Here is a 110,285-nt window from a genome sequence, read left to right on the forward strand (position 1 = left end):
TGTTGGCATGTTAGTTGGCATGGTTGAGGTCGTCGGGAGAAGCCGTGCGCGTGGACGAGTTGGCCGACATCGTGGAGAACCTCCGTGCCTTGGGCGCCGATATCGCCGATGTCGAGGTGAAGAAGGCCCAAGGCGGGCTGCCGAAGTCGTTGCGGGAGACGTTGGCGGCGTTCGCGAACACCGGCGGCGGTGTGATCATTCTGGGGTTGGACGAGGCTGCGGGGTTCGCGGCCTCAGGGCTGGGCGATCCGGCCAAGATGGCCGCTGACCTGGCGTCGATGTGCTCGGAGGAGATGGAGCCGCCGCTGCGCCCGTTGATCGGCCTGCACGAGTTCGAGGGTGTGCGGGTGCTCGTCGCGGAGGTCCCGGAACTGGAACCCGCCCGCAAGCCGTGTTTCTACAAGGGCGCGGGCATGAGCAAAGGCAGTTTCGTCCGGGTCGGCGACGGGGACAGGCGGCTCAGCCCGTATGAGATCCAGTTGATGCTCTCCTCCCGCGGGCAACCGGTCGAGGACGAGCAGCCTGTGCCCGGCTCCGGCCTGGACGACCTCGATCCGCGGATGATGGAGGCGCTCGTCGCCCGCCTGAGGGTCAGTCGGCCGTACGCGTTCCAGGACCTGGGTGTCGAGGACGTTCTGCGCCGCGCGCGCGTCCTGGTACCGGACGAGGACGGCGGGCTCGTGCCGTCCCTGGGCGGGCTGTTGGCGCTCGGAGTGTTCCCTCAAGAACGCTTTCCTCAACTGATGGTCAGCTTCGTCCATTACCCGACCCCGACGGGCGAGCCGCTGCGGTCCGGCGAGCGGTTCCTGGACAACGTCTCCCTCGAAGGCCCTATCCCCGTCATGGTCCGCGACGCGCTCGCCGTGGTCCGACGGAACATGTCCCGCCGGGCGGTCATCTCCGGCGCCGGCCGTCAGGACGTGTGGGACTACCCCGAAGCCGCCCTGCGCGAGGCGATCGTCAACGCCCTCGTCCACCGCGACCTGTCCCCCGGCTCACGCGGCACCCAGGTCCAGATCGAGATGTACCCCGACAGGCTCACCATCCGCAACCCCGGCGGCCTGTTCGGCACGGTCACCCTCGACCGGCTCGGCGAAGAGGGCATCTCCTCGGCCCGCAACGCCTCCCTCATCAGGCTTCTGGAGGACGTCCCCCTCCCGGGAGAGACACGCGCCGTCTGCGAGAACCGCGGCTCGGGCATCCACACCATGACCAGCGCGCTGAGAGCGGCCGGGATGAGCCCGCCGGGCTTCGAGGACAAGGTCTCGACCTTCTCCGTCACCTTCCCCAACCACACCCTCCTCGGCCCCGAAACCCTCTCCTGGCTCGCCGATCTGCACCACGAAGACCTCACAGCCGGCCAACGACTGTTCCTCGGCACCCTCCACGAACAACGCCGGCCTCTGGACAACCGCGCCTACCGGACCACCACCGGAGTCGACTCACGCGTCGCCACCACCGAACTCCAGGACCTCGTCGCACGCGGCCTCGTCCAACGCGTCGGCACCCACCGCTGGTCCCGATACCTCCTCCCCACACCGACGGCCACCGGACAACCGGCCGCCCCCGTCCGGGCCGACCGCCGCGACCAAATCCTGGCCGCCCTCGGAACCCAATCCCTCTCCCGTGCCGACCTCGCAGCCAGGACCGGCCTCAGCGACACCACCGTCCGTCGTTGGCTGTCCATCATGCGCACCGAAGGCACCATCGAACTCATCGGCAACAGCCCCCGAAGCCCCCACGCCCTCTACCGCCGATCCCACCAACAACCCCTCTTCCCCGAAACCGAAGCCTGACCACAGCAGGCGAGGAGACCGTTCCCCATACGTCCCCAAGGAGCTCTTACAGGCGACTCGATCATGCCCCTGACCTGCGGAAACAAGGTTCATGGAGGTGTTGCTGGTGGGTGTGGGGAAGCGGCAGCGGGCTGTCCGGTTGTATCGGGGGCAGATTCCGTCGCCGGGGCGGCCGACGGTCGCGTGGCGGCAGGATCGTGTCCGGTTCTGGCGGGCGATCGCGCGGGGGGTCACGTCCAGCGCCTACGTTCAGGAACGGTTGTCCGGTGCCGTCCGCACCCCTGGCGGGGTGATCGCCGCGGGACCGTGGGTGCCGGAGTGGAAGGGCCGCAACAAGCCTCGGCGGCAGGACCGGTGCTGGGTGGCGGGCTGGAGTCCGGAGCGGATCGCCAACTGGTTGAAGGTCGATTTCCCCGAGGATGAGTCCATGCGGATCTCACACGAGGCGATCTACCAGGCCCTGTTCATCCAGGGGCGGGGCGCTCTGAAGCGTGAACTGGTCGCCTGTCTGCGCACCGGCCGCGCGCTTCCGACCGTGAACATCCGAGATGGCCTGTCAGGCGCCGACGTGGATGCCGGGGCGGCGCTGCGGGTCGGGTTCGTGTTTGCGGATGATCTCGCGGGTGACGGGGGCGGTGTCGCCGCGGCCGAGGAGGACGTAGCGGACCATGTGGACCAGGGGGCTGCCTTCGGTCCAGGCGAAGTAGCAGTGCGGACGCACCCCGGTGTTGTCGCGCAGTGCGAGCAGGATGGCGGCGATGGCGTTGGGGGCGGCGGAGGCCTGGGCGCGCAGGACGCGGTGGCCGTCGACCTGGACGCCGCGGACGGTGAGGGCGCCACTGAAGTCGGAGGGGTCGATGACGTCGATCTCGAGGAAGAGGACGTCGGCGGTGCCGGGGACAGGGTTGTCGCCGCGTTGCTCGAACTCCTTCTCGGCGTATTCGGCGGCATCCCCGGCCTGGCGGCGGTTGGCGATGAGGTTGATCTGGTTGTCGTGGGCCATGGTGTCGGTGATGAACCGGCGGGCGGCGGGATCGAACTCGATGTGATCGGCGCGTAGTTCGGTGGTGCGTGCCACGCGGGAGATGAGGGAGATGACGATGATGCCGGCGATGAACATCCCGGAGATGGTGATGCCGTCGGGCTTGTCGATCACGTTGTGCACCAGCGCGTACAGCAGCACGGCGGTCAGGACCGCGAACCCGGCGCCGGACGCGCGTCGGCGGCGGCGCAGTGCCGAGACGGTGACGGCGAACGCGCCGGAGACCATCATGGCCAGGATCCCGGTGGCGTAGGCGCCGGCTTGGGCGTCCACGTCGGCGTCGAACGCGATGGTGATGATGACGCTGATGACGGTGTAGACGATCACGACCGGCCGCACCGCGCGGCCCCATTCGGGGGCCATGCCGTAGCCGGGCAGGTAGCGGGGCACGATGTTGACCAGACCCGCCATGGCCGAGGCGCCGGCGAACCACAGGATCAGCACGGTGCTGATGTCGTAGACGGAGCCGAAGACCTCGCCCAGGTGCTCATGGGCCAGCCACGCCAGCGCACGACCGTTGGCCTGGCCTCCCTCGTCGAACTGGTCGGCGGGGATCAGCACCGTGGTCACAAAGCTGGAGGCCAGCAGGTAGACGCTCATGATGAGGGCGGCGCCGGTGAGCAGTTTGCGGCTGTTGGCGATCCGCGAACGCAACCGCTGCTCCTCATCATCGCCTTGGGCGGCGACGAGCGGCATCATGCTCACCCCCGTCTCGAACCCCGAAAGGCCCAGCACCAGCAGCGGGAAGGCCAAGACGGCGGGCACGAGGAAGTCGGTGAAGCCGCCGCCCTCCCTGCCCAGCGCGTCGGTCCAGCCCGACCACGCCCCGGGTGTGGTGAAGACCTCCACCATGCCGACGGCGATGATCACCGCGTTCAGGGCGAGGAACACCGCGACCAGCGGGATCGCGACGCCGACCGCCTCGCTGAAGCCCAGCAGGAACACCCCGCCCAGCACCAGCAGCAGCACCACCGTGAGCGCCACCGCATGACCGTGCAGAGCATGGGGGGCGTGCGGGTTCTCCAGGACGTGCAGGCTGGCGTCGGCCGCCGACAGGGTGATCGTGATGATCCACGAGGTGGCGACGAACCCCAGCAGGACGAGCACGAAGATCTTGCCGCGCCAGAACGGCAGCAGCTCCTCGAGCATGGCCACCGAACCGGCGCCGTGCGGGCTCTCCTGGGCCACCCGCCGGTACATCGGCAGCATGCCCAGCAGCGTCAACGCCACGATCAGCAAGGTCGCCAACGGCGACAGCGCCCCGGCCGCCGCCGCGGCGATCGCCGGCACATAGGCCAGGCTGGAGAAGTAGTCGACCCCCGTCAGGCACATCACCTTCCACCAGGCGTGCTGCTCGGCATGCGCCTCGCCCGCGGCCGGCCCCACCGGCTGCACCCGGTGCTTGAGCAGCCACCGCGCCAGCCCGCTCTCCGGCTCTCCCTGCAGGCCCGGAGCCTTCACCACCGCCGGTATCGCATACTCCTCGGACACGACGCGATCCCCTCTCGCACCTGTCGGTCTTCTTCCCATAAGTCGGGGATGAAGACCATGACCGCGCTCACGCTACGACTGCGCCCCCCACCGGCATACTCCGGGGTGGCGGCTGGGGACGCGGTTGTAGCGGCGGTGGTCGAGTTTCCTGAGCGGGCGGTGATGACCCTCTCCATGTCGAGAAGACCGAGTGGAGATCCCCGGGCGGGCTCGTCGCCGACGACTACGGTGGTGGTCGTTTGCGGACAGCGGCTGCAGAGCCGGCCTGGACGACTCTCATGGGCTGTCTTGTTTTCGAGATGTCCATCGAGTACCGAAGAGCTGTCAGGGGGAAGGCGCGGCAGCGCCGGGGTCGAGCAGGATGATCACGGTGAGTGCGATGATCCAGACGATGATCAGTGCGAGGACGATCCGGGTCCAGGAGATCTTCGGTGGGGGGAGGTTCACAGCCATCCGCTTCGTCGCAGGAGCCTGTGGACGATGACGACGGCGATGGCCATGGCGGCCAGGGCCAGGGGATAGCCGATGAGCCAGTGCAGTTCGGGCATGTAGTCGAAGTTCATCCCGTAAATCCCGGCGATCATGGTGGGGACGGCGATGAGGGCGGCCCAGGAGGAGATCTTGCGCATGTCGCTGTTCTGCTGCATCGCGACCTGGTTCTGCTGGAGGCCGACCAGGGCCAGGTGGGCGGTCAGGGCGCTGGACAGCAGTTCGTTGTGATCGTCGACCCGCTCGTCGACGCGCAGCAGGTGGTCCAGGACGTCGCGGAAGTCCTCCTTGGTGTCGGCGCACAACGCCACCCGGCCCTTGACGATCTCCTCCAGCACCGGGATGAGCGGGTCCTGGGCGCTGCGGAACTCCAGCACCTCGCGCTTGAGGGAGTAGATGTTCTCGGTGACGTCCCTGTGCTCGGGGCTGAACACGTCGCGCTCGAGGGCGATGAGGTCCGCTTCGACCTCGTAGGAGACCCGGGAGTAGGTGTCGACGATCTGGTCGCACACCGCGTACAGCACGCCGGCGGGGCCCGCGTCCAGGAGGCGGCGGTCGGCTTCGATGCGCTTTCGGACCTCGGTCAGCGGAGTGGCGCGGCCGTGCCGGACGGTGATCACGAAATCCTTGCCGAGGAACAGCATGATCTCGCCGACCTCGATGTCGGAGGTCTCCTCGACGTAGTGCAGGGTCTTGAGCACCACGAACAGGGTCTCGTCATAGCGCTCGATCTTGGGTCGCTGGTGGGCGTGGATGGCGTCCTCGACGGCCAGCGGATGAAGGTCCAGCTCCTCGGTGACGAGGTCGAACTCCTCCTGGGTCGGCTCGTGCATGCCGATCCACACGAAGCAGCGCCCCTTGGCCCGCGCGGCGTCGAAGGCGTCGCTGATATCTCCGGAGATGGTCTCGCGGCCACCGTCGCAATAGATCGCCTTGTCCACAATCACACCGCACAGTCTGACTCACCTGCCTGCCTCGTGGGCAGACCCGGACACCTCGATCGCCGCAGCGCCTGCTTCTTCAGCGGAGCGCGGTATGGCCGACGGCCTTGCCGGTCTCGCCCTTAGGTGGGAATCCGTTGAACGGGGCGGCGATGTTGCGTCGGTTCCAGTACTCCCACGCTTGCAGTGCCTTGGCCTGTTCGAACGCCAGGTACAGGTACGGGTAGCGCTTCAGGGCGAGAGTTCGCGTTCCCAAGCGGTGAAGCGTTCGCGCATCGCTTCCACCGAGTCCTCCGAGGCGCCGTACGGTAGAAAGTCCCGCAGGGGGATCTCACACAGATAGGACAAGGATTCCGCGAACAGCGCGGAGTCGAAGCCGGGATTGTGCCGAACCGCGATCACCAACAGATCGTCGCGCGTGTACCGGCCGCTCGACAAAATCGCGTCGACGTCGAGGAAGTCGCGAGGCGCCCAGCGGTTGAACAGGGCGTCCATCTTCCCCGCCACAGCGTCATCGGGATGCAGGACCGGGCCGATCTCCAGACGGACGGGAGAGCATGCCCGCCAGAAGACCCCCGAATCGACTTTGGAGCTGCGACCGACGCCGTCCGCGACCACCATCTGGACCAGATCCGGCGTCCTGCGCCTCACCTCGACCGTGAACCCCTGCCACACGTACTCCGCGACCAGATCCTCGGCCACCTCTCCAGGGCCACCTCTTCGCGCACTGAACAGGTCGACGTCCTCCGACCCCTGTGCGTCCTCCGAGTCCGCGACGCGGAGGTTCATCTATTGGTGCGGTGTTTACAGTTGCGGGCAAACGTCCAGGGCGCTGTGGGCCATGTCGGTGGATTCGTGCCGGAATTGACAAGATTCGAATATCTTCGCGGCCTATCGTCGCGGCATGACGATCTCACGAGTGGCTTCAATGGCTGCGGGCTTCACGCTGGCCGGGGTGCTCACGCTGAGTGCCGTCCCGGCTGAGGCGGCAGCCGAGCCGGAACCAGTCTGCACCGTCACGGTGCACCAGACGTGCAAGACGCTCTCGTCGGCGCAGCGTGAGCAGATCACCGCCCAGCTCCGCGCGAAGGGGGCCCCGGAGGACGTGATCTCCTCACTCGCCGCGTCGGGCCCGACCTTCGGCTGGGACACCTACGGCCTGTACATCGACGGGTGGGCTCCGTACTGCAGGATCCACTACTTCCTGCCCTGGGAATGGATCCTCTTCTTTCCGGCGAACATCCTCAAAGGCCCCTACGCGGCGTGCTGGACCTGGTGAAGCCGCTCTTGGGCGGCCGCGGCAGCCGACGAGCATGTCTCGTCGAGCCGCAGCGCCCCTCCGTTCGGCACCCGCCGAGGACGTTCTCCCATGACCTGACAGCGGTCCGCCTGGCGGGACCTCAGCGGGCCCTATCACTTACCCATGGGAGCAGCGCATGTCCTCTGCGCCCATGCGCGAGACCCTCCTGGCGGATCGGTCCGCCCGGGGCGCGGAGTACGAGCGTCGGCGTCTGCCGCCCCTGGCCCGGAGGGGTCAGCAAGTCATGGACACGGACTTGGCTCGGGCGGTCTTGGGGATGATCGAGCCCTTGACGTTCTTCACGACGTAGAGGCGGGGAGCCGAGGAGCAGTTGCCCGTGGCGGCCACCAGGTCGGGGCGGGAGTCGCCGGTGAAGTCGGTGAGGAACACCTCGGTGGGGAAGTTCCGAGCCGGCTTCTTCCAGTGGGCCTGCTTGTAGGGCTCGGCGATCCGCTGGACGGTGCGGACGGCCAGGCCCTTCTTCGTGCCCTTGAAGATCCAGACGGTGTTGTTAAAGGCATTGGCGACGGCCAGCTCGTCCCGGCCGTCGCCGTTGAGGTCGGCGGCGGCGAGTGCGTTGCCGAAGCCGCCGACCTCGCCCTGCGGGTTGTGGGGGATCTTGACGTCCGCCTTGGTGATCCGGTGGAGCCCGCCGAGACCGTTCTTGGTGCCATACCGGATCTCGACGCCGGTGTCCAGGGAGCCGACGTCGAAGGCGGCCATAGAGGAGGCCAGGTCGGCGCGGCCGTCGCCGTTGAAGTCGCCCGTGCGGATCGCCTGCTGGCCGGCACCGTAGCCGAGGTCCTTCAAGGCGCCCGGCCCCTTCTCGCCTCCCTTGGCGAACAGGAGCCGCGTGTCGTACTCCTCACGGGCGGAATCGTAGGAGTCCGCCTGCATGACCAGGTCGGGGCGGGAGTCGCCGGTGAAGTCGGCGACGACCGGGATCAGCTGCGAAGGCATGTAAGACAGGGAGACCTCCACGTGGACGGGCGAGGCGGTCACGCCGCCCGTCCCGACCCCGTAGAAGATCCGGTAGTCGTGGTCGACGGTCGCCACCAGGTCGGCCTTGCCGTCCCGGTCGAAGTCGCCGACCGCGAGGCGCCCGGACGGCCCGCCGAACGTCGAGGCCGCGGTGGTGAGCTCCGCCTTACGCGATCCGAGCCCTTTCTTCGACCCGTAGACGACCGTGACCCCGCCCTCGTGGTCGAGCGCCAGGTCGGCGTAGCCGTCCCGGTCGAAGTCGGCCGACACCCCGGAGAACGCGGCGATGCCGAGCTTCTGCCGCCGCAGGCTCTTGCCGTACACGACGACCGGCCGCTCGGCCAGGAGGGACAGGACGACGTCGCGTTTGCCGTCCCCGTTGAAGTCGTAGGCCTTGGCGGGCTTCTTCGGAGCAGCCGCCAGCGCGGGAACGCTCGCCAGACCGGCCGTCAGTACCGCCGCCACGCCTACCGCGGTCATACTCTTCACAACGAAAGTCCCTTCAGCCGGAATGCGTCTTTAGATGCTCAGCGTCCCGAAGAAGTTGAGTCAACCTGAACCACGCCTACAGCTCCCGGGTCGGCCGCGCCTACCTGCGTCGCTGCATCAAACGCCACCGCGCCGTGGCCACCCGCTACGGCAAGCTCGCCGACCGCTACGAAGCCGTCCTGCGCATCGCCGTCATCGACGCAGAAGCCTCCGACCCTTACATCTACTTCTGAGGGTCCTGCAGCCGGACCGAAGAGGCCACCGCCGACGCCCTGTCCATGGCAGTGCGGAACCGTTGGCCAGGTGATGTCCGGATCTCAGGCGCGCGGCAACACCCAGGAAAGGCCTGTCATCGCCCGTTGCGCAGCTTGAGAATGTAGGTCGCTGTAAGCGCAACGGCACGGTCTTCGTCGTGCGACAGATCCGCGAGGGCACGTGACGCTGTGGCTCCGGGGATATCCGCGAGCGCCTGTGTCAGCCGTCGACGTGCGGACGGTTCAACGGGGCCGTGGGCGAGGCGGTCGACGAGCCCGGTGGCGATCTGGTCCCCCAACGCGGGATCACCCGCCAGCGCGCTCAGCGCGTCGGCCGCGTCGGCGTCGTTCGTCTCCTCGACGATCATGTCGATGAGCGTCGGGACCGCGTCGGCTACTCCACGTGCCCCGAGCGCCAGAGCCGCACACCTGCGGACCACGATGTCGGGGTCGGCGAGGGCGTCCCGCAGCAGTGCGGTCGCCTCGCCGCCCGGAACCTCGGCGATGGACTGGACTGCACGTTTCCGCACCTCGGCCACCGGTGAGCCGAGGCCCTCCGCCAGCAGCGCCGACGCGCCGTCGCCCGATCGCGCCAAAGCCCATCGAAGGGCTCCGGCGACGTTCGGGTCCGTCTCGCTCAACACCGCCTCGACCAGTGCCTCCACCGGCACCGGAACCTCTCCGACTGAGGACAAGGCCGCGCGCTGGCGCTTCCCGGCGCTCTCCGACCCCAAGGCATGCAGGAGCACGACGACCTGGAGGACGTCCTCCCAGCCGGCGGGTTCGGCGGCGCCGATCCGACGGAGCCGGGTGAGCAGCTCCGTCTCAGCCGCGATGCGTTCCCGCGTCCGGCGGATGAGGTCTTCGACGAGCTCCGAGGGCTTGAAGCCGGGATCATCGAGCGCGCGCTTGACTTCACGCAGCGGCAGTCCCAAGGACCGAAGGCTCTCGATATGGAAGATCCGCCGGATGTCCTCGCTGGAGTACTCCCGATAGCCGGCACCGGTACGACCCGTCGGCCGCACCAGGCCGAGCGAGTCGTAATGCCTGAGCATGCGGGCGCTGACCCCGGACCGCCGTGCCACCTCACCGATCAACACTGCCCATCACCCTCCTGGCCGGTCGTGCCCAGGGCCATGATGCGCTTCGCCTCCTCGATCGCGAACTCGAATCCGGCATCCGGATCGTGCGACAGCCGTTCCGTGGCGACCGCGTGCTGACGCACGCGAGGATCGGGATCCGTCATCGCGGCGCGCAGGGCCGGCGTGATCACCTCACCGAGCGCGATCAGCGCCCGGCTGAGGCTCAGCCGCGTCTCACGCTCGCCGCGCCCGAGCTGCGTCGCCAGCACTGCGGCCAACCCGGGTTCCTCACCTTCGGGCACGAGCACGACCGCTGCTCGCCAGGCGCTCCGCGCCACCTCGTCGTCGGCGTCGGTCAGAAGCTCCCGTGTGATCGCCGGCCACGCTCGGCGATCCCCAATCTTGGACAGCGTGTGCAACGCCTGGCTTCGTGCCTGCGCACGCTCCGAACGGACTTCCTCGAGAAGCTTCGGGACCGTCATCGACGACGCATGGCGGGTGAGCGCCCACGTGAGCATGTCGCGCACAGAGAACTCGGGTTCGATCGCACATCGTTCGATGAGCTTGTCGACGAACCGCGGGTCAGGGGACGTGCCGACCGCCAGCGCCGCCCGCAGCCGCGTTGACGGGCTGTTCTTCTCCAGCCCCTGGAGAACTCGAACCGTATCCGTGTCCTGTTCCGGCATGGCCGGGATCACCTCCTCGGCCACAGTGAAGACCTTGTCACTGTGTCAAGGTCAAGCGGAATGAGAGCTCCCGCCGTCAGCCCTGCGGTTTTGAAGCCCGCTCGCTCCACTCCCGATCCGTGGCCACCGTCGACTCGCCCGGCAGATGCGGCAGGAGCCGCTGCAGCGGGTGCGGCATCCACCAAGCCCTCTTTCCGAGGACCGCCATGGTGGACGGCACCAGGACGAGCCTGACCAGCGTGGCGTCGATCGCGATGGCGACGGCCAGGCCGAAGCCGAAGAGGTTGACGGTCCGCTGGTCGTTCAGCTGGAAGCTGCCGAAGACCACGACCATCACCGACGCGGCGGCGGTGATGATGCGGGCGGTGGCGGCGATGCCGTCGCGCACGGAGGCGGCGGTCTCCCCGGTCCGCAGATACTCCTCCCGCACCCGGCTGAGCAGGAACACCTCGTAGTCCATGGACAGGCCGAACAGGACGGCGAACAGCATGACCGGCGCGAACGACTCCACCGGTCCTGACTGGGCACCCAGCAACCCGGCACCCCAGCCCCACTGGAAGACCGCGACCACGACGCCGTAAGCGGCCCCCACGGAGAGCAGGTTCATCACCGCGGCTTTGAGCGGCACCACGAGCGAGCGGAACTCGACCATGAACAGCAGGAAGCTCAGCCCCACGACGAAGGTGATGAACCAGGCCAGCCGGCTGCCGAGCCGGTCGGCGAGGTCGATGGCGGTGGCGGTGGAACCGCCGACGTGAGTCTCGGCGCCGGACGCGGCCTCGGGGAGTACGTCATCCCGCAGACGGTGGACCAGCCGCTCGGTGGACCTGTCATCCGGAGAGCCCTCGGGCACCACGGTGTAGACGACGGTGCTCCCGTTCTCATCCAGCTGCGGCGGCCGTACTTCTCGCACTCCTTCGACGTTCTCGAGTTCCGTGCCCAGCTCGGCGGCCTCCGCCTTCGACTGTTCGTCCTCGAATCGCGCGGTCACCACCAAAGGGCCGGTCCAGCCCGGCCCGAAGTCCTTCGCGACCAGCTCGTAGGCTCGGCGCTCCGTGCTGCCCTCGGGTGCCGACCCGCCGTCGGCCGTACCCAGGCGCAGCGAGAACAGCGGGAGCGCCATGGCGATCAGGACGGCGGCGGAGGCGAGGAGATAAGGCCAAGGATGCCGCTGAACGTGGCCGGTCCAGCGGTGCCAGCCGCTGACCCGGCCCGCGCCCTGGTCGAACCTCAGCCGCCGCACACGGAAGCGGTCCAGCTTGGTGCCGAAGACGGCCAGCACGGCCGGCAGCAGAGTGACCGCCGCCAGCAGGGTGGCGGTCACCGTGATGGCGCTCGCCAGGCCGAGGGCGGAGACGAAGGGGATGCCGATGAGGTGAAGACTCAGGATCGCCGCGATCACCGTGGCGCCCGCCACGAGCACCGACCGGCCCGCGGTCGACAGCGCGAGGGGAATCGACTCCTCCGGGGAGCGTCCCGCATGCATTCCCTCCCGGTGCCGGGTGACCACCAGCAGCGCATAGTCGATCCCCACGCCGAGGCCGATCATGGCCGCCACCACCGGACCGGAGGTGCCGATCGTGGTAACCCCGGCGACCACGTTGAGGACCGACATGCCCAGAGCGAGCGCGAACAGGGCGGTCAGCAGCGGCACCACCATCGCGAAGACCGACCCGAAGGCCGCCAACAGGACCAGAACCGCGGCGGCCAAGCCGATCGCCTCGCTCCCCGACGGTCCGTGCTCGCCCTGAAGCACCGCGCCGCCGTACTCGACCTGTGCGCCCGCCTTCCGCACCGGGTCGAACGCCTCCTGCACGGCCTCCACCGACTCCTCGGACACGTCCTTGGCCCGCTCGGTGAACCGGACGGTCACGATGGCGGTGCGCCCGTCGGCGGACACCATGGCGGGCCCGGGCCCGTACGGCGGCTGGACCACCGCCACGTCCTTCGCATCGCGCACTACGGCCACGGCGTCTGTGACGACCGCCCGCATTTTCACCGAGGTCACGCCCGAAGCGCTGTGGACGACCACCTGCATTCCGTCCCCGGACAGCTCCGGGTACCGCTCGCGCAAGGTGTCGTAGGCGGCCTGGGAGTCGGTGTTCCTCAGCGTGAGGTCGTTGCTGAACGAACCGTCGGACGTTCGCGCGGCGAGGGCCGACCCGATCACGGCCAGCAGCCAGACAGCGATCACCCACCATCGGTGCCGCACCGAGAAACGAGCCAGGGCAGAGAGCACGCCGACCTCCGACGTCAGGACGAGCGGGCCTGTCCACGGCCCGCTCGGGGAGCGAGTACCGGGTACAGGCTCACGTGACCGTCCGTAGGATCTCAACCATGATGAATTCTCGGGAGCGGGGCAGAAGGGCGGGAAAGCCCGACACGCGCGACCAGATCCTCGACGTCGCCCGCCGCCGCTTCCTCCACGGCGGATACCAGGCCGTCACCCTGCGTGCCGTCGCCGCCGAGGCGGGCGTGGACGTCGCCCTGATCAGCTACTACTTCGGCTCCAAGAAGGGCCTGTTCGGCGCGGCCCTCGCCCTGGCCGTCAACCCCGCCGAGACCCTCGCCCGCACCGCCGAAGGCGACCCGGCCACCTTCCCCCAGCGCGCCCTGCGCGACCTGCTCGCCCTGTGGGAAGACCCGGAGTCAGGCGCGCCACTGCGCGCACTGATAGTCGGTGCCGTCCACGACCAGGCCATCGCCGCCCTGGTCAAGGAGATGCTGGAACAGGAAATGATCGACAAGATCGCCGCCCGGATCGGCGGCAGGGACTCCCGCAAACGCGCCGGTGCGTTCTGCGCGCACATCACCGGACTCGTCGTCACCCGCTACATCCTCCGTCTGGAACCGTTCGCCTCCATGACGGCTGATGAAATAGTCCAGATCTACAGCCCCCCGCTCCGCCTCGCGCTGGGCCGCCCCCTCACGCCGCCTCACCGGTGAAGACCGGGCTCCAGTAGCAACGGCCGTCCTCGTCCGGCCCGACGGGTGCATTACCCGACCCGTCCACGCGGATCACGTGCTGCGGCACGTCCTCATCGCGCTGCGATCAGGATCCTGTCTCTCCGAACACGACAACCCCGGTGAGGCGACCGCGCTGGTGCTGCAAGGTCACGTGGAACTGCGCTCCGGTACCGACAGCTGGACTGCCGGCACAGGAGACCTGCTCGTGATACCGCCGGCCCGCCACAGCCTGCACGCGATCGAAGATTCCGCCGTCCTGCTCACCATCGCCAAGACCGGCTGATTCGCCTGAGCGACCGCCGTAAGACCGTCCACACCCGTATCGACGAACGCGTCGATCTCGACGCGAGGTGTCGGCCTTGGTGGCCTCTCCGGGCACGAGGATGGTCTCGTCGGGGGCCGCCGTCAGGGCCGCGAGCGAGGGCGCCCGCTCGTCCGGTGGAGTCGGTGTGAGCCGCGTCTTCGACGCCCTGGTGCCGCCGCGCTGGGCTTTGATCTCCACCCGCGTCGCGGCCGTGACCTTCGACGTGCGGATCGCGAACGACGCGGACCTGGTTCCGGCGGGCACCTTCGCACTGCGTGTCACCCTGGCGGCCGCTGATCCGCTCGTCAGCCTCACCGTGGTTCCCCGCGGTTCACCGGGACCGTAGTCGGTCGGCATCGAATGGAGCACGCCCTTCGGGGGCTATTCCGGCCGCATGTACCAACCGGCCGAGAAGTCTGCTCGCAGAACCAGTTCCTCCTGAACAAGGTGGTCGCTGCCATCTAGAACGACTGCGCCGAGTACGTACTCTCGGTCGTCTTCCGGTTCGTTCAGTTCATTCGATCTAGGGGCGGGTGGCACATCGATGCGCAAGGGCATGTCGTCCGGCAGCCCTTCAAGCACGGTACGTAGCCTGCCGACCGTCCACTCCTCGGTTTCATGGCGATACCGCACTAGATTTGTGATATCGGTCACGCTCGCAGGGTAGAGGACTTCGCTCCCATGCGGCGGCGGGATTCGGAAGGAAGGAACGGAATGGCGGGATGACTTTTCTGTAGGCTCGATCACCTGTCCGCCGGGGAGATCATCTTGCACAAGACCACCTGCAGACTCCTGACTCTGGTGCTGTCGTTCACCGTGGTCGGGATCGTCGCCGAAGGCGAGACGGCGGCCGCGGTGAAACCCGCGTCACCGTATGACTTCAACGGGGACGGACGCCGTGATCTCGTGACGGTGGTCGACGACAAGGCATCGGTGATCTTCCGGCGGAAGAAGGGGCTCGACCTGAAGAAGCCGCAGAAGTACTCGCTGCACGCCGGGATGACCGGACCGGAAACCATGGCCTCGGCGGACTTCGACCGCGACGGGTACGCCGACCTCGCGGTGGGTGATGACGGTGCCGTAGGCACGTTCAACCAGATCACCGTGGTGGTCGTCTTCGGTGGGAAGAACGGGCTGTCGAAGCGCCGGTTCCGGTACCGTCCGCCCGTCAAGGGGCTGGCCATCGACCTTTCGGTCGCGGACTTCGAGCGTGACGGCTACCCCGACCTGCTCGTGGGCTCCTCCTACCACGCCTACGTGATGCGGGGCGGGCCGAAGATCGCCACGAAGAGGCCCGCCCTCGTCTCGGTGCCGAACGTCAACACAGTCCCTCAGGGTTCTTCGCCGGGCGGGGCGAACTACCTGATCTCCACCACGGCAGGCGACTTCACCGGAGACGGCCATCCCGACGTCGTCTCGATTGCTCAGGGCGCCCGGATCGGCCTCTCCCGCGGCAGCGTCGAAGGCCCGCGCTCGATGGTCTGGTGGGATGCGCCCGTGCCCATTGACCCCGGAGGAAAGATCAGTAGCGGTGATCTGGACGGAGACGGTTACACGGACCTCGTCATAGCCATGGACATCAACGAGAAGGCTCCCGACGGGGGCCACTTCACCGTTCTGTACGGCAGTCAGACCGGCCTGCGGGCACGTCCCGGCAAGACGCGCATCACCCAGAGCACCCCCGGTGTGCCGGGAACGGGGAGATCAGGGGAAGGGTTCGGTAGCGGTCCGCTCGCGGTGCAGGACGTGAACGGAGACGGGTACGCCGACGTCGCCGTGGGAGTCCGCTACAAGAAGCTCGGCGAGTACAGGCAGGCGGGCGCCGTCTGGATGCTCTACGGCTCCCGTAAGGGCCTGACCGGGAAGAACAGCCAGATGTTCACCGTGAACACCCCGGGGGTCCCCGGCAAGCTCGGCAACCGCCAGTTCGGCCGGGAACTGGCTCTCCTCGATGTGCGTGGCGACTCCCGTCCGGATCTGATCGTCGAGACCGGCCATGGCGAGGCGAGATTCAACGCCGTGACCATCCTCTCCGGTACGAAGAAGGGCGTCACCACCAAGAAGGCCCTCTTCGTCACATCGGAGAAGACGACCGCCAAGGTCGGCTCGTTCGCCCTGTTCGGCATCCTGCCGCGTTGAGACCCTCCGTCCCGCCGAAGGACCGGCCTGGCTGACGACAACGCTCGCGGTGGATCCGGGCGGGCAGAGCGCCAGGCCGGATCAGGCGATATCCGAACCGATGATCTCTTTCAGGTGGTGGGAGGTCGTCAACGGCTCGATCGTCCCCGGACCGAGCGGGAGCACGCTCACCTCCATCGACGCCCCGGTCGTCTCCGGCAAGGTCGCTGGCTGGTCGTCGACCGGGTCCCCGTCGGCGGCGGCCCGGCGGGAGGAAACAACGCCGCGATCTTCACACTTCCCTGAGGCTCCGTGAAGGGCATGCGTGGCAGGGTGAAAAGCCCTCGACGGCAGCCGCGCTCCTCGCCCTTCCCGCGGAGGCCGCCTCGGCGCCGGAGACGCTGAAGCCCGCCTGGACGAGCCTGCTTCGGGCGCGGACGAGTTCAACGTGTCCTGCTCGCCTGCCGACCGATCACGTAATACGTGTCCGAGCCGCGTCCAGCCTGTCTTGGACATCGCCATCGGATCGCCTGTCAGGTGGCCGCTGACCTGGCAGAAGGCGTGTCCGCCTGTCCAGAAGAGCCTGTCGGACAGGCTGACAACACCGATCTTCTTGTGGACACGTACGCGAAACCGAAACGGTGGTCTTCGCCTCGGGAGTCGCCCCCCAACACCTGAAACCAGGAGAAACGATGAAGCTGCCCTCATGCGCCGCCGCCCTCACGGCGGCCGCCCTGCTCGCTTCCCTGACCGGAGCGTCAGGGGCGCCGGCGGCACAGGCGGCCGACGTCAAGGCCCTTCCGAAAGTGAACATGGAGGCCACCCTCAAGGCTGCCCAGATCGATCCGCGGCGGCCTGACGACAAGCTGACCCCGGGCGCCAAGGCGAGCGTGCTCCTCGTCGAGCGGGCGCTGCGCGACCGGCGCCTTCTCGCCGCGAAGTGGGTGGACGGTTACTTCGGCACCGCGACGGTCGTCGCCTACAGGAAGTACCAGAAGTCGCTCGGCTTCACCGGTCTCGACACCAACGGCCTTCCGGGCAAGAGGTCGCTCACCAAGCTCGGAGCCGGCCGCTTCAAGGTCACCCGCACCATCGGCCCGGGGCCCCGGGTGTCCAGCGGCGGCGTCCTCATCAACACCCGTACACGGAGCATGCTGGCCGAGGCGAAGCGGCTGCTCGGCCGCAAGCTCGTGCTGGATCAGGGGTCGTACAACCCCGGCGGCGACCCCACGTCCGCGGGCACCCACGACGGCGGCGGCGCCATCGACATCTCGGTACGAGGGATGAGTTCCGCCACCCGCACCGCGGCCGTCCGCGCGTTGCGCCGTGTCGGCTTCGCGGCATGGGTGCGCAGCCCCGAGCAAGGCGACTGGCCGTGGCACATCCACGCCGTCGCCATCAACGACACCGACCTCTCCAGCCAGGCCCAGAACCAGGTCGGCGACTACTACCTCGGTCTCAACGGGCTCTCCGGCCGCGGCCGGGACGACGGCCCGAAGGTGACCATCCGCACCTGGGAGGAGTACCAGCGCCGCTGACCTCTCCCTGAAACACCCCCACCACCAATAACGCTGACAACACCGGCAATGCCGATACACAGACAGAAGGAAACGCATCATGGGAAAACTCACCAAGACCCTCACCGTGACGACCGCCATGATGGCGATCGGCGGAGCGGTGGTCGCCACCGCTCCGTCCGCCTCGGCGGCGGGCCGTGACGGCGTCTGCCAGACCGGCGAGTTCTGCTACTACTTCAACAGCAACAACAAGGGATCGGTCTCCGACTTCACCAAATCCGTCGCCGACTACGCCACCACGCAGCCCTCCTGCTACGACTTCAAGGGCGCCGGCGCCGGCAAGGGCAAGTGCATCAAGAACGAAGCCGCCTCCGTCTGGAACCGCAGCAAGAAAACCGTCCGCGTCTACTTCAACAGCAACTACAGCGGCGCCTACCAGGACTTCAAGCCTGGCGCCAAGGGCAACCTGAACGCCACCCTGAAGAACCAGAACGCCTCGCACCAGTTCGGCCCGTCGAACTCGAAGCGCGTCAACATGTCGTACGCGCTGTACAAGGCCGGCGGCGGCCGGATCACCTGCGGTTTCGACGGTTACACCAACACCGCCGGCCGGCACGAGGGCATCGACCTCGCCCGCGGCGTGGGTTCGAAGGTCTACTCCCTGACGAGCGGCAAGGTCACCTACGTCGGGCGCGGTTACAACGGCAGGGCGGGACTCTCCACGATCGCGATCTACAACGCCTCGCTGAAGAAGACGGTCATCTACCTGCACTCCGCTCCGAAGTCCTCCCTGCGTGCGGGGCAGAACGTCAAGCGCGGCCAGCTCATCGCCACCGAGGCGTGGCGCGGGGTCTCGTACAAGTCGAGCGCGCACACCCATGTCGAGATGCGCCCCGGACGCCAGACGGGAGCCTCCAAGAGCGTCGGCGACCCGGTCCTGAGCAACCCGAACCCGAACTCGTTCTGGATCTCCCAGGGCTACAACATCCGATAACGCGCCGCGGCCTCTGAGAGAAGAAGAAGCGACTGTGTCCACACGAACTGTACGGCTGATCTCGCGGCTCACTGCGGCGACCGCCGCGATGGCGATCGGCGGAGCGGTGGTCGCCACCGCGTCGCCCGCCTCGGCGGCGGGCCGTGACGGCGTCTGCCAGACCGGCGAGTTCTGCTACTACTTCAACAGCAACAACAAGGGATCGGTCTCCGACTTCACCAAATCCGTCGCCGACTACGCCACCACGCAGCCCTCCTGCTACGACTTCAAGGGCGCCGGCGCCGGCAAGGGCAAGTGCATCAAGAACGAAGCCGCCTCCGTCTGGAACCGCAGCAAGAAAACCGTCCGCGTCTACTTCAACAGCAACTACAAGGGCGCCTACCAGGACTTCAGGCCCGGCGCCAAGGGCAACCTCGAAACCGGCCTGAAGAACCAGAACGCCTCGCACAAGTTCCTGAGCTCCACGCCGTCGACCCCGACCGGCTGCAAGACCGACGGCACCCACACCAAGCTCCCCACGACGATCCTCGTCTACCGGGAGTCCCTCAACCGCGTGGACCGGGTCAAGTTCAAGGACTACGTCAAGAACGTCCTGCCCAACGAGTGGTACGCGAGCTGGCCGAAGGAGTCCCTCAAGGCCGGGGCCGTCGCCGTCAAGAACTACGGCTGGTACTGGGCGCTGAGCTCGACGCGCAAGACGGCGAGCGGCAAGTGCTTCGACGTCTACGACAGCACGGGCAGCCAGGTGTACAGGCCCGGCTCCGCGAAGGCCGCGACGAACGCCGCGGTGAACGCGATGTGGAAGACCCGGCTGACCAAGGGCGGGAAGATCTTCCAAGCCCAGTACTGCCAGAACACGACGGCGTGCTCCACGTGGTGGCGCAACGGCGAGTGGATGTCGCAGGAGGGCTCCCGCGACAGGGCCAGAGCGGGCTGGAGCCACTCCAGGATCCTCAAGTACTACTACAAGGGGATCACCATCAAGTCCTGAGCCCCTGAGACCGTCCGGCTCTAGCTTCCCGCCGTGTCATGCACGGCGGGAAGCTAGCGTCCGTCGACGATGATCTGGAAGTTGACCGGCCTGCTTCCGGGAAACGCGATCCTCTCCGAAGCGTCCACCATCTTGAACCGCACGTAGCACAGGCCCGACTTCCTCGGCGTGGTGATGTCGGTCTGGATTTCCACCATCTCGCCGGGTTTCGTGTCTTTGATCGGCACGTGAGTGATGGTCTGGCATTGATCGGCGTGCTGCGGGAAATCGAGGCGAAGCAGCGAGTACCCCTTCCACGGCACGGTCCCGACGTTCTTGAACCGCCATACCTTGGTCACGGTCTTGCCGGCACCGACACGTGTGCAGTCGGGAAGCGTGATGTCCGCGATGAACTCGGCCGCGTCGCCCTTGTGCGCCGGCGGTGCCGGAGACGGGTTGGCCGAGCGCACCGGGCAGTCGGCCGGGGACAACAGCGCGGCACTCGATGGAGGGCCGGACGGGTTCGGGCTCTCCCCGTCTGGTCCGGAGCCGCGGTCGAGGTCGGCCGCGATGAGGGCCACCGTCCCCATACCGACGGCCGCCGTCGCGAGCGCGGCCGCCGTCGAGCGGGTCAGCCGGAATCTCCGGCGCCTCGGCACAGGGCGGACGGGCAGGACGTCGCCCGAGATCTCGTCGGGCGGCGGCGTGGGCACGGATACCGAGGCCTCGCCGGCGGGCCGGGGCGCTTGCGGCCCGATGGCGACGATGTGCACGGTACGACGTTCCGCGGCGCCTGTGGCGGAGGCCGCGAGTTCACCGGGCGGACGATCCGTCGAGGTGTCCGCGCGGATCGAAGGATCTCCGGCGCTCGCCGATCTGACCGTTCGGTTCGCCTTCTCCCAGCGTTCGCGGTACGCGTCCGGGTCCGCACCGCACGCCTTGACGAACTCGACGGTGGTCTCCCAGCTCGGGAGCCGGTTGCCCTTTGTGGCTTCGTGCAACGTCGTGTGGGAGATCGCCCCCGACCGGCCGGACATCTCCCGGAAAGATGGGGTGCCGACTGAGTTGCGCAGTTCCTGCAGAGCCGCCGCGAAGCTTTCGATCGCTTCCGCACGCGCACGCCTGTCGTCCACCGGGCGAAGCTAACAGCACGCACGGTCTTCACTCAACTCGAACCGGTATCGGCATACAAAGTCGGATGAGTCGGTACTAACAGGCTAGATCCGGATCGTCTTTCGGCGAAGTCGTCCTCTGTAGCGGCGTCCGCGAGTGCCACATGGTCCGGCACGACACGGCGCTCGGTTCGAGGGCACCTCGTGAAGAGGCGGACTCGACCGGTCGAATCCGCCTCTTCCGCCGGACCGTCCGTGTCGGACGGTCCGGATGGGTCAGCCGCAGTTGGTCTTGCGCTCGCCGCCCTCGGTGCCGCTGATGCGTCCCATCCAGTCCACGCACCGGCCCGCGGCGGACAGGTAGATCGGGCCGGCGTAGGACGTGAAGTAGCCGCCCTGGAAGGCCGGCCAGTGGCTTCCGACCGGATAGACCCCCAGGCCCACCTCGACGAGCACGGCCGAGCCGACGGTGTTGCGCTTGGCGATCGCGCAGTTCTTGCCGGTGGACGAGTTGTAGGTGAGGAACACCGTCCCCTTGGTTCCGATCGCGTCGGAGTTGACGACCTTGTATCCGGACCCGCACTCGCCCCCGTAGGTGGCCGCGGACGCGGGCGCGGCGGCGACCAGCGTGCCGGCCAGCGCGGCGGCGGTACAGGCGACGGTGGCGGCGGTCTTGGTGAACTTCATATGGTCCCTTCGGTGCTCGTCGTCGGTCAGCCGCAGTTGGTGCGAAGGATCGTCCTGGAGGCCGTCCCGATGGTGCCGCCCCAGTCGACGCACGAACCCGCCGCCGACACGTAGACCGGCCCGGCGTAGGTGGTGTAGTTGCCGGGATCGTCGATCCAGGTGGTGGTGCCGGAGCGGCGGATGTAGGCGTCCATCGGCGCGGCCGCACCCGGCTTCTCCCGCACGGTGACGACGCAGTTCTTCCCCGTGGAAGAGTTGTACGTCAGATAGATCGTGCCGCGGGCATCGGAGAAATCAGCCAGGTTCACCACGTTGTAGCCCGAGCCGCACTGCCCCCCATAGAGCGCGGCTGAGGCCGGAGCGGCCACGACCACGGCTCCCGCCGTCGCGGCCGCCGCGGTGAGTCCCAGCGTGGTGATCTTCCTCGAAATACGCACGACGAGGTTTCCCTTTCCGTTGCGGTTCGTTGCCCACGACGCTGGCACGGGACGCCGGCCGCCGCCAAGCGATCTTCATCCGGTCGTCGTCCGATGAACTTCGGACAAATGAACCGCAGGTCAGGGGCTCAGCCGACGCGCACGTCCAAGAAGATCGCACGCTTGCCGGGGAAGAAGGTGCGGCCCTGCGCATCGACCATCTTCCAATAGATGCGGCAGGTGCCGGACTGCTCGGGCGCCCTCACCCGCACCCGGATGTCGACGCTCTGCCCCGGCGACGTCCGGGGGATCTCGGCCCTCTCCGGAGCGTGGCAGATGGTGTCGTTCGCGCGCATGAGAAAACGGTCCTTCCACTCCACCGTTCCGGTGTTCCGGAGCCGCCACACCTTCTCGAAGGTCTCGCCCTTCTCCACCAGAGTGCCGTCCGGGTAGGTGACGTCCTTCTCGAAGCGCGAATCGTCCACCTGCAGCGGAGGCTGCGCCCGCTGCTCCACGGGGTCCTTGGAGGATCCGCTCCTGAAGAACGCGGCGCCCCCGGCGACGACGGCCAGCACCGCGAACACGACGACGGCCGCCAGTCCGCCCCGCAGGCGGGAACGCCGCGGCGGTGAAGGCGGTCGAACGACCGGGACGGTCACCACTTCCGGCCGGGCATCGGACGGGACGACAGCCGTCTCCGCTTTCTCCACGGCGACGTCCGCGCCCGCGAGATCGGCGTCCTGGAGTTCCATGAGGACCTTCGTCCGGCGCCAGACCTCGTGCCACTCGCGTTCGGTCTCCTCCGGGTCCCGGCCCAGCCGCTCGACCGCCAGGACCCGGACGAACTCCCAGGTCGTCCCCCAGCTCGGCAGCGTCCGCCCCTGCGCCGCGGAGGCCAGCGACGACTTCGACGCCGCGGCGCCCAGCAGGGAGGACATCTCGGCGAACGAAGGATCGCCCGCCTCTATCTTGAGCCGCCACAACCGGTCCGCGAACGCGGCGACCGGCCCCTCGTCCGGGTCGGGACGGTTGGGTTTCCGCCCGCGCTGTCCGCGTCCGTCGACCTGTGCTGGTTCTCGCACCTGATCCCCGCCCAGTTTGAATCCCTGCACGACATGAGAAGGGGCAGACCGCCCAGCCATCGACAATACCGATCACAGCTGTCGCACCCGCCCCCGCCAGCCGGACCGGCCTTCACCGATGGGCGGGCGCAGTGTGGTCGCGGGTCGACGGTTCGCCGTGGAGGCATACGCAGGAGCGGAATACAAGGCTGCGTCCCGGCCTTTTCTCCGACCGACCTTCACTGCCTTGTGCTCGATCTTTCCACCGAGGTTACGACCACGACAGAGAATGGCGCAGCAACCAAGATCTATTCGATTATCCGCATGGTCGTCCACATCCACCGGATTCATTTCCCGGGGGCACGGAATCCTTGAGAAGCGCACGGGACAACGCCGCCGGTCCCTCGGCCGAGACCGGAGCCCTCCCCCTGGTGAACTGCCGAAACAGCAATATATTGTCACTAAATTCCGGAAACCAGAGAACTGTATTGATGCACCGCAAAGGCCAGCGTGAACCTACAATCCAGACATCATCCGCCTATCCCGACCTCAAGATAAAGGGAGGTTAATGAGGAGACCATACTCAGGTATTCGATTGCCACTTCCAGTGCGCCCGGCGTCGATGGCCGTGCTATTCCTAGCTGTGCCTCACATCCGTAGGCGAACAGCACTCCCGAAAAGGAGACAGGAGCTCAGATGATCAGACGACTGACCGCGGCGGGTATCGCCTCCGCCGCCCTGGGCGGGGTCCTGATGACGTCGCTGCCCGCGGCGGCGTCGCCCGGCCCCGACGAGAAGGACGACAACAAGGTCACCGTGGTCACGGTCAACAACGACCGCGACCACGACCGCGGTCGTTACGACGACTACGACGACTACGACGGCTACCGCGACGGCTACCGCTTCCGCTTCCACGACTACCGCTGGTTCAGGTACCAGGGCCGTTACGGCTGCTGGCCCAAGCGCTGGCACCGGGGCCACGGCCACCACGGCCGCTACGACCGGTTCGACCGGGGCCGCCACGGCCGCTTCGACCGCTTCGACCGGGGCCGCCACGGCTTCGACCGGAGCTGGCACCAGGGCCGCTACGGCTGCTGGCCGCGATACGGGAGGTAAAAACATGCCACGTGTCGACGTTTCAGGGCTCTTTCAAGCGTAACGATCGCCTCCTTCTTACGTTACGGCCCTTGACGTCGAATCGGAAGCCGCCGACCGAAGACTATCTGCGCTGTAACGATCGCCCGTGTAGATTGTTATGGAGTCCCGGTCGGCTCGAGGGGCAGGAGAAGTAGGGGATCTCCTGCCCCTCCCCAGTGCTCGATCCATGAACGGTCGCCGAGCCCCTCGGGACGAAGTAAGGACGAGGACAGGACACCGACGCCTCGAATGATCTTCCGGAAGCGTCCTGACGCGCGGATGGCGGGAGCCGGCGGGAGCCGGTACGGCGAAAAACGAGTGTGATCGACCTATGCGGCACGAAGAACATCCGGTGGACGGGCACTCCCACACCTGGACACGGCCGTCGACGCCCCCCTCACCCGCCCCCGCACAGCGGCGAGCCCGCCTCCTCGCGTCTCGGCGGTGCGCCGGACTCAGCCGTTCCCCTCGGCGAATGCACGAGTCGGATGATGACGTCCCACGTGGCCACCGGCCGAAGGCCTATCGCCTGACGGATCCAGGGACGAGGTCAGAGGCCGACTGAGTCGGTACAGACGCGCAAGGAGGCCAAGAAGCTCCTCCGATATCTGTGATCGACGAACGCGGAGGCCGTCCGCGTCGGTGACGTCCGAGGGAAACGGCCCGGCGCCGTGGCCGTCACTCCACTTCGGAGGTCACATCGGGCTCGTCGTCTGTGGGCTCACCGTGCCGGACCAGCACACGCCGGACCTGCTCGCGATACCACGTCGTACGGCCCTCCTTCGTCGTGTACCGCTCGGCGGTCAACGCGGCGGCGATCTCCCCGAGGGTGCTGCCCGTACGCCGCAGCTCCTTGATCCGGGTCACCACCGCCATCTCCCGGGCCGACTCCACGATCCGACCCGCGTCCAGCTCATACCCCAGCGGAGCACGGCCACCCGGCCACCATGTCGGATCGGTCTCCCTCCGCCGACGGCGCCCGTCCTGCAGACGATCGGAGATCTCCGCCCGCTCCCACTCGCGGCGGACCAGTTCGTAGGCGCGCGCGAACGCACGCGGCTCGACCGGCGCCGCAGCGGACGGCGGGTCGAGTTCGGCCAGATCGCCACCGGCGCGCGCGAGCTCCGCACGGAACGCCTCCTGCGCGGCCACGGTCGAACCGACCACCTCGACATCGCGCACTACCACCACGTCGGCCGCACGACGCCGCACGACGCTCAGCGCGCCCAGCAGACCCCGCCGTACCGGGGAGGAGCCGTCATCGCCGGTCTCGTCACCGAACTCGGCCACCACCGGTATCCCTTCGGCGGCGGCCCAGTTCCTCAGGCGTTCCGCCTCCGGCCCGTACAGCACAGCGCCGGGCCCGTTGTCCTCCATGTCCATGCCGGCCCCTCCCTGAGCCGTACCCACCGCACGTCGGGTTACCGAGAGCTACGGCCTGTCATGATCCGTGCTGAAACATGCCACGTTGAAGGGCTACGCCCGGGACCCACCCTGACTCACAGTTGGTGGCAATCCGCTCTCGGAGAGTATCCGATACACGGGCGCCCGGGCCGCGATTCACACCTCGCCAGTCTGCCACGCCATGCCTCCTCCCCGTCCGGCATCCAGGACTTCGGGACGGCGATCGTCCAGAGCCTCGGGAAATACCCTTCGGCGCCGCTTCCCGAAGACGCCGAAGAGGGGCAGGAGACCTTCCCCTGCCCCTCATACCGGCGAGGCTGTAACGCTAGAAAGAATTAAACGTTACAGCTCATGACCCCAGCCGGCGGTACGCGGCGCTCCCCCGAGAACCGTAACGACAAAAAGAATTGATCGTTACGGCTTTGCGCGGACCTCGAGAAAAGCGCATGCCGGTCCTACCGGTTCCACCGCGGCCAGCAGCCGTAGCGGCCCTGGTGCCAGCTCCGGTCAAAGCCGTGGCGGCCCCGGTCGAACCGGTCGAAGCGGCCGTGGCGGCCCCGGTCGAACCGGTCGTAGCGGCCGTGGCCCCGGTGCCAGCGCTTGGGCCAGCAGCCGTAACGGCCCTGGTACCTGAACCAGCGGTAGTCGTGGAAGCGGAAGCGGTAGCCGTCGCGGTAGCCGTCGTAGTCGTCGTAGTCGTCGTAACGACCGCGGTCGTGGTCGCGGTCGTTGTTGACCGTGACCACGGTGACCTTGTTGTCGTCCTTCTCGTCGGGGCCGGGCGACGCCGCCGCGGGCAGCGACGTCATCAGGACCCCGCCCAGGGCGGCGGAGGCGATACCCGCCGCGGTCAGTCGTCTGATCATCTGAGCTCCCAGCTTGTCGTCGAAGGTATTTCTCGCCCACGGGTGTGGGGCATAGCTAGGAATACACGTGCTCCAGCACGGCCCGGTCGGCAAGAGACAATCCGATGCCATCCATTGGTGATCTCATTAACCCCCCTTGACCATGGAGCCAGAGAAGAGGGGAGTATGTCCATTTTTTAGAAAAAGATCCAGATCCATCCCCCCACTTCCCCCTCTCGAGCACAAAGGAGACACAATTCCGACTAATCGCCCCATTTTCATCCCGCAGGCCACCTCGCGCCACAGAAAAATCATGATGTGACGACCCTCCCTTGCAAGATCGAATCACGACCTTGATCGGATATCCGCAAAGAAAGGACCTTGGTCCTTCTTCGAAAGGGACGAAAGTCATCGTTGAACTTCGACTTCGCATCACCGACGCCGAAAACGACTTCCGGGACGCCCTCAGCGCCGTTCGCCCGTCCATCGAGGCCCGAATCCGATGCCTTCTCGATCTTGAAATCCCCGAGGATCCCCATCCGCCAGGGCGCACCCGCCTCTGCGGCCGATCTGCTCGGAAAGGCCTTATCCCCAGGTCAAGACGCTTATTCAGAGGAAAGCCGATTCACCCGCAGCCCGTCGGCAGGCGGTTTCCCTGATCGTGGAGCCCTCTGCGACCGCCCCGGTGCTCCCGGCCGAGGAAACGAACGGGCCGGCGATTCCTCGCTCACACATCCGTAACGACTGCTTGCGTTAACCGTGACGCGAGGCCATTCTGGACGGACGCCGACTCTGGAGAAGCCATCAAGCTCCTCAAAACATGAAGAATATACGCGAAAACAGACCAATAACCCAGATCAAGTCGCTTAAATCGCCCATGTATCAAAAAAAGATTGTTTTACTACGGGTGGTGCGGGAACCCAGACGTACCAATATCTCGAATGAGAGATTGCATCGCGCATCAGAGAAGACGACGGCCGCGGCACGGCTCCTCTGATGAACCGTGGGGCCGAGAGGCGCCGACCGGGTCGGCCCTCGCCGAGCAGGGAGTGCATACGGCGGAACGGATAATTCGCCGTATACGAAGGGTGGGTGGCATGAAGAGCAGGGATCACCACGACTCTCACGATGAAGAGTCGGACGTCGAGGAGGCGGCGGACGCCGGGCCGGAGAAGGGGCACGGCCCTGTCTTCCGTCCGGAAGCCACCCTGGCCGTGGAGCCTCTTCCCGGCCGACCGGACGCCGGGTGCGCGGCGGACTGCCCCTGCCCGGGCGAGGATCGGGCGCAGCCTCCTCGGGGGGAGGCTGCGCCCGGAGACGGGGCGCCGCGCGTTCTGAACCATCACATCGACGTCGCCCAAGCGCTCATCGGAAGTGTCCTGGTGGCCGCCGGCCATCTGCTCAACGCCCGACTGGCCGACGGGGCCGAGGAGGGAATCCGGGCCTGGCTCGTGGATCAGGACGACCTGAGGAACATAGCGACCCCGCTCGCCAGGATCGCCACGCGCCAGGCGCCGCTTCCGCAGGGTGAGGGATCCGCGAGCGATGCCACGGATCTGCTCATGGCCGGTGCGGGTGCGCTGGCCTACCTGGTCAAGAATCTGAACCGCGCGGCCGTGCGCCGGGCTCCCGTGCCCCGGCCGCGTGCCGCCGGGGACGACGAGCCCCCTACCGGGGATCTTCACTAACTCCCGGCCGTCCCGGTCGCCTCTCGGTCGGTCTTCCCTGTGCTGATCCGTCCGGCCTGCCGGGTGAGCGCTGGTACCCGTCCTCGCCCACGGGGACACCGGCGAAAAGAGAGCAGGCACCGCAGCTCTGTCACGATCGACACGTAACAACAGCTCTCCGCAGAGCCGCCGAGGCTCGCGGAGCAGGTCCCACGGCCGCTCGGCTCTGGCGCGCTCGACGGCGCGTACGCGCATGGCCTTGGACGCAGAAGGATGCGAATGAGAAGAACTATCAGGAAGTGGTTCTGGAAAGCCGGTGAAGCACTGGTGTGCCGGATGCCCGCGGACCGCCCGTACGAAGTCGGCCGCCGCTTTCCCGGCCATCGCCTCGTGTGGGGGAAGAAATGGGTGTGAGCTGGGCTGACATCCCGCGGCACTGCTGTGCGCGTCTCAACCTCACCGCGCCCTTCGCCACCGATGTCCGCGGCCTCCTCCACGCGACCTTGGCCCTCCGCACCGTGTGCCACCTGCTGCCGGGTTTCTCCGACATCAGGTGTAACGATCGAAGGAACTAAGTGTTACACCCCCCTGACCGTTCCCGGACGGGCACGGCCTGTGTCCGGGCGGGCAGGCCGTGGACTTCCGCGGCCGGGTGCACATGCCTGCGTTGACGGGAACTCGATCTTCGCGCGAAGATCAACCGTTTTGTGGGGATCGGTGTGAGGGGGTCGATGCGTCTTCTCGAACGCTGCCTGGCGGTCGGCGCGGTCGCGGCGCTCGCGGTGGGCGGCACCGTGGCGGGAACGCGGCTCATGGACACCGACCAGCGGGTACTGGACGCCACGCCGGTCGCCGCGCAGATTCCGCAGCGGCTGTCGGCGCTCACCCTCGCATCCGGATCCGTCTACGGCGGCCACCGGATACGGGCGACCGTCTCCTTCACCCAGAAGGCTCCGAAGAGGGGGCTTAAGGTTCGGGTTCAGGCGTCCGGCCTCAAGGTCCCCCGCAACGTGACGGTCAAGCGCGGCAAGCGCAGCGTCTCGTTCTGGGTGAGGACGTCCGCCGTCACGGGCAAGCGGATCCGGACCGTCAAGGTCTCCTACGGGCAGGTCGTCCGGTCCCGCAGGCTGAGTGTGCTGCCCCTGCCCAAGCTCGGCGGGCTGAGCCTCGCCGCGAAGGAGATCTCGGCGGGAGGGTCCGTCGTCGGCACCGTCCGGCTGACCGGCCCCGCCCAGCCCGGCGGCAGCCGGATCACGCTGAAGAGCTCGGCGTCCGACGTCGCGGTCCCCTCCTCGGTCACCGTCCCGGAGGGCTCGCGCACCGCCTCGTTCCGGGCGTCCGCCCGTAAGGAGGCCCAGGCCCGGACCGTGAAGCTGACGGCCCGGCGCGGGAAGGCGAGCCGCACCGCCACGCTGATCCTGGTCGCGGCCCCTTCCGTGCCTTCGCACCCTTCGGACCCTTCTCACCCCTCGCAGCCCTCAGGCCCTTCGGAGCCCGCGCAGCCGAAGGCGACCGGCCTGCTCCTCGCCCCCACCTCGATCAAGACAGGCGAGACCGCGACCGGCACCGTCACCCTTGACCGCCAGGCCGGGCCGGGCGGTGTCCAGGTCGCCCTCACCGTCCCGTCCGGCGCGCCCTACGTGCGGATTCCGGATTCGGTCACCGTCCCGGAGGGCAGCGCCGAGGCGACCTTCACCGTGACGGGCTCCGCGCCGCAGGACGACCCGGTCCGCACCACGACGACGGTCGCCGCGGCCGCCGGCGGCGCGACCGTCCGCACCGAACTCGTCGTGGTCCCCTCGTTCGCGCTCCGGTCGGTGGTCCTGCCGGTCAAGAGCTACGAGCGGAACGGCCTCCTGCCCGTCAAGGTCCTGGCCAACGGCCCGGCTCCCGCGGACACCCACCTGGTCATCGAGTACCTGTTCGCCGACGGGGGCTCCGGTGGTTTCCCCGGCTCGCTTCCGGCGGGGGCGACGGAACTCGACTTCTACGTCGGGACGCCGGCGGTCACCGCTCCCGAGAAGTTCGTCGTCAAGGTCTCCAGGGGGGACCAGACCGTCTACGGCGAGACCACCGTCCACCCCGCCCTGGCGAAGGTCACCACCGACCCGGCACCCGGCACCATCGTCGAGTCCCGGACCATCAAGGTCTCGATCACCCTTCCCGAACCCGCCGAGACCGACTATCCGGTCGAGCTCAACGGCGACTCCCGCTGCTACTGCGTCGACCTCTCCGCCAAGCCGGTCCTGCGGGCCGGTGAGCGGCGGCTGGACTTCGAACTCCCCGCCACCCCGTTCTCCCGCAGCTTCGAGATCTTCGTCCGGGTCGCCACCACCGACCACCGGCTGGGCTGGGAAGCCATCTGGTACTGACGTCCGACGGCGTGGAGCCGACGCGCTAACGGATCCAGCGGGCCGGTCCCACGCCGGGAATGCCCCAGGTCCGGATCCGGCGGGGCCTGATCCGGATGACCTCACCGCTGAGGTACTCGGGGCGTCCGCCGTCGCGCGGCACATCGGCCACGGCCTCGGCGGGGCCCCGGATCTCCATGCCCCGAACGGTCCAGGGCTGGAACGAGACGATGTCGTCCACGACGAAGGCGACCTCGGGGTGGGCCCGGACGTTGGCGAACTTGCGGCTCTCGCCCATGTTCCAGCCGCCGATGTCGATGAAACCCGCCTCGGCGTTCACCTCGAACCCGACGGGATTGTTCTGGAGGGTCCCGTCGGGGGCGAGGGTGGCGAGGCGGCCGAGCGGCTGCCCGGCGAGGTACTCGAGTTCCGCTTCAGTGAAGATCACGCCATCATCCTGCGACTTGAAGTGTGCTTCAAGTCAAGCCCGCGGCGGATGGACGGGGGTTCGGGTCAGGGGGCGGGCCGACGGGGGACGCGGGGCCGCCAGACGGTGGTGGAGATGGTGCTCATGTCGATGGCCTCGTGGATGCCTATCTCGCCGGTCAGCATGCGGCGTCCGCATTCGGCCATGACCTCGTCGGGGTCCCGGTCGAGTTCGTAGAGCGCGAGGTAGCGGTGGGCGGGAGGCGGGGGCGCCGGGTGGTCCTCGTCGCCGGGGATCTCGAGCGGGGCGAGTTCGTAGCGCCGGCCGGAGACCACGCCGGGGACGGCGACGATCTCCGCGAGGTGGGTTCGGTCGTACCACTCGTTGTACGCCTCGTCCTGGCCGTCCACCGGATTGGAGAAGACCAGCATCAGGTCTCTTTCCGTCATGTCCCTGCCTTTCTCCAGCGGGAGTGAACGGAGCTTATGACAGTCGACTGTCACAATCAATGGTCGTCCGGAGTCGGCGCCGCCAGCTTCCGGAGGACGGCGAAGGAGCCGTCGAGGACTTCGCGGAAGGGCGTGCGAGCGGGGCCGTCCAACCACCGGGACAGAGCGTGGTCGAGCACCGTCAGGCCCAGGGCCGCCAGCAGCTCGCACTCGGCGTCTGGAGCGGCCGAGCCGCGGCGGGCGGCCATCGCGGCCGCCATCGTCCCGGCGTTCTCCGCGTGGGCGGCGCCCTCCCTGCCGCGCAGGATGAAGGAGGAGGCGACCGCCTTGCGGTACAGCTCGATCTCGCCCCTCAACCGGTGGAGGCCGGGCGCGAGAACGGCGAAAGACGCCCGCATCGCCTCCAGTTCGGTCATGGTGTCGGGCTGGGCGAGGTAGACGCCGGCGAACGACCGGATGAAGTCCGATTCGCCGCGCAGCAGGACCGACTCCTTGGTGGGGAAGTACCTGAAGAACGTCCTCGGTGAGACTCCGGCGGCCTCGGCGATCTCCTCGGTCGTCGTGGCGTCGTATCCCCGCTCCGCGAACAGCTCCAAGGCGGCGTCGATGAGCGCCTGCCGGGTGCGCGAGGCGCGTTCGGCTCGCGGCCTGAGTCCCTGCGGCATGTCTCCCACCCGGGTCTCCTTCCTGGATTCTGACAGTCTACTGCCATCGGCCGACGAACCCTTGTGGCGTGTGGCCCGCCCCCCGCCGCAGGACCGGCGGGGCGGATGCGGCCAGGAGTGGCCGGATAGGTGGGCGGTGGGAGGGAATGTCACCGTGAAACTCTCTCCGCCCACGGGAGGTCCGGTGGCGCGTCGTCTCGTTTCCAGGCTTGCTCTGCTGGCGGCTCCCCTGCTGGTGGGGACGTCGTTCACGGCTCCGGTGGCCGGAGCGGCCCCCGAAGCGCGGGACGCTCCGGACACGCGGCCGGTGGCGACGGGGTTCGGCGGGGCCGTCTCGACGGTCGACGCCGACGCCAGCAGAACGGCCCTGGACGTGCTCAAGAAGGGCGGCAACGCGGTCGACGCGGCCGTGGCGGCGGCCGCGACGCTCGGCGTGACGGAACCGTATGTCGCCGCGCTGGGAGGCGGAGGGTTCTTCGTCTACTACGACGCCCGGACGCGCAAAGTGCACACCATCGACGGACGCGAGACGGCGCCCGAGGCGATGCGTGCGGACTCGTTCGTCGATCCGGCGACGGGGAAGGCGATCCCGTTCGACGAAGCGGTCACCAGCGGGTTGTCGGTGGGGGTGCCGGGGACGCTCGCGCAATGGGACCAGGCGTTGCGCCGTCACGGTACGCGCGACCTGGACGCGCTGCTCAAACCCGCCATCCGGATCGCGGAGCACGGTTTCCGCGTCGACCAGGAGTTCCACGACCAGACCAAGCTCAACGCCGAACGGTTCGCGGACATCGCGTCCACTCGGGACCTGTTCCTGCCGGGAGGCGCTCCGCCCGCGGTGGGGACGATGTTCCGGAACCCCGATCTGGCCGACACCTACCGGGGGATAGCCGAGCGCGGAACCGGCTGGTTCTACGGAGGCGGGCTGGCGAAGGAGATCGTGCGGACGGTCGAGCAGCCTCCCGTGGTGCCGGGAGCGAAACGCAAGGTTCGGCCCGGCCTCATGGAAGTCTCCGACCTCACCGCGTACAAGGCGCCTTCCCGGCCTCCTACACGCATCGAATACCGGGGGTTGGAGGTGTACGGGATGGCGCCTCCGTCTTCCGGCGGGTCCACCGTCGGCGAGGCGTTGAACATCCTGGAGCGGTTCCCGCTCTCCAAGGGCGATCCGGTGCAGGCGCTGCACTACTACCTGGAGGCGTCCAAGCTCGCCTACGCCGACAGGGCCGCCTACATAGGCGACGTGCCCGGAGTGCCGCTGAAGGAACTGCTTTCCGACTCGTATGCCGCTGAACGGGCCTGCCTGGTGAGCGCCGGCACCGCGTTGAAGGCGCCTGTCGCGGCGGGTTCGCCGGACGGGTCGCACCAGGGCTGCCCGGCGGCGTCCGGGGCGGAGCGGCCCCTGGCGTACGAGGGACCGCAGACCACCAACCTCGTCGTCTCCGACAAATGGGGCAACGTCGTGGCCTACACGCTGACCATCGAGCAGTTCGGCGGCAGCGGGCTCACCGTCCCCGGACGGGGATTCATCCTCAACAACGAGCTGACGGACTTCAGCCTCACCCCGTCGGCGGGCGACCCGAACACCGCCGGGCCAGGGAAGCGTCCGCGCAGCAGCATGGCTCCCACGATCGTGTTGAAGGACGGCGAACCGTTCCTGGCGCTCGGCTCCCCCGGCGGCTCGACCATCATCACGACCGTCCTGCAGATCCTGCTGAACCGCCTGCACCTCGGCATGGGCCTCCCCGCTGCCGTCGCCTCGCCGCGCGCCACCCAGCGCAACACCGCCGCGACCCTCGCCGAGCGGGAGTTCATCGACAAGTACGGCACCGCGCTGACCGCCAAGGGGCAGATCCTGCAGCCGTTCACCGGCCCGCCGCCGTCCATCGGCGCCGCCACCGCTTTGGAGTTCCTGCGCCCCGGCCTCGTCCAGGCCGTCGCCGAACCCACCCGCCGTCACGGTGGCAGCGCCATGGTCGTCCGTCCCCGCTGACCCGCCGTGATCAGGACTGCTGGTCGGCCGGGACGGCCGGAACGGCCGGCGGCTCGGGCCGGCGCAGCACGACCAGGGTGACGGTGAGGGCGGCCACGAGCAGGGCGGCGGCAGTACCGAAGGCCAGGTGGTATCCGCCGGTCAGGGCGGTCGCCTCGTCGGTGCCGGCGGACAGGAGCCCGTCGGTGCGCGAGGCGGCCAGGGTGGACAGCACCGCGACACCGGTGGCCATGCCGATCTGCTGGGTGGTGTTGAACAGCCCGGAGGCCAGCCCCGCGTCGTCCTCCCGTGCCCCGGACATGCCGAGCGAGGTCAGCGCCGGGAGCACCAGGCCGCCGCCCGCGATGAGCAGCATCACCGGGAGCAGGTCGGTGACGTAGTCGGCGTCCACCGGGACGCGGGTGAGCCAGCCCATCGCGCCGAGCAGGAGCAGCAGGCCCGCCAGCAGGACGTTCCGCTCGCCGAAGCGGGTGTTGAGCCGGGCGGAGACGAACAGGGACACGCCGCCGATGGCCACCGCCGCGGGGAGCATCGCCAGGCCCGTGTCGAGCGCGCCGTAGCCGAGGACCTTCTGCATGTAGAGCGCGACGATGATCTGGAAGGCGAACATGGCCGACAGCGTCAGCATCTGGACCAGGTTGGCTCCGGCGACGTTGCGCGAACGGAGGATCCGCAGCGGCATGAGCGGGGTCCCGGCCATCGCCTGGCGGACGAAGAAGGCGGCCAGCAGAACGGCCGACGCCGCCCCGAGACCGAGGGTGTGCGCCGCGAGCCAGCCGTACCGCTCGATCTGGACCACGGTGTAGATGCCCAGCATCAAACCGCCGGTGACCAGCAGGGCTCCGATGACGTCGGCCCCGGCGGCGAGCCCCGCCCCGCGGTCGTCGGGCAGCGCGCGGACCGCCAGCGCGATCACGGCCAGCCCGATCGGCAGGTTGATGAAGAAGATCCAGTTCCAGCTGAACGCGTCGGTGAGGACCCCGCCCAGCACCTGGCCGATCGAGGCTCCGGCGGCGCCGGTGAAGCTGAAGACGCCGATCGCCTTCGCGCGTTCTCCGGCCTCGGCGAACAGCGTCACCAGGATGCCCAGCACGACCGCCGAGGACATGGCGCTGCCGACGCCCTGGCCGAACCGGGCCGCGATCAGCGTGCCGGGCCCGTCGGCGGTCCCGGCCAGCAGCGACGCGGCGGTGAAGACCGCGTTCCCCGCCAGGAACATGGTCTTGCGTCCGATGAGGTCGCCCAGCCGTCCGGCCAGGAGCAGCAGCCCGCCGAAGGCGATCAGGTAGGCGTTGACGGTCCAGCTGAGACCGGCGGGCGAGAAGCCCAGGTCCCGCTGGATGGCGGGCATCGCCACGGTCACGATGCTGCCGTCGAGGATCGTCATCAGCATCGCGACGGACAGCACGGCGAGCGCCGGGCCGCGCGATCGGGGCGCCCCGGTGCGGGACGGATGCGGGGAGGATGCGGTCGTGGACGTCGTGGACATGGTCTCTCCTGTCCTGAAGGGGAACAGGAGAAACCGTAACAGATAGTTTCGTTACAGACTATCTCTTATGGACTTGTCTCCGGGTTCATCGGAACGGGGTCGAGGAGGGCGAACTTCGCCCCCTGGGGATCCCTGACGACGGCCATGCGGCCGGCGACCATGTCGAAGGGCGCCTCGACGACCTCTCCCCCGAGACGGGCCAGCTTCTCGACGGTGGCGTCGGGATCGTCGGTCGCGAAGTAGACCAGCCAGTGCGACGGGGTGTCGGGGCGGTCCAAGTCCCCCATACCGCCGACCACCCGGCCTCCGGCGTTCAGTGAGCAGTAGCCCTCGGCCCCTTCCATCGGGGCCGCCTCCAGGGACAGGGCCGCGGCGTAGAAGGCGGCCGCGGCTGCGGTGTCGGTGGTGTCGAGCTCGTGCCAGACGACCGAGCCGGGCTCACCCGCGATCCCGGCGCCGTGGAACGCGCGGGCCTGCCAGAAGCCGAAGACCGCGCCGGTGGGGTCGGCGGCGACCGCCATCCGGCCGAGGTCCATGACGTCCATCGCGGGCATCAGGATGGAGCCGCCCGCGCCGGTGATCGCCTTCTCCGCGGCGTCGGCGTCGTCGGTCGCCAGGTAGACGGTCCAGGCGGGCGGTGGATCCGGGACGCCGGGACCGGACGGCGTCGCGGTCATGATGCCCGCGACGGGCCTGCCGTTCAGGGTGCAGACCGAGTACCCGCCGGTCTCGGGCGGACCGATCTCGCCCTGCCAGCCGAACAGCTCTCGGTAGAAGTCGAGGGCCGCCTGCTGGTCGGGGACCACCAGGTCGATCCAGCAGGGCGCACCCGGCGCGTAGGGCTCGGTGACTTCGGGCATCTGCGGCCTCCAGAGGAAGTCCGCGCCGGGCCCACCGCCCGGCGACGTCTCTCATTACGAGACTACAAACGCCCGAGGACATTATCCGGTGACCGTCCCGCGCCCAGCGCCAAGGAACATTCGCCCTCGTGGCAGCCGAGGGTCAGGTGAGGACGGTGGAGAGGCAGCGGCGCTCGTCGGCGGGCCGGGCCGCGGTTCGATAGGCGAGAGCGGCCTCGCGGAGGAAGGCGACGGCCTGTGCGGGCCGGCCTTCGGCGGCGCGGAGGTGGGCGCGGGCCTCCCAGAGGGCCGCCGACCAGGGGGCGCACTGCCAGAGGGCCGCGATGCGTTCCGCGTCGGCCAGGTGACGTCGGGCGCGGGGCAGATCGCCGGCGCGGGAGCAGGCGATCGAGGCCTGGACGCGGTAGGGCAGGGCGCAGGCCTCGCAGGTCGGGGGCGTGTCGGCCAGCAGACGCTCGGCGCGGCGGACGGCCGTGACCGCGGACGGCACGTCGGGGGCGGCCTCGACGGACACGCCGAGCAGGCGGACGAGCAGGTGGGAGCGCATCGGCGCGGTCCGGGCCCGGGGGAGCGCCTCGGACAGGCGGGAGGCGGCGCGGGCCCGGTCGCCCTCGGCGAGCGCGGTCTGGGCGAGGCGTTCCAGGCAAAGGCACGCCCCGGAGACCGTCCCGGCCTCGGTGTTGATCCGCAGGGCCCGTGCCAGCCGGAGCCCGGCCTCCGTCAGGTCGCCCGCCAGCAGGGACGCCTCGCCCAGCATGAGCTCGGCGATGCCCCGGCCGGGGAGCGAATCCGCCTGTTCGGCGAGCGCCAGCAGGCGGGCCGCGTAGGAGCCGGCGTCCGGGGTGAGATCGGCGCCGCCCAGGTGGTACTCGGCGAGGCACAGGTTGGCGTCGTAGACGGACACGAGATCGGCGGGCCGGTCCAGCAGGGCGGTGAACTCCTCCAGGAACAGCTCGTGCCAGCCGCCGGTACGGGAGCGGGCGAGGGCCATCAGCGTGCTCGCGTCGCCGAGTTCGTGGTTCAGACGGGCGGCGACCGCCAGGTCCCGCGCCCGGCGGGCCAGCTCCTCGGCCCGGACGTACTCGCCCCGGTTGAGATGCACCAGGCCGGTCGCGATCAGGGCGGCGGCGCGTTCGGCGGGCCGCGGCGGCGGGCCCTCCATCGCCAGGACCCGCTCGTACAGCGCGACGGTGGCCGGATCGGGCCCGACGCCCATCAGCTCGCGCAGCGCGTCCCGGAGCCGTTCGAACTGCCGGATCGCCTCGCGGCGGCGGCCCGCCTCCAGGTGGGCTCCCATCAGGGCCCGGTGGGACTCCTCGTCCGCGGGGTCGACCGCCAGCGCCCGCTCCCACCGGCCCGCCCCCTTGAGGACGGCCAGGTGCAGGTCGCGCAGCCGCGTCCGCGGCTCGGCCGCCCATTCCTCGTACCGGTCGGCCGGCAGCAGGTCTCCCGGGTAGAGGTCCGCGGCGGCGGCGCAGGCGGACGGGTCTCCTCCGGCCAGGGCCGCTCGCGCCGCCGCGGCGAACCGCGCGGCGTCCACTTCGACCGGTTCCCCGCCGCCCAGCACCAGCAGCGCGCCCTCGGAGCGGACGGCCTGGTCGGAGCCCAGCGCCCGCCGGGCCAGGTGCAGCGCCTTACGCAGGTTCGCCCCGGCGGCCGCGCCGGTCAGCGCGGGCCAGAGCAGCCCCATGACGTGCTGCCGGTGCAGGGTGCGCCCCGGTTCCAGGGCCAGCAGCTTCACCAGGTCGGCGGCGCGGCGGTTGCGCCACGCGCCGCCCGGCACCTCACGTCCGTCGACCAGCACCGTGAACTCGCCGAGCAGCCTGATCGAATAGCGCGGCATGCCGCGAATCTACTCGACGGCTCCGGGAACGTCCGGGGAACGCTCGTGTCCTTAGCGTCGGCTCCGTCCGACCGATCGCACCGACAAGGAGCCGTCATGACCTCTCTCCCCTGGAAGAACGCCGAGACGAGCCGGAGGGCGGGCCGGTGACCGCGCGCAAGGCCGTCGTCTCGTTGTCCACCGGGCTGGAGGACGCCGAGCGCGTCACCATCGCGATGCTGGTCGCCGTGGGCGCCGCCGAGCAGGGGCGGCAGACGCTGATCTTCCTCACCAAGGAGGCGGTCCGGCTGGCGCTGGAGGGCTTCGCCGTCGGCACCGCCTGCGAAGGCTGTCCCCCGCTCTCCGACCTGTTCGACCGCTACGCCAGGGCGGGCGGCGCCTTCCTGGTCTGCCCGATCTGCTTCGACGCCAAGAAACTCCCCTCGTCCGGCCTGCTCCCCAACGCCGAGCTCGGAGGCACCGTCCCGATGTGGCAGTGGATCGGCGACGCCGAAGCCACCACCTTCAGCTACTGACCGTTCTCCGCTGAGGCCGGAAGACCATCGCTCGCCGGATCCGGATGAAGTCTGGCCCAAAATAAACTTGCGGTGGTAGTTTCAGAGAAAACTGTCGGTGCCAGTTTTCTTTGGAGGGTCCATGGACCTCGAGCTGTCCGAGGAGCACTCGGCGATACGGACGATGGCGGCGGAGTTCGTCGACCGGGAGGTGGCGCCTCACGTCCGGGAATGGGACCGGGCCGAGTCCGTCGACCGGGGGATCGTCGGCCGGATGGGCGAACTCGGCCTGCTGGGGGTGACGATCCCGGAGGAGTACGGCGGCTCCGGCGGCGACCACCTGGCCTACTGCCTGGTCCTGGAAGAGCTCGGACGCGGGGACTCCGCCGTGCGCGGCATCGTCTCGGTGACCCTCGGGCTCGTCGCCAAGTCCGTCCTCGCGCACGGCGACGAGGAGCAGAAGAAGCGGTGGCTGCCCCGGCTCGCGTCGGGCGCGTCGCTCGGATGCTTCGCGCTCACCGAACCCGGCACCGGGTCCGACGCAGGGAACCTTGCCACACGCGCGGTCCGGGACGGCGGCGACTGGGTGATCACCGGCTCGAAGATGTTCATCACCAACGGCACCTGGGCCGACATCGCCCTGGTGTTCGCCAGGACCGGCGGCGAAGGCTCCAGGGGGATCAGCGCTTTCCTCGTCCCCACCGAGCTGATCGACCGCCGGGAGATCCACGGCAAGCTGGGACTGCGCGGCCAGGCCACCGCCGAACTCGTCTTCGACGGCGTGCGCGTGCCCGCCTCGGCGATGCTCGGACCCGAAGGCGGGGGTTTCGGCGTGGCGATGAGCACGCTCGCCAAGGGCCGCATGTCCGTCGCGGCGGGCTGCGTCGGCCTCGCCCAGGGCTGCCTGGACGCCGCCGTCGGCTACGCCAAGGAGCGGGAGCAGTTCGGCAGGCCCATCGCCGGTCACCAGCTCGTCCAGGAACTGCTGTCCGACATCGCCGTGGACGTCGCCGCCGCCCGCCTGCTGACCTGGAAGGTCGCCGACCTGATCGACCGCGGCCTGCCGTTCGCCACCGAGTCCTCGATGGCCAAGCTGTTCGCCTCCGAAGCGTGCGTCCGGGCCGCGAACAACGCCCTCCAGGTCTTCGGCGGCTACGGCTACATCGACGAGTACCCCGTCGGCAAGATGCTGCGCGACGCGCGCGTCATGACCCTCTACGAAGGCACCAGCCAGATTCAGAAACTCGTCATCGGACGTGCCCTGACCGGCGTCAACGCCTTCTGATCCGCCGTTTCACCCCCCCGGGAGAGAACCATGAGCAGACTCGACGGCAAGGTCGCCATCGTGACGGGCGGCGCGCAGGGCATCGGCGCCGCCACCGTCCGCCGGCTGGAGGAGGAGGGCGCGACCGTGGCGGTCGTCGACCTCGACGCACGGAAGCGGAGCGACGCCGCCCACGCCTACGACTGCGACGTCACCGACCTCGCGTCGGTCGAGGAGGTGTTCACCCGGATCGCCGCCGACCTGGGCGGCCTCGACATCCTGGTCAACAACGCCGGGATCACCCGCGACAACCTGGTGTTCAGGATGAGCAAGGAGGACTGGGACTCGGTCCTGGCCGTCAACCTCACCGGGGTCTTCCACTGCTGCAGGACCGCGCAGAAGTACATGACCGCCCAGCGCTCCGGCAAGATCGTCTCGTTGAGCAGCAGGTCCGCGCTGGGCAACCGAGGGCAGGCCAACTACGCCGCCGCCAAGGCCGGCATCCAGGCGTTCACCGCCACGCTCGCGATCGAGCTCGGCCCGTACGGGATCAACGTCAACGCCGTCGCGCCCGGCTACATCGCCACCGCGATGACCGCCGCGACCGCCGCCCGGGTCGGGGCCGACCCCGAGGAGCACCAGCGGATGGCCGCCGAACGCACCCCTCTGGGCCGGGTCGGGCGGCCCGAGGAGGTCGCCTCCGTCATCGCCTTCCTGGTGAGCGAGGACGCCTCCTACGTGTCGGGCCAGACCCTCTACATCAACGGAGGCGCACGGTGAGGACCCTCCATGAACCTGTGCATCACCGGCCTCGCCCTCGACCGCCTCGCCTCGGCCTCCCGGCCTTTCCGGCCGCCACCGGACTTGCGGGAAGAGGTCAATCCAGGGGCGGCGCGTCCAGCGCGCAGTGGTGGTGGGCCGCCATCCTCGGGCAGGCCGCGCCGCGCAGGGCGGCCGCGGACAGGAGGCCCCCGGCGACGCACAGCGCCGCGGCGATCAGAGAGGCGGCGTGGAAACCCGCGGAGAACCGCTCCGGACGGAGGTAGGCGTCGCCGGTGATGCCGACGAGGGCGGGAAAGACCGCGACGGCGATCAGTGAGGCGGCACGGGCCACGTCGTTGTTGACGGCCGAGGCGATTCCGGCATGCCGGGCGGGCACCGCCGCGAGGACCGTGGCGGTCAGCGGCGCGACGGTGATGGCCAGACCGAGGCCGAAGACGCAGACGGCGGGGAACACCTCGAGCAGGTAGTCCCCCTCCTCACCGACCCTGACGAGCAGGGCGAATCCGGCGCCGACGACGAGGGGGCCGACGCTCATCTGCAGCCGCGGCCCGATCTTCGCGGCCACCGCGCCGGACTTCGAGGACAACAGCAGCATGATGACCGTGACGGGCAGCAGCGCGATGCCCGCCTCCAACGGCGTGTACCCCGAGACCTGCTGGAGTTGGAGCGGCAGCAGGAACAGCGCCCCGCCGAGCGCGCCGTACACGATGAACGTGACGACGTTCGTCACGCTGAACCCGACCGAGCGGAACATGCCCAACGGCAGCAGCGGATGGTCCACCCGGCTCTCCCACCACACGAAGACGACCAGGAGCAGCGCGAGCGCGGCGGGCGCCGTCCAGCCCCGTTCCGGCCCCTCGATCAGCCCGTACGTCAGGCCGACGAGCCCGCCCGTCACCAGCACCCCGCCGACGGCGTCGACCCGGCCGGACGCCTCCGGGTCGCGGGACTCCGGGACGTGCCGCCACGTCAGCGCCACGACGAGCACCGCGAGCGGCAGGTTGATCACGAAGATCAGCCGCCATGACGCCGCCTCCACCAGCCAGCCGCCCAGGAACGGCCCGATCGCCGCCGCCACCCCGCTCAGCCCCGACCAGGCGCCGATCGCCTTCCCCCGGTCGTCCGGGTGGAAGGACGCCTGCAGGATGGCGAGGCTGCCCGGCGTCAGCAGCGCCGCCCCCACCCCCTGCAGCGCCCGTGCCCAGATCAGCACGCCCGGTCCGGACGCGACGGCGCACAGCGCGGACGCCGCCGCGAACCACACGATCCCGATCTGGAAGACGAGCCGCCGCCCGTACCTGTCCCCGAGCGCCCCCGCCACCAGCAGCAGCCCCGCGAGCGTCAGCGTGTAGGCCGTGACCACCCACTGCAGGCTCCCCAGCCCGACGCCGAACTCCTCTCCGATGGCGGGCAGCGCGATCCCCACCACCGTCGCGTCGATCGCGGCGAGCGCCGATCCGAGCACGGTCGCGAGCAGCACCCACTTCCCGGCCGCACTGTCGTAACGCACTCCTTCCACCTCCCCCGCCCTCTTCCCCCGAAGCACCCCAGAGCCGGTTCATCGGCGTCAAGGTGCGAAGGCATCGGACGTGCCGGTCCGGGTTCCCTCGGCCGTCAGGAGGCCGAGGCGGTGCCGCGGGCGTTGTAGACGACGGCGTCGTCGCGGGCGCCGTAGGCGCGGAAGACCTCGACGGCCTCCTCGCGGAGGGGGCTGAGGGCGACCTCGATGCCGCGGGCCTCGAACTGGGCGGCCCAGTCCTCGACCATCGGGCCCTCGTCGAAGCCGGTCAGCTTCTCCAGTTCGGGGCCCTCTCCCGCGATGAGCAGGCGGCGGACGCCCGACCACATCGTGGCGCCGTAGCACATGACGCACGGCCGCCAGTTGACGACGAGCTCCAGGTCGGGCAGGCCGGGGCCGCCCAGGTCCCAGACGCCGAGCCGGGTCTGGGCGAGCGACAGCGCGGTGACCTCGGCGTGGGTGGAGGACAGGTTCGAGGCCAGGACGACGTTGACCCCCGCCGACACGAGGCGTCCCGTCCCGGACTCGACGACCAGGGCGGCGAACGGCCCGCCGGTGTCCTCGCGGTGGTTGCGGTCGGCGAGCCGGTTGGCCAGGCGGATCCGGTCGTCGTCGGACGGCAGGAGCTCCGGGACGTCCGCCAGTTCGGCGGCGACCCAGCCGGGCAGGCGGGCGCCGAAGGAGGCGGCGAGCGCGGTGGTGTCCATGGGGATCCTCCTCGGTCAGGCGGTGAAGAAGTGGCTGAGGCCGAGGTCGCGCAGGCCCCGCCGGTAGGCGACGGAGCTGCGGTCGGCGGGGATGTTGACCTCGATCTTCGGGTCGAGGGGGAGGTTCTCCGGGCGCTGGACCTCGACGATCGCGCGGTCCTCCTCGAAGATCTGCCGGTTGAAGTCGTAGGTGGCCTCCACCGGCAGGTCGAGGTCGAAGTTCTTGGCGATCGGGCAGAACATCCGGGTCATTCTGGCGGAGACCGGGGCGGCCGCGTTCATGATGTTGAGCAGGCCGCCGTCCGGGAAGTGCACGACGAGCTGCGCGGTGAAGGGCAGGTGCACGTCGAAGCGGCGCAGCCATGGGAATCCGGGCGGCGCCTTCCTTCCCGCGGCGTGCGGGTAGTTGGCGACGGTGGACCAGTAGTCGACCGAGAATCCCTTGGCGTGCCGGACGGGCGAGTAGGCGGGCACTTCGACGTTCTCGGGGTCGGCGAAGGAGTCGGCGTGGACGAACCCGAAGTGCGCGACGTCCAGGAACCCCTCGACCTGGCGTCCGGCGAAGGCCGCGATGTCGATGCTCGGGCAGGTGATCCCCTGGAAGCCCTCGTCGTCCCAGTGCTTCATCTCCGGCACGTCGGGCGTCCCGCCCTCGGGCCGCAGGCACGTCCAGATCAGCCCGTACTTCTCGGCCACCGGGTAGGTCCGCAGGTGCAGCCGGTCCGGGATCTTCGCCGCCGGGTGCGCCGGGACCGCCGTGCACCGGCCCTTCGCCCCGAACCTCAGCCCGTGGTAGGCGCAGGCGACGCCCTCGCCGTCCCCCGTTCCCAGGCTCAGCGGGACGCCCCTGTGCGGGCAGATGTCCCCCGCCACCACGACCTCGCCGCCCGCCCGGTAGACGACCAGCTCCTCGTCCAGGAGCCTGACGCCGACCGGCGCGTCGCCCACTTCGCGGGACAGCGCGACGGGATACCAGAACCGGGCGAGAACCGCCCAGTCGTCGGGGTCGAAGGTGCAGTCGCGGGGCAGGCCAGGGCGTACGGTCGTCATCACGGGTCCTCGAGGAGCGGTCGGCGGGAGAACAGCGGACCGGCGAGGACGCCGCGGAGGTTCAGCCCGCCGCGCCCCCGCCCCGGGCTCTCCACCCGTGCGCGACACGCCCCCGGGTCCAGGCGGACTGGTGGACACGAAGCCGCAGATCGGTGTTCGGCCGCATCGTGTTCCCTCCCTCCGCGCTCACCTGGCAGGACGACCACGACCGACCTTGGAGCAGCGACGTTGCGGCTCCATTGCCCCTTCGTTCCGCCGCCGTTAAGCACGTGCGGGCGCGGCGGGCAAGCACTTCGCCAACGGTCCGTCACCGTCCGTATGGTTCCGCCGCACCGGGGGCAGAAGTCCGTCGACCGTCCGGAGCGAGGTGACCATGGGCGAACAGCGGCCCGCCAGGAAGATCGTGATCCAGAACGTGCGGATCTTCGACGGGATCGGCGACGGCCTCCGGCCCGGCCGGGTGGTGACCGAGGGCTCCAAGATCAAGGAAGTGGCCGCCGAGGGGCGGCTTCCGGCCCCGGACGTCGAGGACGGCCCGGCCGTGGTCATCGACGGGCGGGGGATGACGCTGATCCCCGGGCTCAGCGACGCGCACGTGCACCTCATGCTGATCGGCGCCGCCCAGGAGGAGCTCATGCTCGGCGGCACCGGCCTGAGCTACCTGCTGGGCGCGGTCGAGGCCGAGGCGATGCTGATGCGCGGGTTCACCACCGTGCGCGACATGGGCGGCGACACCGCGGACCTCAAACGATTGATCGACGCGGGCGTGCTGCCCGGGCCTCGGATCTACCCCAGCCAGGCGGGGCTGTCGCAGACCTCCGGGCACGGCGACTTCAGCATGGTCTACGACGTGCCGACCGCACTCGGCGGATTCCCTTCACGTGCCGAGCAACTGGGCGTCATGCGTGTCGCCGACGGCCGTACCCGGGTGCTGGCGGGCGTGCGCGAGCAGCTGAAGAAGGGCGCCTCCCAGATCAAGATGATGGCCGGCGGCGGCGTCACCTCCCTCTACGACCCCTTGGACGTGCTGCAGTACACCCCGGACGAGCTGCGCGCCGGAGTGGAGGCCGCCGCGGGCTGGGGCACCTACGTGTCGGTGCACGTCTACACCGGCGCCGGTATCCGGCGTGCGGTCGAGGCCGGAGTCCAAGTGATCGAGCACGCGCAGCTCGCCGAAGAGGACGACATCAGGTTCATGGCCGACCACGGGGTCTGGCTGAGCACCCAGCCGTTCATCGAGGACGACCACCATTACGCCAACCCCGTGTCCGCCGAGAAGCACCGGCGGGTCTGCGCAGGCGTGCGGAGCACCTTCGCCTGGGCGCTCGAACACGGGGTGCCGGTCGCCTTCGGCACCGACCTGCTGCTGGCCCCGTCGCTGGGCGCCAGGCAGAGCGAGATGCTCACCCGGCTGGCCGACCTGGCCGGAGGCCCGGCGGCGGCGCTGAAGATCGCCACTTCCGGCAACGCCGAACTGCTGCGCAGATCCGGCCCGCGCGACCCCTACCAGAACCCCACCCCCGCCGACCTGGCCGCACACGGGAACCGCCCTCACCTGGCCCGTCTGGGCGTCGTGGCCGAGGGCGCCTGGGCCGATCTGCTGCTGGTCGACGGCGACCCCACCCGGGATCTGGCGATACTGGGAGACCCCGGCACCAACCTGAAGGTCATCATCAAGGACGGCCGCGTCCACAAGAACACCCTGCCCGCCTGACCGGTCCCCGGCCCTCACGGCGGAGACGAGGAGGTCCCGCCGTGACCCGTGAGCCCAAGGTGGACACGAAGTCCGTGCTCGGCAAGGTCGCGGCCGTGCTGTACTCCTTCACCGCCGACGACCACGGGGTGAGCCTCGCCGAGCTGGGGCGCAGGACGGGGATCCCCAAGGGGACGCTGCACCGCGTCGTCGGCGACATGGTCGAGGTGCGGCTGCTGGACAAGGTCGGCAACGGCTACCGGCTCAGCGGGCAGGTCTTCCAGCTGGGCATGCGCGCCTCGGTCGAGCGTGGGCTGCTGGAGGTCGCCACCCCCTTCATGGAGGACCTGTACGAGCGCACGCACGAGATCGTGCACCTGGGCGTGCTCGAAGGGACCGAGGTCGTCTACGTGTCGAAGATCGGCGGTCACCGGCAGACGCCCTCCCCGTCCCGGCTCGGCGGAAGGATGCCCCTGTACTGCACGGCGATCGGCAAGGCCCTGCTGGCGTTCTCCCCGCCCGGCCTGCTGGCCGAGGTCGTCGCGCAGGGACTGGCCCGCAGGACGCCGCGGACGATCACGGCGCCCGGCCTGCTGCGCCGCCAGCTGGAGCGGGTGGCCGAGACCGGGGTCGCGTTCGAGCTCGAGGAGTCCGCGACCGGCATCGTCTGCGTGGCCGCGCCGGTGCTCGACCCGTCGGACCGGCCCGTCGCCGCGGTCAGCGTCACCGGGCCGGTCACGAGGTTCAGGCCGGAGGTCCACGCGACCGTGGTGAAGGCGGCCGCCGCCGGGATCTCCGGCACTCTCGCCCGGCGGGCCGCGCTCGTCCAGAAGGACTGAACACCTCAGATCGATGTTCCACTCAGTGGAACATTCGTATGGTCACACGCCCGTGAGCTGGGCGATCGTGGTGTCACCACCCAGACCTGAGGATTGTGATGACACCGAACGACCCGACGACCGCCCCGGACCGCGACGCGGTCGTGGCCGCCGCGGCGGCGCGGCTGGAGGCCGCGGAAGCCGAGCGGGCGCCCTGCGCCCCGGTCCGCGACCTGATCGGCGAGACCGACATCGCGCTCGCCTACGCCGTCCAGCGGCGGCTCACCGAGAACCGGCTCGCCGCCGGGGCCCGGGTCGTCGGGCGGAAGATCGGGCTCACTTCCCCGGCGGTGCAGCGGCAGCTCGGCGTCGACCAGCCCGACCTCGGGGTGCTCTTCGACGACATGGACGTCTCCGGGCTCGCCGAGGTGCCGAGCGGGCGCCTGCTGCAGCCCAAGGCCGAGGCGGAGGTCGCGTTCGTGCTCGGCGCGGACCTCGACCACGAGATCTCCGGGGTGGACGACGTCCGCGCGGCGGTGTCCTACGCGGTGGCCGCGCTGGAGATCGTCGACAGCCGGATCGCCGACTGGAACATCAAGATCACTGACACGGTCGCCGACAACGGGTCCAGCGCCCTGTACGTGCTCGGCGGCGAGAAGCTGACACTGGCGGAGTTCGAGCCCGTCGACGTCGTCATGAAGCTCTACTCCGACGGCGAACTGGTCTCCGAGGGCGACGGCGCGGCCTGCCTCGGCGACCCCCTGCTGGCGCTGGCCTGGCTGGCCCGGACGGCCCGAGAGTTCGGGTCGCCGCTGCGGGCCGGGCAGGTGGTGCTCTCCGGCGCGCTCGGGCCTATGGTGCCCGCCCCTCCCGGCTCGGTGATCCGCGCGGAGATCTCCTCGCTCGGCTCCGTGACCGCCGCGTTCTCGAGGTAAGGAAGATCATGAAGAAGACCAAGGTGGCGGTGATCGGCTCCGGCAACATCGGAACCGACCTGATGATCAAGGTGATCCGGCTGTCGAAGACCCTGGAGATGGGGGCGATGGTCGGCATCGACCCCGACTCCGACGGCCTGGCGCGGGCCCGGCGCATGAAGGTCCCGACCACGCACGAAGGCGTGGACGGGCTGATCGCGATGGACGGCTTCGACGAGATCGGCATCGTCTTCGACGCCACGTCCGCCAAGGCGCACGTGGCCAACGCCGCGAAGCTCGCCCCCTACGGCAAGAAGCTGATCGACCTGACCCCCGCGGCGATCGGCCCCTACGTCGTCCCGCCCGTCAACCTGGACCGGCACCTGCAGGACCAGGCCGACAATGTGAACATGGTGACCTGCGGCGGGCAGGCGACGATCCCGATCGTGCACGCCGTCTCCCGGGTCACGCCCGTCGCCTACGCCGAGATCGTCGCGTCCATCTCGTCGCGCTCGGCCGGTCCCGGCACCCGCGCCAACATCGACGAGTTCACCGAGACCACGTCGCAGGCGATCGAGCGGGTCGGCGGCGCCGAACGCGGCAAGGCCGTCATCATCCTCAACCCGGCCGAACCGCCCATGATCATGCGTGACACCGTCTTCTGCCTGATCGGCGACGCCGACCACGACGAGATCCGCGCGTCCGTCGAGAAGATGGTCGCCGAGGTCAACGAGTACGTGCCCGGCTACCGCCTCAAGCAGGAGGTGCAGTTCATCCCGGTCGCCGCGGACGAACCGGTGCACACCCTGCTCCCCGAGGGCGGGCCCGCGACGGGCGTGACCACCAAGGTCGCGGTGTTCCTGGAGGTCGCGGGAGCCGCGCACTACCTCCCCGCCTACGCCGGGAACCTCGACATCATGACCTCCGCCGCCCTCCGCGTCGCCGAGAGCATCGCCACAGGAGCCGCCCGATGAACGCCAAGCCGAACCTGTACATCCAGGACGTCACCCTGCGGGACGGCATGCACGCCGTCCGGCACCGCATCGACCCCGAGAACGTCGCGAAGATCGTCGCCGCGCTGGACGCGGCCGGCGTCGACGCCATCGAGGTCGCCCACGGGGACGGCCTCGCCGGCGGCAGCCTCAACTACGGCCCCGGCAGCAACACCGACTGGGAGTGGATCGAGGCCGCCGCCGCCAACGTCCGCAACGCCGTGCTCACCACCCTGCTGCTGCCCGGCATCGGCACCATCGCCGAACTGAAGCACGCCTACTCCCTGGGCGTGCGCTCCATCCGCATCGCCACCCACTGCACCGAGGCCGACGTCTCGGCCCAGCACATCGCGGCGGCCCGCGACCTGGGCATGGACGTCTCGGGCTTCCTGATGATGAGCCACATGGCCCCCGCGAAGGAGCTCGCCGCGCAGGCCAAGCTGATGGAGTCCTACGGCGCCCACTGCGTCTACGTCACCGACTCCGGCGGGCGGCTCACCATGGACGGGGTGCGCGAACGCGTCCGCGCCTACCGCGACGTCCTCGACGAGAGCACCCAGATCGGCATCCACGCCCACCAGAACCTCTCCCTGGCCGTCGCCAACTCGGTCGTCGCCGTCGAGGAGGGCGTCACCCGGGTGGACGCCTCCCTGGCCGGGCACGGAGCGGGCGCGGGCAACTGCCCGATCGAGCCTTTCATCGCCGTCGCGTCCCTGCAGGGCTGGGAGCACGGCTGCGACCTGTTCGCCCTCCAGGACGCGGCCGACGACCTCGTCCGCCCGTTGCAGGACCGTCCCGTCCAGGTCGACCGGGAGACCCTGACCCTGGGTTACGCCGGCGTCTACTCCAGCTTCCTGCGCCACGCCGAGGCCGCCTCCGCCCGGTACGGCGTGGACGTGCGCACGATCCTCCTCGAGGTCGGCCGCAGAAGGCTGGTCGGCGGCCAGGAGGACATGATCATCGACATCGCCCTGGACCTCCAGGCCGAGGCGAAGGCCTCCGCCTGACGTCCCTTCCCGCCGCGAAAGGCCGCTGACCGTTCCCGCTCAGCGGCCTTTCGGGCATGGAAGTGTTCAATGGTCAGGCGTTGCGGGTGGTCCAGCCGATGATCAGATCGGCGCCGCGCCGGGCTCTGGCGGCCCGGCGGCGGCCGCGGGCACTGCGGGGGGCCACGAGGACGCGGGGGCGGTTCTTCAGCGAGACCCCCGCCGCGGCGCAGCGGGCGTAGAAGGCTAGCCTTTCCGCGGCGTCCGAGAGCTCCCCGAGGGCGCGACGCTCCGCCAGCAGGGTGGGCGCGGCCAAGGCGAGGGCGAAGAGCGCTTCGACCTCGGTCACCTGGGTACTGAGCCAGAGCAGGGACTCCCCGCCCGCTCCGGGCTCCTTTTCCATTTGCGGTCTTTCCAGGACTTCTTCCCTCCTGAAACCCTCATCCCCGAGAGCGCATCCAGTGCGTCATCCAACGATCGGACCGGCGGACGGGTTCCAGGCTCGGGGAGTTCGCGCGTCTGGCGTTCAGCCCTCTCCGGCGAGATCCTCCCGGCTCAGGTCGGCCTCCTTCATCGCCTCCTTGAGCTTCGCGCCCATCTCGGTCTCCTCTCCCTTCTCCGGCCGCCGGGCCCCCTCGTCCGGGCGGGGGAGGACCTGGTCGGTACGGCGGGTCTTGGGAGCGTTCTCCTCGGGCGTGGACATCGGGCCTCAACTCCTCCGGATCGTCGATCAGGCATCACTGATTCGGTTTCTCTCACCTGGTTCCCTACCCGGATTAAACGGATGAAACAGGAGGAAAGTAATGATCTGTAAGGGGTTGAACTCGACACCGCGCTCTCGTCTGGAGTTAGGTCTTCATCCCCGAGGGGAGGATCAGCCCATGGACCGTCAATTCACCCCCGGAACCCTTGAGTTGATCGCGGACGCGCGCCGACACGCGACAGGGGACATGCTCCGCCGGACCGCGCTGCGGTATCCGGACAGGACAGCCGTGATCGCCGGCGGGCGGCGGGCGGACTACGCCGAGTTCGACCTGGCGGTGACCCGGTGCGCCAACGCCCTGGCCGCACGGGGCCTGGCCAAGGGAGACAGGCTGGCGCTGCTGAGCCACAACTCGTGGCAGTTCGCGGTGCTGGTCTTCGCCACGGCGCGGCTGGGCGTCGTGCTGGTGCCGGTCAACTTCATGCTCGGCGCCGAGGAGATCGCGTTCATCCTGGACCATTCCGGCGCGAGCGGGATGGTCGCCGAGGACGTGCTCGCGCCCACGGCGGCCCGGGCGGTCGCCCTCGCCGGGCTCTCCGGCGGGGTGCGCGGCTGGATCGGGCTGTCCGGCGCGGCTCCGGCCGAGGGATGGGAGGACGTCGACGCCTGGATCGACGGCGGGGACGAGACGCCGGTCGACGTCCTGGTCGCCGACGACGACCCGCTGCGGCTGATGTACACCTCCGGCACCGAGTCGCGGCCCAAGGGCGTGCTCCTGTCCAGCAGATCGCTGATCAGCCAGTACGTCTCCTGCGCGATCGACGGAGGGATGAGCGCCGACGACGTCGAGGTCCACGCGCTGCCGATGTACCACTGCGCCCAGCTGGACTGCTTCTTCTCGGTCGACGTCTACCTGGGGGCCACCAGCGTCATCCTGCCCTCCCCCGATCCTGCCGCGCTGCTGGCCGCGATCGAGTCCGAGAAGGCCACCAAGCTGTTCTGCCCGCCGACGGTGTGGATCTCACTGCTGCGCCACCCGGACTTCGACACCCGGGACCTGTCCAGCCTGCGCAAGGGTTACTACGGCGCCTCCGCCATGCCCGTCGAGGTGCTGCGCGAACTGCGGGAGCGGCTGCCCGAGGTGCGGTTGTGGAACTTCTACGGGCAGACCGAGATGTCGCCGCTGGCCACCATCCTGCGGCCGCACGAGCAGCTGTCGCACGCCGGGTCGGCGGGCCGGGCGGCGCTCAACGTGGAGACCCGCGTCGTCGACGACGAGGACCGCCCGCTGCCGCCCGGCCGGGTCGGGGAGATCGTGCACCGCAGCCCGCACGCGTCACTGGGCTACTACGACGACGAGGACAAGACGGCCGAGGCCTTCCGGGGCGGCTGGTTCCACTCCGGGGACCTCGGGGTCATCGACGCCGACGGCTATCTGACCGTCGTCGACCGCAAGAAGGACATGATCAAGACCGGTGGGGAGAACGTCGCCTCCCGGGAGGTCGAGGAGGCGCTCTACCGCCTCGACGGCGTCGCCGAGGTCGCGGTCTTCGGGATCGTCCATCCGCACTGGATCGAGGCGGTCACCGCGGTCGTCGTGCCCAGGCCCGGCGCCCGCCTCACCGCCGAGGACGTCCAGGCCCACGCCCGCGAGCTCCTCGCCCCCTACAAGCGGCCCAAATACGTGGTCTTCGCCGACGCCCTGCCGAAGAACCCCAGCGGCAAGATCCTGAAAAAGGATCTCCGGGCGGAGCATGCGAAACTGGCCTCGGAAGAGCCCCGAGAAGAGGGCGGTTGACTCTACAATTAACAGAGCCAGAGACAAGGGTTCTGCCTTGTCTCCCGTTTCCCGGATATGCGATCAATCAGATCTTATTGTGGGAGCATGCGCCTCGACCTCTTCGAATTCGAGCAGAGACTCGCCGCCCAGCACACGTCCCTGGACGTGCTCAAGACGACGTGTCACGAGGCGGTGGAGCGGATACCGGCCGACGTGTGGTGCGCCGTCATGCTCGACCCGTCCACGCTGCTCGACACCGGAGGGTACGTCGAGGTCGGCTTCCCGCCGGAGTACCTCACCCGGATCTTCGAGATCGAACATTTCGCGGCGGACGAGCCCGGCGACCTGCGCGACCTGGCGAGCAGCTCGGCCCCGACCCGCCTGCTCAGCCGCTCCATGGGCGGACGGATCGAGGCCAGCGTCTACTACCAGGCCATCCTGCGGCCGCAGGGACTCGGCGACGAGCTGCGGATCGCCCTGCGCAACGGCCCGCACCTGTGGGGCGTGCTGGTGTTGTGCCGGAAGGCGGGAGGCGCGCCGTTCACCGCGGCGGAGGAGGAGTGCGCCACCGCGCTCAGCGGCCCCGCCACCGAAGCGCTGCGGCGCACTCTGCTCCTGGAGGGGACGGACACCGGCGCCGTCCCCGACGCTCCCGGCCGCCTCATCCTCGACGGCGGGGGCACCATCCTGTCCGCGACCCCGATGGCCCGTACCTGGCTGGACCTCCTGGAGGAGGATCCCGAGCAGGCCCGGCGGTTCCAGGGGACGATCGACGCGACGCTCTTCTCCGGCACGGCGCGGACCGAGATCCCCGGCCGTTCCAAAAGCCCCCTGTCCGTCCACGCGTGGTCGATGGACCAGGAGGGGGAACGGGTCGTCGCCGTCTCGCTCGGCCCGTCCCCCTGGAGCACGCTGAGCGCCGTCGTCCTCAGCGCGTACGGGCTGACCGGGCAGGAGGAGGACGTCGCCCGGCGCACCCTGCGCGGATACGCCCCCGAACGTATAGCCGAACACCTCGGCCTCGACCTCGACACCGTCCAGGGCCATCTCCAGGCCGTCTTCGAGAAGACCGGCCTGGAGACCCGCCAGGCCTTCGTCGCCGACATCCTCTGCCGCCACTACCTGCCCTTCTTCGGCAGGGGCCCGCTCTCCACCGACGGCCGCCGCCTCCCCGACCCGGCGGCCTGAGGATCAGACGCTCCTCAGCGCCTCGGTCGGGGAGAGGCGCGCGGCGCGGACGGCGGGCAGAAGGCCGGCGACCGCCCCGATGAGCAGGGCCGAGGCCAGGCCCCCGGCCCAGGCTTCGAGGGGCACGACCACGGCCCAGCCTTTGCCGCTCGCGTAGAGGACGGTCGCCAGCGCTCCGGCCGCCACCCCCGCCGCTCCGCCGAGCAGGGCGAGCACGATCGCCTCCGAGAGGAACTGCGCCCGGATCTGTCCCCTGGTCGCGCCGAGGGCGCGCCGCAGACCGATCTCCGAGCGCCGCTCCAGCACCGAGATGATCATGATGTTGGCGACGCCCACCGCGCCGACCACCAGGGCCACCACGCCCAGCCCCAGGAACAGGCTGTCGAACGCGCCCTCGGCCGCGGCCCGCGCCGTCAGCGCGTCCGAAGGCCGGCTGACGTCGACCTCGTTGGCCGCCTCGGGATTGGCCGTCCGCGCCAGAACCGACCGCACCTCCTCGACCCTGCCGGTCTTCGCCCGCACGTACACCGTGCTCGGCGGCCCCGCGGTCGTCTCGCCCTGCACCACGCTGGTGTGGTCGAGGAGTGCCTGCGCGACCGGGTATCCGACCAGCGCGCTGGTGTCGATCTCCTCGGCCAGCACCGCGGGCTCCAGGATCCCCGCGACGTAGAACCACTGCCCGCCGAGCCAGATCCGCTGGCCGGGATGGACACCGGTGATCCCCATCCGCCTGGCCGCGGTCGCGCCCAGCACGGTCACCGGCGCCCTGGCCGTCGCCGCGTTGAGCCATTCGCCCGCGGCGACCTCGACGGCCAGCACCTCCGTCAGGTTCAGGCCGGCGGCCCGCACCTGGAGCGCGTTCGTGTTCACCGGCGGGATCAGCGGGCTGCGGAAGACCTTGGCGTCCGCGACGGACCCGGTGTGCGCGACCGCCTCGACGTCCTCGAGCAGGCCGACCCTGCCGGGCGCCTCCAGCGGGAGCCTGGCCACGCCTCCGCTGAGCGTCTGCCCGTCGGAGACCGTCAGCAGGTTCGTCCCCAGCCTGTCGATCTCGGCGAGCAGCCCCGCCTGCGACGAGGACGACAGCCCGAGCACCGCGACGATCGCCGCGACGCCGATGGCGATGCCGAGCCCCGACAGGACGGCCCGCAGTTTCCGCGACCGGAGGCCGATGCTCGCCAGCCGGACCCTGTCCCCCTGACGCAGCCGGGCCGGGGCGGTCATGTCCGCGGTGTTCATGTCAGCGCCTCCCCGACGGGCAGGGCGCTGTCGGAGACGATCCGGCCGTCGCGAACGTGCACCTGACGGGGAAGCCTGGCCGCCAGCCCCCTGTCGTGGGTGATGACGACGATGGTCGCGCCACCGGCGTTGAGCTCGTGGAGCAGTCCGATGATGGACGCACCGGTCGCGCTGTCGAGGTTGCCCGTCGGCTCGTCGGCCAGCACGATCGCCGGCCTGCCGACGAGGGCGCGGGCGATCGCCACTCGCTGCCGCTCGCCGCCGGACATCCTGCCCGGCTTGAACTCCGCCCGGTGAGCGAGGCCGACGCGTTCGAGCGCCCTTCGCGCCAGCTCCCGCCGTTCCTTCACTTCGACGCCCGCGTACAACAGCCCGTCGGCGACGTTCTCCAGCGCTGTCGAGTGCTCGGCCAGAAAGAACTGCTGGAAGACGAAACCGATGCTCCTGGCGCGCAGAGCCGCGAGCCGCCGGTCGTCGAGCCCGCCGACGTCGACGCCGCCGATCCGGACGACGCCGTCGCTGGGCCGGTCCAGGGTCCCCATGACGTGCAGGAGCGTCGTCTTGCCCGAGCCGGACGGACCCACGACCGCGACCAGCTCACCCTTCCGGACGGTCAGGTCCACTCCGCGCAGCGCGGGCACCGGCGGCTGCGACCCGTACATCTTGGTGACGGCCGTCAGCTCCAGGACCGGCGGGGCCGCGTGTTCAGCGATGCTCATGACGCCGGCACCGCCACTCGGTCGCCGGGCTGGAGGTCTCCCTCGACCTGGACGACGCCGCCCGCGTCGTCGAAGAGCCCCAGGGTCACCGGAACGACCTCCTTCGCCCCGGACGGGGCGACCCGCTCGACCGCGTACCCGTTCCCCGCGATACCGATGATCGCGGTCACCGGGACGGTCAGGGCGTCCTTGACTCCGTCCACGGTGATCTCCACCTGGACCGGGGCCTCGTCGAGGTCTCCCGCGTCCTCGGGCTCGTCGAGCGTGATGTGGACGGGCAGTTCCGCGACCGACGAGCCGGACTGGGAGGTCCGCTCGCTCTCGTCCTGCGCGGTCGACTGGGCGACGGTGCCGATCCGCGTGACCTCGCCCTTCGTCGTCTTGTTGCCGGGCAGCGTGATCCGGGCCCTGTCACCGACCTTGACGCCGGTCTGCTGGGACGCGCTCAAAGCGACCGTCACCTGTCGTCCGGTGCCGGTGGCCTCCAGGACCGGGGTGTCGGGCGTCGCGGTCGTCCCTGCTTTGACGAGGGTCCGGCCGACCCGCAGCGGACCGGGCAGGGCCACCGCCTCGCCCGCCTCCAGCACGCCGGTCACGTCGGCGCCGATCTCGTCCTGGAGCTCCTCCAGCGCCTCTTCGGTCTCATGGCCGAAGTAGGCGGAGTCCTCGTCGATCTCGCCGTCGTCGGCATGGCCGAGTTCCAGCAGCCCGTTGTTGAGCTGCCGGACGTCCCAGCCGTAGTCTCCCCGCGAGAGCGACCGGTAGAAGGGCCGGTTCGCGCACAGCAGGGCCACCGGGTCGTCGTCGACCGTGTAGAGGCTCCTGCCGCATTTGATCACGTCGCCCGCGCTCGGCAGCTTCGTGTAGACGCCGGCGGCCTTGTTGATCGCGGTGTGCGGGGTCCCGTCGGGACGGACCGTGTAGGTCAGCGTCCCGTCGGTGTTGATCTGCGCTGACAACGGCCCCCTGCGGACTTCCGCCGTCGCCGTGTTCGTGTCGGCGGTGGCCGACGAGGGATCGCCGTCGCCGAACGGGTGGCCCGACGTCGCGACGAGGCCCGCCGCGACGGCCGCGGCGAGGACGAGACCGCCGCCCGCGAACCGGAACCCGCGGCGCCGTCGCGGCGCCCGGGGAACGGGGGCCGGTTGCTCTTCGACCGCGCGTGTGTCGGTCCCGGTCTCCGTCATGCCCCACCACCCGGCAGGAGGTCCTTGCACGCCTCCTCGGCCTGCTTGAACGCCGGGGACTCCGGGTCGACGCCCATGTCGGGGCTGAGCCGGAGCCGGCCGCCCTCGGGGTCCGGGAACTTCGGCACGCCGTTCTTCCGCATGCAGGAGACGTACTCGAGCATCTGCTCCTGCGCCTGGCCGCCGCCGTTTCCGGTCATTCCGGGTGGCTCCCACTCCTTGCACTTCTCCTGGGCGCTCTTGAACGCCTCGCTCTGCGGGTCGAGCCCCTGACCGGGACCCCCCTTGATCATGAACCGGCCGTCCACCGGGTCGGGGAAGGCCGGAACGCCGTTCTCCCGCATGCACCGGGCGTACTCGACCGCCCTGTCGTTCTGGGAGGTGCCGCCGTCACCGGCGCCGGGCGACGCCGTCTCGTCCGTGTCGGCGCCGCAGCCGGTGAGGGCGAGCCCCAGGGACAGGGCCGCCGCGAGCAGGAATCCGGAGGTCTTCAGGACCGGCATCGGTGATCTCCTTGATCGGAATCGCTTCGGGAGGTTTCTATGAGGCGGGCGGTCACAGGGCGGTCCGCGTGTTCATGACCCCGTTGTGACCCTGCGCGGCTGAGTACCGTGACTGTGACCGTGCTGCGACCTCGTCCGGGGCATCCTGGGTCCCGGACGCGGGGACACGGGGATTCGGTGAGGCCGGGTGGGTGCGATGCGGGTTCTGGTGGTCGAGGACCAGGTGGAGCTGGCCGGGTCGGTGGCCCGGGTGCTGCGCCGCGAGGGCATGGCCGTGGACGTCGTCCACGACGGGGCGGACGCGCTGGAGCGGACGGTCTCCGTCGACTACGACGTGGTGGTCCTGGACCGCGACCTGCCGGGCGTCCACGGCGACGACGTGTGCCGCGCGCTGGTCGGGCGGGAGCCCAGGACCCGGGTGCTGATGCTCACCGCGTCCGGCACGATCAGCGACCGGGTCGAAGGCCTCAACCTGGGCGCGGACGACTACCTGCCCAAACCGTTCGCCTACGCGGAGCTGATCGCGCGGATCCGGGCGGTCGGCCGCCGCCCGCAGGCCGCCGTTCCGCCGGTCCTGACGCACGGCGACCTGGAGCTCGACTCCGCCCGGCGCGTCGTGTTCCGGGGCGGAGTGCGGCTCGGGCTCAGCCCGAAGGAGTTCTCGCTCCTGGAGTACCTGCTGGCCGCACGGGGGCGGGCGGTGTCCGCGGAGGAGCTGCTCGAACGCGTCTGGGACGAGGCGACCGACCCGTTCACCACCACCGTCAAGGCGACCGTCAGCCGGCTACGGCAGAAACTCGGCGAACCCGCGCTCATCGACACCGTCCCCCGCGGCGGCTACCGGATCTGAGGCACCCACCCATGCGCGTCCCCCGGCCCCGCCGCGTCCGCACCCGGCTCGCCCTTCTCTACGTGGTGCTGTCCACCCTGTCGGGCGCGGTCCTGCTCGGCATCCTCTACCTGCTGTTCCTCCACTCCTCGCGCTCCACCTTCCGGATGCTCGTCAACCGGCCGGGAGATCAAGGGGGCGGCGATCCTCTACCCACCATGCTCGACATGTTCTCCGCCCATCGTGCCGAGGACGAGGCACGACGCCAAGAGGAGCTGCAGCAGCTGCTGACGCAGTCCGGGATCGCGCTGGCGATCATGGCGGTGCTCTCGCTGGCGGTCAGCTGGGTGGTCGCCGGGCGCGTCCTGCGCCCGCTGCGCGCCATGACCGCGACCGTTCAGCGGATCTCGGCGCGCAACCTGCACCAGCGGCTCGCCGCGGACGGCCCCGCCGACGAGCTGAAGGACCTGTCGGACACGATCGACGGGCTGCTGGCCCGGCTGGAGGCGGCGATGGACGCGCACAAGCGTTTCGTCGCCAACGCCGCCCACGAGCTGCGCACCCCGCTCACCCTCGAACACGCCCTGATCGAGGAGACGCTGATGGACGAGGACGCCGACGTCCCCGAGTTCCGCGCGTCGTTCGAACGGGTCCTGGAGGTCTGTCGGCAGCAGGGCAGGCTGCTGGAGTCGCTGCTCACCCTGACCACCGGCGAGCGGGGCCTCGACCGCAGGGAGCCGGTCGACCTGGCCGACCGCGCCGAAAGGTCTCTTGCCGCGGCCGGCTCCGAGGCTCGGCGGCGCGGCCTGCGGCTGGACGCCGGTCTCGCTCCCGCCGGTACGGAAGGCGACCCCGAGCTGGTGGACCGGCTCATCGCCAACCTCCTCGACAACGCGCTCTCCTACAACGTGCCGGGCGGCTGGGTGCGGCTCACCACGGAGATCAGGAACGGCAGGCCGGTCGTCACCGTCGCGAACACCGGGGAACCCGTCCCCGCGGACCGGGTGGGGCTGATCTTCGAGCCCTTCCAGAGGCTAGACCGCAGCAGGGGCCGGGACGGCCACCACGGCCTCGGCCTGTCGATCGTCCGGGCCGTCGCCACCGCCCACGGCGCCGCCGTCGACGCGCGGGCGCGCCCGGACGGCGGGCTCCGCGTGGAGATCTCCTTTCCCTCCGCGAGGGGTCGGGTGACGGCCTGACTCAGGCCATGCGGTCGATCATCTCGTGGAGCCGGGCGCGGAAGTACTGGAGGGTGGGCGGATGGTCGGCCAGGTGGCATTGACCTGAATCGTCGGGGAGCCCGTTGTCGATGAAGCCTCCCATCGACCACATGACGAGCCAGGAGAGGAACTTCAGGTCCAGGTCCGGGCGCGTTCCCTCCCACCGGCGAGAGGTCAGCGCGGCCTGCAAAGGCGGCTGGAGATGCTCCTCGGGGAAGTCGATGTCCACGGCGTCCAGGAGGCCGCGTTGCTTCCACAGGGCGGGTATCTCAGGGTGTTCGAGTATGAGGTCGATGTACTCGTCCACCGTGTAATGGAGTCCTCCGGCGTCATCGGACGCCTTCTCCAGAGCGGTCCGCATACGGTCTTCGGACAGCTTGTAGATGTAAGCGAAGACCTCGCGGTAGAGACCTTGCTTGCCGCGCTGCAGCAGTTCGGAGCACTCACTCCCCCTTCCCACGGCGCCCGCGATCATCTCGAGGGTGGTCGCGTCATAACCGAGCTGCGAGAACATCCTTCCGGCCGCTTTCAGGACCCGTTCTTCCATCTCTTCTCTGTCCAAGAAGACACCTCCTTCCAGTCCAACGACGGCCTAGAAGCCCCCCATCCGGACTTGCGGAAAAGAACCGTGCTCTTGAAGCTCGGGTTACCCGCGGGAAAAGCCTTCAGGCCGGGAGGTCGGCGGGGGAGGCGAGGCGGCCGGTCACGGCGGTGGCCGCGGCCACCACGGGGGAGACGAGATGGGTGCGGCCGCCCTTGCCCTGGCGGCCCTCGAAATTGCGGTTGGAGGTGGAGGCGCTGCGCCGTCCCGGAGCCAGCTTGTCGGGGTTCATGCCCTGGCACATGGAGCAGCCGGGGTGGCGCCATTCGGCGCCGGCGGCGGTGAAGACGCGGTCCAGGCCCTCCCGCTCGGCCTGGAGTTTGATCTTGAAGGAGCCCGGGACGACGAGCATGCGGACGCCGTCGGCGATCCTGCGGCCGTGCAGGACGGCCGCGGCGGCGCGGAGGTCCTCGATGCGGCCGTTGGTGCAGGAGCCGAGGAAGACGGTGTCGATCGCGATGTCCCGTAGCGGGAGGCCGGGGGCCAGATCCATGTAGGCGAGGGCCTGCCGGGCGGCGTCGCGTTCCGCGGGGGTCGCGAAGGACTCCGGGTCGGGGACGGACGAAGCCAGGGGGAGGCCCTGGGAGGGGTTGGTCCCCCAGGTCACGTAGGGGGTGAGGGTCCCGGCGTCCAGGGTCACCTCGCGGTCGAAGACGGCGTCCTCGTCGGTGCGGAGGGTCCGCCAGTGGGCCAGTGCCGCGTTCCGGTCCTCGCCTTCGGGGGCGTGGGGGCGGCCCTTCAGGTACTCGAAGGTGGTCTTGTCGGGGGCGATCACGCCGGACCTGGCTCCCGCCTCGATGGACATGTTGCAGACCGTCATGCGGCCTTCCATCGACAGGGAGCGGATCGCCTCGCCCCGGTATTCGATGACGTGGCCCTGGCCTCCGCCCGTCCCGATCCGCGCGATGACGGCGAGGATGATGTCCTTGGCCGTCACGCCCGGCCCGAGGGCGCCGTCGACCGTCACGGACATCGTCTTGAAGGGCGCGGCGGAGAGCGTCTGGGTGGCCAGGACGTGTTCGACCTCGCTGGTGCCGATGCCGAAGGCCAGCGCGCCGAAGGCGCCGAGGGTGGAGGTGTGGGAGTCGCCGCAGACGATCGTCATGCCGGGCTGGACCAGGCCCAGCTGGGGGCCCATCACGTGCACGATGCCCTGGTCGGGGTCCTTGAGCGGGTGGAGGCGGACGCCGAACTCGGCGCAGTTGGCGCGGAGGGTCTCCAGCTGCCTGCGGGAGAGGGGGTCGGCGATGACGTCGACGTCGTCGGTGGGGACGTTGTGGTCCTCGGTGGCGATCGTGAGGTCGGGGCGGCGGACGGGCAGTCCCGCGGCGCGGAGGCCGCCGAAGGCCTGGGGGCTGGTCACCTCGTGCAGGAGGTGGAGGTCGATGTAGAGCAGGTCGGGCCGGCCTTCGGAGCGGCTGACGACGTGCCGGTCCCAGATCTTTTGCGCGAGGGTCTCGCCCATCGGGTTCCTCCTGCCGAGGCGTCTCATTTTGTGAGACGGAAATCCCAGATTTCGGCCATGCTAATGCACACAATCGATCTTTAACAGACCATACGAAAGCCCCGATTGCCGGATATACCGAACAATCGGGGCAAAAATCTAAAGTCAGGGAGTGGCCTGGGCGAACTGGGCATCGTAGAGGGCGGCGTAGGGGCCGCCGCGGGCGAGGAGCTCCTCGTGAGCGCCCTGCTCGACGATACGGCCGGACTCCAGGACGAGGATGAGGTCGGCGTCCCGGATGGTGGACAGGCGGTGGGCGATGACGAAACTCGTGCGCCCCCGGCGCAGATCGTTCATGGCGCGCTGGACGAGCAGCTCGGTACGGGTGTCGACGGAGCTCGTGGCCTCGTCGAGGATGAGGATCTGGGGATCGGCCAGGAAGGCGCGGGCGATCGTGATCAGCTGCTTCTCACCCGAGCTGACACCGGACGCCTCGTCGTCCAGGACGGTGTCGTATCCGTCGGGGAGGGTCGCGACGAGACGGTCGACGTGAGCGGCGCGCGCGGCCCGCTCGATCTGCTCGCGGGTGGCGTTCTCCGCCCCGTAGGCGATGTTCTCGGCGATCGTGCCCTGGAAGAGCCAGGCGTCCTGCAGCACCATGCCGGTGGCCGAGCGCAGCTCCCGCCGGGACATCGCCGTGATGTCCACGCCGTCCAGCGTGATGCGGCCGGCGTCCAGCTCATAGAACCGCAGCAGCAGGTTGACGAGCGTGGTCTTGCCCGCGCCCGTCGGGCCGACGATCGCCACGGTCTGCCCGGGCTCGGCGGCCAGCGACAGGTCCCGGATCAGCGCACGGCCCGGCGTGTAGCCGAAGGAGACCCGTTCGAACTCCACCCCGCCCCGCAGCACGCAGGGACGGCGCGACTCGTCCGGATCGGAGGACTGCTCCGGCTCGTCCAGCAGGGCGAAGACGCGTTCCGCCGAAGCCAGCCCGGACTGCAGCAGGTTGACCAGGCTCGCCGCCTGGCTCACACCCTGGGTGGCCTGCTGGGAGTACTGGACGAACGCCTGCACATCCCCCAGGGTCAGCGACCCGGACGCCACCCGGTAGGCGCCGATGACCGCGACCAGCAGGTAACCGACGTTGCCCAGCAGCATCGTCGCCGGACGGGCCAGACCCGAGACGAACTGGGCCTTGAAAGCCGCCCGGTAGAGCCCCTCGTTGTATTCGTCGAAACGCCGGGCCGCCTCCTCGTTCCGCCCGAACAGCCGCACGAGGGCGTGCCCGGTGAAGGCCTCCTCCACGTGCCCGTTGAGCTTCCCGGTCGTCCCCCACTGTTCCAGAAAGCGCGGCTTGGCTCGCTCGGCGATCCGCTTCGCCGTGGACAACGACAGCGGGATCACCACCAGGGCCACGACGCTCAGCAGAGGCGAGATCCAGAACATCATCGCCAGCACCCCGGCCAGGGTCAGCACCGCGTTGAACACCTGGCCGAGAGTCTGGGAGAACGTCTGGGACAGGTTGTCGACATCGTTGGTGACCCGGCTGAGCAGGTCGCCTCGCGGCCGCTCGTCGAAGTACCGCAGCGGCAGCCGGGAGAGCTTGGCCTGCGCCCGGTCGCGCAGCCTGTACATCGAGCGCTGCACCAGCCTGCTCAGCACGCGGCCCTGGAGCAGCAGGAAGAAAGCGGAGACCAGGTAGAGGGCCAGAAGCCAGAGCAGCACGTCGCGGATTCCCGCGAAGTCGATGGGACGGCCGGTGGTGACCCCGGTGAAGATGAGGTCGGTGGCCCGGCCCAGGACCTTCGGAGCGGCCACGGCGCAGACGACGCTGGCCAGGGTGGACAGCAGCGCCAGCGTGATCAGCTTGCTTTCGGGGCGCAGCAGGGCGAGCAGGCGGCGGCCCGTGCGCGCCGCGTCACGGGACTTCTCGCCTGGCGCGTTCAAGAACGCGGCCGGGCCTCGGAAGGCCGGCGTCTTCTCGGTCATGCCGCCTCGCTCTCGGTCAGCTGGGACAGGACGATCTCGCGGTAGGTGGGACTGCCCGCCATCAGCTCGTCATGGGTGCCCGTACCGGCGACCGTGCCGCGGTCCAGGACAACGATGCGGTCGGCGTGACGGATCGTGCTGACACGCTGCGCCACGATCAGGACGGTCGCACCGGACGTGTAGGCCGGAAGGGCCGCACGCAACGCCGCGTCCGTGGCGTAGTCGAGCGCGGAGAAGGAGTCGTCGAAGAGGTAGACGCCAGGCCGGACGACGAGCGTGCGCGCGATCGCGAGCCGCTGCCTCTGGCCGCCTGACAGGTTGCTTCCGCCCTGGCTGACCGGGGCGTTCAGCCCTTCGGGGAGTTCCGCGACGAAGTCACGCGCCTGAGCGACTTCGAGTGCCTGCCAGAGTTCGTCGTCAGTAGCGTCGGGGCGGCCGTAACGCAGGTTGGAGGCGACGGTCCCGGAGAACAGGAAGGGCTTCTGCGGGACGTAACCGACCGTCCTGGAGAGCAGTGACGGGTCGAGTTCCCGTACATCGACGCCTCCGACGAGCACCTGTCCGTCCGTCGCGTCGAACAGCCTCGGAATCAGGTCGAGCAGCGTGGTCTTACCGCTTCCGGTGCTGCCGACGATCGCGACGACCTCCCCCGGCTCGACCACCAGATCGACGTCACGCAGGACCGCCTGCTCCGCTCCGGGGTAGCCGAACCCCACTCCGCGCAGCTCCACGCGTCCCCGGGACGCGAGCCCCCGGACGGGACGGGCGGGCGGAACGACGCTGGAGGAGGTGTCGAGCACTTCACGGATGCGCTGGGCGGAGACCTCGGCACGCGGCATCATCAGCACCGTGAAGGCAGCCAGCATGACCGTCATCAAAATCATCATCAGATAGGCCAGGAAGGCCATCAGGGAGCCGACGCCCATCGCCCCTTCGTCCACCCGGTGGGCGCCGAACCAGAGCACCGCGACGCTGGACAGGTTCGCGAGCAGCATGACCAGCGGGAACATCATCGCGATGAGGAAGCCGACCCGCGTCGAGACACCTCGCAATTCCCGGTTGGTACGGCGGAAGCGCACACGCTCCGCGTCGTCCTTCACGAACGCCCGGACGACCCGCACGCCGGTGATCTGCTCTCGCAGGACGCGGTTGACGGTGTCGAGATGGTCCTGCATCCGGCGGTAGAGCGGCCCCATACGCCGCAGGATCACCGCGAAGATGACGGCCATCGCGGGGAGCGCGAACAACAGCACTCCGGACAGCGCCACGTTCTCGCGCAGCGCCATGACGGTGCCGCCCAGGCACATGACGGGAGCCGTGATGAGCATGGTGAACGTCAGCAACGCCACCATCTGCACCTGCTGGACGTCGTTCGTGACGCGGGTGATCAGTGACGGCGTGCCGAAGCGTCCGACCTCCCGCCCGGAGAAGGACTGCACCTTCTCGAAGAGGGCGGCACGCAGGTCCCGTCCGACGGCCATGGCCGCGCGGGAGGCGTAGTAGGTGGCGCCGATGGAGCCGGCCGCTCCCGCCAGGGTCACCGCCAGCATCACCAGGCCGAGTCCGAGGATCCTTCCGGTGTCGCCGGTGACGACTCCCTCGTCGATGATGTCGGCGTTGAGCGCGGGCATGAGGAGCATTCCGAGGACGGTCAGGAGTTGCGTCAGCAGGATCAGGACGAGATCCCGCGGATAGGGCCGGAGGTAGTCGCGGAGCAGGCGGACCAGCATGGTCTTCTCTCCCGTCAACTGCCGTAGGGAACGCGTCGTTTGGCGTCGTGCAGGGCGTTCGCCCACCAGACGAGCTGGTCCAGCATCGCCCGGGCGGCCTGGCCGCACCCGTCGGGTTCGGCGGGGAACTCCCCGTCCGGGCCGACGTGGCTCCACACGTTGTGGAAGCTCACGCCGTCGCGGACCGACACCATGTGCAGCTCGGCGAAGATCTGGCGGAGCTGTTCGACGGCCCGCAGCCCGCCCGACATGCCGCCGTAGGAGACGAACCCGACGGGCTTGGCCTGCCACTCCTTGTAGAAGGAGTCGATCGCCGTCTTCAGGGGAGCGGGGAAACTGTGGTTGTACTCGGGCACGACGACCACGAACGCGTCCGCGTCTTCGATGCGCGGCCTCACCGCGGCGACGGCGGGGTCCCGGCCGTCCAGGGATTCCGGCAGCTTGAGCTCGGCCAGGTCCAGGACGTCGACCTTCACGTCCGCGTGCCGCTCGGCCTGCTCGACGAACCAGCGCGTGACCAGGGGAGCCATCCGGCCCCCGCGGGTGCTGGCCATCAGCACGGCGAGCCTGATCGGTTCGGTCATCTTCTTCTTCCTTTCGGTGAGCGAAAGATCGATCACCGAAAGGCTAGAAGTTGAAGTTCACTTCAAGTCAATGTCTTTTGAGAAGAGCGTCGACCTGTTCCGGCAGGGACTCGCCCCGCTCCAGGCGGTTGTCCAGTTCGAGGTGCGGCACCGGGGGAGGAACGTCCGGCCGCATGCGGTCGAGGAACGCGTCGAAGGCGGCGAGCTTGCCGGCGTCCCGGGGAAGACCCCTGGACGTGAGGCGCGTACGCAGGGTCGCGGCGTCCGTCCGGATCCAGACGAGCCGGACGGGCGGGCCGCCCAGCTCCTCCTGCCAGGCCTCCCACCTCCGCGGGTCGCGGATCTGGCCGGTGAAGGGGCCGCTGAGCATCACGGGACAGCCGTGGGAGCGGATTTCGCGAGCCGTGGCCGTCAGCCCCGCGTACTCGTGGCACTTGATGTGCTCGTCGTACCAGGGGCCTTCGCGTTCGCCCGGGTCGCGTGACGCGGCGGCGAGAGTGGCCGCGACGAACGGCCCGTACAAGGTGTCCTTGTCCAGGAGCGCGGGCACGGGGCGCAGCCGTTCGAGGAGCAGTGCGCAAGCCGTCGTCTTGCCGCTTCCGGGTGGGCCGGCCACTATCCAGACGGTCGCCGAGTCGCTCATCACGCCACGTTAACGCCGGCATGAAAAGGCCCGGGCACCCCCGTACGGGATGCCCGGGCCTGCTGGAACGTCAGGTGTTGACGGGCTGCTTCAGCGCGCCGCCGGCCACCCACTTCTTCCACGGGATCTGGAAGTAGCCCCAACCGTTGTTCCAGTCGAGCTTCCGCTTCGTCCCGGTGATGATGACCTTGTCGCCCCGGTAGGACCACTTCATGAACCACTTGGCGTCGCCGCCGGGGGAGCGGACGCAGCCGTGGCTGCAGTTGCGGCGCCCCAGGCAGGACGGGTCGGACATGTTCTGGTGGATGTACTCGCCGCTGGCGCTGATCCGCGTCGCCCACGGGATCATCTCGTCGTAGTAGCCGGGGTCGCCTTCCTTCTTGCCCGGCGAGATCATCCGCTCCAGCTTGCTGTGCGCCATCACCAGGTGCACCCCGCTGGTGGTGATGAGGACGTCCACGCCGTTCTTGCGCTCGCCGCCGGACCCGAGGCTCACCGGCCAGGAGCGCACCAGCTTGCCGTTGTTGTAGGCCTTGGCCCGGTACTTCTTGGAGTTGATCTTCAGGACGTGCGAGTTGCCGACGGTGAACGACATGCTGCCGTTCTTCATGCCGATGACGCCGCCGCCCGCCTTGACGCCTTTCAGGTTCGCCGTGACGGTCACCTTCTGGTTCGGCTTCCACTCCGTCTTCGGCCGGAAGATCGCCAGCGACGTCCCCTGCGAACTCGTCGTCCAGAACCAGGCGCCCTCCGTCGACTTCGTCGACTCCACGACCAGCGCCTGCTCCACCGCCTTCTTGTTCCGGATCTTCTGGGTGAACCGCAGCATGATCGGCATCCCGGTGCCGACCTTCTCCCCCCGCTTCGGGGTGATGTCGTCGATCGACAGCCTCTTGGCCTTGGCCCGTTCACCCGCCCGCTCGTCCGCCGGGGCCGCGGCCGCCCCGCCGGCCATTCCCGTCACCAGCACCAAAGAGCACAACCCGAGCAGGGCGACACCACGCATGTCTCTTCTCCAGGGGGTTCTGTGCGCCGGGAGTATGCCCCCATATCCCGACAATCACCAATGAGCAGGGCAAAACCCTACTCCGCCCCGCTGACGAAACCCCTGAAGCACCCCCAGAATCCACCAGATCATCACTCGCCTGATTCACAACCGTGACACGTCACGTTTCCACGTCCGTGACATGCCTTCCGCGCCCGCGGCTACTCCCCGGTGACTCCGTCGACGCGCTCCCGGAGCAGGTCGGCGTGGCCGTTGTGCCGGGCGTACTCCTCGATCATGTGCGCGAGCACGTAGCGGAGCGAGAAGACGCGACCCGTGCGGTGAACGCCCGTGACGTCGAGGGACTCGGCGGCGTCCACGACCGCCCGGGAGTTCTCGCACTCCTTCCGCCAGACCGCGAAGGCCTCCTCCACGTCGGCGTCCTCGGCGTCGAAACCCGCCGTCCTGGCCGACGCGCTCCCCGACCGAAGCTCTCTCGGTTCCCCGGCGACGACATTGCGGAACCAGCCGCGCTCGACGTCGGCCATATGCCGCACCAGCCCCAGCAGCGACAACTCCGAAGGAGGGATCTCCTTCCGCCTGAGCTGCTCGGCCGTCAGCCCCTCGCACTTCAAGGCCAGCGTGTCCCGCTGGAACTGCAGGAATCCGATCAGCGTCGTCCGCTCGTCCGCCACCCGGGGCCGTTCGGCCCGCTGGAAATCTCCCATGCGCGGATCATCCCAATCCGTCCCGGATCCGGCTACTCGTTAATATCCGCCGGTACGCTCACCGAGTGACCCTGGGCATCATCGGGCAGGCCGCCGCCCTGTTCGCCGTCACCAACATCGACGACCTGCTCGTCCTGGCGCTGTTCTTCGCCCGGGGGGCAGGACGGCCCCGCTCCGCCCTCCGCATCACGCTCGGCCAGTACCTCGGCTTCGCCGCGATCCTCCTCGCGGCCCTGGCCGCGGCCTTCGGCGCCGCCTTCCTGCCCGAATCGGCCCTCCCCTACCTGGGACTGCTCCCTCTGGCGCTCGGGTTGAAGGCCGCCTGGCGGACCTGGAAGGACCGCGGCGACGAGGACTCCCCCGACTCCGGGCGGCCCCAGGACGGGCCGGGCCCGCTGGAGGTCGCCGCCGTCACGTTCGCCAACGGCGGCGACAACATCGGCGTCTACGTCCCGGTCTTCGCCACCACGGGAACCGGCGGGATGTGGGTGTACGTGACGGTCTTCCTCGTCCTGGTCGCCGTCTGGTGCGCGGCGGGCCGCTTCCTCGCCACCCGCCCCGTCGTCGCCCGGACCCTCAGCCGCTGGGGCCACGTCCTCCTGCCGGTCGTCCTGATCGGCCTCGGCCTGCTCATCCTCGTCGAAGGCGGCGCCTTCGGGCTGTGACCCGGAACCCGCCGTGTTCTGTCGCACCCTCTGGGTAGCGTCGCGGCCATGACGATCGACTGGGATCCGCTCCGGAGAGTGGTCCGCGAGCACGTCGCGGCGGGAGCCGTGCCCGGGGCCGTGCTGGCGGTCTCCCTGGGCTCGGAGACGCACCTCGCGGCCATGGGCCGGGCCGGCGGCGAGCCGATGCGTGGCGACGCGGTGGTGCGCCTCGCGTCCATGACGAAACCGCTCATCGCCGCGTTGGCCCTGGTGCTGGCCGAGGACGGCGTGTTGTCCCCCGAGGACCGGATCGACCGCTGGATCCCGGAACTGGCCGACCGGCGCGTCCTGCGCCGCCCGGACGGGCCACTCGACGACACCGTGCCCGCCGAACGCCCGATCACCGTGGACGACCTGCTCACGATGCGGATGGGATTCGGCCTCCACCTCGACGGCCCGTGCCCCGTCCTGGAGGAGGCCGCGGCCCTCGGCCTGGGCGTCGGCCCGCCCGACCCGTCCTCCCCGCTCACCCCCGACGAATGGATCGCACGTTTCGCCCGGCTGCCGCTGATGTACCAGCCCGGCACGGAATGGGCCTACGACCTGCCCTTCGGCGTGCTCGGCGTCCTGCTCGCCCGCGCCGCGCGACGCCCCCTGGACGTCCTGCTCGACGACCGCCTCCTCAAGCCCCTCGGCATGGCCGACACCGGCTTCACCGTCCCCGAGCACGCCGGGGAACGCCTGATCCCCTGCCTCACCCGCGACGAGGAGGGCCGGCTCGTCCCGTTCGACGGAACGGCCGACAGCCGCTGGAACACCCCTCCCGCCTTCCCCGACGCACGCGGCGGCCTGGTCTCCACCGCGCCCGACTACCTGCGCTTCACCCGGATGCTGCTCTCCGGAGGGAAGGCCGACGACGGAACACGCCTCCTCTCACCGGCGTCCGTCACGGCCATGACCACCGACCACCTGAGCCCCCGGCGTCCCCGTTCGTCCACCGACCGGACGTTCCTCCAAGGCGGCTGGGGCTACGGCGTCGAGGTCGTCACCCCCGATCACGGCACCGGCGCCCGCACACCCCGCTACGGCTGGGGCGGCGGCCTGGGCACCGTCTGGTACTCCTTCCCCGACCGCGACGCCGCCGCCGTCCTGCTCACCCAGTGCCTTCCCCCGCACGCCCCGATGTTCGACGCCTTCCTGGCCGCCCTGTACCGCACGCTCGACACCTGACCCGCCGCACCCGCAGGAGGAACAACCATGGACTACAAACTGGAACTCGTCCTCGTCCCCGTCACCGACATCGACCGCACCAAGGCCTTCTACGCCGAGAAACTCGGCTTCAACGTCGACCTCGACGTCCAGAAGGGCGACGACTTCCGCGTCGTCCAGTTCACCCCGCCCGGCTCGTCCTGCTCGATCTCCATCGGCAAGGGCCTCACCAAGGCCGCACCCGGCTCCGCCCAGGGCCTGCACCTCGTCGTCACCGACATCGAGGCGGCCCACGCCGACCTGGCCTCCCGCGACGCCCCCGTCAGCGAGATCTTCCACTTCGAGAACGGCGAACGCGCCCCCGGCCCCTGCCCCGACCGGACCGACTACAACTCCTTCATCTCCATCGACGACCCCGACGGCAACACCTTCCTCGTCCAGGAGTTCGGCCACCGGCCGAAGTGACGGCACCAGCGGGGGCGGGATCCCGCGCGATCTGGAGGGGAGCGGAATCTCCGCCCAAAGGAATTTCGCCGTCCTGGAGATTGACGGCTCCAATAGGGAGACACGACAAGATCGACGGAATCGCATATCGAGCAAAACTTCAGGCGGATTGTTAAATCCGATTTTCCGACCGGTTAATATTGGCCGCATACCCGCCTTGAACAGCACTGGAAGGTTGCCTCGACAATGCCCTCCTCATACTCTTTGGACAAGTCCAAATGGGCATGAGAGGAAATCCATGGCACGCGAGCTTGTCGCCCCCGAAGAGATGAAGCACCTGGTGGAGCGCTTCAACTACGCACCTGGCGTAAAAGTCGGAAACATGCTTTACTGCGCGGGCCAGGTCGGACGCGACGCGAATATGAACGTCATCGACTCCAGTCTGGAAGACCACATCGTCGCCGCCTGGGAGAACGTCGGAAAGGTCCTGGCCGCCGGCGGATGCACCTATGAGGACATCGTGGAGATGACGACGTTCCACGTCGACCTTCAGGAACAGCTGCCCCTGTTCCTCGAGATCAAGGACCGCTATATCAAGCGCACGCCCGTTCCGCCGGCCTGGACCGCCATCGGCATCACCGAACTGACCTTCCCCGGGCAACTGGTGGAGATCAAGGTCATCGCCCACATTCCGGGGGAGTGAATTCTCGGCACCTCAAGGGGGTGGAGCTCGATGACGACGCCCCACCCCCGACGGGCGGCGTGCCCTCCTCGCGAGGGACAGCCGGAACCGGCCGAATCGTCCGGCGGGAGCTTTCGGGCGGCTCCTGACGGGAGGCGGAGGCGGCTCGTAGCCTGAAGGGGCGACCCCTCAGGAGAGGCAGAGCCGACCATGCCCGACGCCACGCCCGACCCCGTAGGAGTCCGTGTCGCCCGAGCCAGGAAACAACGCGGGCTCACCCAGCACGGACTCGCCCAACGCACCGCCTACTCCCGCTCCCACATCGCCCAAGTCGAAGCAGGCCACAAAGTGGCCACCCCCGCCTTCGTCGCCGCCGTCGCCGGAGCCCTCGGCGTCGACCCCGCCGACCTCTACGGCCAGCCGTTCCACCTTCCCGGCCGGGCCGAGCGGATCCACTCCGCCATCCCCGGTCTTCGCCGATCCCTCATCGCGGTCGAAATCCCCCCGGAACTGGAGGCTCCGCCTCGTTCCCTGGACGAACTGGCCTCTGAGCTGGCCGTACTCCGCCGGTTCCAGGAGCTGTCCCAGCACTCACAGATCGGCGTACGGCTGCCGGCCCTGCTGGAGGAACTGGCCTGGCACGCCCACGACTCCGGCGGGTCCCGCGCCTGGGAGTCGCTGTTCCGCGCCTGTGAAGCCGGTGCGGACCTGTGCCGCAAGCTCGGCCACCACGACCTGGCCACCAGCAGCCTCGAAGCCGCACGCCGAGCGGCACGCCACGTCCAGGATCCGAACCTGCCTCTGCTGGTGCCGATCCGGCGTTCGCTGCTGCTCAGCGCGGTCGGACAGCCCCGGTCGGCTTTGACCCTGTTGGGACAGGCCGTCCGCGCCGTCGACCATGACCGGCGAGACGCTCACGAAGTGCTCGGCACCGCACTACTGCGCAGCGCCGTCATAGCCGCCAGAGCGGGCGACCGGGCGGCGTGGGACTACTACGGGCAGGCGGTCGAGGTGCGAGAGGCCTCCGGAGACGAGCCCGGAACACGCCACGGCGTGACCACGGGCTTCACCCCGGGGAACGTCGCGATCCACTGCGCCGCGGTGGCGGTCGAACTGGGCGACCTCGACGAAGCGGCCAGACGTGATCAGCAGATCCCGGAGCAGACATTGGCCTCGCTGATCCCCGAACGACGCGCACACCACGAAGTGGACATGGCCCGAGTTCATATGGAGACCGGAGACCACGACAAGGCCATGAGGCGGATCCTCCGAGCCGAGCAGACCGCGCCCCAGATGACCCGTTTCCATCCTTCGGCCCGCACGGTGGTCACCCACCTGGTCGACGTCCGCCGCACCATCCCCGAACCACTCCGAGGCCTCAAGACCCGCATGGGTGTTTAGTCCCCGCAAAGAGTCCCCGGAGAATGTTCCAACCGGGAACACTACGGGGAGTGCCCGCCACGATCGTATGCGTCATGAGCGCGACCACGATCGACCGACTGCGAGAGACCTGGCCCGGCTGGAGCGTCTGGGTGACCGGCTCCCTGTGGGTGGCCACCCGCCGCACCCCCGTCCCCGACGTCCCGCCGGGCTTCTTCTCTCCCCGCGGAGAACCCGCGGCCACCCTCATCGAAGACGGCCCCGACGAACTCCAGGCCGCCCTGCGAGAACAGGCCGCGATCGAGGACGCCGTCCGAGCCGCCCGCGCCGTGGACCATGACGGCCCGCATCCTCTCAGCCCGTCCTGTCCCCTCGGCTGCCTGCAGTTGAAGGTGCAGACGGAACGGGCACTGATCGCGCACTGCGTCTTCGGCGGCCGCTACGCCCCCACGATCGCCGACCTCCTGGCCATGCGGGAGAGCGGCGACCTGGCCCACATCCCCGAGATCGGCCGGAACCGGCTCACCGAGATCGAGACCAGCCTCAAGGGATTCCGGTAGTGACGGCCGCGACGTCGTCAAATTAACGGCTGTTACACCGGAACCCCAGGTCCCTAAGATGCCCCGAATGATCGAAACGCTGCTCGCCGCCTACGACGAACAACTGCGTGGAGCGGGCCTTCTTCCCGCCGGAGCCACGGCCGAACACGACGGTCCGCTGCTAAGGGTCGTCGGTCAGCAACGCGGGTTCGTCTCCGGCCCCCGCGACTTGTCGGGTTTCGACGTCGATGCTCTGATCGAAGCACAGAAGGCCTATTTCGGGGCACGCGGTGAGGCCGTGGAGTGGAAGACCCGCGGCCATGACCTGCCCGTCGACCTCCCCGAACGGCTGAGCGCCGCCGGATTCGTACCCGAGGACACCGAGACGGTCATGATCGGCCGGGTCCGGGACCTCCCCCGCGAGGTCGCCCTCCCCGAGGGAGTGACGATCCGCCGGGTCGACGACGCGGCCTCCGCCTCCGCGATAGCCGCGATGGAGTCCGAGGTGTGGGGCACCGACCTCAGCTGGATCGCGGACCACCTCATGGACAGCATGGCCGCGGCCCCCGACCGAATCGCGATCTTCGTCGCGGAGGCCGAGGGCCGCATCGTGTCGGCGGCGTGGATGGTTCTGCGCGAAGGCCGCGAGTTCGCCTCCCTGTGGGGAGGATCGACCCTGGCGGCCTGGCGAGGCAGGGGGATCTACCGGGCCCTGGTCGCCACCAGGGTGCTGGTGGCCGAGCAGCACAGCCACCCCTACCTGCAGGTCGACGCCTCGGACGACAGCCGTCCCGTCCTGGAACGACTCGGCTTCCACGCCATCACGACCACCACCCCCTACATCTGGACGCCCGCCCCCTGAGGCAGGTCCCACACCCCGCGGCCACGCCCGCGCCACTCTCGAAACCGCCGAGCACGTTCGCCTTGATGACGACCCCGTTCTCGCCGCCAATCGGAACACCCAGGAGTACCGAGCCGCCCGCCAGCCGGCCCGGCTGGAGATCGCTCTCGGTCGCGCCGTGTACACGCGCAGGACCGAGATGGGCATCTCCCAGACCGAACTCGCCCGCCGAGCCGGAATGACCCAGCCCGCCGTGTCCCGCCTCGAAGGAGGCGGAGGCGGCGTCCCCACCCCCGCAGTCCTCGACCGGCTAGGCCGAGCGCTCGGCGTACGCTTCCACGTCGTCGTCGGAGGAACCGGAGACGACGACACCCCCGAGGAAATCCTCGCACTCACCGGTTGACCCACGCCTCACACGATGGGATTCACGGCCGGACGGGTTCGGCCGGGCACGAGCGGGAACCGTGCGGCGAACTTCAGGCAACGGCGCCTGATGTCTGAGGCCTTTGTGATTAGGGTGCTTCTGTCAGTGATCCCCTTCTGAAGGGTTCTTCATGGGATTCCGCACGTTCTTCAGCACGCTCGGCGCGAACGCGCCCCAGGTCGAGACGGTCCTGGACACCGATTCCCTCCGGCCGGGCGACCGGCTCACCGCGACCGTCACCGCTCAGGGCGGCGGGGCCGACGTCCAGGTCGAGGGGCTCACGATCGAGTTGGTCACGCGGGTGGAGCAGAACGAGGCTGGAAGCGAGGTGGGCTGGAGCAACCCCGGGGTGGTCGCCTCGTTCTCCTTCCCGGGCTTCTCCCTTCCCCAGGATGGGACCGTCGTTCAGAAGGTGGCCTGCGACCTCCCCTGGGAGACGCCCATCACCCATGTCAGCGGCCGTCCCCTGCGCGGCGCCCGTGCGGCGGTCCGCACCGTCCTCGAGATCGAGGGCGCCGTCGACCGCGGTGACTTCGACGAGATCGCCGTCCATGCGCTCCCCGCCCAGAGCGCCTTCGTCGAAGGCTTGACCGGCCTTGGCTTCCGCCTCGACGAAGCCGAGGTCAAACTCGGCCGCGTCAACGGCGGCACCAACCAGACCCTGGACCACTGGCAGGAGCTCGAAGCCTTCTTTCCCGCCGACTACAACCTGCCGCCCAGAGCCCACCTGGAGATCGTGTTCATCGCCCGCCCGGACTCCCTCGACCTCATCACCGGCTCGCTCGGTCCCTTCCCCTTCGACTACGCGGACGTGGACGTCCCCACCGCCGCCCGCTGGCTCGACCAGCACCTGCGCTCGAACTTCCAGCGCTGACCCGGCGGCCGGGCCGGAACTCAGCCGAGCGCGGTCAGGAGCCGTTCGGCGAATTCCTTCGGGCGTTCGACGGCTCCGAGGTGCCCGCCGGGGAATTCCGCCATCGGGACGCCGAGGAGGTCCGCCAGCCGGGCCGCCGGGCCGTAGAGGGGTTCCTGGCCGCGTGACTCCGTTCCGGCTGCCGGGACCAGCTTGCCGGCGGACGCCCGGAGGGCGGGTAGGTCCGGCACGGTCGAGGAGAACTGACACAGCATGTGCTCCAGGAAGACCGGCATGTTGGCGTGCATGCGGGGCGCCATCTCCTGGATCTCGGGGGGCAGCTCGGTCGCCTGCTCCGCGGGGCGGTCTCCGCCGCCTAGTCCTTCGCTGAAGCGGGCCATGGCGGGGCCGATCCCTTCCTTCCGGAAGAGGTCGCGCACTTCGGCGAAGAGCGCGCGGTGCGGAGCCGGGTCCTCCAGGAGTTCCAGGAGCGGCGGTTCGTGGGCGACGACCCTGCGCAGCCGTTCGGGATGCCGGGCCAGCAGGTCGGTCGCGACGATGGCGCCCGAGCTGCAGCCGAGGACGGAGGCGGGTCCGTCCGGCGAGAGCAGTTCGAGGAGCCGGTGCGCGTCGTCGCTCCACTCCTCCACCCGCTGGTCGGTGAGGGGGCCGTCCAGCGGGCTGCGGGACAGGCCACGCGGGTCGTAGGACACCACCGTGTAGTGGGCGGCCAGGTCGGCGGTCATCGCCGCGTACAGTCCGGCATCGGCGGAACCCCCGGGGATCAGCAGCAGGACGGGGCCGCTGCCGCGCTGTTCGTAGTGGAGGGTGGCGCCCGGAACCTTCAAGGTGCCGATGATGGATTCGTCCATCAGTCTCTCTTCTCCGAATGCGTGGGCCAGTGCTCCAGGAGCGCGTGAAGCGCGTCGAGGGAACGCGACCAGGACTCCTGGACGGCGCGCGGGTGGTTGAAGGCGCCGCTGAGCTCCAGGTGGGTGTAGCCGTGGAAGGCGCTGCGCAGCAGGCGGCCCGCGTCGGTCAGGTCGGGCTCGGTCAGGCCGTAGGCGCGGAGCATGCCGTGGGTCAGGTCGACGTTGCGGCGCAGCAGGTCGGCGGAATCGGCCAGTTCTTCCGGGGTGAACCGGAGCTGGGTCACCGCGTAACGGCCGGGATGTTCGAGCGCGTAATCGCGGTAGGCGTCGGCGAAGGCGACGAGCGCGTCCTTGCCGGCCCGGCCCGCCACCGCCGTCCCGATGCGGTCGGTCATCTCCTCCGAGGCGAGCCGCGCGACCCGGACCCGCAGGTCGCGCAGGTTCTTGAGGTGCGAGTACAGGCTGGCGTCCTTGACGCCGAAGCGCCGCGCGAGCGCGGACACCGTGACCTTGTCGAAGCCGACCTCGTCCGCCATCTCCGCAGCGGCCTCGACCAGCCGCGCCACGGTGAGTCCCGCACGGGCCACACGACACCTCCGAACATCCGATTCCTAGGATTTCTAGGTTTTATCCTAGAGATCCTAGCTTCTCGGAGTCCAGTCAAAAAGCCCGTGGACCACGACTCCTTGGGAGGGTCAACCGCCGATGCACGGTGCGCGCGTCGGTCGTCCGGGTCAGTGGTGGCGGCTGCGGAGCACGTAGTGCGTGATGAGGGCGATGGCGGTCAGGCCGGTGAGGACGTTGACGGTGATGCCGTACCAGGTGTCGTTCAGAAGGATGCTCGAAGCGGCATTGACGGCCAGGAGCAGGCCGAGGAGGGCCCAGCGGAAGGTGTTGTTCACGGTGTCGCCTTTCAGGAGATCTTCGGGGAGGTGCGGCGGAGCAGGATGAGCCGCAGTCGCCTCGGCCGTCATCGTCCTCATGTTCCCTCCAGGGAAAGTGCCTCTCGCCTCGTCGAACCTAGGTTCCGGAGAGGGTCGGGCACATGGGGCCGCTCTCCCGAATCGATGGTGTAGCCCGCTACACCATCGGTCCGGGTGCGCGCTCCGCTGACCGGTGCCCGAACCGTCACCTACGGTGGACGCGAGATGAGCGTGAACCTCGAGACGAAGACGAAGAAGGCCCTGCGACGCGGCTCGGACGGGACGGGCCGGCTGGTCTCGGGCCTGCGCACGTCCCTGCCCGCGATGCTCGGTCTCGTGCCGTTGACGGCCGTCGTGGTCCTGCTGCCCGCCGCCCTGCCGTGGCTGCCGCACGCCGTGAGACCGCTGCGGACGCTGGCGAACACCGAACGGAGCCGGGCCGGACGGCTGCTGGGCCGCGAGATTCCCGAGCCGTACCGGCCTCTGCTCGGCGACGATCTGGCGCAGGGCATCGTCCTGGCGAGATCCCCCATCGTCTGGCGGGACGCCGCCTGGATGGCGGTCCACGGGATCACCGGCCTGACGGCCGCCCTGCTCGCGGTGGGCCTGTGGACGGCGATCCCGTTCTCCCTCTCGCTGCCGCTGTGGTGGTGGGCGGCGCCCGAAGGCTCCCTGGCCGCGTTCACCACCCTGGACAGCTGGCCGAAAGCACTGACGATGCCGTTCGTCCAGGCCGCCTTCTACGTCTTCCTCCTGGTGTGGCTGGTGCCGCGGCTCGCGTACTGGCAGGCCGAACTCTCCGAGGCGCTGCTGCGGCCCGCCCGGCGGACCAGCCTCACCGAACGGGTCGACCAGCTCGTCGAGACCCGCGCCGAAGCCATGGAAGCGCACGGCGCCGAACTCCGCCGCATCGAACGGGACCTGCACGACGGCACCCAGGCCCAGCTCGTCGCCGTCGCGCTGCGCCTCGGACTCGCCGACCGCCGCTTCGACACCGACCCGGAGGCGGCCCGCGCCCTCTTCCTCGACGCCAGGGACGGCGTCGAGGAGGCCCTCGCCCAGCTGCGGACCGTGATCCGCGGCATCTACCCGCCGATCCTCGCCGACCGTGGCCTCGCCGGGGCCCTGCGCGCGCTCACGGCCGGGCAGCCGATCCCCGTCGAGACCGACTTCGACGAGGGACGGGCGCCCGCCGCGGTCGAGGCCGCCGCCTACTTCGTCGTCGCCGAGGCCCTCACCAACATCGCCAAGCACAGCGGCGCCGCCCGGGCGTCCGTCGCCGTCCGCCGCGAACGGGACCGGCTGCAGATCACCGTGCGGGACAATGGCAAGGGCGGAGCCGACGACGGCCGCGGCAGCGGCCTGGCCGGCATCCGCCGCCGGGTGGCGGCACTCGACGGCACCACCCTCATCGACAGTCCCGAAGGGGAGGGGACGACGGTCCAGGTGGAGCTGCCGTGCGGATCGTGATCGCCGAGGACAACGTCCTGCTGCGCGAGGGGCTCGTCCTGCTCCTGAACTCCGAGGGCCACGAGGTCGTCGCCGTCGCGGGCGAAGGCCCCGAGGTGCTCCCGGCCCTGCTGGAGCACCGCCCCGACGTCGCCGTCCTGGATGTCCGGCTGCCTCCGGGGTTCCGCGACGAGGGGCTGCGCGCCGCGATCCAGGCCCGCAAGGCCGTGCCGGGCCTGCCCGTGCTCGTCCTGTCGCAGTACGTCGAGGACACCTACGCCGCCGAGCTGCTCGCCGGAGGCGCCGAGGGCGTCGGCTACCTCCTCAAGGACAGGGTGAGCCGCGTCGGCGAGTTCCTCGACGCCCTCGCCCGTGTCGCCGCGGGCGGCACCGCCCTGGACCCGGAGGTGATCTCCCAGCTGATGGCCTCCCGCCGCGACCCCCTCCGGGCGCTCACCCCGCGCGAACGCGAGGTCCTCGGCCTGATGGCCCAGGGCCTGGACAACACCACCATCGCCGCCGCCCTCGTCATCACCGAACGCTCGGTCAGCAAGCACATCGGCGCGGTCTTCGCCAAGCTGGGCCTCCCGCCCACCGACAGCGGCCACCGCCGCGTCCTGGCCGTCCTCACCTACCTCAACTCCTGACCGCCTCCGCCGACCGCCAGAAGGCGGTCCGCACCGGCAGAGCGTGTAAGCGATCTCCACCGACGTCCACGCACGCCTTGATCTGCGCTGGTGGACGTCAAGGGCGATTTTCGGCTTCATCCGGGGCGGCACCATCTCACTGCCGGTGCGGGACCTGGATGGTCGGCGAGGTGACCGACAGTTCACGGTTCCAGCCCCCGGCCTGGAAAGTGAGACTGATGATCGCCCACGTGATGAGGCCCTCTCCGAGATTCATCGAGGTGTCGCGGCATGCCAGTCTTTCTCCGCGCCCGAGCAAGCCGCTACAGCTGTTGAGGTTGTGGTTTCCGGAACCCGTGCCGACCGTCGGTGTCGCGATGAGGTAGACGGGTCTGCGGCCCAGATTGCGGATCACCGCGTTGACGGTGCCGGTGTTGATGGTGGGGCCGTGCTCGGTGCTCGTGCGGACGGTCCAGCAAAGCCGGATCCCCATCTTGATGTTCCTGCCGGGGGAGAGCCTCTCGGAGTTGCACTTCGTCTCCGCCCGCGCGGACGCCACGACCGCTGGAGGCGCCGAAGCCGACGCCGGGGCCGAGAACAGCTGAGAGGCGAGCAGCGCCGCGCCCAGGAGCGCCATTCCGGATGTTACTCGCATGGAGATCATCCCTTCCGAAAAGGACCGGGTCGATGTCACGCTACCCCAAAGTATGGAATCCACTTTCTAAGGAGAAGTTCCCGCTTCAGACGGATGTCATTATTCGCGGGCAATTTTGGCCTTCGGTGGAGTTCTGTTTGGCAAGGGCGGACCGGCCGCCGAGCGCGATCGGCGGCCGTATGGGCCATTCGTGGATCAACCGTCGACGAGGCGGACCCACGTATGCCTCCAGCCGATGGCGGTGACGAGAAATTGAGATTTCTACCGACCTCGCCCTTCATGGAACCGGGCTTCCCGCTGTCGGGCCGGGCATACGGGCCGCCTGGCCCGCCGCCCTCCGGGGCGCGATCGCGACGCTGAAACCGACCATCTGCCCGAAGCCCGGAGCCGTGTCCTTCAGCAGATGATCCCTGGCGTAGCCGAACAACCGACAGACGATCTGGTCGAGGGTCTCGTCGTCCTTGCCGCCGCCCGTCGCCCCAAGACCGGGAGGACCAGCGGCACGTCGGCAGCCGAGATCTCACCCAGAGCCGTGAATTCTGCTTTTCGTGCTTGGAGTACCGGCATATACACCGACATGGCGAGTCCCACCAAAGGTGGATGTTGAGGTAATTCCACCTTGGAACTCTCTGCCGTTTCCAGGACGTCTACCGACCTTGAAAGGTTGGGTTTCCGTAGCGTCATCGGTTGATTACTTCGGTGTTGTCCTCTCTGCACGACCGGTGGTGTGAAGTATCCCGATGGTGGCGGGTTGACGGCTGAGGACCGTGCCCGGCGGGAGCGGGTGCGCCTGGAGGCCGCGGAGATGTTCGCGGCCGGGGTGAGTGCTCCTGTGGTGGCGGCGAGGCCGCAAGCTCAAGGCGGAGCAACTCTCGATCCTCAGGTCGAGTTGGAGCGGGGTCCGGCCGCTCGCGGCTGGGACGACCAGCGCTGGACGCTCGCCCGCATCGCCGTGGTGATACGGGAGCTGTTCGACGTGGACCACACCCCGCGCGGGGCGGCGTATCCGCTGCACCGGATCGGCTGGTTCCCGCGGGTCCCGGCTGCGCGTGCGGCCGAGCGGGACGAGGAGGCCATCACCGCCTGGCGGACGGAGGGCCTGACCTTTCAATCTCAGTACGCGGTCGTCGCCTCGCAGCAGGTTCAGGACGCCGGCGATCGGCTCGGATCTGCGCCCGGGGGCCCCGGAAAGGGCTGAACTGCAACTAGCCCCCGGAAAATGATCAGGCCCTCCGCGTATCGTCACGCGGAGGGCCTGATCGGCGGCGGAGGTGGCGAGATTTGAACTCGCGATGGGCGTGAACCCAAACCGCATTAGCAGTGCGGCGCCATAGACCGTACTAGGCGACACCTCCAGGGCCCTGTGGGCCAGTGCAAGGGTACCGGTAGTCCGGGGGTGCGGCAAAGCGGTTACTCGACGGGGCCGCAGTGCTTCTCGAAGGAGCCCGCGGCGGTGGCGAGTTTGCTGCTGGCCTCCAGGGCTTCGGGGCTGCCGCCGGGGTCGGCGGAGTTCTGCGCCTTGGCCAGTTCGTCGAGCGCGTCGGCGACCTCGGTGCCGGCGGACTTGACGTTGGCGTCCTCGGAGGCGTTGGCGGCAGTGCGGATCTTGGTCGCCGCGCCGGAGTAGATCTCGGCGAAGTTGTCGGCGCCCTCTCCGTTCTCCTTCACCTGGAGGGTGCCGATCGAGTTGATCGCGTTCTTCATCTGGTCGCAGCTGGTCTTCTTGTCGACGCCGTCGCCACCCCCGCAGGCCGCGACCACGGGAAGCAGGGCGGCGGCCAGGAGAACAGAACGTAGACGCATGGGGGACTCCAAACAAGGGGGAGGTCTCCGTTGAGTGCCATGACCTTAGTGGGCAGGTGGTCATGGGGGGTACCCCTGAGGCGCGGGAACCGGAAGCCGCGCTCCGAGCCGCACCCCGGAACGGAGATTCTCATTACGGGTTTCCATAATCCTTGATTTTGGGTCAACCGAGTGTGAGGAAACTATAACCATGAGTGAAAAACCACTCTGTAGAACCGCGAGTTATGGACAAATTGGTCGACAATTGGCCTGTGGCGGGTAACTGTTGACAACAACGCGTGAGAGAGGCTTGACAGCAAGGGCGGAGAGGGGTGTCAATGCGCCGACGGCGGAGGTTGAGATCCACGGTACTGGGAAGACCCGAAAAACTCCTGGCACCCGGTGAACCCCCGCTGCGCGCGGCCGAGGGACGGATCGTCGACGCCAGCCCGCACCTGCTCGTCCTGTGGGCCACCGGGCCCCCGGCCGACGACGGCACCCCCACCCACCGCGAATACCGGGTGCCCATGTCGGAGAAGACCTCCGTCTGGCACGGCGGGAGGTCGGGCCCCGAGGCGCTGCGGCCCGGACGGGACGCCGTCGTGCGCCCCACCGCGGACGGGCTCGCCGCCGACCGGATCTGGGTCGACATCGTCCGGATCAACGGGACGATCCTCTCCACCACCCGGAAACGCGAACGCGGCGGCACCGTCCACCTGGTCGAGGTGGACCAGGGCCCGCATCGGCCCCGCGTCCAGGTCGTCATCCCGGCGGAGAGCCTCGGCAAGATCCTGGTGCGGCACCCGCTCATGCTCCCCGGCCAGCTGTTCGACGTGATCGCCCGGCAGTCGCGGGAGGGCCCGGTGGCGATCCAGCCGAGCACCGCGCAGCCCGCGCCGCAGGCCGCGGCCCCGCCGGGTCCCGAAGGGGGCATGCTGCGGGGCACCGCCACCTGGTACTCGAGCTCCGGGCGCGGCGCCGCCTATCCGAGGCTCGATCCGCTGGGGGACTCCGGCGGCTGCCCCGACGCCTCCGACCCCTGCGCCCCGCTGCCCTACCTGTCCCTCGGCAGCGCCCTGGAGGTGCGCAACGACTGCACCGGCCGCGGCGCCGACCTCGACGTGATCGAGTGCGGCTGCAACGCGGCGCTGTTCTGCGACCGGTGCGTGGAGTGCGGCACCTCTCCCCGCGGTCGCCTGGTGGAACTCACCAGGACCAGCTTCGTCGAGCTCGGAGGCGACCTGGATGTCGGCTGCTTCAACGTGACCCTGGCGGTGAGCTGATGACGCGCGTCCTTCTCGAGACCCAGCTGCTGGTCGTCGCCTTCATGTTCGTGCTGGCCGTCCTGGGCAAGCTGCACGCGCCCAAGGACAAGGTCAGGATCCTCTACGTCCTCGTCGAGAGCACACTGGTCGTCCTGCTCCTGGTGTCGACGCACCCGCTGGTGCGGCTCGCGACCGCCACGCTCATGATCTCGGCGACCTGGGTGCTGGGCGAGATGCGCACCCTCCGCCCGGGGCAGGGCTGCGGCTGCTTCGGCGTGCTCAGCTCCAGCCCGGTCACCCGGATGACGGTCCTGCGCACCGGCCTGCTGGCCCTCGCCGCGATCGCCGCCTTCCCCGTCGAGCGCACCGGCCTGGAGATCCTGGCGGACCTGCCGGGCTGGCGTTCCCTGCTGTTCATGGCGGAGGTCGGGCTGATCGCGGCGATCTCCCCCGAGATCTCGATGGCGATACGGCGGCAGCGCACCCCCTGCGAACGCCGCTTCGTGCCGCTGCGCGAGACCCTCGCCGTCCTGCACGCCAGCGAGCCCTGGCGCCGGCACGGGCTCTCCCGCAAGACCGAACCCGTGGAGGTCTGGCGGGAGCTGTGCTGGCGGTTCTTCGTCTACCCCCTGGAGGGCGGGGAGCGCGGCGAGGTCGTCTTCGTGGTCTCGCTGGCCGACGGGCAGGTCCGCGCGGCCCCGGTGGACGCGGAGCTCTCCGCCATGCCGCGGGGCGACCTGGCCCTGGCCCGCAGCTCGCTTTAGCCGCCCGAGCAGAACCGGCTCGGGAGCACTTTCTCGGGCCCTCTTCGGCAGATCCTAGACAAGACTAGATTGCTCTGATCACCACTGTCTAAGGCTTTCTAGGGACAACGCTAGAAAGCCTTAGACAACACTCGTCACAACTCTCTACGGTTTTCTAGCCTTGGCCTTAGAGAGCCGAATACTCACGCGGGCTGCGCCCGCAGGAACCTCCCGAAGTGGGGGACGGTGAACGCCACAGTCCCGCGCTCGGCACTGAAGATCAACCCTTTCTTGATCAGCCCGTCCCTGGCGGGAGACAGGCTGGACGGCTTGCGCCCCAGCTCGTCGGCCACGGACGCGGTGGAGACCGGCTCGTCCCCCAGCACCGCCATGGCCCGCATGTAGTCGCGCTCGGCGGGGGTGGCGCGCTCGTAGCGGCTGCCGAAGAACCCGACGGCGAGTTCACTCTCGGCCTCCGGCGCGGCGACCTTGATGTCGTGCTCGGTGATCGGCGAGGTGGGCGCCAGATCCCAGACGACCTTGGCGTAGGCCTGGACGAAGTACGGGTAGCCGTCGGCCGCCTCGTACAGGGCGTCCAGTGCGCCGGGGGTGAAGGTGACCTCCTCCCGCTCGGCGGGGGCGAGCAGGGCGTGGTCGGCGGCCTCACGGTCGAGCCTGTCGATCCGGGCGTACCGGAAGAGCCGCTCGGAGTAGGACTTGCTGGCGCTCAGCACCGCGGGGAGGTGCGGCAGCCCCGCCCCCACCACGATCAGCGGCCCGCCCGTCTGGGACAGCTCGTGGCAGGCCGCGCACAGCGCCGACACGTCGTCGGGCGGCACGTCCTGCATCTCGTCGACGAACAGGCCGATGCCGACGCCGAGGTCCGTGGCCACCGAGGCGGCGTCGACGAACAGCTCGGTCAGGTCGATCTCCAGGTCGCCGGAGTCGGCCCGGCCCCGCGCGGCCGGCACGTTGATGCCGGGCTGCCAGCGGTGCACCGTCGCCTTGGCCCGTCCGGACGGCGGCGGCTCGGCCTGGGCGAAGGCCTTGAGCACGCCGAGGAACTCCTCGATCCGGTCGGGCGCGCGGTGGCGGGGCGCCAGCTCCCGGATCGCGGTGTGCAGGGCGGCGGCGACCGGCCGCCGGATCGACTGCTCCGGCCTGGCCTCGATCTTGCCGGTGCCCCACAGCCGCTGGAGTGCCATGGAGCGGAAGGTGTTGAGCAGGACGGTCTTGCCCACCCCCCGCAGCCCTGTGATGATCATGCTGCGTTCCGGGCGCCCCCTGGCCACCCGCTCCAGCACGATCTCGAACTGCCGCAGCTCACGGTCGCGTCCGGCGAGCTCCGGAGGCCGCTGGCCCGCGCCGGGCGCGTAGGGATTGCGTACGGGGTCCACGGTCTCGGACTCTATGAGGGCGTATAGCTGCGGCCTTAGATTTCCGTAGAAACAGGTACGGCGTGTCGCCATAAGGGCCACAATTACCCCCAATCCGCACACTCGAAGATGCGTTCGACCGAGCAACACGTTAGCGCACAGATGTTCGAGCTGTCAGCCGCCCAGGGCAAAACCCGAGGGCTGAAATGGGTAGGCTCAAGGACATGGACGAACCCCGCTGGCTGGACGCTGCCGAGCAGGGCCATTGGCGCGCCTACCTGGAGGGCAGCTCCCGGCTGTGGGACCGGCTCGACCGCGAGCTCAAGGCCGCGCACGGGCTGACCATGCCGGAGTACGAGATCCTCGTCCGGCTGTCGGAGGCCCCCTGCCGCCGGCTCCGGATGGCCGAGCTGGCGGACATGGCCTACCAGTCCCGCAGCCGCCTCTCCCACACCTGCTCCCGGCTGGAGAACAAGGGCCTGGTCCGGCGTGAGTCCTGCCCGGACGACAAGCGGGGCATCAACGCCGTCCTCACCGAGGAGGGCTTCGCCGTCCTGGAGAAGGCGGCGCAGGACCACGTCCGCACGGTGCGCGCCCACTTCGTCGACCTGGTCTCTCCCGAGGAGCTCGAGGTCATCGGCAAGGCCTTCACCCGGATCGCCGCCCAGGCGGGCTGACCTCGGCCGCTCAGCCCAGCCCGGTGGCCAGCCCCAGGGACAGCAGGGTGAGGACGACCCAGCCGAGCATCATGCCGAACCCGTACAGACGCCCCTTGCCGCCCACGCCCCAGACCAGGAACGCGCCGAAGCCGAAGGCCACCACGATCAGCACCACCGCCTGCACGCCCGCGCCGGACCCGCTGTTGCGCAGCGGCGCCCACATGACGACGAGGTTGATCAGCGCGTAGGCGAGGAAGCCGACGGCGCCGCGCAGCGCGTCCCCCTTTGACGGCGGGTCGCCGAGGAACTCCGGCCAGGTCAGCCTCAGCTCGTCCTTCGCGGGCTTGGCCGCGGGGCCTCCCTGCATCTCGAACAACTCGTCGGAGAGTGGCGGCCGTTCGTCCGGCTCGGTCATGGGCGATCCTGAGGTCATGGACGTTTCACGGGCTTTTTCGATAGTTGCTCTCGGGACGGTTCTCCTCGCGGGAACGGCCGCATGTGGCCAGAACGAGAAGAGGTCCGAACCGACCCGTACCCAGTCGGCGCCCCAGCCGGCGCCTACGGAGACGGGAACGCCTTCTCCCGCGGGGCCTGCGGAGTTCAAGGCGGAGATCAGCAAGGTCACGGCGGAGCAGTTGCCCCACTCCTGGCGGAAAGGCTGTCCCGTCCCGCCGTCCGGACTCAGGATGATCACGATGACCTACTGGGGGTTCGACAAGAAGGCGCACGAAGGAGGCAAGCTGGTCATCAACGCCAAGGTAGCCCAAAAGATCGCAGGGGTCTTCGAAAAGCTCTACAAGGACCGCTACCCCATTGACAAGATGGTCCCGATCGACGAGTACAAGGGCGACGACTTCGACTCGATCGAGGCCAACAACACCTCGGCGTTCAACTGCCGCCAGGCCACCGGCTCGTCCGGCTGGTCGCGGCACGCCTACGGCATGGCCATAGACCTCAACCCGTGCCAGAACCCGTACGTCTCCACCAGCGGGACGATCGCCCACCCGAGCTGCAAGAAGTACTACCGGACCCGCGACGCCAAGGATCCGGGGGTCATCACCGCAGGCGACGACGTGGTGAAGGCGTTCGAGAGCATCGGCTGGAAGTGGGGCGGCTACTGGGCCGGGACGAAGGACTACCAGCACTTCTCCGACAGCCGTTAGACGTCGGGAGCGGGACTCTCCTCCACCCTCCCGTGTGTGCCGTACGGCCGCAGCGGGGGCGCGGACACCACTGCGGCCGTACGGGATCTCCGGAGACCCGGGACATGCCGCGTTACGAACATGCCACGAACAGGCCTTCGTACTCCGAAGAATTATCCTCCCGGAGGCCTCGACGTGGCCTGATTTCCAGAACTCGTCCTGGACCGGCCTGACTTCTCCCGGCTTTGTCAACCAGGGTTGACACGCCCGCCGTGTCAACCTAAGTTGACATCATGACGGATGGAGAACAACTCGCCCGCGAGGCGAGCAGCCGGGATCCGGCCGTGGGACTGCGCGCCGTGCGCGCGCTCCGGGAGCTGGCCGACCGGCTGGAGACCCTTCAGGTCGGCAACGCCCGGTCGCTGGGCTGGTCCTGGCAGGAGATCGCCGACGCCCTCGGCGTCAGCCGCCAGGCCGTGCACAAGAAGCACCGGAACGCTGAACCGTCCCTCTTCGCCAGGTTCGGAAAGGACACCTGAGATGTTCGAAAGGTTCACCAAAAAGGCCAGGGCCGTGGTCACCCAAGCCCAGGAGGAGGCCAGGACCCTGCGGCACGACCAGGTCGGCCCCGGTCATCTCCTGCTCGCCCTGACGGCCGTGGAGGGCATCGCGTCCCGGGCACTGGCCGTCCACCTCCCCGACACGGACGGGCTGCGCGCCCTCGTCCGCACCGAGATCGACGGGCTCGACCCGGACGCCCTCGCCTCGATCGGCATCGACCTGACGGCCGTCCGGGAGGCCACGGAAGCCGCGTTCGGGGAAGGCGCGCTCGACCGCGGAGGCAAGGGCGGGCGGGGGCACCTGCGTTTCACCTCCGAGGCCAAGAAAGCGCTGGAGCTCTCCCTGAGGGTGGCGATCAAGAACGGCCACAAGTTCATCTGCGACGGGCACATCCTGCTCGCCCTGCTCATGCTTCCCCAAAGCGCGCCCGTACGGGCCCTGGAGCGATCCGGAGCCGATCTGGACGCGCTCCGCGGCACGACCCTTCAGGAAATCACAGCGGAAGCCGCCTGACCACTTGCCCAAATCGTTACATTTTCCCCGATTTCAGCTACGCTCCGGGCGCATGGCAGAGAACGAGTCGGATCCCGCCAGGGACACCCAGCAATTCCGTTTGTTCGCCCAGCAGCAGAGCCAGCCCGAGCAGGTCCCGCCGGGCGGCCTCCCCATCGGCCTCATCGTCGGCGTCGCCGCGATCGTCGTCCTCGTCGCGGTCGCGGTGGTCGCCCTGATGATCTGAGCGGAGGGTGTGGGATTCGAACCCACGGGACCCGTGAAGGCCCGGGCGCTTTCAAGGCGCCTGCACTCGTCCACTATGCGAACCCTCCAAGTGCGCACACCACGATAGCGGGCGCGGCTCGATACCGCGTCCGCTATCGGTAGCGTGAAGGCCATGCGTGCGATCTCCATCCTCGAACCGGGCGGTCCCGAGGTGCTCTCCTGGCAGGAGGCCCCCGACCCCGAGCCGGGGCCCGGCGAAGTGCTCCTGGAGGTGGCGGCCAGCGCGGTGAACCGCGCCGACGTCCTCCAGCGGCTCGGCTTCTACCCTCCGCCCGAGGGCGCCCCGGAGTACCCGGGCCTGGAGGCCTCGGGGACGGTCAGCGCGGTCGGTCCCGGAGTCGAGGGCTGGGAGGTCGGGGACCAGGCGTGCGCCCTGCTCGGCGGCGGCGGATACGCGGAGAAGGTCGCGGTGGCCCAGGAACTGCTGCTGCCCGTCCCCAAGGGCCTGTCCGTGCTCGAGGCGGCGGCGCTGCCCGAGGTCGCCTGCACCGTCTGGTCGAACGTCTTCATGCTGGCCGGGCTGAAGCCCGGCGAGCGGTTCCTGGTGCACGGCGGCGGCAGCGGGATCGGCACCATGGCCGTCCAGCTCGCCAAGCAGCACGGGGCGGAGACGGTCTGCACCGTCGGCACCGAGGAGAAGGCGCACCGATGCGTCGAGCTGGGCGCCGACCTGACGATCAACTACCGGACCGAGGACTTCGTCCAGGCCGGGGAGTTCGACGTCATCCTCGACAACATGGGCGCCAAGTACCTGGCCCGCAACGTCTCGGCCCTGGCCCCCGGCGGCAGGCTGGTGGTGATCGGGCTGCAGGGCGGCACCAGGGGGGAGCTCGACCTCGGCAGACTGCTGAGCAAGCGGGCCTGCGTGCACGCAACCTCCCTGCGGGCCCGCCCGTTGGAGGAGAGGGCGGCCATCGTCGCCTCCGTGCGCGAGAATGTATGGCCGCTGATCGAGGCCGGCACGGTCCGGCCCGTGATCGACAGGGTGCTCCCCATGCGTCAGGCGGGAGAGGCCCACAAGATCATGGAGAGCAGCGGACATTTCGGCAAGATCCTGTTGGAGACTGGGGAATCATGAGCGAACAGCAGCAGGAACCGCAGATGTTCATCGTCGGTCCCGGTGAAGGAGAGCCGAACTCCGGCAGAGCGGACCAGGACGAGGACGGCCCCCGATCCCTCACCGACATGGTCGAGCAGCCGGCCAAGGTCATGCGGATCGGCAGCATGATCCGGCAACTGCTGGAAGAGGTGAAGGCGGCGCCTCTGGACGAGGCGAGCCGGGCCCGGTTGCGGGAGATCCACACTTCCTCGATCAAGGAGTTGGAGGACGGGCTCGCCCCCGAACTGGTGGAGGAGCTGGAGCGGCTGTCCCTGCCGTTCGCCTCCGAGGTGCCCAGCGAGTCGGAGTTGCGGATCGCCCAGGCCCAGCTGGTCGGCTGGCTGGAAGGCCTGTTCCACGGCATCCAGACCACCCTCTTCGCCCAGCAGATGGCGGCCCGCGCCCAGTTGGAGCAGATGCGCCGGGCGCTGCCCGCCGGGCTCATCCCCTCCGGCCAGAAGGACGAGGAGCACAGCTCCAACGGCCCCTACCTGTAAGTCCTGTAAAGGGAAACGGCCGGGACGCCCGCGGAGGGCGTCCCGGCCGTCTCGCGTCCGGCTAATTGAGCAGGCGCTTGCGCAGCGCCTTCTTCTCGGCGGGCTTGATGCCCAGGCCCTTGCTGAGGAACCTGTCGAAGCCGCCGTAGCGCTTCTTGATCTCGTCGAACCAGGCGTCGAGGAACGACCGCCGGGCGTACAGCGCCGGCTCGACCAGCCTCGGGTCGACGTCCTCCTTCTTCAGGTACTCGATGATCCTCTGGTTGTAGGCCTTGAGTTCATGGTTGGAGCGCAGGTAGTCGCGGTAGACGGTGCCGCGGTCGACACCGGCCGCCAGCAGCAGGATCGCCGACATCACGCCCGTCCGGTCCTTGCCGGAGGTGCCGTGGAAGAGCACCGGCTTGTCGGCCCTGGCCACGGCGCGGAACGTCCGGGCGAACTCCTTGCGGGCCTTCGGGTCGACGGCCATCCTCCGGTAGGCCTTGTGCATGGCGGCGACCGCCGGGTTGAGCGACGGGGTGGCCAGGATCCCGGTCAACTGGACGAACTCGACGGGGGACTTCTGCCGTCTCATCCCTTCGGGGAGCCTGTAGCCGCCCTCGCTCCGGATCTCGCTCCGGGTGCGGAAGTCCACGACCAGGGAGACGCCTTTCTTCTTGAGCAGCGCCAGGCCCTCGGGGGTCGCCCCGGACAGGCTTCCCGAACGGTAGACCCGCCCGTAGCGGAGGGTCCTGCCCTTCAGGCCCCGGTATCCACCGAGATCACGAACGTTGTGGGACCCCTGGACGTTGAGCACACGGGGCGGCTCCGCGGGGTCGGCCGCCGCCGGAGCCGCGAGCAGGCCCACAGCCAGCGCGGCGGGAAGAACGACGGGCAGCACCGGAACACCAGATCTCATCACGAGGTACCCTCACAGCACAGGAGGCGCTTTGGTCTCACAAATATGGTCGAATCCAGGCAGACTTAAGGTCGCTATGCCGAAACTCATCGCGACCGACCTCGACGGCACCTTGATCCGCACGGACGGGACGGTGTCAGAGCGTACCGTGGCCGCCGTGGCGCGGGCCGAAGAGGCCGGGATCTCCATGGTCATGGTCACCGGCCGCCCGCCGCGCTGGATGCACGAGGTCGCCCGGCAGCTCGGCCACCGGGGCCAGGCGATCTGCGCCAACGGCGCCGTGCTCTACGACCTGCACACCGAGGAGATCCTCAGCCGCCGGACGATCGGCGTCGAGGTCCTCTCCGAGACCGTCACCCGGCTGCGCTTCGAGCTGCCCGAGCTGCGCTTCGCCGTCGAGTACGGCGAGGACTTCGCCTACGAGAGCAGCTACCGCATCGGCCGCGGGGTCTTCGCCCCTCCCGGCGGCAAGCCGGTCGACGACGAGGGCCTGGTCAGCCGCCCGGCCACCAAGCTGCTGGCCCTGCACCCGCCCACCGACGTGGACGAGTTGGCCCGGCGGGCCCACTGCGCGGTGGGCGACCTGGTGACGATCACCCACTCCTCCCGCCACCCCCTGCTGGAGATCAGCGCGTCGGGCGTGACCAAGGCCAGCGCGCTGTCCGACTACTGCGCGACCCGCTCGCTGACCCCCGCCGACGTCATCGCCTTCGGCGACATGCCCAACGACCTGCCCATGCTCACCTGGGCCGGCCGGGCCTACGCCATGGACAACGCCCACCACGAGGTCCTCGCCGCCGTCCCCCTGCGCACCTCCAGCAACGACCACGACGGCGTCGCCCGGATCCTGGAATCCCTCCTCGAAGCCCCCGCCTGAGCCGAGAGGCGAGGAACTCAGCGGACCGCCATGCCATCTGATCGGACCGGCGGCGTCGGGTCTCCTCCGATCCCGACCTTCCTCGGCGGAGAAGCGGTCAGGCGGTCCGATCCAGCCGCATGGGGGTGACGAGGCGGTGCTCCCGCGGACGGCGGACTTCCTCGACGGCCTCTTGGAGCGTCTCGGCGGCGACCGCGAGGTTCTGCGCGAGTCGGCCGAACGCATCATGGTCGATGGTCCACACGACCTCTGAGGCCTTGGCAGTGGCCGCCTGGAGAGCGGCCTGGCGGATGAAGACCGACAAGGGCATCCCGACCTTCTCCGCGGCGGCTCGCAGAAGGTCGGCCTCCCCGTCGGAGAGCCTCAACGTCTGGACGTTGTTGCGTACGGGGAGTTCTCCGGCCTCGACGGCATCGGCGCATGCACGGTACTCGTCCATGAGGCCCTCGTGGAAAGCCGCCTCCTGCTCGTCGGTCATCCCGTTCAGCGGCGCGTAAGCGATCTTCGGGTCCAGGGCTTTCCGTTCGTCGCTCATGCGGTCCTCATCTCTTGAATGCGGTGATCGGCCGGGCCCGGTCGGTGAAGATCTGAGTGACACCGTTCCCGTAGTCGGCGTAGGCGGGCCAGGCGAACACCGCGAGAAGCCGAAGTCCGCCGTCCGTCTCGCCGAACATCAGTAGCCGAATCGTTCCTTCGGGTTCGCTCCAGTCGCCAGGTGGCGCGGGTACGACCCGATGCGGATTCCGTACGGCCTGTTCGATCTCGGCCCGACTGATCCCGTGCCGTTGAGCATGGTCGAGGTTCACCTCGTCCCAGTCCAGGAGATCCGGAATTTTGTCCGGAATTCTGATCATAGAAAGCTGATCCTCGTGTATTACAGCTTACCCATCACGTATTACGCTCAAACCTACGGGTGCTCACCACGAGTCGTCTTCCGATTACAGATTCTCTTCGTCCGTAGAGAGCAGGCAGGTCAGGGGTAGGCGGCATTCGCCGGAATGCCCACCGCGGACCGAGAGATGCTTCGATCGCCCGTCACATGACCTATCTGACGGGCGATCGTTTCGAGGGTCGCGGGACCGGCCGACCGAACCCGTGAACTCGGCAGCACGCGGAGAAGCCGACGACCAAAGGCATCGGACCGGCGCAGGACTCAGCGGATCGGTTCGAGGACCTCGCGGCCGATGTACTTCTGGAGGGCCGCCGGGACTCGGACGGAGCCGTCGGCCTGCTGGTGGTTCTCCAGGATGGCCACGATCCAGCGGGTGGTGGCCAGGGTGCCGTTGAGGGTGGCCACGGGCTGGGGCTTGCCGTCGGCGTCGCGGTGGCGGATGGACAGACGGCGGGCCTGGAAGGTGGTGCAGTTGGAGGTGCTGGTGACCTCCCGGTAGGCGTTCTGGGTGGGGACCCAGGCCTCGCAGTCGTACTTGCGGGCCGCGCTGGTGCCCAGGTCGCCGGCGGCCACGTCGATGACGCGGTAGGGGAGCTCCACCTTCGCGAGCATCTCGCGCTCCCACGCCAGGAGGCGCAGGTGCTCCTCGTGGGCGTCGGCCGGGTCGACGTAGCTGAACATCTCGACCTTGTCGAACTGGTGGACGCGGATGATGCCGCGGGTGTCCTTGCCGTAGGAGCCCGCCTCGCGGCGGAAGCAGCTCGACCAGCCCGCGTAGCGCTTGGGCAGGTCGGGGACGATCTCGTTCATGTGGTAGCCGGCCAGGGCCACCTCGGAGGTGCCGACGAGGTACAGGTCGTCGGCGGGGAGGTGGTAGACCTCGGCGGCGTGGTTGCCCAGGAAGCCGGTGCCCTCCATCGTCTCGGGCTTGACCAGCACCGGGACGTACATGGGGGTGAAGCCGGCCGCGATGGCCTGCTCCATGGCCAGGTTGAGCAGGGCCAGCTGGAGCTGCATGCCCACGCCGGTGAGGTAGTAAAAGCGCGAGCCGGAGACCTTGGCGCCGCGCTCCATGTCGATGGCGCCGAGCTTCTCGCCCAGCTCCAGGTGGTCACGGGGCTCGAAGTCGAAGGACGGGATCGAGCCGACCTCCTCCAGGACGACGAAGTCCTCCTCGCCGCCGGGCGGAGCGCCCTCCTCCACCAGGTTCGGCACGGCGCGCAGGGCGGCGTCGAGCTCCGCGCCGAGCGCGTCGGCGTCGGACTCGGCCTCCTTGACCTGCTGGGCCAGCTCCTTGGCCTTGGCCAGCAGCGCCTGCTTCTCCTCGCCCTGGGCGCGGGAGACCAGCTTGCCGGAGCTCTTCTGCTCCGCCCGCAGCTGCTCGAACCTGGTCAGCGCGGCACGCCGCCGCTCGTCCAGGTCGAGCAGGACGTCGACGACGGCCACGTCCTCGCCCCGGGCGCGCTGGGAGGCGCGCAGCCGGTCGGGATCTTCTCGAAGCGCTCGCAGGTCAATCACAGAACCGAGGTTATCGTTCCCGGCGGCCTTGTCGCGGCCCGATATCCACAGGGCGGCCCCGGAGGGGCGCGGAGTCCCGGCAAAGGTGGAAGGCCGTCTCCCGCGCCGGAGACGGCCTTCCTGGTTCAACCACTTTGACGGCTTTTAGACCGCAAAGGTTTGGAACGCTGGGTCAGCGCACGTTCACGTACTTCGAGCTGCTGCTGTCGTAGAAGTTGGCGCCGTCGCCCCGGTAGACGGCCTTCCAGTAGCCGTCACGCTTGACCGTGAACCGCTTGCTGAACTTGCCGTCACCGGAGACCCAGGCCCAGCCCTGGAAACGCCACTTGCTGGAGCCCTTGACCCGCTGGTACACCGCGACCTTGACGCCGCCGAACGACCTCCAGGTGCCGTCCACCTTGTGCTTGAGCGTGCCGTAGACCTTGACCTTGCCCTTGTAGCGCACGTTCTTGGGCGTGACGGAGGCCGAGACGCTGGTCTTGTAGCGGGAGTCGACCCAGACGTCGCGCTCGGTCTGCAGCCAGCCGTCGGCGACGAGGTTGGGCTTGAGGACGACCTTCCAGGTGCCGTCCTGGCCGACGATCGGGGTGAAGCGGAAGCGCCCGTTGCCGTCGCTGGTGGTCGAGCTGACGTAGGACCAGTTGCCGCCGCCGCCGGAGTACAGCAGGTCCAGGCCCGCGCCGGCGAGCTTCTCGTTCCCGCTGACGGCGACCCGGTTGGTCCGGCCGGTGATGTTCAGCGCCTTGTTCTGTTCGATCGGCCGCGGCGAGGCCTTGAAGTCGTCGATGAACGTCCGGTACTGCAGCGCGTAGTAGGCGGTGGACGCGGCGGACTCGTCGTAAGAGCCCGCCCCCAGGAACTCCGCGGTGAACGCACCGCTCTTGGGGACCTTGAACTCCGCGATGTACAGGCCGTCGGAGTTGGTGGTGACGATCTTCCGCTTGCCCGCCACGTTGAGCAGGACGTTCTGGCCCTTGAGGGCGGTCCCGCTGGAACGGGTCAGCTTGCCGCTGACGGTGACCTCGTCACCGATGTAGCCGGGAGCGTGATCGGACTTGATGGTGATCTTGGTGGCGACCGCGGCGTGGGCCGGGGAGGTGTAGGCGAGGCTGCCCGCCACCAGGAACAGGCTGGTGGCAACGCCGGTGATTCTCCGCAACGGATCCTCCGTAGGGGGTACGGATACGTGCCCGGGACCGGACACATCTGGCAGATATCGCGTGATCACCGTTTATACCAGGATTCCCCGGATTTCCTGGAAACCCATGCAACCTTTTCGGCCTCACAGGTGTCGGACGGGCGCCTCCGAGCATCGAAGTTTCGGCACGTCAAAGAGGACTCAAGGCGCAACCGTTTAGTTGGCCCGAGCCGGAAAATTTCACAAAATTACGGACGCACCCAGGTGAAGCGGGCCGGACGCCGCTCCAGGAAGGCGGCGATGCCCTCGGCGGAGTCCACGCCCTCCAGCGAGCCCCGCATCCAGCCGTCGACCCGGTCCTCGGTCAGCGAGCCGTCCACGATCCCGTTGATGATGTCCTTCGCCGCCTCGAGGCTGAACTGCGAGCGCGACAGCAGAGTCTGGACATAGGCGTCCACCCGCGCGGCGAGGTCGTCGACGACCTCGTCGAGGAAGCCGAGGCGCAGCGCGTGTTCGGCGGAGACGAGGTCGGCCGAGTAGAGCAGGTACTTGGCCGACGCCGGGCCGACCAGGCCGACCAGCCGCTCGATCGCGGTCGGCGGGTAGACGATGCCGATCTTCGCCGGGGTGATCGCGAACCGCGCCCCCCGCCCGGCGAACCGCACGTCGCACGCCGCCGCCAGCTGGCAGCCGCCGCCCACGCAGAAACCGCGGATCGCCGCGATCGTCGGCTTGGGGAACCGGGCCAGCGCGTTCTCCGCCCGGGACGACAGGTTGGCGTCGCCGCTGCGGTTGATGTCGGCCAGCTCGGAGATGTCGGCTCCGGCGCAGAAGTCGTCTCCCGCCCCGGTCAGCACCAGGACCCGGACGGCGGGGTCCTTGGCGGGGGACTCCAGCAGCTCCGGCAGCTCCCGCCACATCTGGACGTTCATGGCGTTCCGCTTCGCGGGATTGTCGATCGTCACCGTCGCGACGCCGTCGCGGACCACACATTCCAGACCCATGGACCAGAGCTTACCTGTGGGTAACTTCACGTCCCCGGGTCAGCCCCGGATCCGCTCCAGCCACTCGGCCGCGGCGGCGAAGTCCGCGTCGTCGGTACCCCGCCGGACGTGCGGGCGCGTCCCGTCGGCCGCCGGATAGCTGCCGACGAACCGGACGTCGGCGCACACGCGCCGCAGGCCCATCAGCGCCTCCCCCACCCGGGCGTCGGCGACATGCCCCTCGAAGTCCATCCAGAACAGGTAGGAGCCCAGCCCCGCCCCGGTCGGCCGGGACTGGATGAGGGTCAGGTTGATCCCCCGGACGAAGAACTCCTGGAGGATCTCCAGCAGGGCGCCGGCGTGGTCGTCCCTGATGTAGGCGACGGCCGTCGTCTTGTCCCGGCCCGTACGGGCGGGCGGGGAACAGGGACGGGCCAGCTCCACGAACCGCGTGACGGCTCCCGCCACGTCGTGGACGGACGCCGCCAGCACCTCCAGCCCGAACCGGGCCGCCGCAAAGGAACCCGCCAGCGCAGCGTCGTAGAGGCCGTCGGCGACGTGCTGGGCGGCCTCCGCGTTGGACGTCGAGGCCCGCCATTCGGCGTCCGGCACGTTGGCGGCCAGCCAGCGGCGGCACTGCGGCTGCGCGTGCGGGTGGGACGCGACGGTCTTGATGTCCGCCAGGGACGTGCCCGGGCGCACCAGCAGCGCGAACTCCACCGGCAGGTGGATCTCGCCGATGATCTGCAGGGGCTCCCCGGTGGCGAGCTCGTCCAGGGTGGTCGGCACCGAGCCCTCGACGGAGTTCTCCAGGGCGACCACCGCGCGGTCGACGCTCCCGCCGCGCAGGGCGTCGAGCGCGGCCGGGACCGTGGCGAAGGGAGACCGCTGGGCGTCCTTCGCTCCGGGAAGCGTCAGCAGAGCGGCTTCGGTGAACGTTCCCTCGGGGCCGAGGTAGGCGTAACGGTCCGGCATGGAACAGAAGGGTAATCGAGAGAAGGGGTTGTTCAGCTGTGAACGGGGTGCCCGAAGTCGGGGAGGGGATCGTCGAGCTCCACGATCGGCCCCTTGCCGAGCCGCGCGGCGCGCAGCGCGCGCTCCTCCTCGGGGGAGAGCATCGTCACACCCCGGCCGTCCTGGACGACCTTGGAGTACGTGCGGGTCTCGGTACGGCCGTTGATCGAGGTGATGATGATGCCGTCGCCCACGGCGTTCAGCAGGGCCAGGGAGAACGACAGGCGCCCCGACATCTCTTCCAGCGCGTCGTACTGGATGATCGCCAGATCCCGGTAGGCCTGCTTGTCGACCCCGGTGGCGACCTGCATCTGCTTGCGCAGGATGCCGGCGCACTCCTCGACGACCTGGTTCATCCTCTTGTGCGCGACCAGCGCCATGGAGAGGCCGGCCACTCCGGCGAGTGCCCCGATGACGGAGACGGTGATGAGCATCACGGCGCGAGCGTTCCCATCGGTGCGTCGGTACGAGACTCATTCCGCCGATCTGCCGGTGCTTTCCGCCACATTTCGCTCACCAACCAGCTTCCCAAGACGAACAACAGAGTCACCGCTCCCAGCCCGTAAGAGCTCTGCATGATCCTACCCAGGGCCTGTTCCCAGAGCGGCTTGGCCGCCTGGATATGGCTCGTTCCCCACCAGGGAATGGTGAGCACATAGAAAAGCCACACCGCGGCCGCGGCGGAACACCGTCTCAGATTTCGGCCGTCCCCCGCCAGGGCCCCCACGACGAGGACGATCCACGCCAGATGGTGGATCCAGGAGACCGGGGAGACGATCACCGCCAGCAGGCCCGTCACGGCGACCCCCGCCTGCTCGGCCGACCACGAGTCCGCGGGCGAGAGCCTCCCGGACGCGCCCAGCAGCGACAGCTTCCTGGCATACCGGAACCCCACCCAGGTCAGCAGCGCCACCGCCGTCAGCCACACCGTGGTGGTGACCGGGTCAGGCCAGTACATGCGCAGCAGGAAGGCCCGCACCGCCTGGTTGGCGGTGACGTAGTTGGAGCCGACCCTGTCGCCCTCCCACAGCGCGCCGAACCAGAATTTCAACGAGTCGTGCGGCAGCAGGGCGAACGTGAACAGCGTCGCGCCCGCCGCGGTGAACAGCGCGTTGACCGCCGCCTCCCGGCGCCGGGTGACCAGGAAGTAGATCAGGAAGACCCCGGGCACCAGCTTGATCGCCATGGCCAGGCCCACCAGCAGGCCGCGCGGCCAGCGGGCCCGGGGCGTGGCGCAGTCCACGACGCACAGCGCGACGAGGAAGAGGTCGACCTGGCCGAACCGCACCTGGTCGCGCAGCGGCATCGGGCACAGGAGCAGCGCCACCAGCACGCCCAGCACCAGCGGCGACCAGTCTCCGGACCGCGCCAGCAGCGGGCGGAAACCGTACCCGACGGCCACCGCCAGCGCCGCGTAGATCAGCAGGATCATCACGACCTGCGCGACGGGCCACGGCATCCAGGCCAGCGGGGCGGCCAGCAGCGCCGAGAACGGGGGATAGGTGAACGGCAGCAGCTGCGGCGGCTCGGTCAGGAAGCCGTAGATCGGCTCCCCGCGCAGCAGCACGACGCCCGCCGTGCGGTAGACGTCCAGATCGACCAGGCGCTGGTCGGCGGGGTTCGTGAGCCAGCGCGCGGCCATAGGGACCAGCACCGCGGCGGCGGCCACCGCCCCCGCCGCCGCGGCGAACACGCGTCTCCAAGGTCCGACCATAGGTCCATCCTGGCTTAATACGACCACTAATCTGGGGTCGACCGTCTTGTAGAGCAGCAGTTGGAGGTGTCGTGGCCCGCAGGTGGCGCGCCGCCTGGGCAATGATCACCGTGCTGGTCACGGCGGTCATGACGCTTTCCGCCCAGCCCGCACAGGCAGAACCGGCCGGCCGCGTCGTGATCGTCGGGGTGCCCGGCCTGCAGTGGAGCGATCTCTCCCCGAAGGGCACCCCCACCCTGTGGAGACTCGCGGGCGACGGCGCGACGGCCGCCCTGTCCGTGCGGACCACCACCACCCGCACCTGCCCCGTGGACGGCTGGCTGACGGTGTCGGCGGGGCAGCGGGCCAGGCTGGCCAACGGGAGCTGCGCGCTGCCGCCCACCCCGGAGACCGGGGAGGACGGCGCGAGCGTCACCGGCTGGGCCGAGATCGTCAGCGACAACGCCGGCACCCCCTACCGGGCTCAGGCGGGTCTGCTCGGCGACGCCGTGCACCGCGCGGGCGGCTGCACCCAGGCCGTCGGACCCGGCGGCGTGTTCGGCGCGGCGGACGGGCGGGGCCGGGTCGACCGCTACTCCGCCACCGTGGAGGAGGTCACCGACTGGGCGGCCTGCCCGCTGACCGTCATCGACGTCGACGACGTCTCCCGCGCCTACGTCAAGGCCGGCGTGGACTCCAGCGGCGCCCAGGCCCCGGTCAGCCCCGAGGACCGCGCCCGCGCCGCGTCCGACGCCGACGCCCGGATCGCCAGGGCGCTGAGCGGCCTGCCCGCCGGCGCCACCGTGCTGATCGCCGGGCTCGCCGACGCCACCGGCACCCCGCACCTGCACGTGGCCCTCGGCTCCGGCGGCTTCGGCCGCGGCCACCTCACCAGCTCCGCCACCCGCAGGGACGGTCTGGTCACCCTGACGGACGTCACCGCGACCGCCCTGGACCGGCTGGGGATCGAGCTCCCGTCCGGCGCCGTCGGCTCGGTCTGGAAGACGGTCCCCTCCGGCGACCCGGCCGGGGCCAAGGCCGCCGCGCTGAACGACCAGGACCTCGCGGCCCAGGCGATCCGCCGCCTGAGCGGCGTGTTCTTCGTCGTGCTGTTCACCGTGCAGCTGCTGCTCTACGGCTACGCCGCGATCGCGCTGCGCCGCGGCGCCAAGGACCGCAGGCGCATCCTGGGCTGGACCAGGGTCGGCGCGCTGGCGGGCGCGGCCACCCCCGCGGCCACCTACCTGGCCGGGCTGCTGCCCTGGTGGCGCTCCTCCCACCCGGGCGCGCTGCTCGTCGTCTGCGTGGCGGCGCTGTCCGCGCTGATCACCGCTCTGGCGCTGGCGGGCCCGTGGCGCCGCTCGATCACCGGCCCCGGGCTGGTGATCGCCGGGCTCACCGCGGCCGTGCTCGGGCTGGACGTCATCACCGGCTCCAACCTGCAGATCAACACCTTCATGGGCTACACCGCGCTGGTGGCCGGTCGTTTCTACGGTTTCGGGAACATGGCCTTCGCGCTCTTCGCCACCGCCTCGGTCCTGACCGCCGCCTGGCTGGCCGAACCGCTGCTGCGGGCGGGACGGCGCCTGGTCGCGCTGGTGCTCGTGGTTCTCGTCGGCCTGGTCGCGACGGTCGTCGACGGCCTGCCCGGCTGGGGCAGCGACTTCGGCGGCGTCATCGCGATCCTGATGGGGACGGGCGCACTCGCCCTGCTGATCAGCGGCAGGCGGGTCTCCGCGGCGCGGATGGGGCTGCTGGCCCTGATGGGCGCGGCGGTCGTACTGGGCATGTCGTTCGCCGACTCGCGACGCGCCGAGCCGACCCATCTCGGCAGGTTCTGGACGCAGCTGATGGACGGCGAGGGCTGGAGCGTCGTCACCCGCAAGTTCGGCGCGATGCTGGGCAGCCTGGGCCACTGGGAGTACACCATCGCGGCGATCGGCGCGATGCTGTTCCTGTTCCTGGTGCTGGCCCGCCCGTCCTCCTGGGAGACCCCGATCCTGGCCTCGGCCTACCGGCGCGCCCCGACGCTGCGGCCCGCGCTGCTGGCCGCGCTGGTGATCGCGCTGATGGGCATGCTGATGAACGACTCCGGCGTGGTGATCCCCGCGCTGGTCTTCACGCTGGCGATCCCGCTGGTGCTGGCGGCGTGCGTCAGAGCGCTGGAGCTGGACGTGGCCGACGCAGGCAGCACCACACCACAAGAGCCAGCACCGACGCCAGCACGAACGGCATGACGGTGGCGCGCAGGCCGGTCACCAGCCAGTGCAGCCCGTCCGGCAGCCCGGCCAGCCGGGGGTCTCGGGCCGGCAGGTAGGCCAGGCTCAGCGCGACGCTCCTGGCCAGGATGCACCAGTCGAACCGGGACCACGGCAGGAACGCCAGCAGCGCCCAGCCGAGCCCGTCGTACCAGGGCAGCGCGTAGGAGGCGGCGAACAGCCAGGCCAGCACCAGTGCCGCCGAGACGGTCAGGACGGGGTCGGCCTCGGGCAGCGCGCGCCCCAGCAGCCACAGCAGCAGGACCATCAGCGCCAGCGAGCCCGCCGAGACCAGGCCGCGGGGCAGGTCCAGGCCGAGGACCCCCCCGTCCCGCCCCGCCACCAGATGCCAGGGGTTGGCCAGCGAGATGGAGTCGGCGGCCTCCCGCACCCGGTCCAGCGCGTGCGGTCCGGCCAGCCGGTAGGCGACGGCCACGACCAGCCCGGCGCCGCCGAACAGCGCCGCCAGCTCGCCGAACCGGCGGCCGGTGAGCAGCCGCCAGGCGGGGCCTCCGCCGATGACCCCGGCCGGGAACTTGGTGGCGACGGCCATGCCGACCGCCGCGCCCGTGCCGAAGGCGCGCCACATCCCCCCGGCCCCTGCGGTGAACAGGGCGAGCGCGGCGACCGCCGCGGCGATCCCCAGCACGTCGTTGTGCGAGCCGGAGACCAGGTGGTGGAGCAGCAGCGGGTTCAGCGACCACAGGAGCACGGCCCGCAGTCGCGCCTTCTCGTCCCGGGTCCGCAGGTACAGGATCAGGCCGGCCAGCACGAAGGCGAGGCCGTTGATCAGGGAGAGCACCAGCACGGTCAGCCGCGGCGAGTCCCCGCCGAGCAGTGCCGCCAGCGCCTGCGCTCCCGTCACCAGCGGGCCGTAGATGGACGGCGTCTCCCGCCACTCCTGGACGACCTCGCTGTAAGGGCTGCCCGCCAGGTCGCTCGCCGTCGTCACGTACGGGTCGAGACCGGAGACGACCATGTGCCCGTAGGCCGCGTAGTTCAGATGGTCGGTGGAGCCCACCGGCGGGGTCAGGGAGAACGCCGCGGCCAGGACGGCGCCGGCGACCAGCAGCCGCCCTGTCCGGGGGGACCAGCCTCGCGCGACAGCGCGGAAGCACAGGGCCAGGCCCAGCCCGGCCAGCAGGATCCCCGACACCAGCAGCCCCAGCACCAGGCCGGGGGCCGGATCCGCGTGGAACGCCCACGGGGCGCCGGACCCGCCCAGCGCGGGCTGCACCAGCGAGGGGCCCAGCAGGGACAACGAGAGGAAGGCGGCCAGGCTCAGGCCCAGACAGGCCAGACCCGGGAGTCCCCCGGGTGGGGCGGGATCGGTGCCTCCGCCGGTACGCGGGCTCGGAAGCCGCCCGTCGAGGGCGGGAGAGGCCTGTTCAGAGGGCACGGGCGCGGAACCGGGCGAGCCGGTCGCGTACCGCCGGGTCGCGTGTCGCCAGGGCCCTGGCCACGTCCCGGAACTGCCTGGCGCGGTGCAGCTGGGCGTGCAGGTCGGTGCCGGTGGCGCGGTGCGCGAGCGGCACCTCGACCTCCTTCAGCCGGAACCCCTTGCGCAGCAGGTCGATGGTGAGCGCCGTCTCCACGCCGAAACCGGCGGCGAGCGGCCGGGCCGCCTCGAACGCCGCCCGGGTCAGGCAGCGCTGCCCGTTCAGCGGCTGGGCGGCGGTCCAGCCGGTGGCGCGCCGGATGCCGTCGCGCGACAGCCGCACGACGAGCCCGTGACCGCCGAGCTTCACCCGGGAGGAGAAGACGGCGATCGTCATGTCGGCCTCGCCCTCCTGGACCGGCTCGATCAGCGGAGCCGCCTCCTGCGCCGTCTCCGCCAGGTCGGCGTCGAGGAAGAGCAGGTGACGGGAGGGCACCCCGTCGTGGGTGTCCAGCAGCCGCACCGCCTCGGCGCCGGTCTCCATGGCCGCGGCCTTGCCGCGGTTGCGGGCGTGCCGGACGACCCTGGCCCCGGCCTTCTCCGCGAGTTCGGCGGTGGCGTCGGCCGAACCGTCGTCCACGACCATCACCAGGTCGGCTCCGGGCAGCTTCGACGCGGCCTGGACGGTGGCGGCGATCCGCTGCGCCTCATCCTTGGCGGGGATGATCACCGCGATGCCGGCGGCGCCGGGCGGGCTCTTGTCAGGCATGTCTGCGATGGTAGTGGCCCTCAGGTCGCGTCGAGAGCCGGAACCGCATCATGCACCGTGAAGACGGTGTCCAGACCGGTGACCTGCAGGATCCTGCGGACGGCCGGGCGGGGTGCCGCCAGTTCGAACGTTCCACCCCGCTCCTTGACGCGTTTCATGCCGGACAGCAGCACGTTCATGCCGGTCGAATCGCAGAACTCCACTCCCGACAGGTCGACGACCACCCGGTCGAAGTCCTGCTCGGTGAGCGCGGCGGCCAGTGCCTGCTGCAGTCTGGGCGCGGTGTACAGGTCCAGCTCACCGACAGCGGTGATGGCTATGTGACCTGCCTGAGATGCAGTCGAGACCTGAAGCTCCATGACCGGCACACTATCCGCCAAGACCGTCGGGGGCCAGAGAACGGCTTCCGGCTCTCGGTGATTCATCTGTTCTGCCGGTAATCATCAGACACAACAGAGGTAACGACACGGTCTGACCTGGTGATTACTACCCCATGAACCGGTGATTTTGGCAAGCTGAACGGGTGAGGATTTCGCCTGACGGGCAACGTTCCCGGATACGTGAGCGCTTGGAGACGATCCACGCTCGATCGGAGAAATCCACGTCCTGGCGCACCGGCGCCAGATTCCTGCTGCGGCTGGTCAACCGCGACGGGCTGGTGCCGGTCAGAACCCGGCTCACCAGGGAGGACCTCCTCTTTCTCTGCGAGGCCCGCGAGGACGTCTCCGCCCTGTCGGCGATGGCGTTGCGCGTGCTGCACCTGCACCGCCCGCGCCAGGGAGCCGGGCTGTCCAGCGACCCGGACACCCCGCTGCGCCGCTGCCACACCTGCATGACCAGCTGGCCCTGCTCCACCTACCGCGCGATCAGCGAGTCCCTCGGCGGCTGAGTCCTCCTCAGCGCGCCAGCGGCAGCTCGACGGTGAACCGGCAGCCGGGGCCGGCGTTGGCCACGGCGATCTCGCCTTCGTGCGCCTCGACGATGCCCCTGGCGATGGCCAGCCCCAGGCCGGCGCCGCCCTCGCCGGGGGTACGGGCGCTCTCGCCGCGGAAGGCCACGTCGAAGACGCGCGGAAGGTCCTCGGCGGGGATGCCTCCGCAGCAGTCGGCCACCGAGAGCAGCGCCCTGCCGTCCCCGGCCTCGCCGAGGATCTCGACGGACCCGTCCGACGGGGTGTGGCGGATCGCGTTGACCACCAGGTTGCGCAGCGCGCGGCTCAGCTCGGCGGTGTCCACCTCCAGGGGGAGGCCGCGTTCCGCCGCGCCGCGGACGCGGACGCCCTTGGCGCGGGCGAGGGGCTCCGCCCCCGCGACGATCTCGGCGACGAGGTCGTCCAGGCCGACGCGCTGGCGGGACAGGCGGAGCGTCCCGGAGTGGATGCGGGAGAGTTCGAAGAGGTCGTCCACCATCTCGGTGAGCCTGTCCACCTCGGCCCTGATCCTCCCGTGGTAGCGGCGGACGGTCTCCTCGTCGACGACTACCTCGTCTTCGAGCGCTTCGGCCATGGCCCGCAGCCCGGCCAGCGGGGTGCGCAGATCGTGGCTGACCCAGGCGACGAGTTCGCGTCTGCTCGCCTCCAGTGCCTGTTCCCTGGTGTGGGCGGCGGCCAGGCGGTCGTAGGCGGCCTCCAGCTCCCTGGAGAGTTCGGCCAGTTCGGCGGGGAGCACCTGTGCCGGAGCGGTGAAAGGCTCCGCGCGTACCGCTGTGACGAGCGCCTGGTTGGCGCGGGCGAGCCTGCGTCCGAGCAGTACGGCGACACCGAGGCCGACGAGTCCGGCGATGGCCACGACCGTCAGTGCGACGTCACGGTCGTGGGAGGAGATGAACATCCGCAGCGTGATGGCGATGATCCCCGCGACGATGGCGGAGACCGTCGCCACCGCGACGACGGCGAGCTGCACGGCCATCCGCCGTGTGCGCACCAGACGCAGAACCGCGAGTCCGATCCCGCCGACCGCGAGTGCGCTCACCGCGGCCGTGGCGGTGACATCGAGGAGCGCTTCGAAGGGCAGCATCGTCAACTCGCCGCATCTCCATACCGGTAGCCGACTCCCCACACCGTCTGGATGCGTGCGGGGTTCGTCGGATCGACTTCGATTTTCTCGCGGAGACGGCGAACGTGAACGGTGACCGTGGAGGAGTCACCGAACGTCCATCCCCAGACGTGTTCCAGGAGCTGTTCGCGGGTGAACGCCTGGCGCGGGTGGCGCAGAAGGAAGGCCAGAAGGTCGAATTCCCGAGCGGTGAGAGCGAGCGTCTCTCCTCGCAGGGACGCTTCGTGCGCGCTGACGTCCACGACGAGGCCGTCGTCGCGCAGTACTCCCTGCTCGGAGGAAAGGAGGCCGCCGCCCTGCGCGCGGCGGAGGACGGAACGCACGCGCAGAGCCAGCTCGCGCGGGCTGAAGGGCTTCACGACGTAGTCGTCCGCTCCCAGTTCCAGACCTGTGAGCCGATCCGACTCCTCGCCGAGCGCGGTCAGCATGACGACGGGCACCGGGGAGCGCTCGCGCAGTCGGCGGCAGACCTCAAGCCCGTCGATGCCGGGGAGCATCAGATCCAGGACGACGAGATCGGGAGGGGCGTCCAGCGCGCGGTCCAGGGCCGTCCGACCGTCGGGGACGCATTCCACTTCGTGGCCGTCGCGGAGGAGATACCTGGCCACTACTTCTGCCACCGTGGGGTCGTCATCGACGACCAGGATGCGGCCGGTCACCTCGCTCATGCTTCCTCACCGTAAGGGCGGTGGAGACCGTTCGGTGGAAGAGGGGCGAGGACGTCATCACCATGTAAGGCGGGGCGAGCGGGACTTCGCCGGGCGGCGGGGAGGGCTTGCTTGGATGCCCGGAGTGCTACCGACGGGGGCACGACAGCACCCCGAGCTGAGGACGACCCTAGCGTGTCACTTGACGCAGATTTTGCACTGGGGTCCCTGTTTCGCCGCCCTGTTCCTCCGACTCCTCGAAGGAGAACCTGGACGGGGCGTGCAGGTGCGCCCAGACGGTGCTGCCCTGATCGTCGCGGCGGACGCCCCAGGACTGGGAGAGGATCTCGACGATGCCCAGGCCCCGGCCGCCGAGCGAGGAGAGCGCCGGCTGGCCCTTGCGGGGCTCGGTGGCGGCGCCGCCGTCGGTCACCGCCAGCTCGACGGTGTCGCCGACCTTGATCCAGGAGATCTTGATGCCGCCCTCCGCGCCGGGGAGCGGGCGGGCGTGCCTCAGCGCGTTGCTCAGCAGCTCGCTGAGGATCACGGCGGCGTCGTCCGCCACTTCCTCCGACACGCCCCAGGACAGCAGGTCGTTGTTGAGGCGCCTGCGGGCCAGCGAGGCGCTGGACGGGGCGTGCGGAAGGTAGACGGTGCTCATCGTCATCACCTCCTCCGCATCCCCTCGCGCAGCTTTTGCGTCTTCGGTACGACCGAAATGCCCAGCTGGTGGCACCCGGAAACCCGGACGAAACAGATGTTTCCTCGCAGGGCGAGACATTGACCGGGAATCCACGACCAACCACCCCCGTATGCTGGAGCGAAGCGGTCAAACTACTAGTAATCCGCCCGTCAGGCGACGTTCGGGGTTGTGCACTTCAAGCCATTTCCAGCTATCGGCCCGGTTACTCGTCACACGCACGTTTCGTCCGTCACATTCGCGAGCGGCAGGGCCAGCCTCAGCCGGGCTCCGCCCTCCGCGCGGGAATGGGCGCCGATGTCCCCGCCCTGGGCCGCCGCCAGCCGTTTGACGATGTAGAGGCCCAGCCCCACGCCCCCGAACCTGCGGCGGTCCCCCGCCTCGCCCTGGACGAAGCGCTCGAAGATCCGCTCATGATCGCCTTCCGCGATGCCCACGCCCTCGTCGTCCACGGTCACCACCAGCCACCCGTCCTCCAGCGCGGCCTCCACCGTGATCAGGCCGCCCGACGGGGAGTACTTGCAGGCGTTCTCCACCAGCTGGCCCACGATGATGTCGGTGGCCATGGGGTCCCCCAGCGCCAGAGGCAGCCCCTCGGGGACCCGCACGTCCAGGCGGTGCCGCTCCGACAACGGCTGGAACGCCGGGACGACCCGCCGCAGCAGCCCGCCGAGATCGAACGGCTCGCGGACCACCGGCAGCTCCTCCGCCCCCGCCCGGGAGCCCAGCAGCAGCTGCTCGACCAGCCGGCCCAGAGCCCTGGCCCGATCCGCGATCGTGCCGACCGCCTTGCGGCGCTCGGAGTCCGGCAGCTCCGCCCAGCGGTTGACCAGAGTGTCGGCGAAGCCCTGCACCACGGTGATCGGAGTGCGCAGCTCGTGGCTCGTCGTGGCCAGGAAGAGATCCTTGGCCTCCTCCAGCGCCTTGGCCGCGGTGACGTCCCGGAAGTCGACCACCAGCTCACCGGTCTCGGGGATCTCGGCGCACAGGATGTCCAGCCAGGTGCCGTTGCCCATCAGCCGGGTGACCTCGCCGCCGGGCTCGTAGTCGAACGGCGGCCTCCTGCCCAGCACCTCCTCCGGCGGCATCCCGGTGATCCTCGTGGCCGCCGGGTTCCACTGGCGGACCCGGCCCTCGGAGTCCAGCACCGCGATGCCGTCGGCGCTGGCGTCGATCACCGCCCGCTCGTGCGCCTGCTGCCGGACGACCTCCTGGTAGGCCATGACGTTGCGGACCGCGACGCCCGCGTGCCCGGCCAGCAGCTCCAGCAGCTCCAGCTCGGTGTGGCCGGCCGAACGGCCGGCGAACAGCGCGTAGAGCGCCCCGTAGGGCCGGTCGCCCAGGAAGGCCAGACCCAGCGCGACCATCCGCAGATTCGGCAGCGCCTGCCAGATCAGCGCGTCCACCCGGGGCCTGGTGGCCAGCAGGACCGTCCGGCCCGCCTCCAGGAGCTCCGCCACCAGGCTGGAACGCAGCTCCACCGACCTGCCGATGAGCTCGCCCGGCAGGCCGCGGGCCGACATCAGCCGCAACCGGTCGTCCTCGATCCGCACGAAACCGGCGGCGTCCGCGCCGGTGAGCTCCAGCACCGCGGCGGTGATCCGGTCCAGCACCCTGTCGAGATCGTGCTGGGCGTTCAGATCGCCGAGGATGTCGTTCAGCCGCCGCACGAGACGGGCCTTCTCCGCCGCCGCGTGCTGGTCGGCCTCGGTGACCCGGTGGTAGACGCTGACCCAGCCGAGCAGCGCGCCGTCCTCGCCCCGCAGCGCGCTGGTGTCGATCCGGACGTCGACCAGCCTCCGCTCCCGGGTGAGCCGCCGCGTCCCGATCGAGATCTGCGGTCCCTCCCGCACCCGCTCCAGCACGGCGTGGTACTCGGCCTTGAGCTCGTCGGGGACCATCGGGACGACCCGTCCCAGCGCCTCCTCGGCGGTCCAGCCGAAGAGCCGCTCCGCGGCCGGGTTCCAGGCCGTCACGCACAGTCCCTCGTCGATGGCCACGATCGGGTCGGCCGCGCATCGGAGCACCGCGCGTGCCGTCGGGTCGGAGGCGTCCAGGCGCACGCCGTCATCGTGTCACCATTCGGCCTCCTCCACCGGCCGACTCCACGGATTGCGCATGCCCCGCCCGTGCCGGGACGGGCGGGGGACGTCCGCGGAGCGCCGGCCGTCAGGACTTCGCGGCCGCCGTCTCGCCGCGATCCAGACGGCCGATCAGGAAGGCGGCCAGGCCCGCGACCAGGAAGGACAGGAAGGAGGCGCTCATCCAGGGCTGGGGGTCGAAGTGCAGCAGGTCCCGGACGTCGGTCCAGAAGGCGCTCCACCAGGAGACGGCGCCCGGGTTGATCAGCTGGTAGACGGCGAAGCCGGCCAGCCAGGCGGCGATCATGCCCCAGCGGGAGGGCGCGTCGGGGGCGGTGTTCCAGACGCCGCGGGCGCGCAGGAAGAAGTCGGCGGCCAGGACGCCGAGCATCGGGACGAAGACCGAGCCGATCAGGCTGAGGAAACCGGCGTAGTTGCCCATGTTCAGCGCGAGCGCCAGCACGGTGATGAGGGCGCCGAGGCCGATGCTGAGGATCCGGCGGTCGACGCGCGGCAGCAGGTTCTGGATGGACAGCGCGGTCGAGTAGACGTTGGCGAACGACTGGTCGGCCTCGCGGACGACGAACACGAGGAAGAACACCGCGCCGAGCGTCACGGTGAGGAACGGCTGGTAGACGCCCTCTCCGTTGACGGCGAGCGCCAGAGCGAACAGGCCGAGGACGTAGGCGATGATCTGGGTCAGCGCGTACGCGCCGCTCGCCGCGCCGAAGGCGGCCTTCTCGCTGCGGGAGTGGCGGGTGTAGTCGGCGGCCAGCGGCACCCAGGAGATCGAGACGGCCAGGGCCGCGTCGGTGGCGATCCAGAACATGCTCCAGTCCGTGCCGAACGGCGCTCCGCCCGAGGGGCCGGGGTTGGCCGTCAGGTCGGGCAGTCCCTCGCGGAAGAACTGGATGTAGAACCAGACGAGCGCGACGGCCACCGCGACCGTCACGAACCGGCGCAGCAGCCGGACCGAGCCCAGCGGCCAGATCGTCAGGGCGGTCGTGAGCACTCCGGCGAGGAGGACGAACAGCCAGCGGGGACCTCCGCCGAACAGCTCCCTGGCCGCCTCGGAGATCACGATCAGCTCGAACGTGCCCCAGCCGACGAGCTGTGCGATGTTCAGGACCGTCGGCACGTACGACAGCCGGGCACCGAACAGGCCGCGCAGCAGCACCATCGCGGGACGTCCCGTGCGGGCTCCGGGCACCGCCGACAGGCCGAGCATGAGCCCGCCCAGGAGCGTTCCCACGATCATCGCGACGATCCCCGCCGCGATGGACAGCCGGAGCGTCCCGTCGAGGTCGGGGGCGAGCACCGTGTAGGCGCCGGAGAAGGCGAACAGGCTGACGCCGAGGTTGGCCCAGAAGGCGCTCTGGTCCCAGAAGGACAGCACCCTGGGCGCGGGCTCGTCGAGCGTCAGCGGGGCCTCGTGGGAGCCGGGGTCCGCGAGGGGCCTGTGCCCTCGGGAGGCTCCGTCGCCGTTTTCGAGCGTGGCCGAAGACATGCTTGATGCACTCTCCCTACGCCGGCATTACCCGGACAGGTTCATGCGGTCGGCGACGCTCTGGGGTCGCCCTCTCAGCCCGGCCCTCGGCCCGAGCTCCCGCGGTGGGGTTTAGATCCCCCGCATGATACTCATACGGGACGAATCGGATCTAGGCCACGTAAGGGTCTTCGCCCTGCTCCGCCACCATCGGCCTGCCATGATGGGCCCATGCCATCATCCCGCCGTCCACGTTGGAGGCCTGCCAGCCGGCGTTGTTGAGCGCCATCGTGACCTGCGCGGAGCGCCCGCCGACCCGGCAGATCACGTAGACGTCTCGGTCCTGCGGGATCTCGCCGGCCCGGTCGCGCAACTGGCTCATCGGAATGTGCACCGCGCCGGGCGCGTGCCCGGCCGTCCACTCCTCCGGTTCACGCACGTCCAGCAGATATGCGTCCGACGGCACCGCCGCGGCGTCGACGGAGGGTACGTTGTCCCCGAAACTCATCACGACTCCCATGGAACCTGTTGACCACGACCACGTCGACCCGCGCGTGAGGTGCTCCTTGTCCAGATCGGTGGCCACGGCCCTCTTCCTGACCACGGCGATCCTGGTAGCAGCCGGCGCCTGCGGCACCGAAAAGGCCGAGAGCGGGGACTCTACCGTTCCCACCTCGGCCTCCGCTCCTTCGGCCCGGGTGACCGAACTCACCATCAGCCTGAAGAAGTCCCCCGGCTCCGGCGCGCGGACCTGGACGCTGACCTGCGATCCGCCCGGCGGCACCCACCCCGAGCCGAAGAAGGCCTGCGCCCAGCTCGCCAAGCAGGGGGAGAAGGCCTTCGAGCCCATCCCCGCCGACGCCGTCTGCACCGAGATCTACGGCGGCCCCGAGCAGGGCACCGTCGAGGGCACCTGGCGGGGCATCCGCGTCCGGGCCGCCTACCAGCGCAAGGACGGCTGCGGCCTGGACCACTGGTCCAGGGTCAGCGAGCTCTTCGGCGAGCTGCCCCGCGTGCGCTGAACCACTTTCCCACAGCCGTCCACAGGTTGTCCCAGTTATCCCCAGCCCTGTGGACGCCTGTGGATACAGCCTGTGGATAACTCGCGGTGAGGTCGGAAATCCCATCTCACAGCTCGTCAAAGAGCAACAAAACCCGACATACCTCACACACTTGTCCCCTGGGGATATCCACAAGCCTTGTGGATAACTTCGCCCCGGGGATATCGGCATGCCCGCCCTCGGTCCCGCTCCGGGCGGCGGTCAGCAGCGCGGGTCGCCGTGCATGACCAGGAACGCCGCGTGCTCCACCACCGCGTCCAGGTCGTCGCCG

At 69.6% G+C, this 110,285-nt stretch carries 115 protein-coding genes, 2 tRNA genes, 1 pseudogene and 1 riboswitch (1 of these 119 running past the window's edge); of the genes and pseudogenes, 51 read left to right on the forward strand and 67 right to left on the reverse strand.

Annotated elements, in window-relative coordinates; genetic code table 11:
* Positions 1-44: 44 nt before the first annotated feature.
* Both ABGB12_RS22715 and ABGB12_RS22720 read left to right on the forward strand, forming a co-directional pair.
* Positions 45-1,796 carry an ATP-binding protein gene (locus ABGB12_RS22715; RefSeq protein WP_347681092.1) on the forward strand — a complete coding sequence of 584 codons (1,752 nt, stop codon included), beginning with the start codon at positions 45-47 and terminating at the stop codon, positions 1,794-1,796.
* Between the two features lie 106 nt (positions 1,797-1,902).
* A pseudogene (locus ABGB12_RS22720) lies at positions 1,903-2,325 on the forward strand (hypothetical protein); the annotation flags it as partial.
* A gap of 27 nt (positions 2,326-2,352) precedes the next feature.
* Here ABGB12_RS22720 and ABGB12_RS22725 read toward each other — a convergent pair.
* From ABGB12_RS22725 to ABGB12_RS22745, 5 genes are all read right to left on the reverse strand, one after another.
* A complete protein-coding gene (locus ABGB12_RS22725) occupies positions 2,353-4,329 on the reverse strand; it encodes an amino acid transporter (protein WP_347681094.1) in 1,977 nt (658 codons plus the stop codon).
* Positions 4,330-4,653: 324 nt separating this feature from the next.
* Positions 4,654-4,782 (reverse strand): hypothetical protein, encoded by a 129-nt coding sequence (locus ABGB12_RS22730; RefSeq protein ID WP_347681096.1) that lies wholly within the window; start codon positions 4,780-4,782, stop codon positions 4,654-4,656.
* Positions 4,773-5,765, reverse strand: coding sequence for a magnesium/cobalt transporter CorA (gene corA / locus ABGB12_RS22735; RefSeq protein WP_347681098.1), 993 nt, complete (start codon positions 5,763-5,765; stop codon positions 4,773-4,775). Before corA ends, ABGB12_RS22730 begins: the two co-directional genes overlap by 10 nt.
* 73 nt (positions 5,766-5,838) lie before the next feature.
* Entirely contained in the window at positions 5,839-6,015 is a 177-nt protein-coding gene (locus tag ABGB12_RS22740; protein WP_347681100.1) for a hypothetical protein, read from the reverse strand.
* A complete protein-coding gene (locus ABGB12_RS22745) occupies positions 5,991-6,461 on the reverse strand; it encodes a hypothetical protein (RefSeq protein WP_347681102.1) in 471 nt (156 codons plus the stop codon). Before ABGB12_RS22745 ends, ABGB12_RS22740 begins: the two co-directional genes overlap by 25 nt.
* Before the next feature lie 202 nt (positions 6,462-6,663).
* On the opposite strand from ABGB12_RS22745, the gene ABGB12_RS22750 reads away from it, so the two are divergent.
* Positions 6,664-7,038 carry a hypothetical protein gene (locus tag ABGB12_RS22750; RefSeq protein WP_347681104.1) on the forward strand — a complete coding sequence of 125 codons (375 nt, stop codon included), beginning with the start codon at positions 6,664-6,666 and terminating at the stop codon, positions 7,036-7,038.
* Positions 7,039-7,293: 255 nt separating this feature from the next.
* On the opposite strand, the gene ABGB12_RS22755 is transcribed toward ABGB12_RS22750, so the two are convergent.
* The 4 genes from ABGB12_RS22755 to ABGB12_RS22770 form a co-directional block, all read right to left on the reverse strand.
* Positions 7,294-8,520, reverse strand: coding sequence for an FG-GAP and VCBS repeat-containing protein (locus tag ABGB12_RS22755; protein WP_347681106.1), 1,227 nt, complete (start codon positions 8,518-8,520; stop codon positions 7,294-7,296).
* 358 nt (positions 8,521-8,878) lie between these two features.
* Entirely contained in the window at positions 8,879-9,883 is a 1,005-nt protein-coding gene (locus ABGB12_RS22760) for a MerR family transcriptional regulator (RefSeq protein ID WP_347681108.1), read from the reverse strand.
* Positions 9,877-10,575: a HEAT repeat domain-containing protein gene (locus ABGB12_RS22765; protein ID WP_347681110.1), complete on the reverse strand. Its 699-nt coding sequence runs from the start codon at positions 10,573-10,575 to the stop codon at positions 9,877-9,879. Before ABGB12_RS22765 ends, ABGB12_RS22760 begins: the two co-directional genes overlap by 7 nt.
* A 52-nt stretch (positions 10,576-10,627) precedes the next feature.
* On the reverse strand, positions 10,628-12,790 hold the full coding sequence (locus ABGB12_RS22770) for an MMPL family transporter (protein WP_347681112.1): 2,163 nt from the start codon (positions 12,788-12,790) through the stop codon (positions 10,628-10,630).
* Between the two features lie 98 nt (positions 12,791-12,888).
* On the opposite strand from ABGB12_RS22770, the gene ABGB12_RS22775 reads away from it, so the two are divergent.
* The 3 genes from ABGB12_RS22775 to ABGB12_RS22785 all read left to right on the forward strand — a co-directional run bounded on the left by ABGB12_RS22775 (position 12,889) and on the right by ABGB12_RS22785 (position 14,168).
* A complete protein-coding gene (locus ABGB12_RS22775; RefSeq protein WP_347681115.1) occupies positions 12,889-13,497 on the forward strand; it encodes a TetR family transcriptional regulator in 609 nt (202 codons plus the stop codon).
* Between the two features lie 76 nt (positions 13,498-13,573).
* Positions 13,574-13,801 (forward strand): cupin domain-containing protein, encoded by a 228-nt coding sequence (locus tag ABGB12_RS22780; RefSeq protein ID WP_347681117.1) that lies wholly within the window; start codon positions 13,574-13,576, stop codon positions 13,799-13,801.
* Positions 13,802-13,967: 166 nt separating this feature from the next.
* Entirely contained in the window at positions 13,968-14,168 is a 201-nt protein-coding gene (locus ABGB12_RS22785; RefSeq protein ID WP_347681119.1) for a hypothetical protein, read from the forward strand.
* 35 nt (positions 14,169-14,203) lie between these two features.
* Here ABGB12_RS22785 and ABGB12_RS22790 read toward each other — a convergent pair whose 3' ends face one another.
* Positions 14,204-14,476: a DUF6225 family protein gene (locus ABGB12_RS22790; protein WP_347681121.1), complete on the reverse strand. Its 273-nt coding sequence runs from the start codon at positions 14,474-14,476 to the stop codon at positions 14,204-14,206.
* 114 nt (positions 14,477-14,590) lie between these two features.
* Here ABGB12_RS22790 and ABGB12_RS22795 point away from each other — a divergent pair, with 114 nt between their 5' ends.
* The 4 genes from ABGB12_RS22795 to ABGB12_RS22810 all read left to right on the forward strand — a co-directional run bounded on the left by ABGB12_RS22795 (position 14,591) and on the right by ABGB12_RS22810 (position 19,442).
* Positions 14,591-15,961, forward strand: a complete 1,371-nt coding sequence (locus ABGB12_RS22795; protein WP_347681122.1) for an FG-GAP and VCBS repeat-containing protein — start codon at positions 14,591-14,593, stop codon at positions 15,959-15,961.
* 671 nt (positions 15,962-16,632) lie between these two features.
* Complete coding sequence (locus tag ABGB12_RS22800; RefSeq protein ID WP_347681123.1) at positions 16,633-17,478, forward strand: peptidoglycan-binding protein; 846 nt, start codon at positions 16,633-16,635, stop codon at positions 17,476-17,478.
* A 79-nt stretch (positions 17,479-17,557) separates the two neighbouring features.
* Complete coding sequence (locus tag ABGB12_RS22805; RefSeq protein WP_347681125.1) at positions 17,558-18,451, forward strand: peptidase inhibitor family I36 protein; 894 nt, start codon at positions 17,558-17,560, stop codon at positions 18,449-18,451.
* 34 nt (positions 18,452-18,485) lie between these two features.
* Positions 18,486-19,442: a SpoIID/LytB domain-containing protein gene (locus ABGB12_RS22810; protein WP_347681127.1), complete on the forward strand. Its 957-nt coding sequence runs from the start codon at positions 18,486-18,488 to the stop codon at positions 19,440-19,442.
* A 53-nt stretch (positions 19,443-19,495) separates the two neighbouring features.
* On the opposite strand, the gene ABGB12_RS22815 is transcribed toward ABGB12_RS22810, so the two are convergent.
* The 4 genes from ABGB12_RS22815 to ABGB12_RS22830 form a co-directional block, all read right to left on the reverse strand.
* Entirely contained in the window at positions 19,496-20,554 is a 1,059-nt protein-coding gene (locus ABGB12_RS22815; RefSeq protein WP_347681129.1) for an NBR1-Ig-like domain-containing protein, read from the reverse strand.
* A gap of 255 nt (positions 20,555-20,809) precedes the next feature.
* Positions 20,810-21,220, reverse strand: coding sequence for a spore-associated protein A (locus ABGB12_RS22820; protein ID WP_347681131.1), 411 nt, complete (start codon positions 21,218-21,220; stop codon positions 20,810-20,812).
* A 26-nt stretch (positions 21,221-21,246) separates the two neighbouring features.
* Entirely contained in the window at positions 21,247-21,639 is a 393-nt protein-coding gene (locus ABGB12_RS22825; RefSeq protein ID WP_347681492.1) for a spore-associated protein A, read from the reverse strand.
* 146 nt (positions 21,640-21,785) lie between these two features.
* A complete protein-coding gene (locus ABGB12_RS22830; RefSeq protein ID WP_347681133.1) occupies positions 21,786-22,718 on the reverse strand; it encodes an NBR1-Ig-like domain-containing protein in 933 nt (310 codons plus the stop codon).
* A gap of 675 nt (positions 22,719-23,393) precedes the next feature.
* Here ABGB12_RS22830 and ABGB12_RS22835 point away from each other — a divergent pair.
* Positions 23,394-23,813 carry a hypothetical protein gene (locus tag ABGB12_RS22835; RefSeq protein ID WP_347681135.1) on the forward strand — a complete coding sequence of 140 codons (420 nt, stop codon included), beginning with the start codon at positions 23,394-23,396 and terminating at the stop codon, positions 23,811-23,813.
* 699 nt (positions 23,814-24,512) lie between these two features.
* Here ABGB12_RS22835 and ABGB12_RS22840 read toward each other — a convergent pair.
* Positions 24,513-25,217 (reverse strand): recombinase family protein, encoded by a 705-nt coding sequence (locus tag ABGB12_RS22840; protein ID WP_347681137.1) that lies wholly within the window; start codon positions 25,215-25,217, stop codon positions 24,513-24,515.
* Positions 25,218-25,693: 476 nt separating this feature from the next.
* Complete coding sequence (locus ABGB12_RS22845) at positions 25,694-26,104, reverse strand: hypothetical protein (RefSeq protein WP_347681139.1); 411 nt, start codon at positions 26,102-26,104, stop codon at positions 25,694-25,696.
* A 1,076-nt stretch (positions 26,105-27,180) separates the two neighbouring features.
* Between ABGB12_RS22845 and ABGB12_RS22850 the strand changes: the two genes are divergently transcribed.
* Positions 27,181-27,771 (forward strand): hypothetical protein, encoded by a 591-nt coding sequence (locus ABGB12_RS22850; protein ID WP_347681141.1) that lies wholly within the window; start codon positions 27,181-27,183, stop codon positions 27,769-27,771.
* Between the two features lie 710 nt (positions 27,772-28,481).
* Entirely contained in the window at positions 28,482-30,122 is a 1,641-nt protein-coding gene (locus ABGB12_RS22855) for a hypothetical protein (RefSeq protein WP_347681143.1), read from the forward strand.
* 25 nt (positions 30,123-30,147) lie between these two features.
* On the opposite strand, the gene ABGB12_RS22860 is transcribed toward ABGB12_RS22855, so the two are convergent.
* The 3 genes from ABGB12_RS22860 to ABGB12_RS22870 all read right to left on the reverse strand — a co-directional run bounded on the left by ABGB12_RS22860 (position 30,148) and on the right by ABGB12_RS22870 (position 31,642).
* A complete protein-coding gene (locus ABGB12_RS22860) occupies positions 30,148-30,549 on the reverse strand; it encodes a PPOX class F420-dependent oxidoreductase (RefSeq protein WP_347681145.1) in 402 nt (133 codons plus the stop codon).
* Between the two features lie 65 nt (positions 30,550-30,614).
* Complete coding sequence (locus ABGB12_RS22865; protein WP_347681147.1) at positions 30,615-30,977, reverse strand: hypothetical protein; 363 nt, start codon at positions 30,975-30,977, stop codon at positions 30,615-30,617.
* 56 nt (positions 30,978-31,033) lie between these two features.
* Complete coding sequence (locus tag ABGB12_RS22870; RefSeq protein ID WP_347681494.1) at positions 31,034-31,642, reverse strand: TetR family transcriptional regulator; 609 nt, start codon at positions 31,640-31,642, stop codon at positions 31,034-31,036.
* A 184-nt stretch (positions 31,643-31,826) separates the two neighbouring features.
* On the opposite strand from ABGB12_RS22870, the gene ggt reads away from it, so the two are divergent.
* Complete coding sequence (gene ggt, locus ABGB12_RS22875; protein ID WP_347681149.1) at positions 31,827-33,635, forward strand: gamma-glutamyltransferase; 1,809 nt, start codon at positions 31,827-31,829, stop codon at positions 33,633-33,635.
* A gap of 10 nt (positions 33,636-33,645) precedes the next feature.
* On the opposite strand, the gene ABGB12_RS22880 is transcribed toward ggt, so the two are convergent.
* From ABGB12_RS22880 to ABGB12_RS22890, 3 genes are all read right to left on the reverse strand, one after another.
* Positions 33,646-35,124 (reverse strand): MFS transporter, encoded by a 1,479-nt coding sequence (locus ABGB12_RS22880; RefSeq protein ID WP_347681151.1) that lies wholly within the window; start codon positions 35,122-35,124, stop codon positions 33,646-33,648.
* A 65-nt stretch (positions 35,125-35,189) separates the two neighbouring features.
* The gene (locus ABGB12_RS22885) at positions 35,190-35,984 is read right to left on the reverse strand and encodes a VOC family protein (protein WP_347681153.1); all 795 of its coding nucleotides are present in this window, start codon (positions 35,982-35,984) and stop codon (positions 35,190-35,192) included.
* Between the two features lie 142 nt (positions 35,985-36,126).
* Entirely contained in the window at positions 36,127-37,827 is a 1,701-nt protein-coding gene (locus tag ABGB12_RS22890; RefSeq protein WP_347681155.1) for a BTAD domain-containing putative transcriptional regulator, read from the reverse strand.
* A 146-nt stretch (positions 37,828-37,973) separates the two neighbouring features.
* On the opposite strand from ABGB12_RS22890, the gene ABGB12_RS22895 reads away from it, so the two are divergent.
* The 3 genes from ABGB12_RS22895 to fabG all read left to right on the forward strand — a co-directional run bounded on the left by ABGB12_RS22895 (position 37,974) and on the right by fabG (position 40,365).
* A complete protein-coding gene (locus ABGB12_RS22895; protein ID WP_347681157.1) occupies positions 37,974-38,342 on the forward strand; it encodes a DsrE family protein in 369 nt (122 codons plus the stop codon).
* A 121-nt stretch (positions 38,343-38,463) separates the two neighbouring features.
* Positions 38,464-39,606 carry an acyl-CoA dehydrogenase family protein gene (locus ABGB12_RS22900; protein ID WP_347681159.1) on the forward strand — a complete coding sequence of 381 codons (1,143 nt, stop codon included), beginning with the start codon at positions 38,464-38,466 and terminating at the stop codon, positions 39,604-39,606.
* 30 nt (positions 39,607-39,636) lie between these two features.
* A complete protein-coding gene (gene fabG, locus ABGB12_RS22905; protein WP_347681161.1) occupies positions 39,637-40,365 on the forward strand; it encodes a 3-oxoacyl-ACP reductase FabG in 729 nt (242 codons plus the stop codon).
* A 97-nt stretch (positions 40,366-40,462) separates the two neighbouring features.
* Here fabG and ABGB12_RS22910 read toward each other — a convergent pair whose 3' ends face one another.
* From ABGB12_RS22910 to ABGB12_RS22920, 3 genes are all read right to left on the reverse strand, one after another.
* Positions 40,463-41,878 (reverse strand): MFS transporter, encoded by a 1,416-nt coding sequence (locus ABGB12_RS22910; RefSeq protein ID WP_347681163.1) that lies wholly within the window; start codon positions 41,876-41,878, stop codon positions 40,463-40,465.
* 104 nt (positions 41,879-41,982) lie between these two features.
* On the reverse strand, positions 41,983-42,594 hold the full coding sequence (locus ABGB12_RS22915) for a nucleoside deaminase (RefSeq protein WP_347681165.1): 612 nt from the start codon (positions 42,592-42,594) through the stop codon (positions 41,983-41,985).
* Between the two features lie 15 nt (positions 42,595-42,609).
* Positions 42,610-43,644 (reverse strand): aromatic ring-hydroxylating dioxygenase subunit alpha, encoded by a 1,035-nt coding sequence (locus ABGB12_RS22920; RefSeq protein ID WP_347681167.1) that lies wholly within the window; start codon positions 43,642-43,644, stop codon positions 42,610-42,612.
* A 373-nt stretch (positions 43,645-44,017) separates the two neighbouring features.
* On the opposite strand from ABGB12_RS22920, the gene ABGB12_RS22925 reads away from it, so the two are divergent.
* The 5 genes from ABGB12_RS22925 (at position 44,018) to dmpG (ending at position 49,068) form a co-directional block, all read left to right on the forward strand.
* Positions 44,018-45,358, forward strand: a complete 1,341-nt coding sequence (locus ABGB12_RS22925; RefSeq protein WP_347681169.1) for an amidohydrolase family protein — start codon at positions 44,018-44,020, stop codon at positions 45,356-45,358.
* 41 nt (positions 45,359-45,399) lie between these two features.
* Entirely contained in the window at positions 45,400-46,176 is a 777-nt protein-coding gene (locus tag ABGB12_RS22930) for an IclR family transcriptional regulator (protein WP_347681171.1), read from the forward strand.
* Positions 46,177-46,274: 98 nt separating this feature from the next.
* Positions 46,275-47,090, forward strand: a complete 816-nt coding sequence (locus ABGB12_RS22935) for a fumarylacetoacetate hydrolase family protein (RefSeq protein ID WP_347681172.1) — start codon at positions 46,275-46,277, stop codon at positions 47,088-47,090.
* Between the two features lie 5 nt (positions 47,091-47,095).
* Positions 47,096-48,043, forward strand: coding sequence for an acetaldehyde dehydrogenase (acetylating) (locus tag ABGB12_RS22940; RefSeq protein ID WP_347681496.1), 948 nt, complete (start codon positions 47,096-47,098; stop codon positions 48,041-48,043).
* A complete protein-coding gene (gene dmpG, locus ABGB12_RS22945) occupies positions 48,040-49,068 on the forward strand; it encodes a 4-hydroxy-2-oxovalerate aldolase (RefSeq protein ID WP_347681174.1) in 1,029 nt (342 codons plus the stop codon). The genes ABGB12_RS22940 and dmpG overlap by 4 nt, the downstream gene beginning before the upstream one ends.
* A 73-nt stretch (positions 49,069-49,141) precedes the next feature.
* Here dmpG and ABGB12_RS22950 read toward each other — a convergent pair whose 3' ends face one another.
* Both ABGB12_RS22950 and ABGB12_RS22955 read right to left on the reverse strand, forming a co-directional pair.
* Complete coding sequence (locus tag ABGB12_RS22950) at positions 49,142-49,450, reverse strand: hypothetical protein (RefSeq protein WP_347681176.1); 309 nt, start codon at positions 49,448-49,450, stop codon at positions 49,142-49,144.
* A gap of 123 nt (positions 49,451-49,573) precedes the next feature.
* Positions 49,574-49,750, reverse strand: a complete 177-nt coding sequence (locus ABGB12_RS22955) for a hypothetical protein (RefSeq protein ID WP_347681178.1) — start codon at positions 49,748-49,750, stop codon at positions 49,574-49,576.
* Positions 49,751-49,928: 178 nt separating this feature from the next.
* Between ABGB12_RS22955 and ABGB12_RS22960 the strand changes: the two genes are divergently transcribed.
* Together ABGB12_RS22960 and ABGB12_RS22965 are read left to right on the forward strand one after the other, a co-directional pair.
* On the forward strand, positions 49,929-51,548 hold the full coding sequence (locus tag ABGB12_RS22960) for an acyl-CoA synthetase (protein WP_347681180.1): 1,620 nt from the start codon (positions 49,929-49,931) through the stop codon (positions 51,546-51,548).
* Between the two features lie 87 nt (positions 51,549-51,635).
* A complete protein-coding gene (locus tag ABGB12_RS22965) occupies positions 51,636-52,718 on the forward strand; it encodes a hypothetical protein (RefSeq protein WP_347681182.1) in 1,083 nt (360 codons plus the stop codon).
* Positions 52,719-52,721: 3 nt separating this feature from the next.
* Here the strand turns inward: ABGB12_RS22965 and ABGB12_RS22970 are convergent, their stop codons facing one another.
* The 4 genes from ABGB12_RS22970 to ABGB12_RS22985 are packed head-to-tail and all read right to left on the reverse strand — an operon-like array spanning position 52,722 to position 56,366.
* Complete coding sequence (locus ABGB12_RS22970; RefSeq protein ID WP_347681184.1) at positions 52,722-53,957, reverse strand: ABC transporter permease; 1,236 nt, start codon at positions 53,955-53,957, stop codon at positions 52,722-52,724.
* Entirely contained in the window at positions 53,954-54,676 is a 723-nt protein-coding gene (locus ABGB12_RS22975) for an ABC transporter ATP-binding protein (protein WP_347681186.1), read from the reverse strand. Before ABGB12_RS22975 ends, ABGB12_RS22970 begins: the two co-directional genes overlap by 4 nt.
* Positions 54,673-55,863, reverse strand: coding sequence for an efflux RND transporter periplasmic adaptor subunit (locus ABGB12_RS22980; protein WP_347681188.1), 1,191 nt, complete (start codon positions 55,861-55,863; stop codon positions 54,673-54,675). The genes ABGB12_RS22975 and ABGB12_RS22980 overlap by 4 nt, the downstream gene beginning before the upstream one ends.
* The gene (locus ABGB12_RS22985; RefSeq protein WP_347681190.1) at positions 55,860-56,366 is read right to left on the reverse strand and encodes a hypothetical protein; all 507 of its coding nucleotides are present in this window, start codon (positions 56,364-56,366) and stop codon (positions 55,860-55,862) included. Before ABGB12_RS22985 ends, ABGB12_RS22980 begins: the two co-directional genes overlap by 4 nt.
* Before the next feature lie 196 nt (positions 56,367-56,562).
* Here ABGB12_RS22985 and ABGB12_RS22990 point away from each other — a divergent pair, with 196 nt between their 5' ends.
* Both ABGB12_RS22990 and ABGB12_RS22995 read left to right on the forward strand, forming a co-directional pair.
* A complete protein-coding gene (locus ABGB12_RS22990; protein WP_347681192.1) occupies positions 56,563-57,216 on the forward strand; it encodes a response regulator transcription factor in 654 nt (217 codons plus the stop codon).
* 11 nt (positions 57,217-57,227) lie between these two features.
* On the forward strand, positions 57,228-58,394 hold the full coding sequence (locus ABGB12_RS22995; RefSeq protein WP_347681194.1) for a HAMP domain-containing sensor histidine kinase: 1,167 nt from the start codon (positions 57,228-57,230) through the stop codon (positions 58,392-58,394).
* Position 58,395: 1 nt separating this feature from the next.
* On the opposite strand, the gene ABGB12_RS23000 is transcribed toward ABGB12_RS22995, so the two are convergent.
* The 8 genes from ABGB12_RS23000 to ABGB12_RS23035 form a co-directional block, all read right to left on the reverse strand.
* Positions 58,396-58,977: a hypothetical protein gene (locus ABGB12_RS23000; RefSeq protein ID WP_347681196.1), complete on the reverse strand. Its 582-nt coding sequence runs from the start codon at positions 58,975-58,977 to the stop codon at positions 58,396-58,398.
* Between the two features lie 103 nt (positions 58,978-59,080).
* A complete protein-coding gene (gene leuC / locus ABGB12_RS23005) occupies positions 59,081-60,481 on the reverse strand; it encodes a 3-isopropylmalate dehydratase large subunit (RefSeq protein WP_347681197.1) in 1,401 nt (466 codons plus the stop codon).
* 144 nt (positions 60,482-60,625) lie between these two features.
* A complete protein-coding gene (locus ABGB12_RS23010; protein ID WP_347681199.1) occupies positions 60,626-62,449 on the reverse strand; it encodes an ABC transporter ATP-binding protein in 1,824 nt (607 codons plus the stop codon).
* Positions 62,446-64,197: an ABC transporter ATP-binding protein gene (locus tag ABGB12_RS23015; RefSeq protein ID WP_347681201.1), complete on the reverse strand. Its 1,752-nt coding sequence runs from the start codon at positions 64,195-64,197 to the stop codon at positions 62,446-62,448. Before ABGB12_RS23015 ends, ABGB12_RS23010 begins: the two co-directional genes overlap by 4 nt.
* Entirely contained in the window at positions 64,194-64,763 is a 570-nt protein-coding gene (locus tag ABGB12_RS23020) for an NAD(P)H-dependent oxidoreductase (RefSeq protein ID WP_347681203.1), read from the reverse strand. The genes ABGB12_RS23015 and ABGB12_RS23020 overlap by 4 nt, the downstream gene beginning before the upstream one ends.
* Positions 64,764-64,830: 67 nt before the next feature.
* Entirely contained in the window at positions 64,831-65,406 is a 576-nt protein-coding gene (locus tag ABGB12_RS23025; RefSeq protein ID WP_347681205.1) for an AAA family ATPase, read from the reverse strand.
* Positions 65,407-65,476: 70 nt separating this feature from the next.
* The gene (locus ABGB12_RS23030) at positions 65,477-66,412 is read right to left on the reverse strand and encodes a L,D-transpeptidase (RefSeq protein WP_347681207.1); all 936 of its coding nucleotides are present in this window, start codon (positions 66,410-66,412) and stop codon (positions 65,477-65,479) included.
* 200 nt (positions 66,413-66,612) lie between these two features.
* Positions 66,613-67,119: a DinB family protein gene (locus tag ABGB12_RS23035; protein WP_347681209.1), complete on the reverse strand. Its 507-nt coding sequence runs from the start codon at positions 67,117-67,119 to the stop codon at positions 66,613-66,615.
* 65 nt (positions 67,120-67,184) lie between these two features.
* Between ABGB12_RS23035 and ABGB12_RS23040 the strand changes: the two genes are divergently transcribed.
* The 9 genes from ABGB12_RS23040 (at position 67,185) to ABGB12_RS23080 (ending at position 74,159) form a co-directional block, all read left to right on the forward strand.
* Entirely contained in the window at positions 67,185-67,784 is a 600-nt protein-coding gene (locus ABGB12_RS23040) for a cadmium resistance transporter (RefSeq protein WP_347681211.1), read from the forward strand.
* 48 nt (positions 67,785-67,832) lie between these two features.
* Positions 67,833-68,996, forward strand: coding sequence for a serine hydrolase domain-containing protein (locus tag ABGB12_RS23045; protein WP_347681213.1), 1,164 nt, complete (start codon positions 67,833-67,835; stop codon positions 68,994-68,996).
* 27 nt (positions 68,997-69,023) lie between these two features.
* Positions 69,024-69,440 carry a VOC family protein gene (locus ABGB12_RS23050; protein WP_347681215.1) on the forward strand — a complete coding sequence of 139 codons (417 nt, stop codon included), beginning with the start codon at positions 69,024-69,026 and terminating at the stop codon, positions 69,438-69,440.
* Positions 69,441-69,717: 277 nt separating this feature from the next.
* Positions 69,718-70,122 carry a RidA family protein gene (locus ABGB12_RS23055; protein ID WP_347681217.1) on the forward strand — a complete coding sequence of 135 codons (405 nt, stop codon included), beginning with the start codon at positions 69,718-69,720 and terminating at the stop codon, positions 70,120-70,122.
* Positions 70,123-70,311: 189 nt separating this feature from the next.
* Complete coding sequence (locus ABGB12_RS23060) at positions 70,312-71,502, forward strand: helix-turn-helix domain-containing protein (protein WP_347681219.1); 1,191 nt, start codon at positions 70,312-70,314, stop codon at positions 71,500-71,502.
* Positions 71,503-71,576: 74 nt separating this feature from the next.
* The gene (locus ABGB12_RS23065) at positions 71,577-72,041 is read left to right on the forward strand and encodes a hypothetical protein (RefSeq protein ID WP_347681221.1); all 465 of its coding nucleotides are present in this window, start codon (positions 71,577-71,579) and stop codon (positions 72,039-72,041) included.
* A gap of 67 nt (positions 72,042-72,108) precedes the next feature.
* On the forward strand, positions 72,109-72,882 hold the full coding sequence (locus tag ABGB12_RS23070; protein ID WP_347681223.1) for a GNAT family N-acetyltransferase: 774 nt from the start codon (positions 72,109-72,111) through the stop codon (positions 72,880-72,882).
* Between the two features lie 139 nt (positions 72,883-73,021).
* Positions 73,022-73,264, forward strand: coding sequence for a helix-turn-helix transcriptional regulator (locus tag ABGB12_RS23075; protein WP_347681497.1), 243 nt, complete (start codon positions 73,022-73,024; stop codon positions 73,262-73,264).
* Between the two features lie 151 nt (positions 73,265-73,415).
* Positions 73,416-74,159, forward strand: a complete 744-nt coding sequence (locus ABGB12_RS23080; protein ID WP_347681225.1) for a sporulation protein — start codon at positions 73,416-73,418, stop codon at positions 74,157-74,159.
* Positions 74,160-74,179: 20 nt separating this feature from the next.
* Here ABGB12_RS23080 and ABGB12_RS23085 read toward each other — a convergent pair whose 3' ends face one another.
* The 3 genes from ABGB12_RS23085 to ABGB12_RS23095 form a co-directional block, all read right to left on the reverse strand.
* Positions 74,180-75,010 (reverse strand): alpha/beta hydrolase, encoded by an 831-nt coding sequence (locus ABGB12_RS23085; protein WP_347681227.1) that lies wholly within the window; start codon positions 75,008-75,010, stop codon positions 74,180-74,182.
* On the reverse strand, positions 75,010-75,597 hold the full coding sequence (locus tag ABGB12_RS23090) for a TetR/AcrR family transcriptional regulator (RefSeq protein WP_347681229.1): 588 nt from the start codon (positions 75,595-75,597) through the stop codon (positions 75,010-75,012). Before ABGB12_RS23090 ends, ABGB12_RS23085 begins: the two co-directional genes overlap by 1 nt.
* Before the next feature lie 147 nt (positions 75,598-75,744).
* Positions 75,745-75,993: a hypothetical protein gene (locus tag ABGB12_RS23095; protein ID WP_347681231.1), complete on the reverse strand. Its 249-nt coding sequence runs from the start codon at positions 75,991-75,993 to the stop codon at positions 75,745-75,747.
* A gap of 165 nt (positions 75,994-76,158) precedes the next feature.
* Between ABGB12_RS23095 and ABGB12_RS23100 the strand changes: the two genes are divergently transcribed.
* Positions 76,159-77,403 carry a sensor histidine kinase gene (locus ABGB12_RS23100; protein ID WP_347681233.1) on the forward strand — a complete coding sequence of 415 codons (1,245 nt, stop codon included), beginning with the start codon at positions 76,159-76,161 and terminating at the stop codon, positions 77,401-77,403.
* Positions 77,391-78,029, forward strand: coding sequence for a response regulator transcription factor (locus ABGB12_RS23105; RefSeq protein ID WP_347681235.1), 639 nt, complete (start codon positions 77,391-77,393; stop codon positions 78,027-78,029). Before ABGB12_RS23100 ends, ABGB12_RS23105 begins: the two co-directional genes overlap by 13 nt.
* A gap of 136 nt (positions 78,030-78,165) precedes the next feature.
* Here the strand turns inward: ABGB12_RS23105 and ABGB12_RS23110 are convergent, their stop codons facing one another.
* Positions 78,166-78,663, reverse strand: coding sequence for a hypothetical protein (locus tag ABGB12_RS23110; protein ID WP_347681237.1), 498 nt, complete (start codon positions 78,661-78,663; stop codon positions 78,166-78,168).
* Between the two features lie 751 nt (positions 78,664-79,414).
* Here ABGB12_RS23110 and ABGB12_RS23115 point away from each other — a divergent pair.
* The gene (locus tag ABGB12_RS23115) at positions 79,415-79,861 is read left to right on the forward strand and encodes a winged helix-turn-helix domain-containing protein (protein ID WP_347681239.1); all 447 of its coding nucleotides are present in this window, start codon (positions 79,415-79,417) and stop codon (positions 79,859-79,861) included.
* 68 nt (positions 79,862-79,929) lie between these two features.
* Here the strand turns inward: ABGB12_RS23115 and ABGB12_RS23120 are convergent.
* Positions 79,930-80,018: transfer RNA gene (locus ABGB12_RS23120), tRNA-Ser, on the reverse strand.
* Between the two features lie 55 nt (positions 80,019-80,073).
* Entirely contained in the window at positions 80,074-80,466 is a 393-nt protein-coding gene (locus tag ABGB12_RS23125) for a hypothetical protein (protein WP_347681241.1), read from the reverse strand.
* 335 nt (positions 80,467-80,801) lie between these two features.
* Here ABGB12_RS23125 and ABGB12_RS23130 point away from each other — a divergent pair, with 335 nt between their 5' ends.
* The gene (locus tag ABGB12_RS23130) at positions 80,802-81,728 is read left to right on the forward strand and encodes a hypothetical protein (RefSeq protein WP_347681243.1); all 927 of its coding nucleotides are present in this window, start codon (positions 80,802-80,804) and stop codon (positions 81,726-81,728) included.
* Complete coding sequence (locus tag ABGB12_RS23135; RefSeq protein WP_347681245.1) at positions 81,728-82,474, forward strand: MauE/DoxX family redox-associated membrane protein; 747 nt, start codon at positions 81,728-81,730, stop codon at positions 82,472-82,474. The genes ABGB12_RS23130 and ABGB12_RS23135 overlap by 1 nt, the downstream gene beginning before the upstream one ends.
* Before the next feature lie 182 nt (positions 82,475-82,656).
* On the opposite strand, the gene ABGB12_RS23140 is transcribed toward ABGB12_RS23135, so the two are convergent.
* A complete protein-coding gene (locus ABGB12_RS23140) occupies positions 82,657-83,850 on the reverse strand; it encodes an ATP-binding protein (RefSeq protein WP_347681247.1) in 1,194 nt (397 codons plus the stop codon).
* Positions 83,851-84,053: 203 nt separating this feature from the next.
* On the opposite strand from ABGB12_RS23140, the gene ABGB12_RS23145 reads away from it, so the two are divergent.
* Entirely contained in the window at positions 84,054-84,506 is a 453-nt protein-coding gene (locus ABGB12_RS23145) for a MarR family transcriptional regulator (RefSeq protein WP_347681249.1), read from the forward strand.
* A gap of 10 nt (positions 84,507-84,516) precedes the next feature.
* On the opposite strand, the gene ABGB12_RS23150 is transcribed toward ABGB12_RS23145, so the two are convergent.
* Positions 84,517-84,903, reverse strand: a complete 387-nt coding sequence (locus ABGB12_RS23150; RefSeq protein WP_347681251.1) for a hypothetical protein — start codon at positions 84,901-84,903, stop codon at positions 84,517-84,519.
* Positions 84,904-85,183: 280 nt separating this feature from the next.
* Here ABGB12_RS23150 and ABGB12_RS23155 point away from each other — a divergent pair, with 280 nt between their 5' ends.
* The 4 genes from ABGB12_RS23155 to ABGB12_RS23170 all read left to right on the forward strand — a co-directional run bounded on the left by ABGB12_RS23155 (position 85,184) and on the right by ABGB12_RS23170 (position 86,930).
* Complete coding sequence (locus ABGB12_RS23155) at positions 85,184-85,651, forward strand: M15 family metallopeptidase (RefSeq protein ID WP_347681253.1); 468 nt, start codon at positions 85,184-85,186, stop codon at positions 85,649-85,651.
* 272 nt (positions 85,652-85,923) lie between these two features.
* Positions 85,924-86,169: an RNA polymerase subunit sigma-70 gene (locus ABGB12_RS23160; protein WP_347681255.1), complete on the forward strand. Its 246-nt coding sequence runs from the start codon at positions 85,924-85,926 to the stop codon at positions 86,167-86,169.
* A 1-nt stretch (position 86,170) separates the two neighbouring features.
* Positions 86,171-86,704: a Clp protease N-terminal domain-containing protein gene (locus ABGB12_RS23165; protein ID WP_347681257.1), complete on the forward strand. Its 534-nt coding sequence runs from the start codon at positions 86,171-86,173 to the stop codon at positions 86,702-86,704.
* A 52-nt stretch (positions 86,705-86,756) separates the two neighbouring features.
* Entirely contained in the window at positions 86,757-86,930 is a 174-nt protein-coding gene (locus tag ABGB12_RS23170; protein WP_347681259.1) for a hypothetical protein, read from the forward strand.
* Between the two features lies 1 nt (position 86,931).
* Here ABGB12_RS23170 and ABGB12_RS23175 read toward each other — a convergent pair.
* A tRNA-Ser gene (locus ABGB12_RS23175) sits at positions 86,932-87,018 on the reverse strand.
* 65 nt (positions 87,019-87,083) lie between these two features.
* Between ABGB12_RS23175 and ABGB12_RS23180 the strand changes: the two genes are divergently transcribed.
* Both ABGB12_RS23180 and ABGB12_RS23185 read left to right on the forward strand, forming a co-directional pair.
* Positions 87,084-88,049: an NAD(P)H-quinone oxidoreductase gene (locus tag ABGB12_RS23180; RefSeq protein WP_347681261.1), complete on the forward strand. Its 966-nt coding sequence runs from the start codon at positions 87,084-87,086 to the stop codon at positions 88,047-88,049.
* Positions 88,046-88,567, forward strand: a complete 522-nt coding sequence (locus ABGB12_RS23185; RefSeq protein WP_347681263.1) for a bacterial proteasome activator family protein — start codon at positions 88,046-88,048, stop codon at positions 88,565-88,567. Before ABGB12_RS23180 ends, ABGB12_RS23185 begins: the two co-directional genes overlap by 4 nt.
* Positions 88,568-88,628: 61 nt before the next feature.
* On the opposite strand, the gene ABGB12_RS23190 is transcribed toward ABGB12_RS23185, so the two are convergent.
* Positions 88,629-89,465: a tyrosine-protein phosphatase gene (locus tag ABGB12_RS23190; protein WP_347681265.1), complete on the reverse strand. Its 837-nt coding sequence runs from the start codon at positions 89,463-89,465 to the stop codon at positions 88,629-88,631.
* Between the two features lie 76 nt (positions 89,466-89,541).
* Here ABGB12_RS23190 and ABGB12_RS23195 point away from each other — a divergent pair, with 76 nt between their 5' ends.
* Positions 89,542-90,342, forward strand: coding sequence for a Cof-type HAD-IIB family hydrolase (locus ABGB12_RS23195; RefSeq protein ID WP_347681267.1), 801 nt, complete (start codon positions 89,542-89,544; stop codon positions 90,340-90,342).
* A gap of 97 nt (positions 90,343-90,439) precedes the next feature.
* Here the strand turns inward: ABGB12_RS23195 and ABGB12_RS23200 are convergent, their stop codons facing one another.
* From ABGB12_RS23200 to ABGB12_RS23235, 8 genes are all read right to left on the reverse strand, one after another.
* Complete coding sequence (locus ABGB12_RS23200; RefSeq protein WP_347681269.1) at positions 90,440-90,877, reverse strand: hypothetical protein; 438 nt, start codon at positions 90,875-90,877, stop codon at positions 90,440-90,442.
* 7 nt (positions 90,878-90,884) lie between these two features.
* Positions 90,885-91,196: a hypothetical protein gene (locus ABGB12_RS23205; RefSeq protein ID WP_347681271.1), complete on the reverse strand. Its 312-nt coding sequence runs from the start codon at positions 91,194-91,196 to the stop codon at positions 90,885-90,887.
* A 299-nt stretch (positions 91,197-91,495) separates the two neighbouring features.
* Positions 91,496-92,752, reverse strand: coding sequence for a serine--tRNA ligase (gene serS, locus ABGB12_RS23210; protein WP_347681273.1), 1,257 nt, complete (start codon positions 92,750-92,752; stop codon positions 91,496-91,498).
* Positions 92,753-92,924: 172 nt separating this feature from the next.
* Positions 92,925-93,911 carry a hypothetical protein gene (locus ABGB12_RS23215; protein ID WP_347681275.1) on the reverse strand — a complete coding sequence of 329 codons (987 nt, stop codon included), beginning with the start codon at positions 93,909-93,911 and terminating at the stop codon, positions 92,925-92,927.
* Between the two features lie 227 nt (positions 93,912-94,138).
* Positions 94,139-94,894, reverse strand: coding sequence for an enoyl-CoA hydratase/isomerase family protein (locus ABGB12_RS23220; protein WP_347681277.1), 756 nt, complete (start codon positions 94,892-94,894; stop codon positions 94,139-94,141).
* Positions 94,895-94,933: 39 nt separating this feature from the next.
* Positions 94,934-95,848, reverse strand: coding sequence for a prephenate dehydratase (gene pheA, locus ABGB12_RS23225; RefSeq protein WP_347681279.1), 915 nt, complete (start codon positions 95,846-95,848; stop codon positions 94,934-94,936).
* Between the two features lie 32 nt (positions 95,849-95,880).
* Entirely contained in the window at positions 95,881-96,321 is a 441-nt protein-coding gene (locus ABGB12_RS23230; protein WP_347681499.1) for a DUF4446 family protein, read from the reverse strand.
* Positions 96,321-97,601 carry a glycosyltransferase 87 family protein gene (locus ABGB12_RS23235; protein ID WP_347681281.1) on the reverse strand — a complete coding sequence of 427 codons (1,281 nt, stop codon included), beginning with the start codon at positions 97,599-97,601 and terminating at the stop codon, positions 96,321-96,323. Before ABGB12_RS23235 ends, ABGB12_RS23230 begins: the two co-directional genes overlap by 1 nt.
* 71 nt (positions 97,602-97,672) lie before the next feature.
* Here ABGB12_RS23235 and ABGB12_RS23240 point away from each other — a divergent pair, with 71 nt between their 5' ends.
* Entirely contained in the window at positions 97,673-99,817 is a 2,145-nt protein-coding gene (locus ABGB12_RS23240; protein ID WP_347681283.1) for a hypothetical protein, read from the forward strand.
* Here the strand turns inward: ABGB12_RS23240 and mptB are convergent.
* The 3 genes from mptB to ABGB12_RS23255 are packed head-to-tail and all read right to left on the reverse strand — an operon-like array spanning position 99,735 to position 102,344.
* Positions 99,735-101,237 carry a polyprenol phosphomannose-dependent alpha 1,6 mannosyltransferase MptB gene (gene mptB / locus ABGB12_RS23245; protein ID WP_347681284.1) on the reverse strand — a complete coding sequence of 501 codons (1,503 nt, stop codon included), beginning with the start codon at positions 101,235-101,237 and terminating at the stop codon, positions 99,735-99,737. The genes ABGB12_RS23240 and mptB overlap by 83 nt on opposite strands.
* Entirely contained in the window at positions 101,227-101,985 is a 759-nt protein-coding gene (locus ABGB12_RS23250; RefSeq protein ID WP_347681286.1) for a glycosyltransferase family 2 protein, read from the reverse strand. Before ABGB12_RS23250 ends, mptB begins: the two co-directional genes overlap by 11 nt.
* 20 nt (positions 101,986-102,005) lie before the next feature.
* The gene (locus tag ABGB12_RS23255) at positions 102,006-102,344 is read right to left on the reverse strand and encodes an STAS domain-containing protein (protein ID WP_347681288.1); all 339 of its coding nucleotides are present in this window, start codon (positions 102,342-102,344) and stop codon (positions 102,006-102,008) included.
* Between the two features lie 209 nt (positions 102,345-102,553).
* Between ABGB12_RS23255 and ABGB12_RS23260 the strand changes: the two genes are divergently transcribed.
* Positions 102,554-102,874, forward strand: a complete 321-nt coding sequence (locus ABGB12_RS23260) for a hypothetical protein (RefSeq protein WP_347681290.1) — start codon at positions 102,554-102,556, stop codon at positions 102,872-102,874.
* A gap of 7 nt (positions 102,875-102,881) precedes the next feature.
* On the opposite strand, the gene ABGB12_RS23265 is transcribed toward ABGB12_RS23260, so the two are convergent.
* The 6 genes from ABGB12_RS23265 to ABGB12_RS23290 all read right to left on the reverse strand — a co-directional run bounded on the left by ABGB12_RS23265 (position 102,882) and on the right by ABGB12_RS23290 (position 109,461).
* The gene (locus tag ABGB12_RS23265) at positions 102,882-104,000 is read right to left on the reverse strand and encodes an ATP-binding protein (protein WP_347681501.1); all 1,119 of its coding nucleotides are present in this window, start codon (positions 103,998-104,000) and stop codon (positions 102,882-102,884) included.
* A 2-nt stretch (positions 104,001-104,002) separates the two neighbouring features.
* Complete coding sequence (locus ABGB12_RS23270) at positions 104,003-104,698, reverse strand: response regulator transcription factor (protein ID WP_347681503.1); 696 nt, start codon at positions 104,696-104,698, stop codon at positions 104,003-104,005.
* 178 nt (positions 104,699-104,876) lie between these two features.
* Positions 104,877-105,347: an ATP-binding protein gene (locus ABGB12_RS23275; RefSeq protein ID WP_347681292.1), complete on the reverse strand. Its 471-nt coding sequence runs from the start codon at positions 105,345-105,347 to the stop codon at positions 104,877-104,879.
* A gap of 251 nt (positions 105,348-105,598) precedes the next feature.
* Positions 105,599-107,449, reverse strand: coding sequence for a PAS domain S-box protein (locus ABGB12_RS23280; protein WP_347681294.1), 1,851 nt, complete (start codon positions 107,447-107,449; stop codon positions 105,599-105,601).
* Positions 107,450-107,555: 106 nt separating this feature from the next.
* The gene (locus tag ABGB12_RS23285; RefSeq protein WP_347681296.1) at positions 107,556-108,974 is read right to left on the reverse strand and encodes a cytosine permease; all 1,419 of its coding nucleotides are present in this window, start codon (positions 108,972-108,974) and stop codon (positions 107,556-107,558) included.
* Positions 108,970-109,087: riboswitch (TPP riboswitch) on the reverse strand. (Overlaps the previous gene by 5 nt.)
* A 38-nt stretch (positions 109,088-109,125) precedes the next feature.
* Positions 109,126-109,461 (reverse strand): rhodanese-like domain-containing protein, encoded by a 336-nt coding sequence (locus tag ABGB12_RS23290; protein ID WP_347681298.1) that lies wholly within the window; start codon positions 109,459-109,461, stop codon positions 109,126-109,128.
* Between the two features lie 58 nt (positions 109,462-109,519).
* Here ABGB12_RS23290 and ABGB12_RS23295 point away from each other — a divergent pair, with 58 nt between their 5' ends.
* A complete protein-coding gene (locus ABGB12_RS23295) occupies positions 109,520-109,975 on the forward strand; it encodes an SSI family serine proteinase inhibitor (RefSeq protein ID WP_347681300.1) in 456 nt (151 codons plus the stop codon).
* 240 nt (positions 109,976-110,215) lie between these two features.
* Here the strand turns inward: ABGB12_RS23295 and ABGB12_RS23300 are convergent, their stop codons facing one another.
* On the reverse strand, positions 110,216-110,285 hold the 3' end of the coding sequence (locus tag ABGB12_RS23300) for a TetR/AcrR family transcriptional regulator (protein WP_347681302.1). It continues 560 nt past the right edge of the window; the window shows 70 of its 630 coding nt (coding positions 561-630); its start codon lies off the right edge, out of view — the gene reads right to left on this strand; it ends in the stop codon at positions 110,216-110,218.

Source organism: Actinocorallia sp. B10E7 (genome assembly GCF_039871655.1).
GTDB lineage: Bacteria > Actinomycetota > Actinomycetes > Streptosporangiales > Streptosporangiaceae > Actinocorallia.

What these genes read in the sequence shown, in the direction of transcription:
- ABGB12_RS22750 (WP_347681104.1), top strand. Translation starts at nt 6,664, where the DNA reads ATGACGATCTCACGAGTGGCTTCAATGGCTGCGGGCTTCACGCTGGCC.
- fabG (WP_347681161.1), top strand. Translation starts at nt 39,637, where the DNA reads ATGAGCAGACTCGACGGCAAGGTCGCCATCGTGACGGGCGGCGCGCAG.
- ABGB12_RS23235 (WP_347681281.1), bottom strand. Translation starts at nt 97,601, where the DNA reads ATGGTCGGACCTTGGAGACGCGTGTTCGCCGCGGCGGCGGGGGCGGTG.
- leuC (WP_347681197.1), bottom strand. Translation starts at nt 60,481, where the DNA reads ATGGGCGAGACCCTCGCGCAAAAGATCTGGGACCGGCACGTCGTCAGC.
- ABGB12_RS22870 (WP_347681494.1), bottom strand. Translation starts at nt 31,642, where the DNA reads ATGCCGCAGGGACTCAGGCCGCGAGCCGAACGCGCCTCGCGCACCCGG.
- ABGB12_RS23080 (WP_347681225.1), top strand. Translation starts at nt 73,416, where the DNA reads ATGGGATTCCGCACGTTCTTCAGCACGCTCGGCGCGAACGCGCCCCAG.
- ABGB12_RS22800 (WP_347681123.1), top strand. Translation starts at nt 16,633, where the DNA reads ATGAAGCTGCCCTCATGCGCCGCCGCCCTCACGGCGGCCGCCCTGCTC.
- ABGB12_RS23050 (WP_347681215.1), top strand. Translation starts at nt 69,024, where the DNA reads ATGGACTACAAACTGGAACTCGTCCTCGTCCCCGTCACCGACATCGAC.
- ABGB12_RS23205 (WP_347681271.1), bottom strand. Translation starts at nt 91,196, where the DNA reads ATGATCAGAATTCCGGACAAAATTCCGGATCTCCTGGACTGGGACGAG.
- ABGB12_RS22880 (WP_347681151.1), bottom strand. Translation starts at nt 35,124, where the DNA reads ATGTCCACGACGTCCACGACCGCATCCTCCCCGCATCCGTCCCGCACC.
- ABGB12_RS23095 (WP_347681231.1), bottom strand. Translation starts at nt 75,993, where the DNA reads ATGAGGACGATGACGGCCGAGGCGACTGCGGCTCATCCTGCTCCGCCG.
- ABGB12_RS22855 (WP_347681143.1), top strand. Translation starts at nt 28,482, where the DNA reads ATGCGTCTTCTCGAACGCTGCCTGGCGGTCGGCGCGGTCGCGGCGCTC.
- ABGB12_RS22950 (WP_347681176.1), bottom strand. Translation starts at nt 49,450, where the DNA reads ATGGAAAAGGAGCCCGGAGCGGGCGGGGAGTCCCTGCTCTGGCTCAGT.
- ABGB12_RS22755 (WP_347681106.1), bottom strand. Translation starts at nt 8,520, where the DNA reads ATGACCGCGGTAGGCGTGGCGGCGGTACTGACGGCCGGTCTGGCGAGC.
- ABGB12_RS22730 (WP_347681096.1), bottom strand. Translation starts at nt 4,782, where the DNA reads ATGGCTGTGAACCTCCCCCCACCGAAGATCTCCTGGACCCGGATCGTC.
- ABGB12_RS23065 (WP_347681221.1), top strand. Translation starts at nt 71,577, where the DNA reads ATGAGCGCGACCACGATCGACCGACTGCGAGAGACCTGGCCCGGCTGG.
- ABGB12_RS23060 (WP_347681219.1), top strand. Translation starts at nt 70,312, where the DNA reads ATGCCCGACGCCACGCCCGACCCCGTAGGAGTCCGTGTCGCCCGAGCC.
- ABGB12_RS23185 (WP_347681263.1), top strand. Translation starts at nt 88,046, where the DNA reads ATGAGCGAACAGCAGCAGGAACCGCAGATGTTCATCGTCGGTCCCGGT.
- ABGB12_RS22885 (WP_347681153.1), bottom strand. Translation starts at nt 35,984, where the DNA reads ATGCCCGAAGTCACCGAGCCCTACGCGCCGGGTGCGCCCTGCTGGATC.
- ABGB12_RS23255 (WP_347681288.1), bottom strand. Translation starts at nt 102,344, where the DNA reads ATGGAGCTTCAGGTCTCGACTGCATCTCAGGCAGGTCACATAGCCATC.
- dmpG (WP_347681174.1), top strand. Translation starts at nt 48,040, where the DNA reads ATGAACGCCAAGCCGAACCTGTACATCCAGGACGTCACCCTGCGGGAC.
- ABGB12_RS23135 (WP_347681245.1), top strand. Translation starts at nt 81,728, where the DNA reads ATGACGCGCGTCCTTCTCGAGACCCAGCTGCTGGTCGTCGCCTTCATG.
- ABGB12_RS23025 (WP_347681205.1), bottom strand. Translation starts at nt 65,406, where the DNA reads ATGAGCGACTCGGCGACCGTCTGGATAGTGGCCGGCCCACCCGGAAGC.
- ABGB12_RS23160 (WP_347681255.1), top strand. Translation starts at nt 85,924, where the DNA reads ATGACGGATGGAGAACAACTCGCCCGCGAGGCGAGCAGCCGGGATCCG.
- ABGB12_RS23180 (WP_347681261.1), top strand. Translation starts at nt 87,084, where the DNA reads ATGCGTGCGATCTCCATCCTCGAACCGGGCGGTCCCGAGGTGCTCTCC.
- ABGB12_RS22975 (WP_347681186.1), bottom strand. Translation starts at nt 54,676, where the DNA reads ATGAGCATCGCTGAACACGCGGCCCCGCCGGTCCTGGAGCTGACGGCC.
- ABGB12_RS23110 (WP_347681237.1), bottom strand. Translation starts at nt 78,663, where the DNA reads ATGCGAGTAACATCCGGAATGGCGCTCCTGGGCGCGGCGCTGCTCGCC.
- ABGB12_RS23265 (WP_347681501.1), bottom strand. Translation starts at nt 104,000, where the DNA reads ATGCTGCCCTTCGAAGCGCTCCTCGATGTCACCGCCACGGCCGCGGTG.
- ABGB12_RS22965 (WP_347681182.1), top strand. Translation starts at nt 51,636, where the DNA reads ATGCGCCTCGACCTCTTCGAATTCGAGCAGAGACTCGCCGCCCAGCAC.
- ABGB12_RS23100 (WP_347681233.1), top strand. Translation starts at nt 76,159, where the DNA reads ATGAGCGTGAACCTCGAGACGAAGACGAAGAAGGCCCTGCGACGCGGC.
- ABGB12_RS23070 (WP_347681223.1), top strand. Translation starts at nt 72,109, where the DNA reads ATGATCGAAACGCTGCTCGCCGCCTACGACGAACAACTGCGTGGAGCG.
- ABGB12_RS22915 (WP_347681165.1), bottom strand. Translation starts at nt 42,594, where the DNA reads ATGGACACCACCGCGCTCGCCGCCTCCTTCGGCGCCCGCCTGCCCGGC.
- ABGB12_RS23290 (WP_347681298.1), bottom strand. Translation starts at nt 109,461, where the DNA reads ATGAGTTTCGGGGACAACGTACCCTCCGTCGACGCCGCGGCGGTGCCG.
- ABGB12_RS23035 (WP_347681209.1), bottom strand. Translation starts at nt 67,119, where the DNA reads ATGGGAGATTTCCAGCGGGCCGAACGGCCCCGGGTGGCGGACGAGCGG.
- ABGB12_RS23200 (WP_347681269.1), bottom strand. Translation starts at nt 90,877, where the DNA reads ATGAGCGACGAACGGAAAGCCCTGGACCCGAAGATCGCTTACGCGCCG.
- ABGB12_RS22845 (WP_347681139.1), bottom strand. Translation starts at nt 26,104, where the DNA reads ATGATCAGACGACTGACCGCGGCGGGTATCGCCTCCGCCGCCCTGGGC.
- ABGB12_RS23055 (WP_347681217.1), top strand. Translation starts at nt 69,718, where the DNA reads ATGGCACGCGAGCTTGTCGCCCCCGAAGAGATGAAGCACCTGGTGGAG.
- ABGB12_RS23250 (WP_347681286.1), bottom strand. Translation starts at nt 101,985, where the DNA reads ATGCCTGACAAGAGCCCGCCCGGCGCCGCCGGCATCGCGGTGATCATC.
- ABGB12_RS23220 (WP_347681277.1), bottom strand. Translation starts at nt 94,894, where the DNA reads ATGGGTCTGGAATGTGTGGTCCGCGACGGCGTCGCGACGGTGACGATC.
- ABGB12_RS22775 (WP_347681115.1), top strand. Translation starts at nt 12,889, where the DNA reads ATGATGAATTCTCGGGAGCGGGGCAGAAGGGCGGGAAAGCCCGACACG.
- ABGB12_RS22840 (WP_347681137.1), bottom strand. Translation starts at nt 25,217, where the DNA reads ATGGACATGGAGGACAACGGGCCCGGCGCTGTGCTGTACGGGCCGGAG.
- ABGB12_RS22960 (WP_347681180.1), top strand. Translation starts at nt 49,929, where the DNA reads ATGGACCGTCAATTCACCCCCGGAACCCTTGAGTTGATCGCGGACGCG.
- ABGB12_RS23125 (WP_347681241.1), bottom strand. Translation starts at nt 80,466, where the DNA reads ATGCGTCTACGTTCTGTTCTCCTGGCCGCCGCCCTGCTTCCCGTGGTC.
- ABGB12_RS23165 (WP_347681257.1), top strand. Translation starts at nt 86,171, where the DNA reads ATGTTCGAAAGGTTCACCAAAAAGGCCAGGGCCGTGGTCACCCAAGCC.
- ABGB12_RS22820 (WP_347681131.1), bottom strand. Translation starts at nt 21,220, where the DNA reads ATGAAGTTCACCAAGACCGCCGCCACCGTCGCCTGTACCGCCGCCGCG.
- ABGB12_RS22935 (WP_347681172.1), top strand. Translation starts at nt 46,275, where the DNA reads ATGACACCGAACGACCCGACGACCGCCCCGGACCGCGACGCGGTCGTG.
- ABGB12_RS22835 (WP_347681135.1), top strand. Translation starts at nt 23,394, where the DNA reads ATGATCAGACGACTGACCGCGGCGGGTATCGCCTCCGCCGCCCTGGGC.
- ABGB12_RS22955 (WP_347681178.1), bottom strand. Translation starts at nt 49,750, where the DNA reads ATGTCCACGCCCGAGGAGAACGCTCCCAAGACCCGCCGTACCGACCAG.
- ABGB12_RS23045 (WP_347681213.1), top strand. Translation starts at nt 67,833, where the DNA reads ATGACGATCGACTGGGATCCGCTCCGGAGAGTGGTCCGCGAGCACGTC.
- ABGB12_RS23195 (WP_347681267.1), top strand. Translation starts at nt 89,542, where the DNA reads ATGCCGAAACTCATCGCGACCGACCTCGACGGCACCTTGATCCGCACG.
- ABGB12_RS23275 (WP_347681292.1), bottom strand. Translation starts at nt 105,347, where the DNA reads ATGAGCACCGTCTACCTTCCGCACGCCCCGTCCAGCGCCTCGCTGGCC.
- ABGB12_RS23155 (WP_347681253.1), top strand. Translation starts at nt 85,184, where the DNA reads ATGACCTACTGGGGGTTCGACAAGAAGGCGCACGAAGGAGGCAAGCTG.
- ABGB12_RS22995 (WP_347681194.1), top strand. Translation starts at nt 57,228, where the DNA reads ATGCGCGTCCCCCGGCCCCGCCGCGTCCGCACCCGGCTCGCCCTTCTC.
- ABGB12_RS22920 (WP_347681167.1), bottom strand. Translation starts at nt 43,644, where the DNA reads ATGACGACCGTACGCCCTGGCCTGCCCCGCGACTGCACCTTCGACCCC.
- ABGB12_RS23285 (WP_347681296.1), bottom strand. Translation starts at nt 108,974, where the DNA reads ATGTCTTCGGCCACGCTCGAAAACGGCGACGGAGCCTCCCGAGGGCAC.
- ABGB12_RS22890 (WP_347681155.1), bottom strand. Translation starts at nt 37,827, where the DNA reads ATGCCGCGCTATTCGATCAGGCTGCTCGGCGAGTTCACGGTGCTGGTC.
- ABGB12_RS22850 (WP_347681141.1), top strand. Translation starts at nt 27,181, where the DNA reads ATGAAGAGCAGGGATCACCACGACTCTCACGATGAAGAGTCGGACGTC.
- ABGB12_RS23230 (WP_347681499.1), bottom strand. Translation starts at nt 96,321, where the DNA reads ATGCTCATCACCGTCTCCGTCATCGGGGCACTCGCCGGAGTGGCCGGC.
- ABGB12_RS22970 (WP_347681184.1), bottom strand. Translation starts at nt 53,957, where the DNA reads ATGAACACCGCGGACATGACCGCCCCGGCCCGGCTGCGTCAGGGGGAC.
- ABGB12_RS23190 (WP_347681265.1), bottom strand. Translation starts at nt 89,465, where the DNA reads ATGAGATCTGGTGTTCCGGTGCTGCCCGTCGTTCTTCCCGCCGCGCTG.
- ABGB12_RS22925 (WP_347681169.1), top strand. Translation starts at nt 44,018, where the DNA reads ATGGGCGAACAGCGGCCCGCCAGGAAGATCGTGATCCAGAACGTGCGG.
- ABGB12_RS22900 (WP_347681159.1), top strand. Translation starts at nt 38,464, where the DNA reads ATGGACCTCGAGCTGTCCGAGGAGCACTCGGCGATACGGACGATGGCG.
- pheA (WP_347681279.1), bottom strand. Translation starts at nt 95,848, where the DNA reads ATGCCGGACCGTTACGCCTACCTCGGCCCCGAGGGAACGTTCACCGAA.
- ABGB12_RS22990 (WP_347681192.1), top strand. Translation starts at nt 56,563, where the DNA reads ATGCGGGTTCTGGTGGTCGAGGACCAGGTGGAGCTGGCCGGGTCGGTG.
- ABGB12_RS22805 (WP_347681125.1), top strand. Translation starts at nt 17,558, where the DNA reads ATGGGAAAACTCACCAAGACCCTCACCGTGACGACCGCCATGATGGCG.
- ABGB12_RS23170 (WP_347681259.1), top strand. Translation starts at nt 86,757, where the DNA reads ATGGCAGAGAACGAGTCGGATCCCGCCAGGGACACCCAGCAATTCCGT.
- ABGB12_RS23085 (WP_347681227.1), bottom strand. Translation starts at nt 75,010, where the DNA reads ATGGACGAATCCATCATCGGCACCTTGAAGGTTCCGGGCGCCACCCTC.
- ABGB12_RS23030 (WP_347681207.1), bottom strand. Translation starts at nt 66,412, where the DNA reads ATGCGTGGTGTCGCCCTGCTCGGGTTGTGCTCTTTGGTGCTGGTGACG.
- ABGB12_RS22980 (WP_347681188.1), bottom strand. Translation starts at nt 55,863, where the DNA reads ATGACGGAGACCGGGACCGACACACGCGCGGTCGAAGAGCAACCGGCC.
- ABGB12_RS22865 (WP_347681147.1), bottom strand. Translation starts at nt 30,977, where the DNA reads ATGACGGAAAGAGACCTGATGCTGGTCTTCTCCAATCCGGTGGACGGC.
- ABGB12_RS22985 (WP_347681190.1), bottom strand. Translation starts at nt 56,366, where the DNA reads ATGCCGGTCCTGAAGACCTCCGGATTCCTGCTCGCGGCGGCCCTGTCC.
- ABGB12_RS23150 (WP_347681251.1), bottom strand. Translation starts at nt 84,903, where the DNA reads ATGACCGAGCCGGACGAACGGCCGCCACTCTCCGACGAGTTGTTCGAG.
- ABGB12_RS23010 (WP_347681199.1), bottom strand. Translation starts at nt 62,449, where the DNA reads ATGACCGAGAAGACGCCGGCCTTCCGAGGCCCGGCCGCGTTCTTGAAC.
- ABGB12_RS23145 (WP_347681249.1), top strand. Translation starts at nt 84,054, where the DNA reads ATGGACGAACCCCGCTGGCTGGACGCTGCCGAGCAGGGCCATTGGCGC.
- ABGB12_RS23020 (WP_347681203.1), bottom strand. Translation starts at nt 64,763, where the DNA reads ATGACCGAACCGATCAGGCTCGCCGTGCTGATGGCCAGCACCCGCGGG.